The sequence below is a fragment of the Sinorhizobium psoraleae genome, assembly GCF_013283645.1.
In the GTDB taxonomy this organism is placed as follows: Bacteria; Pseudomonadota; Alphaproteobacteria; order Rhizobiales; family Rhizobiaceae; genus Sinorhizobium; species Sinorhizobium psoraleae.
The window spans coordinates 1,016,467-1,130,455 of record NZ_JABEKV010000003.1; the positions used below are offsets into that span (position 1 = coordinate 1,016,467).

A 113,989-nucleotide genomic window follows, 5' to 3' on the forward strand; every position below is an offset into this window, starting at 1 on the left:
CTTAGCCAACGCCATATCCGGCGTCTGCCTGCCGGTCGACTGCGGCCTCACCGCAGGCCAGGCGGAGATCGCACGCACGTTTTCGCAATCCAACCATTATTGACAAAGCCATTTCGGGAGAACGCTCATGCAGTCGGTTTCTTATCGCCTTGAATCTGCCTGGCAGCCGGATGGCGGCCCGTTCGGACGCTTCACCTTCACCCTCGTCAATCTCTCCGATGACCCTCTCAGCGACTTTCGCCTCGTCTACACATCGCTGACCCGCGTCATCGATTCTGCCGCTTGCGAGAACGCCGTCTTTCTGCGCCGCAATGCCAATTTCCACGAATTCGCACCGCCAAAGGGATTTGTCCTCGGCGCGGGCGAAAGCTGGACCTTTACGATCAGCGGGCTGCACCGGCAGGCGAAACACTGCACGGATGGCGCAAAATCGGCCTATCTGACGCTTTCCGACGGCCGGCATGTGCCGGTGGCCGTTTCCGACCTGCTGCTGGAAGGGGCGGCCAGCGAACCGCCGCCGCAACGCCTGCCGGAAGGCAAGCTCGACCTGCCCTTCGCCTTGCAGCCTTGGCCGGCGAGGATCGACGCCGTGCCGGGCGAGGGATTTCCGGTTATTCTTTATCCGGCATCCGGGAGCAGCAAGGATGAGATCAGGGCAGTCGACACGGTGCTGGCGCTCTTTCATCGTCTGTTCCAAGGAGGTCACGCGCCCTTCACGCTCGCCTCATCCCCACAGGGTCGCGCGATCGTCTTCGCCGCGAGGCCCGATCTCGGTCCCGAGGGCTACACGCTGGCCTTCTCCGAGCGGGAGATCCGCCTCGAATACGGGGCAGCTGCCGGCCGGCAATATGGTCTGACGACGCTCGCGCAGTTACTTGATGGGCCGCGCAGGGAGGGGGGCAAGTTCCGCTTTCCCGTGTCGGGTACGATTTCCGACCGGCCCCGCTACGGCTGGCGCGGCTGCCATCTCGACGTCTCCCGCCAGTTCTATCCGACCGCCGACGTCATGCGGCTCATCGATATCCTTGCATGGTTCAAGCTCAACATCTTCCACTGGCATCTGACGGATGACGAAGCCTGGCGGCTGGAGATCAAGGCCTATCCGACGCTGACGACGCTCGGTGTGCTTCGCGGCCCGGACGAGCCGATGCTGCCGCAACTCGGCAACGGTGCCGAACCGGTCGGCGGTTTCTACAGCCAGGACGAGGTGAGGGCGATCGTCGCCCATGCCGGCGCGCTCAATGTCGAGGTCGTCCCGGAGATCGACATTCCCGGCCATAGCACGGCCGCGCTCGTCGCCCTGCCGGAGCTCTCCGATGGACAGGAGGCCCCGGAAAGCTATCATTCGGTCCAGGGCTACCCCAACAACGCACTGAATCCGGCGATTCCGCTCACCTACGAATTCCTCGAGAGGGTTTTCGACGAAATGGTCGCGCTCTTCCCGAGCCAATATATCCACGTCGGAGGCGACGAGGTGGCCAATGGTTCATGGCTTGCCTCGCCGCTGGCGCGCAAGCTCATGGAACGGGAAGGCATTTCCGGCACCTTCGCGCTGCAGTCCTACTTCCTCAAAAAAGTGAAGCAGATGCTGACGGCGCGCGACCGCAAGCTCGTCGGCTGGAACGAGGTCGCCCATGGCGGTGGCGTCGGCACGGAAGGCACGCTCCTGATGGCCTGGGAGAACCCCAAGGTCGGGATAGAACTGGCGCGCGAAGGCTACGACGTCGTGATGACGCCGGGGCAGGCCTACTACCTCGACATGGCACAGGCCGAAGCCTTCCAGGAGCCGGGCGCGAGCTGGGCCGGCACGGCAACGCCGGCGCACACCTATGCCTATGAGGCGGAAGGCGAATTCCCGGAGGAACTGAAGCACCGCATGAAGGGCGTGCAGGCCTGCATCTGGTCGGAGCATTTCCTCTCGCGCGGCTATTTCAACCGCCTCGTCTTCCCCCGTTTGTCCGCCATCGCAGAAGCGGCCTGGACGCCGAAGTCGCAAAAGGACTGGCTGCGTTTTGCCGCGATCGCCCCTCTGAGCCCGATTTTGTGAGTTTGAAGCCATGCGGATCGCCGTCGGTGGAATCCATACGGAGTGCAGCACCTATTCGCCTGTCTTGATGATGGTCGAGGACTTTCGGGTGCTGAGGGGCGAGGAGCTCCTGAAGGCTGAGTATTTCGACTTTCTCGCGGCTGACGGCTTTGAGCACATTCCGCTTCTCCATGCGCGCGCCCTGCCCGGCGGGCCGGTGTCGGGTCCGGCTTACGATGCCTTCAAGACGGAATTCCTGGAGCGGCTTTGCGCTGCGCTGCCGCTCGACGGCCTCTATCTTGCGATGCACGGGGCGATCAAGGTGGACGGTATGGACGACGCCGAGGGCGACTGGATTTCGGCTGCCCGCGCAGTCGTCGGCCCCGATTGCCAGATCGCAACGAGCTACGATCTCCACGGCAATGTCAGCCAACGGATCATCGACCAGATCGACATTTTTGCCGGCTACCGCACCGCGCCGCACATCGATACGCGCGAGACGATGATCCGGGCCTGGTCGATGCTGGTGGAGGCGCTGCGGACGGGAACGCGTCCCGGCGTCGCCTGGGCGGCCGTGCCGCTGCTGCTGCCGGGCGAATGCACGTCCACGGAGGATGAACCTGCCAGGAGCCTTTACCGGCGTCTGCCGGACTTCGATGCGCGCCCCGGCATTCTCGATGCCAACCTGATGGTGGGCTATGTCTGGGCGGACGAGCCGCGGGCGACCGCTTGCGCCGTGGTGACCGGATCAGACAAGGAGGTCGCCTCGAAGGCGGTCGAGGAAATCGCCGCAAACTACTGGAACGAGCGGGAGAATTTCCGCTTCGGTCCGGTCACGGGGCCGCTCGAAGCGATGCTCGACATTGCCGAGGAGACGGCAACGAGGCCCGTGATTCTCGCCGATTCCGGGGACAACCCCACCGGAGGCGGCGTGGGCGACCGAGCCGATGTGCTGCGATCTCTTCTCGCGCGCGATTGGCAGAATGCGCTGATCGCCGGTATCGCCGACCGGCCGGCTGTAGACGCCTGTTTCGCGGCCGGCGAAGGCGCGACGCTGGCTTTGAGGCTCGGCGGCAGCCTCGACCCGTCGAGCCCCGTGGCGGAGGTCACGGCCACGGTCGTGCGGTTGGACGATCCGGGACCGCTTTCCGAGCGCCAGGCAGTCATCCGTGTTGGCCAGATCGAAGTGGTGATATCGGCGCGCCGGCGTCCATACCACAACATTGATGACTTCCGCCGCCTCGGTCTCGATCCGAGCACCGTGCGCCTACTCGTCGTCAAGTCCGGCTATCTTTCGCCGGAGCTTGCGCCGATTGCCAATCCCAACCTGATGGCGCTGACGGACGGCGTCGTCAATCAGGACATCGCGAATCTCACGAGCGTACGCCGCCAGCGGCCGGTCTTCCCGTTCGACCGCGGTTTCAATTTCGAGCCAAGGGCGCGCTTCTCGGCTCGTTGGACCTGATTCAAAGCCAGCCTTCCCCGCAACGACCGCCCGTCTGGCGGTCCCCCTCACAAGACTTCGCACTCGCGGATTGAACCATGTCTTCCTCGTTGCTCTTTGCCATGCGCAACCCGGTCATCCGGGCGAGTGTGCTTGCCATCTTTCTTTTCGGCTTCTCGGGTGCAGCGACCTCGCCCTATCAGTCAGTGGTCGGGATCACCGAGCTTGGCTTGAGCGACGGTTTCTATTCGGCGCTGATTTTCGTTGCGGCGCTGGTCAATGTCACCGTCAGCGTCACCGTCGGCATCGTTGCCGATCGCGTCGGTAACTACCGGACGCTGATGTTGGCGGTCATCCTCTCTGGCGCGGTCGGCTACGGCCTGGTCTACGCCCTGCCGACGAAGTCGAGTTTCGTCGTTGCCACATTGCTGCTGCTGCCGATCTACGGCGCACTCAACTCGCTCCTGTTCGCCAATGTCCGCACCGCCGCGAACGGCATCGGCGGAAAGGATGCGGCAGCGGTCAATTCCGGTGTGAGGGCGGCCATATCGCTCTCGTGGGTTCTGGTTCCGGGATTGGTCGGCTTCGTGCTGTCGGCGCGGGGCAGCATGCTGCCCGCCTATCTGCTGGCGAGCCTCGGCTGTATCGCCAATCTGCTGCTGGTGTTCTTCCTGCTGCCGGCTCAGCGCGGGGGCGATCCTGTCCTGAGCAAGCGGCTTTCCTATCTGGCGTCCTTCGCCGAAATTCTTTCGCCGCGTGTTCTTGCCCGGCTTGCCGCCATGGCGCTTATCTGCTCGACGCTGCATGTCAACGCGGCGGTGCTGCCGTTGATCGTCACCGGTGCTGCCGGCGGCTCGGCCACCGATATCGGCATCGTCGTCGGTGTCGTGGCGCTGCTGGAGGTGATCTTCATTCTGGTCTGGGGACGGATCCAGTATCGCCTCAACCATATCGACGCACTTGCGCTTGGAACGGCAATCTACGTCGTCTATATGGCGCTGCTCGGCTTTTCATCCCGGCCTTGGCATATTTATGCGTTGACGCTCATCAGCGGCTTCGGTGCGGCAGCGCTGATCAGCATCCCGATCACCTACCTGCAAGACCTGATTGCCGACCGTCCGGGGCTCGGAAGCTCGTTGATTGCGGTGAACATCTTTCTGGGTGGAGCGCTCAGTGCGGCGCTTTTCGCGCTCGGCACCCGCATCAGCGATTATTCCGGAACAGCACTGCTTGGTGCGGCTGCGGGGATTGCAGGCTGCGCCTTGCTGTTGTTACTCGACGGCGCCCGCCGCAGGACGGTTTCCATCTCGCAGTAAAGGATAGCGGGAGACCGGGACGGCCTCCCGCGTCTTTCGTCAGTTCCCGAGAATGCCGGGCAGGCGCAGGCCCTTCTCCTTGGCGCAGTCGAGCGCAATGTCGTAGCCGGCATCGGCATGGCGCATGACGCCGGTCGCCGGGTCGTTCCACAATACGCGCTCGATGCGACGGTCGGCGTCCTCGCTGCCGTCGCAGCAGATGACGACGCCCGAATGCTGCGAGAAGCCCATGCCGACGCCGCCACCGTGGTGGAGCGAGACCCAGGTCGCGCCGGAGGCCGTGTTCAAGAGCGCGTTCAGGAGCGGCCAGTCGGAAACGGCATCGGAACCGTCCTTCATCGCTTCGGTCTCGCGGTTCGGCGAAGCGACGGAGCCGGAATCGAGATGGTCGCGGCCGATGACGATCGGAGCACTCAGCTCGCCATTGCGAACCATTTCATTGAAGGCAAGGCCGAGGCGGTGACGGTCGCCGAGGCCAACCCAGCAGATGCGTGCCGGCAGGCCCTGGTAGGCGATGCGCTCCCTGGCCATGTCCAGCCAGTTGTGGAGGTCCTTGTTGTCCGGCAGCAGTTCTTTCACCTTGGCGTCGGTCTTGCGGATGTCCTCCGGGTCGCCCGACAGTGCCGCCCAACGGAACGGGCCGATGCCGCGGCAGAAGAGCGGGCGGATATAGGCCGGCACGAAGCCCGGGAAGGCAAAGGCGTTTTCGAGCCCTTCTTCCTTGGCCATCTGGCGAATGTTGTTGCCGTAGTCGAAGGTGGGGACGCCCATGTTCTGGAAGGCGATCATCGCCTCTACGTGCTCGCGCATCGATGCGCGTGCCGCCTTTTCGACGGCCTTCGGGTCGTTGACACGCTTTTCCTTCCACTGGCCCATCGTCCAGCCCTTTGGCAGGTAGCCGTTGACCGGATCGTGGGCGGAGGTCTGGTCGGTGACCATGTCCGGCCGAATGCCACGGCGGACCATTTCCGGGAGGATTTCCGCCGTATTGCCGAGCAGGCCGACGGATTTCGCTTCGCCTGCCTTGGTCCAGTGATCGATCATCTCCATGGCCTCGTCCAGCGTCTCGGCCTTGGCATCGAGATAGCGGGTGCGCAGGCGGAAATCGATCGAGTCCGGATTACATTCGACGGCAAGGCAGCAGGCGCCAGCCATGACAGCGGCGAGCGGTTGCGCGCCGCCCATGCCGCCGAGACCACCGGTCAGCACCCACTTGCCTTTCAGGTTTCCGCCATAGTGCTGGCGGCCGGCTTCAGCAAAGGTCTCATAGGTCCCCTGGACGATGCCCTGGGTGCCGATATAAATCCAGGAGCCGGCGGTCATCTGGCCGTACATGGCGAGACCCTTCCGATCGAGCTCGTTGAAGTGGTCCCAGGTCGCCCAGCGCGGCACGAGGTTGGAATTGGCGATCAGCACGCGGGGGGCGTCCTTGTGGGTGCGGAAGACACCGACCGGCTTGCCGGACTGGACGAGCAGCGTTTCGTCTTCGTTGAGATCCTTGAGCGTGGCGACGATCCGGTCGAAGTCCGCCCAGGTGCGGGCCGCCCGGCCGATGCCGCCATAGACGACGAGTTCGTGCGGGTTCTCGGCAACATCCGGATCGAGGTTGTTCATCAGCATGCGGAGCGGTGCCTCCGTCAGCCAGCTCTTGGCGCTGATCTCGGTCCCGCGCGGGCTGCGGACCTCGCGAATATTGTGGCGCGGATTGCTCATGTTCATGCCTCGCTCCCTGTCAGTTTGAGGTCGAATGCTGTTGCTTCGATGCGTTTCAGAATGGTTTTGAGATGGCTGCGAAGCCGTTCGGCCTTTCCGGAATCCAGCGAGAAGGGCGGCGCTTCCGTTGCCAGATGTGTGGACTGCGCGAGTTCCATCTGGATCGCATGCACGCAGATTTCCGGCCGGCCATAGTGACGGGTGGTCCAGCCGCCCTTGAAGCGGCCGTTCAAGATGTGGGTGTAACCCTCTGCCGACGCAGCGATTTCTGCCGTTGCCCTTTCTATTTCGGCGGCGCAGGTCTTGCCCATGTCCGTGCCGATGTTGAAGTCGGGCAGCTTGCCTTCGAAGAGGAACGGAATATGCGAGCGGATCGAGTGGCAGTCGAAGAGCACCGCCACGCCATGGATCGCCTTCACGCGCTCGATCTCGGCGGCGAGCGCCGCATGATAGGGAGCATGGAAATCGCGAAGTCGCGTCGCAATGTCGGCCTCTGTCGGTGCCTGACCCTCATTCCAGATCGATACGCCGTCGAAGTCGGTCTCCGGCACGAGGCCGGTTGTGTTCTGGCCGGGATAGAGGCTTACGCCTTCCGGGTCGCGATTGGCGTCGATGACGTAGCGATGGAAGGTCGCGCGCACAGTGGTGGCATCCGGCAGAAGCCCTTCGTAGAGCTCGTGAATATGCCAGTCTGTATCGGCGAGGATGCGGCCGTTGTCGTTCAGCCGCGCCCAGATCTCTGCGGGCACGTCGGTGCCCGTATGGGGAAAGCCAAGGATCACGGGTGATGTGCCTTGCCGGATTTCGAAAACCGCCATGTCAGACATCCAGTTTCGGGAGGATGCCGGCGGAGACGGCAGCATTGAGAGTGCCGGACGCGACCAACTCGCCGGCCGCCCTTAGGTCGTCGGCCATATAGCGGTCCTCTTCGATCGTCGGTGACACGCTGCGCACGGCAGCCACGGCCTTCGAAAGCTCGGGGCTGGTCGTCAGAGGTGCCCGGAATTCTATACCTTGGACGGCCGTCAGGGCCTCGATGCCGATGATCGAGAACAGGTTGTCGGTCATCTGCAGCAGGCGGCGTGCGCCGTGGCAGGCCATCGATACATGGTCTTCCTGGTTGGCGGATGTCGGCGTCGAATCGACTGAAGCCGGATGCGAGAGTTGCTTGTTCTCCGACATCAGTGCGGCGGACGTAACCTCAGCGATCATCAGGCCCGAATTGAGCCCGGGCTTCTTGGCCAGGAATGCCGGCAGACCGTAGCTGAGCGTCGGATCGACGAGAAGTGCGATGCGGCGCTGCGCGATCGCGCCGATCTCGCAGACCGCGAGCGCGATCTGGTCGGCGGCGAAAGCCACCGGTTCGGCGTGGAAATTGCCGCCGGAGACGACGGAGTTGTCGGAAAGCACCAGCGGGTTGTCGGTGACGGCGTTTGCCTCGGCCGTGAGCGTCGCGGCAACCGAACGCAGGAGATCGAGGCAAGCGCCATCGACCTGCGGCTGGCAACGGATGCAGTAGGGATCCTGCACCCGTTCATCGCCCTCGATATGGCTCTGCCGGATCTCGGATCCCTCGAGCAATTGGCGAAGAGCCGCAGCGGTGTCGATCTGGCCTCGATGGCCGCGCAGCGTGTGGATATCGGGATGGAAGGGTGCGGACGATCCCATTGCGGCATCGGTCGAAAGCGCCCCGGTGATGAGCGCCGCCTGCGCGGCGCGATGGGCACGGAAGAGCCCGGCGAGCGCCAGGGCGGTGGACGCCTGTGTGCCGTTGATCAGGGCGAGGCCTTCCTTCGCGGCGAGCGTCACGGGCGAAAGTCCGGCCTTTTCAAGCGCGGCTCCGCCCGGCATGCGCTCACCATCGAAGAACGCTTCTCCGTGGCCCATCATCACGGCTGCCATGTGCGCAAGTGGCGCAAGGTCGCCCGATGCGCCCACCGAACCCTTTTCCGGGATCAGCGGGATTACGCCCCGTTCCTGCATCGCCTCGATCAGGCGGACAAGTTCAAGGCGAACGCCCGAAGCGCCGCGGCCGAGCGAAACGAGCTTCAGCGCCATGATCAGCCGGACGATGTTATCCGGCAGAGGCGCACCAACGCCGCAGCAATGCGACAGGATGAGGTTGCGTTGCAGCCTTTCCACGTCGGCACTGTCGATCTTGATCGAGGCAAGTTTGCCGAAGCCGGTGTTGATGCCGTAAACCGGCGCATTGCCGGCGGCGATTTCGGCGATGCGAGCGGCAGCCTTGGCAATGGCGGCGTCGAAGGCGGGATCGAGGCGTGCCGGTTCCCGGGTCCAGTAGATCGTCTCCAGATCCTTGAGCGGAACGGAGCCTGGCTTAAGTACGATAGTCATTGGCCGATTCTTTCGCCTTTAAAGATGCGCTGATGCAGCGGATTGAAGCCTATCCGATAGATAAGCTCGGCAGGCTCATCGATGTTCCAGATCGCGAGGTCCGCGGACTTGCCGACTTCGATCGTGCCGGTCTTGTCGAGGATCCCGAGCGCGCGTGCGGCTTCACGTGTGACACCCGCGAGGCATTCGTCGACGGTCAGGCGGAAGAGCGTCGCCGACATGTTCATGGTGAGAAGCACCGAGGTCAGCGGAGAAGTGCCTGGGTTGCTGTCCGTCGCAATGGCGATGCGCGTGCCGGCGGCGCGCAACGCTTCGACCGGCGGCAGTTGCTTTTCCCGGAGTGTGTAGAAGGCGCCGGGGAGAAGAACGGCAACCGTTCCGGCCTTTGCCATGATGGCCGCGCCGTCTGCGTCGAGATATTCGAGATGATCGGCCGACAGCGCGCCATAGGAGGCGGCGAGCTCCGCTCCGCCAAGATTCGAAAGCTGCTCGGCGTGAAGCTTGACCGGCAGGCCAAGTGCCTTAGCGGCGTCGAACACCCGGCCGATCTCGGCGGGGGAAAAGGCGATGCCCTCGCAGAAGCCGTCAACCGCGTCGACAAGGCCCTCGGAATGTGCACGCTGCAGGCCGGGCAGCACGACATCGCTGATGTAGTCACCGTTGCGGCCCTTGTATTCGGGCGGTGTCGCGTGGGCGGCGAGATAGCTTGTGACGATGCGCACGGGGCGCAACGTTTGCAGTCGGCGCGCCGCCCGCAGCATCTTGAGTTCGGCGTCGATATTCAGCCCGTAGCCGGACTTCACCTCGACCGTCGCGACGCCCTCCGCCAGCAGGGCATCGAGCCTCGGAAGCGCGGCTTCTACCAGCTCTTCGACCGACAGGGCATTGGTCGCCTTCACCGTCGAGGCAATGCCGCCGCCGGCGCGCGCGATGTCCTCGTAGGTGGCGCCTTCGAGCCGCATCTGGAACTCACGCGCGCGGTTGCCGCCATGGACGATATGGGTGTGGCAGTCGATGGGCGCCGGTGTCATCCAGCGGCCTTCGCAATTGAAGACTTGATCGGCCCGGGAGAGGTCCGCGGGCAGATCATTCTCGGAGCCGGCATACATGATCCGGTCGCCACGTGTGGCCACCGCGCCGTTCTCGATGGTGCCGAGCGGCCCCAGATCCTCGCGAAGCGTGGCGAGGCGCGCGTTGCGCCAGAGGCTGGTTCTGCCCGAATTCGCGTTTCCGTCCATTGGTCACCGCCCTTCGTTTGCCATAATGTATATACATAATATCAGGGTGACAAGCGAAAAATCACGGCGTCACCACACGAAAGTGCTGGTTCTGCCGGAAGCTTGGAAACATAGCGTGATCGGCCGCAAGGAGGAGGTTTCCGTGCAGGCGCCAGAGGTAGCGGCCGTCGGTTGGTGGGCGATGCGTCACCGGTGAGGCTGTGTGCTGCAATCCGAGCAGCGTGATCGGCCGCGCCCCCGCTGCGGCATCGAGCCGGGAAGCGAGCGGGTTCCGCCCGCTTCGATTCCTCGCCTTCGCCTATGCGTCCGAAAGCACGGTGTCCGAGACGAGCGGTTCGGCTCGACTCGGACACCCGCGTGCTCTGGGCACCAGCTTCATGCCGGGTTGAACCCAGCATCGAATTGCGCAATTACCGGACGGAAAACCGCTGCAACTTTTCCTGGTCTATTCCGCCGGGGTAGCGGCGAAACGCCGCCGGTAGGAGCGCAGCCCAACATAAAGCACGGCGAGCGCGGCGACCGGAAACAGCGCTGCAAAGAAGCCGAGGTCGGCTGCAGCTAGGTTTTCCAGCACCCGCCCACCGATCGCGGTGCCGCCGGCAATGCCGAGATAGATCGCCGAGGCATTGAGCGACAGCGTCAGATGCGCCACGTCCGGTGCGAAGCCGACGATGCGGCTCGCCTGCGCCGGCGGGAATGCCCAGCCGATGATGCCCCAAGGCAACATGATGCCGATGAGCAGCAGGCCGGCCAGGTTGGGCGCGAGGAAATGCAGTCCGAAGGCGATCACCAGCGACACGATAAGCGCGGATATCAGCGAAAGCACAACCATGCGCGTCGCGCCGATCTGGTCGGCCAGATAGCCGCTGGAAAGATTACCGATCACTGCGCCGACGCCGAAGGCGAGCAGCAAGCCAGGCAGCGACATTGGTGAAAGCCCCGCACCGTCGATCGCCAGCGGCGCGAGGTAGGAGATGATCACGAAGGCGCCGGTGAGATAGAGAAACGTCACCATCAGCGACGATGCCACGCCCGGACGGCCAATGGCAGCAAGGCGCTCGGAAAGCGTCAGCTTGGTTCCGCTGAGGCCCCGCGGCAGGCGCAGCCAAAGCACAATGGCGCAGGCGGATCCGAGCAGTGCCACGGCACCGAACGTGCCGCGCCAGCCCCAGACAGTGGCGATCAGCGCGCCAAGAGGCGCACCCAGCGCCACCGCGAATGTCGTGCCGCCCACCACGATCGAGATCGCCAGCGCGCGGTGCTCCGGCCCGGCCAGGGAAACTGCTGTCGCCTGGGCGGTGGCAGCAAACAGCCCACTCGCCATTCCCATCACGATCTGCGCAAGCAGGAGGGTGGTGAAGGAGACGCTTGTCGCGGCGATGCCGTTGCCCAGCACGAAGGCGAGCATTGCAGCCACCAGCAGCCGCCGCCTGTCAGTTGCCCCGGCCAGCGCCGAAAGCAGCGGCGCGCCGATGGCATAGGAAAGCGAAAACACGGTGATCAGGTGACCCGCATGCGGAACGGTCGTGTGCGTGTCCGCCGCAATCGACGGCAAAAGGCTCGAAAAGACGAAGCCGACCGTGCTCATGGTGAAGGAGCCGACAGCGAGCCAGATAAGGCGCTTGTCCATGGAGGGATCCTTTGTTCAAAACTTATTGAACTATTGAACTTGATCGATTGCGATGTCAATATGCACTCGCACTACTAGCCCTCCGTAAGCGGCGGGCAAGCCGCATCGAACCAGGATACCAGCCAGCTACTTTCGAGCCATGACCTTACCCCATCCCAATGCCGATCAGATCACTCTGTCCAACGTGCTCGCCGCTCTGGGCGACCCAACACGGCTGGCGATTGTGGGCTATCTCGCCCGCCGCGAGGGGCAGCCGACGATGTGCCTGAACTTCACGAATTTCGGGTCCAAGACCAATATCAGCTACCATCTGGCCAAGCTGCGCGAGGCGGGGATCACCCGCACCGAGGTCTCCGGCACCAGCCGGTTGATCACGCTGCGGAGAGACGAGCTCGATAGCCGCTTCCCCGGCCTGCTCGATTCTATCATCGCAGCCGCGGCGGATCTCCCCATGGTGAAGAAGATCGAAGAAGCCGCAGAGGAGGCGCTGGCGCAACGCGATCCGTGACGGCCATTTCCGCAGAGGCATTGATCTCGGCGGCGCGGTCCCGCGGATGTTCGGGAGCAGGTGGCGTTTCCGGCCGACAGACGGAGCGAAGAGGCTGCTCGCGCGCAGCCGCTCCTTTGCTCACGCGGGATGTGGAATCTCGGAGCAGTAGCGCTCGACGAGCGCGACGAAACGGTTTCCGGCGATCTCGAGCCGGCCGCTATTGTCGATCACCGTCACATCCGGGCCGGTGATGACATCGGGTGTCTGCCGTGCCAGCCGGCGCAGTACATCCTCTTCGCTTTCGCGTCCCCGTTCGGCAAGCCGCCTGGCCAGTATCGGCGCATCGGCCGTGATGACGGCGACTGCGATGTCGCCGAACGCCGCGCGAATGGCGGGGAGGGCCGCGCGGCTGCCGTTGACGATTGCCGTCATGCCACTCGCGACCTTGCCTGCGATGTCCTTCGGGATGCCATAGCTCAAACCATGCGCGTGCCACGAGACGGCGAAGGCACCGTTTCGCTTCATCTCGTCGAACTCTACGGCCGATACGCTTTCATGCACTTCGCCGCCGGCATCCGACGGACGCGTGATCACGCGGCGCACGAACAGGACATCGGGGCGCTGTGCGAAATGGCAGGCAGCAAAGCCCATGACACTGTCCTTGCCGGCGCCGCTCGGACCGACGACGACGACAAGCGTCCCACGGTTGTTTCTCGGAGCGGTCATGCGACACGCCGTCCTTCGCGCCAAACGGAGCGAACAACCGGAATGCCCTGTGGACGATGAACACGCGCGATATCGGCGCGCAGTCCAACAGCGATCCGGCCGCGATCGTCGAGACCAACGGTGCGCGCCGGCGTGGCCGTGACCATCGCGATTGCCTGGGGAAGATCGATCGCCTCCACCTCATCGGTCAGAACGAAAGGCGCATGGATAAGGCTGAAGGGAACATAGTCGGAGGAAAGCACGTCGAGCACGCCGCGCTCGGCGAGATCGCGGGCGGCGATGTTGCCGGAATGCGATTTGCCGCGCACGATATTCGGCGCACCCATCAAGACGCTCAAGCCCGCGCGATGGGAGGCTTCCGCCGCCTCGAAGCTCGTCGGGAATTCCGCAAGCCGGATGCCGTAACCGATCGACTCTTCGACATGCTCGATCGTCGCGTCGTCATGGCTTGCAACGGTAATGCCGCGTGCGGCACAGGCCTTCGCCAGCGCGGTGCGGTGAGGCGCGGCGTAGCGGGCGGAAAGCGCCTGTTGACGGTCGACGAACTCGGCGAAAGCGTCGTCCGAAAGGCCGCGCTTCGTCTTGTAGTAGAGCGTGTACTGCTCCATCGTCTGGAATTGGCGCTGTCCCGGCGCGTGGTCCATCAGCGAAACGAGCCGAACCTGCGGGTCCTCTCGGAAATCCTCATAATGATCGAGGACGTCGGAGGTCGAAACCTCGCAGCGCAGATGGATGAGGTGGTCGGCGCGCAGGCGGCCTTCCGTCTTGGCCTGCGCCAGGGCGTCGGCCATGCTGCGCATCTCGCCCTTCTGGAAGCCGCCATCCTCGTCCGAACCCAGACGCAGGCAATCGAAGACCGTAGTGATGCCGGAGGTGACGACCTGCGCGTCATGGGCCTGGATCGCTGCGATCTTCAGCCAGCGCACGCCCGGGCGCGGAGAATAATGCGCCTCCAGGTGATCGGTGTGGAGCTCGATCAGGCCGGGCAGCAAATAGTCGCCTTCGAAGTCTTCGCCCGTGCTCATGGTGCCTTCCGAAATATCGGCGATCCGGCCGTCGCGGATAAGAACGGAACCGTTGACTATTCTATCCTCGAGAACGATGCGGGCGTTGCTCAATACCTGTTCTTTGCTCATCTCATGCGATCTTTCGTTGGGACGCGCCGCCAAGCGGCAATAAGGAATGGACGGTGAAGGGGGCGCCGCGATGGGGCTCTACGAAGAGCGCGACCGTCGAGACGTCGAGCGGCTTGCCAATGAACGCGTCAAACGCAGCGGTGAGCGTCTCGCGCATCACGGAGCGCGTCTCGACGGGCACCGATCCCGTCAGCGTCAAATGGAACTGGAATTCCTCGAAGACGTAAGGGTAGCCCCATGTCGTGAGGTACTCCCGTTGACGTAGCGTAAGCTTCTCCGGATTGCGGCGAGCAATATCGGTATCCGACAGCGGCGCCCGGAACGGCTCGAAACGACGGAGGGCCTGCTCCGCGAGATTCCGAAGGGGGGCACAGTCCTCGGCCGAGACCAGTGCGAAAAAGGGGCCGATCTCGTGCAACACGATCCGCGGCACTTCGAAGGGGTCGATCTCCGCCGCAAACTCGTCGAAGGCCGCCAACAGATCAGCTTCGCTCTTGCCTTGCGCGAGCTCGAACGGCGCCTTCAGCGTTCCGTGAAAGCCGTACCGACGGGGATCTGCCGTCAACGCAATCTGATCGTCGTGTCCGAGCCCGGGGACTTCCGGCCACGTCAAGGCTCCGTCAATGAAGGCATCGCGGCCAAGCCAACGGGCTGCGGTCTGCGTCAACCGGTCATCGGCCGGCGGCGCGAAGTAGATTGCATAACGCACGGGTCTCACTTTCTATATCGACTGCCCGTCGTAGGCGGGGCGATGGTTCGCGGGGTGCGATGCGCAGCTAGCCGATTTGCATGACAACATCATGATGACTTCGGTGATAAACGCAATTCGGGTCGGAGCGGGATGGGGACCTCCGGTCGAATCGACCCGAGAGCTAATGCGCCTTACGCCCCATGAGGCGCGAGCGGCACGCGTTTGAGATGCTGTCGAAAAAGAAGACAACCATCAAGATCAAAAGCACCATATAGGCGACATTTTCCCAATCGGAGTTGGTCCGCATCGCCTCCCACAGCTTGAGCCCGATGCCGCCGGCGCCGACCGCGCCGATGATGGTCGCCGAACGCGTGTTCGACTCCCAGAAATAGAGCGCCTGGCTTGCGAAGACCGGCAGAACCTGCGGCAGCACGCCGAAGCGCTGCACGGCAAGCGGGGTGGCGCCGACCGATTTCACGCCTTCGCGCTGCTTGTCGTCAATGTTTTCAAGCGCCTCGGAGTAGAGCTTGCCGAGCGTGCCGGTATCCGTGACGAAGATAGCCGAAATACCGGCGAGCGGTCCGGGTCCGAAGGCGCGCGTGAAGAAAAGCGCCCAGATGAACATGTCCACCGAACGCAAGAAATCGAAGAAGCGCTTGACGAGTTGGTTGGCGAAAAGGTTCGGCGTGATGTTGCGTGCAGCGAGGAAGCAGAGGGGAAAGGCGATGAGCGATGCGAACAGCGTGCCGACGAATGCCATGACGATCGTCTGCAGGAGCTTCGTCCAGACGTCGAGATGCTGCCACTCCGCATTGTAGAGAATGTTGTTCCAGGCAAGCGAAAGGTTGGAGCGTGCCGGATCGATCCGCTCGCCGGAGACAATCAGCGATGCCACTTCGCCATAGGGCTTTCCGAAGAACGGCGAGTTGGTGTCGAAGAGGAAGTTCGCCCAGCCGAAGAAACGATTGCGGACCGAGACTTCGTCGCCTTCGACCTCGGCCCAGCCGGTCAAGCCGAAGGAAAGCGTGATCTTTTCTCCCGGCCGCTTCTGCGTAGCCCAGCGGGGCAGGGGACCTTGCGGCGTCACCCTATCGGCGCCGTCGACGGCGATTGTCAGCGTCTCGCCACCGTGCGTCGCCTTTACCACGCGATCGGCAACTTCTATATGCGTCGAGCGATCGTAAGAAACGAGCGCGCGCGCCACGATCTCTTCGCTGCGGGTCTCGACCCGGTCCTGCGCCTGCGCCGCTTGGGCGCCGCCGACTGCGGCATTCGGCGCCATGAAACTGAACGATGAACTCGCCTTCGGCTTCGACACCTCAACAGCGGCGGGCGTCTCGATCGTCCGGGTCACGGTCTTCTTCTCGAGGGTGACCCAATCGGGGTCGGGATTCGAGCCGAGCGGCGAATTGCGCTGATAGGAGACAGTCATAGTGCCATCGGCCGCAATCTCGATCTCCGGTCGGACTTCATAGGTGACCCAATCGGCGAGATAGGTGCCGGCGATGCCCCAATTGGCGTTGGCAAGCACATGGCCGATCGAAAAGAACCACCAGCTGAAAGCCATGTAGAACAGCACGCCGAAGGCGATCAGCGCCGTCCTCAGCCTTTTTTCGGACGAAGACTGCAGCAGGTGCGGATGGCGGGCCGCTATGGCTTCCATTTCAAGAGTGCTGGGCTTGGTCGAGGCGGTCATGATGCACTCCTATTGGGCAAGCTGAAAGGCCTGGTCACCAACGAGGCGCCGGCGGAGCCATGCGGAGACCTGGTCGACCGCAAAGATCGTCGTGAACAGGAGCATCACGATCGCGAGCGTTTTCGCCTCGTGGCCCTGGCCGATCGACAGGCGCAGCAGCTCCCCGATGCCGCCGCCGCCGACGGCGCCGATGATCGTCGAGGCGCGCACATTTATTTCAAGGCGGAGCAGGAAATAGCTGGTGAAATTCGGAAGAACCTGCGGGACGATACCGAACCAGACCCGCTCTATCCAATTGCCGCCGACGGCGCGCAAGCCTTCCTCCGGCTTCATGTCGGCATTCTCGACGACCTCGAAGAACAATTTGCCAAGCGCGCCGATCGTATGGATAGACACCGCCGCAATCGCCGGAATGGGGCCAAGCGACAGGATCGCCAGGAAGAAGCCGGCGATGACCACCTCCGGGAAAGCACGCACGATTTCCATGAAGCGGCGCACGATGCCCCTGATCCAGGGATTGGGCATCAGGTTGCGCGCGGCAAGAAAACAGAGAGGGAAGCCGAAAAGGACGCCGAGCACCGTCGAAAAGATGGCGATGTTCACCGTTTCCAGCATCTTGTGGAAGTATTCGGGAATGTAGAGGCTGTCGGTGAGATAAAGCCGGCCATCCGGATAGTTGTACTTGAAACTGCCATCGTCATAGGGCGAGGGCAGGTCGAACATGGCACGGACGATCTCCATGGCATCGCGCGGCATCAAGTCTCCGACGAAATCGAAGATATGCGGGAGGCGGTCGAAGAACTTGCCGGCATTCGATCCGTTCGCAAACCAGAGCGAGGAGCAGAGCGTCAGAGCGAGTAACGCGAGACCCAGGAAGGTGTAAAGGCGGCGGCGGGCATTGAGCTCCTGCCAGTGACGCTCCACAAGAGCGCCGCTCTCGCTGAGCTGCCGGGAAAGCACGGAAGTGGCCATGGGATTTCCGGCGCGTGCCGGCCTCTTGGAGATGGATGCTTGTGGCAGTCCCAGACAATCAAACGCTGGCCGCTACTGCATGATTCCTAAGCCGAATTCGATCTAAGGATCAAATCATGCAGCAGCTCAAACCCGTATTGCAGCGCCGCTGTGCGGCGCTGCAATACGGCCAGCGCGTATCTGATGCCTTGGCGATCAGCCGCCGATCGTCGCCTTGCGGGCGTCGATGATCGGCTTGTAGAAATCGCTGTTGACTTCGGTGAAGCCCGTAAAGTCGCCACCCTGGATCGCCGAGAAGCAGGCGGCGTCGGTCTTCGGCAGGTCCATCATGAACTGCTTGAACTTCGCCTTCATGTCGTCGTTCATCGAAGTGCGTACGACGATCGGGCCGTTCGGGATCAGCGGCGACTTCCAGAGTTCGACGAGATCGTTCATGTCGAGGATGCCCTTGTCGACCATCTTGCGCAGGTTGCCCGAGGTGTAGCCGTCCTTGAATTCGCCGACGCCCGAACCGAAGGTCGTGCCGGCATCGAAGGTGCCCTTCACGACTTCGAGGACGAGGTTCTCGTGACCGCCGCCGAAGCCGGTTTCACCGAAATATTCCTTGACCGGCCCGCCAATGGCCTCGGGAAGCGTGACGAGCGGAACGAGGTACCCCGAGGTCGAGTCGGGATCGGCGAAGCCGAGCTTCTTGCCCTTGAGGTCTTCGAGCTTGGTGATGCCCGAATCCTTGCGGGCGACCATGATCGAATGATAGCCGGTCGAACCGTCGGTCTGGACCGTCGTCAGGATCGGCTCGACCGCGTCTGCCTTGGCGAGGTAGATCTTGGCATAGCCGGAAGCGCCGAGTTCGGCATAGTCGAGCGTGCCGCCGAGCAGACCCTGGATGACGCCGTCGTAGTCGGCGGCCGGGAACAGCGATACCTTTTCAACGCCGATCGCGGCTGGCAGCTTGTCGACCAGGCACTGGAAGTTGCGCAGGCGGTCGGCTTCGTTTTCGCCGCCGAGGATGCCGATGCGGAATTCCTTGAGGTCTTCGGCCTGGGCCTGGCCGACGAGGGCGAAGAGGGCAACAGCACCCAAAAGAGCTTTCTTCAACATGATGTTCATCTCCCGTTTATCCGGCCGCGCCGGGTCACTATGGGTCAAAAGGGGTGCCCTTAACGCGGGCCTTCGATCCTGGGCGTGCCTCAGAGGCCGGCCAGTGCCAGCGGCTTGAAGCCGGCCGATGCCGTTTGTTCCTGCGGGGCTGCCGCGGGAATATTGATGCTTGTCGAGGTCATCGATTCCTCGATTGCGGTGTCCGCACCGTAGATCTCGGCGACCGCCGCGGCGGTCAGGTCCTTCGGTTGCCCGTCGAAGACAACGAGGCCATGGGCCATGCCGATGATCCGCTCGCAGTAGTTCCGCGCGGTGTCGAGTGTGTGCAGGTTGGTGATGACGGTGATGCCGTCGCGCTCGTTGATGTCGCGCAGCGCATCCATGACGATCTTGGCGTTGAGCGGGTCGAGCGAAGCGATCGGCTCGTCGGCAAGCAGCACCTTCGGCTGCTGCATCAGGGCGCGGGCGATCGCAACGCGCTGCTGCTGGCCGCCGGAAAGCGTGCCTGCCGGCTGCAACGCCGTCTGTTCGATGCCGAGACGCTCGAGCGCGCCGATTGCCATGATCCGCTCTTCACGTGTGAACATGTTGAGGATGCTTAAAGCCGTCGAACGGTGGTTGAGACGGCCGAGCAGGACATTTGTCAGCACGTCGAGACGCGGCACGAGGTTGAACTGCTGGAAGATCATGGCGCAGTCGCGCTGCCAGTTGCGTAGCGCCGCACCACGGAGCGAGGACACTTCCGTGCCGCCGAATTCGATCGAACCGGACGAAAGATCTACCAGCCGGTTGATCATGCGCAGCAGCGTCGACTTGCCGGCGCCCGACCGGCCGATGATGCCGACCATCTGTCCCTGCGGGATGTCGAAGGTAACCGAACTGACGGCTGTTTTCGTGCCGAACCGGCGGGCTACATTCTTCAACTGAAACATTGGCAGCAGTTCCTCTTTCGGGGAGACCGGTCATCGGTATGACACCTGCCATATCGGCGCTTCATGAACGCCAAATGTCAGTTTCTTGTCGTTTCTGTAACAGTTCACAGCCGCGGCGAGATCGCCTGAGTGGCTGCCGTCTTCCGGAGACAACCCCTGATTTTAGAGGGGACATTAGCGGCTGTGCCTCCGCGTGAACGATGATGTGCGGACAACGACTCGTCGCCGGATGACGGCCGGCGATTCGATGCGCTTTGGATTCGGAGTGCCAGGCGACCGCGCCTGATCTAGGCGCGCATTCGACCTCATCGGCCGCGCCGAAATAAACGCAGCGGCAGCAAATCATCATTGTTACCGGGGTGCCGTCATGGATGACGTTTTTCGTCTGCCAAAACCGGGTCTCCAGCTTCATGCAGGGTGCCGCAGTTAACCATTTGTTAACCACGGTTCACGTAAATCTTGACAACCAAATATTAACGTAGATGACCAAAGTGCTAACAGATACTCGTTCGATCCGTATCAAGGGCCGCTCATTCCTGGCGCTCGTGCTTTCTCCGGAACTGCCTCTCGAGGGATGGCTTACCCGGCTCGACGACTTGGCTTCGCGTTCCGCGGGCTTCTTCCTGGGAAGGCCGGTCGTCCTCGACGTGGAAGATATCGAGATCGACCGAGCGCGGTTGAAAGACCTGATCGGCGAACTCGCGAAACGCAACGTGCGCATCATGGGGATCGAAGGCGGGCGCCCATCGCTATTCGAGCCGGGCATGCCCCCGGCGATGAAGGGCGGCCGACCCGCTCCGGATTTCGAGGTTCCGTCGGCCGAACAGGCCGCCGAATCGGCGAAATCCGGTCAGGGCAAGCCGGCAGAACCTGCCCTTCGCCCCGAGCCGCAGGTGGTCAGGGCAATGCCCTCGATCATCATCAAGGAGCCGGTCCGTTCCGGGCAGTCGGTGATCTTTCCCGAAGGTGACGTCACCGTCGTCGGGTCAGTTGCGTCGGGCGCGGAAATCATTGCGGGTGGCTCGGTTCACATCTACGGGACGCTGCGGGGACGGGCGCTCGCAGGATCCGTGGGCAATGCCTCGGCGCGCATCTTCTGCCGCAAGCTTGAAGCAGAATTGCTGGCAATCGACGGCGTCTACAAGACGGCCGACGACATGGCGCCACACCTTCGCGGACAGGCGGTGCAGCTCTGGCTCGAAGGCGATTCGATCATGGCAGAGAGACTTAACTGAGCCGGCTGCCGGCCGGGAGACAGGAGTGCAAGATGGCGAAAGTAATCGTGGTTACATCGGGTAAAGGCGGCGTCGGCAAGACGACGTCTACCGCCGCACTCGGTGCGGCATTGGCGCAGAGAAATGAGAAGACGGTGGTCGTCGATTTTGACGTCGGCCTGCGCAATCTCGACCTGGTCATGGGCGCGGAGCGGCGAGTCGTTTATGACCTGGTCAACGTCATACAAGGCGACGCCAAGCTGCCGCAGGCACTGATCCGCGACAAGCGGCTCGAAACGCTCTTCCTGCTTCCGGCATCGCAGACCCGCGACAAGGACAGCCTGACGGCCGAGGGCGTCGAAAAGGTGATGGCCGAGCTGAAGAAGCACTTCGACTGGATCATCTGCGACAGCCCGGCGGGGATCGAACGCGGCGCCACACTTGCCATGCGCCACGCCGACGTTGCCGTCATCGTCACCAACCCGGAGGTCTCGTCGGTTCGCGACTCGGATCGCATCATCGGCCTCCTCGACTCCAAGACGGAGAGAGCGGAACGTGGCGAGCGGGTGGAAAAACACCTGCTGCTCACGCGCTATGACGCAGCCCGGGCCGAGCGGGGCGACATGCTGAAGGTCGATGACGTCCTTGAGATCCTGTCGATCCCGCTGCTCGGCATCGTGCCCGAGAGCATGGATGTTCTGCGCGCCTCCAACCTCGGCGCGCCGGTCACACTCGCCGATAATCGCAGCGCCCCGGCGCTTGCCTACCTCGATGCCGCACGCCGGCTCGCCGGCGAAACGGTGCCGATCACCATTCCGGGCGAAAAGCGCGGCCTGTTCGGCAAGATATTCGGACGGAGGGCAGCATGAGCATATTCCGCTTCTTTAACAAGCAGACCTCGGCGCCGACAGCGCGCGAACGCCTGCAGGTCTTGCTCGCGCATGAGCGGGCTTCGGTCGGTCACTCGGACCTGGTCGCGCAACTGCGGGAGGAAATCCTCGCCGTCATCGCCAAGCACGTCCAGGTCGATCGCGACAAGGTGAACGTGAAGATGGACCGCGGCGAACAGGTGTCGACACTGGAGGTCGATATCGAGATCCCGCTCAACGCTGGTGTGCGCGCGGCCTGATGGGGCCACAAGGCCTTCAACGAAGTCTCGGCCGGCGAAGAGCGGCCGAGACACCTGCTCGGCAACGCGGCCACCGAAGGCATCAAGGCCAAGACGTTCCTACCGTCGGCGGCACACCGGGTCCTGATAGTTGCGGCTGGTCCGGCAACAGCGCCTGCACCAATTCAAACTCGTTCTTGCCGGACTTGCCGCAATTCCGATCAAAGCCAAATCGGGTGCTGTTGCCCAGAGCCCGCGCTCCTCGAGTCTCTCAACGGCTGCCGATTGTGCGTTGATGCGCAATCGGCAGATCGTCGTCGACGCAGCGATGGCGCGTTCCGCCTGCGTCAGGGGCGCGAAAGAACCCCTAGAGGCGCCCCATTTCGAAGTCCTGACAAGACTCTCCGAATTCCGCCAGTGCCTCCTCCAGGTAATCCGCCAACAGTGGTATCCCGAGAAGATAGGCACCGGTTCGGTTGTTGTGAGCCTCGGCAGCCTGAGCACGGATGTCGCCCCAGTCTTCCAACTTACCGTCGCCGCGGCCCAGCCACGCCAAGGCCACCAGATCGATCTGCTCGTCTTCGTTCAGCGCCCAGATGGCGCTCGCAAGTTCAGCCTCGACGGGATCGTCCGGTTGGTCCTCGAGCACCGAGGCCATGTTATCATCCGTGGCATTGGATGCCGGATCGGGTTCCGTCATCCCATCCTTGACGTCGAATTCGCGGGCCTTGACTATGAAATAGCAGACTTTTTCGGGTGAAATCGACAGGTCCCAAGCTTCGCTCATTGGTGATCCTCCAACTTGCGTCGTCTGCTATCATCTCCGTCCGGAGCGCAGACGTGTCATTCCGAAGAGTATCGCTCCCGTCCGGGATCGCCAATTTTACCAGATCCCCTTCTCGGTGGTGATCCTGACGCGAGTCGCAGTTCTCAGCCCGGCGGCAGCTGACCTTAGCGGCTTCGGCAACTATTCGGCTCGATACCGCACATTCAACGGGCCATGAAAATGGGGATGGCGGCATCGTCGAGCATCGTCTTAGTAACCCCGCCGAAGATCAGTTCGCGCACCCGTGAGTGCCCGTATGCCCCCATGACGATCATGTCGGCGGAGATGTCGACGGCATGCTGCTGCAACGCGCTCGCGACAGGACGGCCCGCACTCGGCAGTTTATCGACCGTCACGTTGATGCCGTGGCGGGTGAGATAGGCGGCGACATCGGCGCCGGGCTCCTCGCCACTTTTCGCGGAAGACGCCTCCGGATCGACCAGGGTTACGTGGACCGCGGCCGCCGACGTCATGATTTCGAGCGCCTCGCGCGCTGCGCGTGCGGCTTCCGCGCGTGAGTCCCACGCAAGCAAGACCGTCTTCGGTCGAAGACTTGGCCTCTTGTCTCCGGGGATAAGCATGACCGGGCGCATTGCCTGAAAGAGGCTGCCGTTAATCACTTGCCGCTTCAGATCCGCGTGCTGCAGAACGCTTGATCCTATCAGGACAAGATCAGCGTAGAGCGCGCGGTCGCCAATGTCGCGATCCGCCGTTCCGGCTTCTGCGTAGATGCCATCGATCTCGAAGGAGTTACCGGTGCGCGAAACTATCTGGCGGGCATGTTCTACGGCTGTTTCAAGCGTTTCACGGTCGCGATCGCGTTGTTCCAACCATATGGTGGAAGCGGACACATATTCTCCGATCGGTGGTGGAGGAGCCATCGCAACGACGAGGACGGAAAGATGGGCACCCTGTTGGCCGCAGAGATCGGCTGCCGTTTGCAGATCGTTGTCGGAATTGTCGACTCCGAGGACGGTAAGGATCGTCTTGAAGGACATGAGCGTTACTCCCTTGAAGAGTTGGTTGCGCTTTCCGGTTGTCAGCTTAAGCGAGGAAACGCATCCTTCATTGCGCTGAATCAAGCCGCGCGGGCACGCCGATCGATGGTGGCGTGGCTTCCGCCGCCTTGCGGGCTATCCCGCGGGCTTGCCGTTGCTCCCGGTGGTCGTCGCCGTGGTTGATCGACGTCAATGAAGCCGATTCTGAAACGGCGTTCCATGACGCGGTGAATGAAAACAGGAGACCATACATGATAGCGGAAGACCAGACCGCGGTGGTCGCCTTTCTGAGCGCTCCCGCTTCTCATGGCGCGACCGAGCCGATCGAAACGATGGAGACGCATATTTCCCGTATCTTCCTTGTCGGCCAGCGGGCCTTCAAGTTGAAGCGTGCGGTCAAGCTGCCCTATGTCGATTTCTCGACGGCCGCGCTGCGACTCGAAGCCTGCCGGAAGGAAGTGGAGCTGAATTCTGCGACCGCGCCAGGGCTCTATCTCGGCGTCCGACGAATTACCCGCGAGAAGGATGACTCTCTGGCTTTTGATGGCGACGGGGAGTTGACGGACTCAGTCGTGGAAATGACGCGTTTCGAGCAGCAAGCGCTGTTCGATCGAATGGCGGTCGAGGGAAGGTTGACCCCCGAGCTCATGACACTGGCTGCGCAGATGATCGCGCGCTTCCATCGCGCGGCGCCGGTGGTTCATGAAGGGAGAGGTGCCGCCAATATCGGCGCGGTCCTTCGCATCAATGCCGCGGGATTTGCGACGAGCAAGGTCTTCCAGCCGGACGAACTCGCCGCGTTCAACCTGGCGTTTGAACGGGAACTCGCGCGTCACGCGGCATCGCTCGACCGTCGCGAAGCTGCCGGAATGGTTAGGCGCTGCCATGGCGATCTGCACCTGCGCAACATCTGTCTGTTCGATGGCTCGCCGCGGCTGTTCGACTGCATCGAGTTCAACGATCAGATCGCCACGATCGACACGCTTTACGATCTTGCCTTTCTGCTGATGGATCTCTGGCACCGCGGTTTCCCGGAACTCGCCAATCTGGTCATGAATCGCTACCTGGACGATACGGACGACGAGGACGGATTCGTGCTTCTGCCGTACCTGATGGCAATTCGCGCGGCCGTCAGAGCGCACGTCACGGCCACGCAGGTGGAGGAAAGCGGGAAAACGTCGGCGAAACTCATTGCCGAAGCAAGATCCTACTTCGATCTGGCGCTCGCGCTGATCAAACCCGTGCCGGCGCGGCTGATGGTCATCGGGGGCTTCAGCGGCTCTGGCAAGACAACGGTGGCAGAGACACTGGCTGCCCAGATCGGTGCGCCGCCCGGCGCCAGAATTGTCGAAAGCGATCGCATCAGAAAGGCCATGCACGGTGTTCCCGCGGAAACCAGGCTGCCGCCTTCTGCCTACCTTCCCGAAATATCGGAAAAGGTCTACCGCGAGATGGCGCATCGTGCCCGCTCGATCCTGACTGCAGGAGGCACGGTGATCGTCGATGCGGTTTTCGACAGGGCGGGCAATCGCAACCTGATGGAAAAGGTTGCCCGGAAGCTTGGTGTCCCGTTCACGGCCGTCTGGCTGGATGCCGCGCCGGCGCTCTTGCGTGATCGCGTTGCCTCTCGAAGCGGTGGGCCCTCAGATGCAAACCTCGACGTCCTGTCAGGACAACTGGCGCGCGGCAGCGGTGAGACAGCCTGGCCGCGACTCGATGCCGCTCGAGGCGCGCAACAAGTCGCTCTGGAGATTTTGAGCCTTCCGCAAGAGCCGGCACAGACATGAGCGCGACCTGCGCCTTCGAAGGCGCCTTAAACAATCGCCGGACGTGCGCAACGGTTTTCCGCCCGGAATTGGGTCGTTGAAATTTGGTAGTTCCGAACAAAGGCGCGCCGCGCAATCCATCTTATATCCTCGCGCTCCTCAGTCTTAGGGCATTGCCGATGACGCTGACGGAAGACAGGGCCATGGCCGCGGCCGCGATGATCGGTGATAGAAGAAGCCCAAAGAGCGGATAAAGGACGCCGGCGGCAACGGGCACCCCTGCGGCGTTGTAGATGAAGGCGAAGAACAGATTCTGCCGGATGTTTTTCATACTGGCGCGACTGAGCTGCCGTGCCCGTGCGATGCCCTGAAGATCGCCCTTCAGCAACGTTACTCCGGCGCTCTCGATCGCGACGTCCGTTCCCGTGCCCATCGCGATGCCGACATCGGCCGCGGCAAGGGCAGGGGCGTCGTTCACCCCGTCTCCGGCCATGGCCACGATCCGACCCTCGCGGCGCAAGCGCGCGACGATTTCGCTTTTATGCTCCGGCAGGATTTCAGCCTCGACCTCCTTGATGCCAAGCCTCTTGGCGACGGCATGGGCGGTGGTCTTGTTGTCGCCGGTCAGCATGACGACCCGCACACCATCACCGAACAGCGCCCGTACGGCAGCGGGTGTTGTCGACTTGATCGGGTCTGAGATCGCGATTAGACCGCCGACTTTGCCATCGACCGCCACAAAGATCACGGTGGCGCCTTCGCCTCGTAGAGCCTCCGCCTTTTCCTTGAGAGCGGAAACGTCCACCTTTTCTTCGGTCATTATCCGATGGCTGCCGATGACGAGCTTGCGTCCGTCGACGGAGCCGGTCACGCCCTTACCGACCGGACTATCGAAATCTTCTGCCTCGCCAAGGCCCAGGCCGCGTTCATTGGCGGCCTCTACGATTGCCGCGGCGAGCGGATGCTCGCTTGCGCGTTCCAGGGTGGCGGCCAAACGCAGCAATTCGGCTTCGGAGAACCCTTCCGCAACCACGACCGACGTCACTTTGGGTTTGCCCTCCGTCAGGGTTCCGGTTTTGTCGACCACGAGCGTGTCGACCTTCTCGAAGCGTTCCAGGGCTTCGGCGTTCTTGATCAGCACGCCGAGACGGGCGCCTCGTCCGACTCCGACCATGATCGACATCGGGGTGGCGAGGCCGAGAGCGCAGGGGCAGGCGATGATGAGCACGGCAACTGCGGCGACAAGTCCGTGGGCGAAGCGCGGCTCGGGTCCGATCGCCATCCATGTAGCAAACGCGATGACGGCAATTGCGATCACGAGGGGCACGAACCAGCCGGAGACCTCGTCGGCGAGACGCTGGATCGGCGCGCGCGAGCGCTGCGCATCCGCAACCATGCGCACGATCTGCGACAGCATGGTATCGCTCCCGACTTTCCCCGCCTCCATGATGAAACCGCCCGTACGGTTCATCGTGCCGCCGATGAGGCTGGCGCCAGCCTCCTTGGTGACGGGCATCGATTCTCCCGTGATCATCGATTCATCGACCGAACTGCGCCCCTCCATCAGGGTGCCGTCGACAGGGATCTTCTCGCCCGGGCGGACCCGCAGCCGGTCCCCGACGGCGACGGCTTCGAGCGGCACATCCTCGTCTTTACCATCGCTGCGGATGCGGCGCGCTGTCTTGGGTGCGAGATCCAGAAGCGCACGAATAGCACCTCCCGTCTGTTCGCGCGCCCGCAGTTCCAGCACCTGTCCGAGCAGCACAAGCACCGTAATGACGGCGGCGGCCTCGAAGTACACCGCGATCGAGCTATCGGCTGCGCGGAAGGTTGTCGGGAAAAGGCTGGGGGCCGCGGTCGCGACCACGCTGTAGATCCACGCAACGCCCGTTCCCATCGCTATCAGCGTAAACATGTTGAGGCGCCGGTTGACGATGGATCGCCATGCCCGCTCGAAGAATGGCGCGCCCGCCCACAGGACAACCGGTGTTGCGAGGAGGAGTTGCAGCCAGTTCGATGTCTGCGGCCCAAGCAGCATGTGCAGATCGGTGAGGTGCCCGCCCATCTCGAGGACAAGCACCGGTATCGTCAGCACCAGTCCGATCCAGAACCTGCGCCTCATGTCGACGAGTTCGGCGCTCGGCCCGGTATCCGCCGTCGCCACTTCCGGCTCAAGCGCCATGCCGCAGATCGGGCAATTGCCCGGTCCGATCTGGCGCACCTGCGGATGCATGGGGCAGGTATAGACGACGCCTTCAGCCTTTTTCGTCTCCGGACCTGCACCGCGATCTGGCCCCGCGGCGCCCTCCTTCACGTGATGATGGTGGTGCTTGTGATCGCCCATTGGATACGACTCCATTGGTGAAAGTCCGTCGGGAGCGTGCCGCAGATCCCCGAGATCGGAAGGTCGGAGCTCGTCGGCGCGCAGCGTAGCATTGTTCGACGGCCGTCCCGAGAGCTGTTGCAGGACATCATTCCGAATGCTGTATGATATACGCGATGGCAGTGGAGAGACCAGCGCTCGCGATGTTCGCGTCGACACAAGTCGCCGTCAGCTGCTCTCGCGAACAACAAGTTCAAATTCCAGGTCGACCGTCCTGTCGGGAACTTCAGCGCCCGCAAGCCGTGCCACCATCAAGCGCGCCGCATGTTTGCCGACAGCTTCTCTGGGGGTGCGGATCGAGGTCAGCCGCGGAACGATGTGAGCCGACATCGGCAGGTCGTTGAAGCCAACGAAAGCAATTCGATCCGGGACCGCTATGCCCTGGCGCTGGGCTTCAAAGATCGCGCCATGTGCGAGATCATCGTTGCAAAAGAAGATACCATCGACGTCCGGATGCTGGCGCAGCAGCCTGCCGAAGAGCTCGCCACCTAGTCCGACGGACGAGGCTTCCGGCACCATAATTTCCAGCGCCGGATCCAGCACGCCCGCTTCGGCGAGTGCACGCTTGAACCCTTCGCCGCGTTGCAAGACGCGGGCGTCGAGCTGAGCGGCGACGTAGGCGAGCCGGCGCTTGCCCCTCGCCAGAAGATGCCGCGCCACGACGGCTCCGGCGTCCTCCTGCGAGAAACCAACGCAAAAGACGTCTTCGGCTTGCGTGAGTTCCATCATGTGGACGCAAGGAACCTTGTTCGCTTCGAGCAGGCGCAGGGATGCCTCCGTGCGATCGAAGCCGGTGAGCAGGATCCCGCAAGGCTGAAAGGCAAGATAGTTGCGAATGAGCTCCTCTTCCTCCTCGCGGGAATAGTGGAAATTCCCGATCAATACCTCGTAGCCGCGTGGGCGAAGAACACTGTGAATGGCCTCGAGCGTTTCGATGTACAGCTGGTTCGAGAGTGCAGGAACGAGCACGACGACCGATTGACTGCGCGCCGATGCCAGCGTCCGCGCGGCTGGGTTCGGCACATAGCCGAGCACGTTCGCGGCTTCTCGCACCTTCGACACCAATCCCGGATCGACAGTCGGAACGTCGCGCAGCGCGCGCGAGGCTGTGATCTGCGCGACACCGGCAAGTCGTGCAACCTCGGCAAGTGTCGGACGGCCGGTGGCGCGGGAGGGATCTTTGCGCATCGTCGTTTGAGGCTTGCCAATAAGAATCCGCTTCGATAAGACAGCGCTATCTTAAGAGGAATATGCCCTCGTCGCTACTGCATGTATCCTAAATCCTAGCCGATCTAAGAATAAAACATGCAGCAATTCAAAATGCTACAGCGTCCTTTGCGGCGTCTAAGGCGCGCGGCGCTGTAGGAAGTGCACCGGCGATTGGGGGACGTTCATTCCATCACCTCCGCGCCCATGGGCATGGAGGTGTTGTTAATCAGGCTGAGACAGCGCTGTCTTGGGAGGGGAATATGCCTGAACAAATACGCGGCATCGTCGTGATGGGAGTGTCGGGCTGCGGAAAGAGCAGCGTCGGCGCCGCCATTGCCGCTCTGTACAGCGGTCGCTTGATCGAGGGCGATGCTTTTCACCCCGCCGCCAATATTGACAAGATGAGCGCCGGCGTACCCCTCACCGACGAAGATCGGCACGGCTGGCTTTGCCGCCTCAGCGAGGAAGTCGCCGCGGCACTTGCCGCCGGGGAGCGCCCGGTTCTCACCTGTTCGGCGCTCAGAAAAAGCTACCGTGACCTGCTCCGGCAGGGTGAGCCGCGGCTTGGCTTTGTCTTTCTGGATCTGGCACGCGACCTGGCCGCGGAACGCGTTGGCAAGCGTCCGGGTCATTTCATGCCGGCAAGTCTCATTCAAAGCCAGTACCAGACGCTCGAGCCCCCCTATCAGGAACCGCTGACACTTGCAGTCGATGCAAGTCTACCCGTGGAGGCGATCGCCGAACAGGCCGTTCAATGGTGGCGAGGGGGCCAACGAAACGGCTAGTACCTGAGATCTTTCAAGCGACGGTATTTAAACGCGGCCTTGTGCTGATCCTGTTGTTGTCGCTGGTTGTCTGATCCTATTGGGAAAGCTCATCTATTCCTGACGCGTGTGATCGAGCCGGACGTGATGATCCGGCCCAACATTGCGGCTCGGTTAGAAACTGTCCTTGCGGCGAACCTGCGGTTCGCGAGCCGTAATAATTCAGGTGTGCTCAAACCTGCGCGCGCTCCGGTTTCAGTGTGGAGGGCTGGAGCAACCGCAAGAGGATTACTCGGAATCTCCGTCGCGAAAAGTCAAAAGTAATATCAATTATTGACGGAACGCCGCCCTAAACTCGCGCAAACCTTATCGTGCAAAGCTGATCTTCTTGTTATACTCGTGAGGGGGTTTCATGATGCTGCTCGATCGAGAGGGTCCACTCGAAGCTTTGCTGACCGCAGTGCGGAACGCGGCGTCCGGACACGGCAGCATCGTGCTGCTCGAAGGCGAAGCCGGGATTGGCAAGACCTCTCTCCTGCGCGAGTTCGCGGAGCATGCGGATAATGGTTGCCGGGTACTATGGGGCTGGTGCGAGGCACTTTTCACCCCGTGCCCGCTCGGGCCTTTGCAGGACATGGGGCAATTGCTCGATGCGCGCGTGGCAGCCCTGCTCGATCAGGCCGCTCCGCCGGAACGGCTCTTTCCGGCACTGTTGAACGCACTCCAGCAAGCCGGGGATGCGATCGTACTCATCTTCGAGGATGTGCACTGGGCTGACAACGCGACGCTCGACTTCGTGAAATATCTCGGGCGCCGCATTTCCCTACTTCGCACCGTGCTGGTGCTCAGTCTGCGCAACGATGAAATCGGCGCCGATCACCCCCTGACGCATGTGCTCGGCGATCTGCCGTCCGCGTCGGTCGCGCGCATAGCGCTTGAACCGCTGTCCCCCAAAGCTGTGGCGGTATTGGCCGGGCAGGCGGGCCGCTGTGCCGCCGATCTCTACCGCGTTACGGAGGGTAATCCCTTTTTCATCACGGAGCTTTTGGCAAGCGGTGAGACCGAGCCAGGGCGGGTACCGGATTCCATACGCGATGCGGTCTGGGCGCGCCTTTCCCGGCTGACTGCGGGCGAGCGTGAAGTGCTGGAGGTTATGAGCATCGTGCCGGGCAGCGTGGAGCCTTGGCTGATCCGGACTTTGCGCGGTGTCGAGGCCGAAGCACTTGTGGACCAATGCGTGGCGCGCGGATTGTTGCGTCGAGACAGCCAGGGCGTCCTGACGTTTCGACATGAACTTGCCCGCCAGGCGACGCTCGATCGGCTGCCCCCTAGCGTCCAGCGCTCGCTCCATGCAAAGGTGGAGGCGGCAATATCGCAGCTCCTCACGGCACACGCGTCCGCCTTGCTTTCACGCCGGCTACACCACGCCGCCGGCGCCGATGACGGGGCGCGCGTTCTCGAACTCGCACCACAAGCTGCGGCTCGGGCGGCGCGCCTCGGCTCCCACGGGGAGGCGGTCTCATATCTGGCGACGGCTCTCAGATATGTCGCGCAAGCCACACCGGAATTGGCCGCGCAGCTTTACGAGGACTGGGCCTACGAGGCGGGACTGGCGCTGCTTGTCTACGAACCGGTGATCGAGGCGCATCATCGCGCCATCGCGATCTGGCGCGAACTCGGACGCAACGACAAGGTCGGCCTTAATCTGCGCAGGCTGTCGCGCCTGCATTGGCGGCGCGGCGAGGGCCAGCCGGCGGAGGACTACGCAGACCAGGCGATACGCGAAGCCGAGAGTCTGCCGACCGGATCGGAGCTGGCAATGGCCTATAGCACGCGCTCTCAGCTCCATATGCTGCACTATCGCTTTGACGAAGCGATCGAGTGGGGGCTGCGCGCGATCTCGCTCGCCGACCGATTGGGCGAGATCGAAACACGCGTCCACGCCTTGAACAATGTCGGCACTGCGCTGCTTTTCGCCGACCGTCCGGGCGGCCGCGAGCGGCTGGAGGAAAGTTTGGCCTTGGCGCTCGGGCACGGATTTCATGACCATGCTGCACGAGCCTACACCAATTTCGCGGAATGCGCGGTGGTGTCCAAGGACTTCGCCTTGGCCGAACGCCTGCTCGCCGAAGGCATCGCGTTCTCCACCAGGCACGATCTCGATTCAGCAGCACAATACCTGCTCGGCCGGCAAGCCCAGCTCCGCATGGAGCAGGGCCGTTTTCGCGAAGCCGAGACCATTGCCCAGGGCGTCATGAATCTGGAACGCCTGCCGATGGTCATGCACCTGCCGGCTCTCACCGTACTCGGCAGGGTGCGCGTGCGACTGGGCGAACCCGGCAGCCTGGAGCTTCTCCAGCAGGCGCTCCAGGAGGGATTGGCGACCGGCGAGCCCCAGCGGATCGTGCCGGTCCGCCTGGCTCTGGCCGAGGCGGCCTGGCTTGCCGAAGACTATGGCGCCGGCCATGAGCAGTTGAGTGCCGTCGCGGCGATGGATCTCGACAACTTCCGTCCCTGGGATTTCGGCGAACTGGCAGTCTGGTGGCGGCAATGCAATATGCCCACACCGCTGCCGGCAACGACGGTAGGCATTCCTTTGCGGTGGTCTGCCGAGTTTGGCGGCGATCCGCTGGTGGCAGCAAGGGAATGGGATCGCCTCGGGCTTCCCTATGAAGCGGCGCTTGCCCTGATGCAGGTTCGCGGAGCCGATGCCGGCCAGGCATTGGCTCGCGCCGTCACGATCTTCGAGTCGTTGGAGGCGCGTCCGGCGGCTGCGCTTGCGCGAAAGCAGGCGCAACGCCTGGGTGTTGCGGGCGAGATGCCGAAGACGCGTAGAGGGCCATACGGGGCCGCTCGCCGTCACCCGCTCGGTTTGACGCGGCACGAACAACAAGTGCTCGCCTTGATCGCTGCGGGCATGAGCAACAAGGAAGCCGCCCAGCGCTTGTCGCGATCGCCGCGCACGATCGAGCATCAGGTTTCCGCGGTGCTCGGCAAATTTAACGCCGCGAACCGGATGGAAGTCCTCCTGCGTCTGCGCGGCGAGCCATGGCTCCTGTCAGCCGCAGACGCTCTGTAATCGTCGAAAAATAGGCAAGCTCGCGAAATATAGGGGATCGGCCTCCAGGAAATTGGGCGGTTGCACCGATGTGCCTGAGCTTCTCGCCGCATAGGCTGACTTTGTCACCATGGGAACAGACCGCACGGTGGCGATGGGGACATACTACACACAATACAGACAGTCGACGGCTCTCGGAGGAGGAAAAGCGATGACCAGGCGTACGACATTTGCAGTGGCCTTGCTCGCCACAACGAGCGTTGCCACGGCGTCGGATCTGGCGCCGGGAAACGGTCACAGCATTCACCTCGGCCGCCTTGATGGTGCTGTCTATTACACGGTCGAGAAAGACGGCTACCGAGTGGTTGCGACCGTGGCCTCCGGGGCGGAAGCGCAGCCGATCCGCTTCGTTTCCACGCTCGGGCCTGGGCAGCGTCTGATGATCTCCGTGCCTCAAGCCGTCGGCCAGCCGTCAGCCGATTTCGAGATCACGCGTGATGGCGACGTTCTTTCCGTGCGCGAACCCGGCGCAGCTCCAATCGACAACATTGCGACCAGCGCCGTATTCGAGGAGTAACGATCCTCCTGGCCAGTCCCAGGCGCCTACCAAGGCGAGAGCTTCGGCAAACGGGGGACACGATGCTCTATACACTCGTAATGTTGGTCTGTCTGGCGGATGCACCCCAGGCCTGCGAGGTCCGCGAACAGATTGTCGGGGATTTGGCCGCACATCCTGGTGCGGCTTTCATGCAGGCCCAGCCATTAGTCGCGCATTGGATCGAGCAACATCCCCGCTATTTCGTGCAGCAGTGGAGGCTCTTGCCGGATCTGAGGACCTGAGATCGCTTGCGCAGACCCGAACCGATTACATCCGGCTGGCCCGGCCGCGAAGCGCCTTCGAGGCAACGGAAGATGCGTCCATTGCGGCACCCGGTTCTGTTCGCCATCGTCGTCTGCGGCTTTGTGATCGTTTCCGGGGGGTATTTCCAGGAGGTCGCAGCGGCTGACAAGTTCTTTCGGGTCGTCGACGGCAAGGTCGATGGGCGGACCTATAACGGCTACCGGCGTTATCATGCCGGCTGCAACCATTGTCACGGCCCCGACGGAGTCGGCTCGACTTTCGCGTCCTCTCTCGTCGACCGACCGCGTGACATCGAGCAGTTCAGGCGCATCGTTCGCGACGGCCAGAGCAGTAGCGGCACCTCGCTCATGAAAGGGTTCGCCGACGATCCCAATTTCGCTCCTTATATCGATGACATCTATGCCTATCTGCAGGCCCGCGCCGAAGGCGCGCTCGGCCGCGGGCGGCCTAAAAGGCTGGAGCCGTAGATCCGCTTCGAAGCTCGGGGCAATCCCGATGCCGGGTATTTCGTCCTGGAAAGACCGGTCTTGGCAATGCCCGCGAATACTGCCCGGGTTCCCGGTCGCCACGTTTCTCATGCAAACCTTGGAATAGATGCAGTTCTATAAATTCAATTCTTGCCGACCCTTCGGCCTCCTTATTTTGAGAATGCCTAACGACAGCCGCCGGAGGGGAAGAGCTGCTATCGATGTTGAATACGCGACTTTTTATCTTGCTCTTATGATCATCTTGTCGCTCATCACGCAGGCCTCGTTGTTTTACGATCTCTATTTGCTTCTGACATCCTGAAGCCGATGGTTGGCGACTACAGCGCCGCGCGTCCAGACGCGCAAAGGACGCTGTAGCATTTTGAATCGCTGCATATTTTTATCCTTAAACCGGCTACGATTTAAGGAAACATGCAGTAGACCATCTGCCCGGTTGAAAATGTGCGATGTTCGACCGTTTGAAGCTCGCAAACCCGGAGGGAAAGCGCCACCATTTTTCCTGGAGTTTCTCTAGCCGGGACGATTGTCGGGCGTCTGGTTGACGGTGATGAAGTGGCGCACCACGGGCGCCTCAGGTCCCTGCTGGAAGCGGAGGACATCCTTCTGAACATCGGCGTCCGCCTTGGAAACGCGCCGATGCTGCCTGAGGTGCTCGGCCCAGGACTCGACCATGAACCATTCGACGATCCGTTCGGGATCGGCCGCGTCTTCGGTCACGCCCCAGCTATAGGCGCCATCGCGCCGCCGCTCCTGCGACAGGCGATGGATGGCGTCGAGGAATCCATCCCTGTCTTCTCTTGCGACCCGGTATTCGATGAGGATCATCACCGGGCCGCGGTCATTCTCGATGGGTTCCACGGTAAGCGGCTCCGGCCAATGGTTGGAAGCGACGAGATCGGCATCGCCTCTCGGGAGCTTGAGCGGGTGGAAGAGCAAGCCGACGGTGAACAGGCCTGCGGCCCCGATGATCAAAGTAAGAGGAACGCCCGCCGCCTCGGCAACGAGACCCCAGGCAACGCTGCCGATCGTCATTGCACCGTTGAACACGGTCAGATAGACCGCAAGCGACCGTCCGCGAACCCAGTTTGGCAGGATCGATTGCGCGGCGCCGTTGAGTGTCGTCAGGGCCGTGATCCATGCGGCCCCGAGGGCGAGAAGCACCACGGGCGCCAGCCATTGCGGGGGTGCGAACGAGAGCACTGCCATCACCGCAGCCGTAACGGCCGCCGCGCCGAGAAGCAGCTTGTCGGCGTCGAAGCGGGCGCGCAGTTTCGGCATCAGGACGGCGCCTCCGATCGCACCGGCGCCGACAGCGCCGAGCAATATGCCGTAGAAGCCGGCATCACCGCCGAGCAGGTTGCGGGCAACCAGCGGCAGCAGCGCCCAGACCGCGCTCGAGAATGCAAAGAAGACGGCGGCCCGCAGCAGGACGACGTGGAGCTCGTGGCTGGCTTTGGCGTAGCGCAGGCCGGCGCGGAAGGCGCCGGCGAATCTTTCCGAAAGCGCGTCCTCGGCATCGGGCGGGCGTTTCCACCAGACGAGCGCGGCGATGACGAAAAGATAGCTGATGACATCGACGCCATAGGTCACGGCGGCGCCAAACCATGCGAGCAGCAGCCCGCCCACCGCCGGCCCGATTGATCGCGCGATGTTGATGCCCAGTGAATTCAGTGCGACCGCGCTCTTGACGTCCTTCCTGTCGACCAGTTCGGGCACGATCGCCTGCCAGGTCGGCGCCATGAGCGCGGCGCCGACGCCGCCGGCGAAGGTCAAGGCGATCAGCGAACTGACCGACTGGAGCCCCGTTGCCGAAAGGAGCAACAGGCAGATGCTGACGCCGGCAAGCACCAGCTGAATGACGATCAGGAATCTGCGGCGGTCGAGAATATCCGACAGGACGCCGGCAGGGATCGCCAGGAGGAAGATCGGAAGCGTGCCCGCCGCCTGGATCATGGCGACGGCGGCGGGGGCGGGCGAAAGATCTGTCACCAGCCAGGCACTCGCGACATCGCGAATGAAGCTGCCGGTGTTGCCGATGACGGTCGCGATCCAGAGCGTCGCAAAGATCTTCTGGCGAAGCGGTGCGAAGCCGCTCGAAGGGGCGGTCGCGTCAGTCATGATTGAGCGGCCCTCCGCTCGTGGAGGTCCTGCCATGCAACGATCAGGAAGGCGCCGGCGAGACCCAGATGCTCGAAGAACGCATTGGTCGCCATCGAGCGCTCGATCCCGGGCGGCAGCTCCCAGAAACGCAGGGCGATGAAGGTCGCGGCAAGCGTGAATGCGGCGAGCGCCAGCGCGGCAAGCCAGCGGAAGGAGCCGGTGAGGATCATCGCCGAGGCTGCGAGTTCGAAGACGATGACGGCGACGGCGAAGAAGAGGGCCGGCTGCAAGCCGAAGTGGTTCATCTCGGCAATCGCCCCGCCGAAGTCGAAGATCTTCGTCAAGGGGCCCTGGATATAGGCAGAGCACAGGGCAAGCAGCGCCACGAACCGGAAGGCCGGTGCGCCGAACAGCGGCCTTGCGCGGGCCGCGAGCCGGTTTTCGATCGTCGAAGCTGATGTCATCGTTCGCGCCTTCCTCAGACGGCCCAGCAGGAGCAGCCAAGCGCGCCCCAGAAGCCCTTGAGATCCGCAACCGGCAGCTTCGACGTCCAGGCGCCGGCATGGTCGTGTCCATGGACGCCGCAATTGCTGGCGCAGCCACAGGTCGCGATCGCGGTGCGGCGCAGCGAGCGCTTGCCGGCCCCTTCGGGCTCACCCCAGGCGGCATAGCCGGCAAAGGTACGCACGGGAGACCAGTCGGGCATGGCCGGCGGCAGCTCGCTTTCGTCGTATTCGGCAAAGGTGCCAGCAGCATAGACGACCTTGCCGCCGACGACCGTCAGCTCCGACGTGAGAAACGAGATCTCGTCCTCCGCGCAGGCGAAGAAGTCCTTATCGGGGACGATCAGATCGGCGAACTGGCCTTTCTCGATGCGGCCCTTCTTGCCCTCCTCGTTGGAGAACCAGGTGACGTTTTCGGTCCACATCCTCAGCGCTGTCTCGCGGTCGAGGCAATTGCGTTGCGGATAGATGCGCATGCCGCCGACCGTGCGGCCGGTGATCATCCAGGAAAGCGAGACCCAGGGATTGTAGGAGGCGACGCGGGTGGCGTCGGTCCCCGCCGATGTCTTGACGCCCTTTTCCAGCATGCGTGCCACCGGCGGCGTCGCCTCGGCCGCACCTGCACCATATCGCTCGACGAAATACTCGCCCTGATAGGCCATGCGGTGCTGGACGGCAATGCCGCCGCCGAGCGCGGCGATACGGTCGATCGAACGCTCGGAGATGGTCTCGGCGTGATCGAAGAACCAGTTGAGGCCTTCGAACGGGATATCCTTGCTGACCTTTTCGAAGACGTCGAGCGCGCGGCTGATCGTCTCGTCATAGGTGGCGTGCAGCCGCCATGGCCAGCGGTTCTCGGCGAGAATGCGCACCACCTCCTCCAGTTCACCCTCCATCTGCGACGGCATGTCCGGGCGCGGTTGGCGGAAATCCTCGAAATCGGCTGCGGAGAATACCAGCATCTCTCCGGCGCCATTGTGCCGGAAATAGTCGTCTCCCTGCTTGTATTTCGTCGTGGACGTCCAGCTGAGGAAGTCCTCCTTTTCCTGCTTCGGCTTCTGCGTGAAGAGGTTGTAGGCCATCCGCACCGTCAGCAGGCCGTCGTCGGCGAGCTTTTGGACGACCTCATAGTCGTCCGGGTATTTCTGGTAGCCGCCGCCGGCGTCGATTATGCCGGTGACGCCGAGCCGGTTGAGCTCGCGCATGAAGTGACGCGTCGAATTGATCTGATATTCAATTGGCAGCTTCGGTCCCTTGGCGAGAGTTGCATAGAGAATGGTCGCGTTGGGCTTGGCGAGCAGCAGTCCGGTCGGATTACCGGCGGAGTCGCGAGTGATCTCGCCGCCGGGCGGTTCCGGCGTGTCCTTGGTGTAGCCGACGGCACGCAGGGCGGCGGCGTTGAGCAGCGCCCGATCGTAGAGATGGAGCAGAAAGACCGGCGTGTCCGGCGCGACGGCGTTGATTTCCTCAATGGTCGGCAGCCGCTTCTCGGCGAACTGATGTTCCGTGAAGCCGCCGACGACGCGCACCCATTGCGGCGGCGGCGTGATCGCCACCTGGCGCCTCAACATATCCATAGCATCGGCGAGCGAGCGGATGCCGTCCCAGCGCAGCTCCATGTTGTAGCTCAGCCCGCCGCGTATGACGTGCGTATGGTTGTCGATCAGGCCCGGCAGAGCGCGCCTGCCCTTCAGGTCGATGACCCTAGTGTCCTGGCCTGCAAGAGCCATTACCTCCGCATCCTGTCCGACGGCAAGGAACTTGCCGTCCTTGATGGCAACCGCAGTTGCATTCGGCTTGGTGCGGTCGAGCGTGGTAACCAGGCCGTGATGCAGGATCAGATCGGCGCTCATTGGATTGTCTCCTGAAATCGAAACTGGATCGGCGGCGCGCGCCGGTGAAAACAGGCTGGGGAGCGCCAGGGCGGACGCCGCTCCCAGAAAGCCGCGGCGGGTCGGCATCAGCCGATCCCCCGGGTTGGCGGCTGATCGGGCACAACCTTGTGATCGACCCCGGTCGGCAGTTCCCCGAAAAGGTGCGGGACACAGCGGCTGTTGAACCAGGAAACGTTCACAGGGTTGCCCGATATCAGGCGTTTGACGACGGGCACTGCCTGTTCGCCGATGAGGATGCCCAAGAGCCCCACCAGCGCGATTACCGGCGGCGCCGGCGAGCGAACATTGAGCAGGCCGTAAATGACGCCCACGAGCACCCCGGCGCCAAGCGACAGCAGGTACATTTTCATAGGCATGGTCCTTTCCGCGAGAGGCGCCGTTCCGCGCGTGGACGGAACGGCTTTAACTCTTTGAAACTACGCAATTCCGGGTGGACTTTCCTGGAATTGCTCCAGCTTGGTTTTGGAGGCTTCAGTGCCCTTCGGACGCGCCGAACATGCTCTTGGCGTAGATGATGCCGAGGCCATAGGAGCCGCCGAACTTCTTGGCGATGCCGGTCGTCATCTCGTAGGTCTCGGTGCGGGCCCAGTCGCGTTGCAGTTCCAGCATGTATTGCAGCGAGGTCATCGGCCGGACGCCAGCCTGAACCATGCGATCCATGGCGCGCTCGTGCGCTTCATCCGAAACGTCGCCGCAGGCATCGGCGATCACATAGACCTCGAAGCCCTGGTCGAGCGCCGAGAGCGTTGGTCCGACAATGCAGACGGAGGTCCACAGTCCGCAGAAGACCAGCCGCTGCTTGCCGATGGCATTGACCTCGTTGATGACAGCCGCGTCCTCCCAGGTATTCATCGAGGTGCGGTCGAGCAGCGCCTGGCCCGGAAAGGCCTCGGTGATCTCGCCGAACATCGGGCCCGAGAAGGTCTTTTCGGCGACCGTCGTCAAAATGGTGGATACACCAAAGCCCGCGGCGGCATGCGCCACGAGCGCGGCGTTGTTACGCAGCAATACCGCGTCGATCGATTTCGTCGCAAAAGCCATTTGCGACTGAAAATCGATCATGATCAGCGTGTGATCCTTCGGCGATATCAGAAGAGAACCAGGGGTCGGCGTGGCGTTCGTCGGCATAGAGACCTCCATAAAGTTATAGGACTGGGCACAACCTAGTACGTGCGAGAGGATGCTGATTGTAAATCACTGCGCTCATTGTCGAAAATTGCTCGGCCGGGTGATCTTTCTTCATCGACCTTCGCAAACCTCATTCAAGTAGCTTAGCATGACAAGTCAAAGACGCCCGGGAAGGACGATGTGTTCGCGACCGGGCGGCGCGGCGCATTACGTCCCCCGGCGATCATGGCGATATCTCTTGGACGCGATGTGCGGCGAGCGCTTTCCGATTGCAGCGTTTGCCCGGTTCTCGTAGTCGACTATAGTCCTCTCCACGCATTCCTTTCCCATCGGTATTCAATGTCCTCCGAAGAACGAAAAAAAACTCGTGTTACGCTCCTCGATGTCGCGCGACACGCAAACGTCTCCCGCGCGACCGCCTCTCTGGTCCTTCGCAAGAGCCCTCTGGTCGGCAGCGAAACACGTATGCGCGTCGAAGAGGCGATGCGCGACCTCGGTTATGTCTACAATATCGGTGCCGCCCGCCTGCGCGTCGAACGCAGCCAGATCATCGGTGCCATCGTCCCAAACCTAACCAATCCCTTCTTCGCGGAGCTCCTGTCAGGCATCGAGGAAATCATCGGCGCGACCGGCAAGGTCGTCATCCTCGCCAAAAGCGGGGATCGAGTCGAGCAACAGGAAATGCTGCTCCGGCGCATGCGTGAACACGGTGTGGATGGGGTCATCCTCTGCCCTGCCGCCCACACCGAATCGACGCTCTCCGAGCAGATAACCGCTTGGGACATGCCGGTGGTGCAGGTGTTGCGCCACATCTCCTTCGATATGGATTATGTCGGAGCCGACTATGCAACAGGGATGCGCCAGGCGGTGGATTATCTCGCCTCGCTCGGCCACGAGAGAATTGCCTTTGCCGTCCACGGCCCGGTCCACTCCGCCTATCAGGAACGCGTAGACGGATTTCGCGACGCCATGCTGTCGCGTGGTCTCGATCCGAGCATCCTGATCCGCTTTCCGACGCAACTCGGTGAAATCGCCAAGGCGACCCATCTTCTTTTTGACCGGGCGATACGGCCGACCGCCGTGATATGCTTCAATCACCTTGTGGCCCTGGGGCTTTCTGCGGGACTTCAGGATTGTGGACTGACGATCGGCCGCGATCTGTCCCTGATCGGCTTCGACGATGTGGCGGACGCCGAGGCGATCCGCCCAAGGCTTACTTCGGTCTCGACCGGCCCCGTCGCTATCGGCGAAATGGCGGCACGACTCCTCGTCGAACGGATCGCCGATCCGGCCCTGCCGCCGCGCCGCCTGGTGAACGACACGACCTTGCACATCCGCCAATCCTGCGGCCGACCCAACTGAAAATTTGACGATCACCACGGTTGACGCCCGCCTGGAAACATTTTAGATCGATCTAAGTGACGTGAACGCGGGGAGGCGCGACGTCCGTCTCGGTGGTTTGGGAGGAGGTCCCGGCATGTACGAATTCAATTTCACACCTGTCCTGGCGTCCTTCGACCAGTTGCTGGTCGGTGCCTGGCTGACGGTCCGCCTGTCGTGCGCCGCCATGCTGATCGGTCTCGTCGTCTCCATCGTCTGCGCCTGGGGAAAGACGTCCGGGCCGAAGATCCTGCGTACCGTGATCGACGGCTATATCGAGATCATCCGCAATACGCCTTTCCTCGTGCAGATCTTCTTCATCTTCTTCGGCATGCCGTCGCTTGGCCTGAGGCTGTCGCCGAACAGTGCGGCGCTCCTGGCGCTCGTTGTCAATTTCGGTGCCTATGGCACGGAGATCATCCGTGCCGGCATCGAGTCGATCCACAAGGGCCAGGTGGAGGCGGGGTGGGCCTTGGGCCTGTCGAGGGCGCAGATCTTTCGCTACGTGATCATGAAGCCGGCCCTGCGGACCGTCTATCCTGCGCTCACCAGCCAGTTCATCTACCTGATGCTGAATACCAGTGTCGTGTCTGTCATCTCTGCGGATGACTTGGCTGCCGCCGGAAACGACCTCCAGTCCGCAACCTTCGCGAGCTTCGAGGTCTATATCGCGGTCACCTTGATCTATCTCGTTTTGTCGGTCGGCTTCTCCGCGCTGTTTTACGCGGTCGAGAAAATGGCCTTCAAATACCCGCTCAGCCGCTGAGGAGCGCTGCCATGATCAGAATCTTCGGCTGGAACGAGTTCCTCGTCATTGTTATGGCGGCGCAATGGACGATTGCGCTTTCGGCCATCGCCTTTGCCGGTGGCAGCGTCGGCGGACTGTTGATCGCATTGATGCGCGTGTCCGAAGTGCGGGCTTTCCGTCTCTTCGCCACCGGTTTCATCCGCGTTTTCCAGGGAACGCCGCTGCTGATGCAGCTTTTCCTGGTGTTCTTTGGCATGAATATCTTCGGCTTTGCGATCAACCCCTGGATCGCCGCGACGATAGCGCTAGCGCTTCACGCCAGCGCCTTTCTGGGCGAGATCTGGCGCGGCTGCATCGAAGCGGTGCCGAAGGGGCAGGGCGAGGCCGCGACGGCGCTTGGCCTGCGCTACTATCATTCCATGCGCCACGTGATCCTGCCCCAGGCGATCCGCATCGCGGTCGCGCCGACCGTCGGCTTCCTGGTCCAGCTGATAAAGGGCACGTCGCTCGCATCGATCATCGGCTTTACCGAGCTGACCCGGCAAGGGCAGATCATCAACAACGCGACCTTCAGCCCATTTCTCGTATTCGGCACGGTGGCCGCTATCTATTTCCTCTTGTGCTGGCCGCTGTCGCTGGTCGCACGTCGAATGGAAACCCGCTTTTCCCGCGCAACGGCACGTTGACGGGCCCCGCCGGCGGGAGGGCCGGCATGTGAGAAGGGAAGGAAGAATGAATATCTCGAGACGCATGGCAATGTCGGTTCTTGGCGCTGCACTTCTCGCCGGTTTCGTGTCCCCCGCTGCCGCGCAGACGGTGGAGGCGATCAAGTCGGCCGGAACCGTCAAGGTTGGAATGCTGGTCGATTTTCCGCCGTTCGGGATTATGGACGCGAGCAACAATCCGGACGGCTATGACGCGGACGTCGCGAAATTGCTTGCCAAGGAACTCGGCGTCGAGGTGACGATCGTGCCCGTGACCGGCCCGAACCGCATCCCCTATCTGCAGAGCAACCAGGTGGACCTGCTTGTCGCTTCGCTGGGCATCACCGAAGAGCGCGCCAAGAACGTCGATTTCTCGCAGCCCTATGCTGGTATCTCGATCGGCGTGTTCGGCGCCCAGGATCAGGCAGTCGCAAAGCCGGAAGACCTGGCCGGCAAGACGATCGGCGTTGCGCGCGCCAGCACGCAGGATACGGCGGTCACCAAGATCGCGCCGCCGGACGCCAACATCCAGCGTTTTGACGACGATGCCAGCGCGGTGCAGGCATTGCTTTCCGGCCAGGTCGAGCTGATCGGCGTGTCCAACGTCGTCGCCCAGCAGATCGAGGCGGCTGCCCCCGGGCGGTTCAATCAGAAGCTCGTTTTGAACCAGCAGGTTCAGGGCATCGCCGTCCGCAAGGGATCGAGCGAGATGCTGAGCTTCGTCAATACCTTCCTCGACAAGGTCAAGACGGACGGACAGCTCAATGCCATTCACGAAAAGTGGCTCGGTTCTCCGCTGCCGGACTTCGTGACCAAAGCGAAATAAGAAAACTGGAGCCCCTCGCGATGAACATGGTAAGCGAAATCGCCTCCGCCCCCGCTGCGCGCGGGGCTTCTGATCCGGCCGTGCGCATGGAGGACGTCAACAAGTGGTATGGGTCCTTTCATGCCCTGAAGAACGTCAACCTGACCGTCGGCCGGGGCGAGCGGATCGTTATTTGCGGACCTTCGGGCTCCGGCAAGTCGACGATGATCCGCTGCATCAACCAGCTCGAGACCATTCATTCGGGTAGGATCGTCGTCGATGGTCATGACCTGACCCCCGGTGGAAAGAATGTCGATCTGATCCGCCAGGAAACCGGCATGGTCTTCCAGCAGTTCAATCTGTTTCCCCATATGACGGTACTCGAGAACTGCACGCTCGCTCCGATGAAAGTGCGCGGCGTGACGAAAGCCGAAGCCGAAGAGACGGCCATGAAGTTTCTCAGGCGCGTGCGCATCCCCGAGCAGGCGGCGAAATATCCGGCGCAGCTTTCGGGCGGACAGCAGCAGCGCGTGGCGATCGCGCGCGCGCTCTGCATGAATCCGAAGATCATGCTTTTCGACGAGCCGACTTCGGCACTCGATCCGGAAATGGTGAAGGAAGTACTGGACACCATGGTGGATCTCGCGAACGAAGGCATGACTATGCTCTGCGTGACGCACGAGATGGGCTTCGCGCGAAGCGTGGCCGATCGCGTCGTGTTCATGGATCGCGGCGAAATCCTCGAAGTCGCAACGCCCGATACCTTCTTCAGTGCTCCGCAACACGAGCGCACACGATTCTTCCTCGGCCAGATCTCCTGACGGACGCCGCACTCAGCTGAAGCGGGTCGCGTTCAAGCGAATTTCGACACGCTTCAAGTTTTTGTTTTCATGCATGTTGTTGTCCCGAAGCGATGCGCGCTTTTAGGCGACATGCAATAGTTGGAGTTTAGACGTGAAACCAGATTTGTTGCTCGTAGAGCCAATGATGCCGCTCGTCATGGAGGAGCTTTACCGGGATTATACGGTCCACAGGCTCTATGAGGCCGGCGACCAGCCGGCGCTCGACGCCGCGCTTTCTTCCATTCGCGCGGTTGCCACCGGCGGCGGTTCGGGCCTGTCCAATGGCTGGATCGAGAAGCTTCCTTCGCTTGGGATTATCGCGATCAACGGGGTCGGCACGGACAAGGTCGATCTTGCCTTTGCGCGCAGCCGCAACATCGACGTGACGACGACACCGGGCGTGCTCACCGATGACGTAGCGGACCTGGGTATCGCGCTCATGCTTGCGGTGCTGCGCCGGCTCGGCGAGGGTGACAGGCTGGTGCGGGAAGGCCGTTGGGCGGCGGGCGAACAATTGCCGCTCGGCCATAGCCCGAAGGGCAAGCGGATCGGCGTGCTCGGCCTCGGGCAGATCGGGCGCGCGTTGGCGCTCCGCGCGGAGGCCTTCGGCATGTCGGTGCGCTACTGGAACCGCTCCAGGCTGACCGACGTCAACTGGGTGGCCCATGAAAGCCCAGCCGATCTCGCCCGTGACAGCGATGTGCTCGCCGTCTGCGTGGCGGCGAGTGCCGCAACCCAGAACATCGTCGACGCCTCCGTGCTTGAAGCACTCGGCCGCCAGGGCATCGTCATAAACGTCGCGCGCGGCAGCGTCATCGACGAGGACGCCTTGATCGGGGCGCTGAGATCCGGAACGATCGCGGGTGCGGGGCTCGACGTCTTCGTCAACGAGCCGAAGATCCGCAGCGAATTCTATTCGACGCCGAATACCGTGCTCATGCCGCATCAGGGCAGCGCGACGGTCGAGACGCGCATAGCCATGGGGCAACTCGTGCTTGCGAATCTCGCCGCCCATTTTGCCGGCGGGAAATCGCCGAATATCGTCAACTGAAGCGGGGACCATCATGATTGTTCGCCAAGCCCTTTTTGAGGGCATGATACATCCTGGCCGTGAGGGGGCATTCCGTGCCTACGTGGCGGAGAAGCTGATGCCGCTTTGGCAGGCCTTTCCGGGCGTCCGGGAAGTCAGGGTTCTCCATGCCGTGGAGCGCGATGCGGGAGCGACGCCGTTCGCGATGATCCTTTCCACCGCCTACGATGATCGCGAAGCTCTAGCGCAGGCCCTGGAATCACCTGTGCGCTACGAGAGCCGCGAGATGACCAAGGGCCTGCTGGAGATGTTCGACGGACACATCCATCATCATGTGTTCGAGCTTAGCCAAGACTAGGAAGAGGCGCCTCAGGCGCAAACGTCATATGGCATCTTGACTGTTCTCGGCATCACAAGAGGATAAGAAATCGACGAACTGGTGAACGTCATTTGCGCTGCATGCGCCGCCAAGCGGCTGGCGAAACATCGCAGATGGACGAGAATACATGGGTCAGATGGCTTTGATCCGCAAACCCGCAACTGACGGCGATCTCTGCTATGGGTGTCTCTCCCAGGAGCAGGCCTTTCGCTTTTTGGATTCGGTGTTCGGTCAGCCAGCGATGCGGCGTGCGCCCGGTCGATTTCTTGAATGCCCGAATGAAGTGGCTCGTGGACAGGCCGCAGATCGATGCGACCTCCGCCATTGCGATTTTGCGTGACACATGTTCTGCAAGATAGGCCGTCGCGGCAGCCAGTTGATGTTTGGAAAGGCCATGCGGCTGAACGGAGGCGAGGTCGACGCCGCCGTAGCGGCTTACGAGATGGGCCTGCAAGGCAAGCAAGACGTGGTCTACATACAGGCTGTCGGCGTTCTGCGGATCTGAAAGAGCAGGCAGGAGCGCCTGGGCAAGATGGTGCACTACCGGATCGATCTGGCCGGGCTCGCATTTGAGGCGGGAGAGGCCGCCTTTTCCGTTGTCCCGCAAAAACGCCTGCAGGACCTTGCGATCGATCGCAAATCGCATGTTGTCGAATTGTGAGCGATGCTCGCAGCGCCAGTCTTCGGCAAGATCTGTGATCGACAATGCCCCCTGCGCGTGGCCTCCATCATGCACCAGCCGCCCGTTTTGCCACAAACGGTGATCCTTGAACGCGCGAAGTTGAACGATGGTGCTGAACGAGTCCGAATTCGGGATTGCGATGCTCTCCTGCTTGCCGACATGATCGCTGCGAACATGGGCAACCGACATGGTGTCTGATCGAAGTACCGTCACTTGCGGTCCGATTGGCATGAGTTTCCTCCCTTCTTCGTTAGGAGCCGAGCGACAAAAAGCTAGCCGCGAGCGGTTGCGCAGCGCTGCCTCTTCTTGGCGGGTGGAGATGATCAGGATCCGGAAAGGCTCCCCCGCTACCTCCTCGGTTGAGGCCCGAATGCGCGGCGAAGATGAAGGCGGTTACCACCCCACGTCGTCCGTTATCGCGCATTCACGATTAGCGTGGGGATGCGGCCGGAAGCCTTTGCGGTGGTATCCGGCGGAGGGTCTCAGCGCGATCACGACAGATCTCCTTATGCTCCGGCGCCGCTGTTTCCTCGCCGCCTCGCCATCTTGGACCGTGTATACAGGCTTGCGGGCTTGCTTAGACAGTGGGATAATTGAGACATATTTGTTCGAGAAAGTTGAACGATGTCCAATCCCGGCACACCGACTTTCGAGCAGCTTCGAGTGTTCCTGGCCGTCGTCGATGCCGGGAGTTTTGCGGGCGCCGCCCGCCGACTCAATCGTGCCGTCTCCGTCGTCAGCTACGGCATTGCCAACCTGGAAGCGCAGCTCGGTATCGAGTTGTTCGAGCGCGAAGGCACGCGCAAACCCAAGTTGACGGCCGCAGGGCGAACCGTGCTCGCGGAAGCGCGGGCACTCGCCCACGGCCTCGACGGTCTGCGCGCCAAGGTGAAGGGACTGCTCGACGGTTTGGAGGCGGAGGTGGACATCGCGGTCGACGTGATGCTGCCGGCGGAAAGGCTCGGCAAGGTATTGCGCGCCTTTGCCGAAGCGTTTCCCACGGTGTCGCTGTGCCTGCATGTCGAAGCCCTCGGTGCGGTCACCGCGGCCGTGCTCGAGCGCAAGGCGGTGATCGGCATTTCCGGCCCGCTGGCGGTGGGCGTCGAGGGGGTGGAGTGCATCGCAGCCGGGTCGGTGCCCATGGTTCCGGTGGCCGCACCCGACCATCCGCTCGGGCGCATGGAAAGGATCGAGCCGGGAGAGGCGCGAAATCACGTCCAACTCGTCTTGACCGATCGTTCACTCTTCACCACGGGGCAGGATTTTGCCGTGCTCAGTCCTCGGACCTGGCGGCTCGCCGACCTCGGTGCCAAGCATGCGCTGCTACGCCAGGGGATCGGCTGGGGCAACATGCCCCTGCCTCTGGTCCGGCCCGACCTGGAAAGCGGCACGCTTTTGCGGCTCGACATGCCTGACCACAAGGGCGGAATCTATCGCTTCGCCGGCGTCTGGCGGCGCGACACGCCGCCAGGACCGGCCGCTTCGTGGCTGTTGGATCAATTTGTGGCGCTGGGCGCCAACGACGTCGAAGAAGAGGGGCTTTCCGACATCTGAAGCAATTCCAGGAAATGTGCGTAACGGCTTTCCGGCCGGTGCGCAGTTTCAAAGCGTTAGCCCGAACCGAGCGCATTGCAGATAAACGCGTTCTTTGTAGAGCATCGCTGCGACTCGCACTGCTGCTTGGCCGCACACATGCCGTCCCGCGGCTTTCCGTTATGCGCCTACTTGGGGAAGCGGGCAGGGGAGAAAGCCCGAGGATCAAGCGCTTCGATCCCGAACTCTTCGGACAGGGGGGCGCCCGTGAGCTGGCTGGCGGCGAGCGCTCCGAGCGCCGGTGAAGTGAGAATACCGTAGCCGCCCTGGCCGGCAAGCCAGAAGAAATCCGATCGCCCTGGCGCAAAACCGACGACGGGCAGCTTGTCGGCGGAAAAACTGCGCAGGCCCGCCCAGCTCTTGGCGACCCGTCGAACGGAGATGGTAGTGGCTTCTTCCACGTAGTGTGCTGCCCAGGCAACGTCGATCTCCTCCGGCTGGACATCGGATGGCTCACAAGGCGTGGCGTCAGCAGGAGAGGCGAGCAGTCGGCCGCCTTCCGGCTTCATGTAAAAATCCTCGTCTATCTCGTTGATTTCCGGCAGGGTTCCCGCGTCTACACCATCCGGAAGGTCGACGGTGATGGCGGTACGCCGATGCGGGACAATACCGATCGGATCGACCCCGAAGAGCGCGGCGACCGGATCGGCCCAGGCGCCGGCGGCGTTGACCACAACTTTCGCACTGATTTCACCAGCGGACGTCGTGAGGACCCAGGCAGTTCCATCGCGTTCGACCGACAAGACCTCATGGCGTTCCAGGATGTCGCATCCGTTGCGGCGGGCGCCCTTGATGTAGCCCTGGAGCAGGTTCTCCACCTCGATGTCCCAGAAGTTCGGATCAAAGTAAGCGGCAGCGACATAATCGGGCTTGAGGATCGGGACGCGAGCGATTGCCTCCGCGGGTGTCACGCGCTCGATTTCCGGCGTGAACGCGCGTTCCTCGGCCAGAACGGTTTCGAAGCGCTCGATTTTGTCGGCGCTCGCGATCATGACCCCGCCGCGCTGCTTCAAGAGCGGCACGTCCGTGAAGCCCTGCGGCGGTTGATCGAAGAAAACCTTGGAAATCCTCGCCAGCGCGCACACTTCCGTCGCGTTGTACCTCAATACGAATTCTGCGGCGGAGCGACCGGTGCTGTGGTAACCGAGCGCGTCTTCCCGTTCGATGACGGCAACCGACCGGTGCGGGCTAAGGAAATAGGCAAGCGACAATCCCGCAATTCCGCCGCCGATGATGACCACATCGTATTTCCGCATATTTCCCGTTCCTCACGTCCTTCGCGCGGACCATAAGGAGGCTAGAAGCGTCGTTCAAATTTATAGTGGGAAATGCCGTTATCAATCCTGATGATGCGCCAGGCAGTGATCCAGCGGTTCCGTATCCGCGACATGGGCGAGAAAGGCGGCTTCCGCCGGATTGAGGATCGAGTTCGGATTGGAAATGCGAAAGACATCCGTCGTCGGAAGGTCGCTATAGGGCGGCAATTGCCACAACTGCCCGGCCTTGACCGCAGGGCCTGCGAGGTGATCGGGCAGCATGCCGATGCCGACATTCGCCGAAATCAGCCGCGTGACTTCCTCGACATTGCAGGAAACGCCTCTGACTTGCTGGCCGAAGGAACCGATTGCGCGAACGGCGGTCACCGAATTCATGTGCTGTCCGCCCAGCACGTCGGCAATGAAAGCGATATAGGGATTGCCGCGCAGGTCGTTGAAATCGATGCCTTCGACGCCGAACAGCGGATGGCCGCGCCCGCAATAAAGTGCGTAGCGCTCGCGTATATGGAAGCTCTTGTTCAGTCCGTCGGGTATCACCCCGTCGCAAAGACCCATCGTCGCGATGTTGCGCTCGACAGCGCTGAGTACATCGACAGTCGTTGCCACGTTGATCGAGATCGTTACTTTCGGATGCAGGCGGAAGAAAGTTTCGAGCTTCCGGTCCCAGGCCGGATTGTGCGCATGGCTTACCGCATGAATGTTGAGATGACCGGTCACCTCTTCCCCGGCGGTCTCCAGAACATTGGGCAGGCGGATTACCGCCGCAAAGATGTCCCGGCACTGGCCGTGCAATTTCTCGCCTGCTTCGGTGAGATCGAACCGGCCCGGCCGGCGGTCGATCAGCTTCTGCCCGATGGTCTGTTCCAGCCGCTTCAACGCCATGCTGACGGCCGGCTGCTGCAGAAGCAGCCGGTTGGCCGCTGCCGTGATGCTGCCCTCCTCGACGACGACGACGAAGGTGCGCAAAAGATTCCAATCGAGATTATGGGCAAAACGTTCGAGGCGATTGTTGGTCATGGCGGCGGGCGTGTCGGTCTCTGTATCGCATTGCGAATAATCAGCAGAACCGCCTCGGGCGCAAGGTCCATTCCGCAGACGCATGAGTCAGTGTTTCAATTTCGTTTGAAACCGATGATCCCGCTTGCCATAACCACAGGCGGAAAAACACGACGGGAGAGAGACATGGCCGAAAAGATCCAGTTCCAATGGGACGATCCGTTCCTGCTCGAGGATCAGTTGAGCGAGGACGAGCGGATGATCCGCGATACGGCACGCGCCTACGCTCAGGAGAAGTTGCAGCCGCGTGTGATCGAGGCCTATCGGGAGGAGAAGACCGACCCGGCGATCTTCCGTGAGATGGGCGATCTCGGCCTGCTTGGCGTCACCGTGCCGGACACCTATGGCGGCGTCGGGGCATCCTATGTCGCCTACGGTCTCGTCGCCCGCGAAATCGAGCGCGTCGATTCCGGCTATCGTTCAATGATGAGCGTCCAATCGTCGCTCGTCATCTATCCGATCTTCGCCTACGGCTCCGAGGATCAGAAGCAGAAATACCTGCCGAAGCTTATCAGCGGCGAATGGATCGGCTGCTTCGGTCTGACCGAGCCGGACGCGGGTTCGGACCCGGCCGGCATGAAGACACGAGCGATCAAGTCCGATGGCGGCTATCGGCTGATCGGCTCGAAGATGTGGATTTCCAACGCGCCGCTCGCCGACGTTTTCGTCGTCTGGGCGAAGTCGGAGGCGCATGGGAATGCGATCCGCGGCTTCGTCCTGGAAAAGGGCGCAAAGGGACTTTCGGCACCGAAGATCGCCGGCAAGCTTTCGCTTCGCGCGTCGATTACGGGTGAGATCGTTCTCGACAATGTCGAGGTTGGCGAGGATGCGCTGCTGCCGAACGTCGAGGGGCTCAAGGGTCCTTTCGGCTGCCTCAATCGCGCCCGCTACGGCATCTCCTGGGGAGCATTGGGTGCCGCCGAATTCTGCTGGCATGCGGCGCGTCAATACGGGCTCGACCGCAAGCAGTTCAACCGCCCGCTCGCCCAGACCCAGCTCTTCCAGAAGAAGCTCGCGGACATGCAGACCGAGGTCACGCTGGGCCTGCAGGGATCGCTCCGTGTCGGCCGGCTGATGGACGAGGGCCGGATGGCTCCTGAGATGATCTCGATCGTCAAGCGCAACAACTGCGGCAAGGCGCTCGATATCGCCCGCATGGCCCGCGATATGCACGGCGGCAACGGAATTTCCGAGGAGTATCAGGTCATGCGCCATATGCTGAACCTGGAAACGGTCAACACCTACGAGGGCACGCACGACGTTCACGCCCTGATCCTCGGCCGCGCCCAGACCGGGCTCCAGGCCTTCTTCTGAGCGTTGCGGCCATGGAAACCCCACTAAAGGGCATTCGCGTTCTCGAACTCGCCCGCATCTTGGCAGGTCCCTGGATCGGCCAGACGCTTGCCGATCTTGGAGCCGACGTGATCAAGGTCGAGAGCCCGGCCGGCGACGATACGCGAACCTGGGGGCCGCCCTTTGTGGAGGGCGAGGGTGGCGAGAAGCTCGACGCCGCCTATTTTCATGCCTGCAACCGGGGCAAGCGATCGGTCGTGCTCGACTTCACGACGGAGGAAGGGCAGGAGGCGGTGCGCCGGCTGGCGGCGCAATCCGACGTCCTCCTCGAAAACTTCAAGGTCGGCGGTCTCGCCAAATACGGGCTCGACTATGAGAGCCTCCGAAAGATCAATCCGCGGCTCATCTATTGTTCAGTGACCGGTTTCGGCCAGGATGGGCCCTATGCCCACCGCGCCGGTTACGACTACATCGTTCAGGGCATGAGCGGCATCATGGATCTGACCGGTGAGCCGGATGGCGAACCGCAGAAAATCGGCGTCGCCTTTGCCGACATCTTTACCGGCCTCTACGGTGTAATCGCAGTGCAGGCGGCGCTCGTGCAGCGCGAACGCACGGGCGAGGGGCAGCAGATCGACATGGCGTTGCTCGATTGCATGACCGGCGTGCTTGCCAATCAGGCACTGAATTTTCTCGTCTCCGGCAAGGCGCCGCGCCGCCTCGGCAACGCCCATCCGAACATCGCGCCTTACCAGGTTTTCCCTACCGCCGACGGCCACCTGATCGTCGCCGTCGGCAACGACCGGCAATTCGTCAAATTCTGTGACGTGCTCGGCCGTCCCGAGCTTGCGACAGACCCGCGTTATCTGACCAATGCTGCCAGGGTTCAGCATCGTGACACCCTTACCCCGGAGTTGGCTGCGGAAACGGCAAGGTTTACGCGGGATGCGCTTCTGGCGAAGCTCGAAGCCGTGGGCGTGCCGGGCGGCCCGATCAACACGGTCGCCGACGTCTTCGCCGATCCCCAGATCCTCCATCGCCAGATGCGGGTGGACACGCCGCATACCGGCGCGGCCGCCGGTACTTCGCCGGGCGTCAGGACGCCGCTTCGTTTTTCCGGCGCGTCGCTCTCGCTTGAGCGCGGCGCGCCCCGGCTTGGGGAGCACACGACGGAAGTGCTGTCCGAGATCGGCATGGCCGTCCCGAAAGCAAAAGGCTGAGACGGGCTGGGCCTCACGTTGCGAGTTTGCAGCTTTTGCCCCTCACCCTAGCCCTCTCCCCGCAAGCGGGGCGAGGGGATTTTGGCGCCGGCGCTGCGGCGAGTCCCTTCGCCCCGTTTGCGGGGAGAAGGTGGGCGGCAGGCCGGATGAGGGGCATATCCGCTAAGTTTCTTAACTCTTCAAAGCTCGGGTGAAGACGCGTGACAGCCGCTCGGCGAAGGCGCGCGGGTCCTCCGGCTTGTCGCCATCGAGCACGCGCGCCTGGTCAAGCAGAAGCTTCACCGCATCCTCGCGGAAGGCCCCGTCCTCAGCCGGGCAGGCGGCAATGGCCGTGATCAGCGCATGGCCGGGATTGATCTCCAGGATCGGTTTTGCCGCGCTGTCGATGCGGCCGGCTCCCTGCAGCATTTTCTCAAGCTGGCGATCCGGTCCGTGCTCCGGCGCAACGAGGCAGACCGCGCTTTCCGTCAGCCGCTCCGAGGTCCTCACGTCGGAGACCGCATCGCCGAGCGCCGCCTTGGCAAAGGTCACGAATTCGGCGACGGTCTGGTTCGTTTCCGCGGAGGTCGTACCGTCGGCCTCCTGCTTCGCAATACCGGCGAGATCGGCGGCCCCTTGCGTGATTGACTTGAACGGCTTGCCTTCGAAATCCGGCGCCGAGGTCACCCAGAAGCTGTCGACCGGATCGGTGAGCAGTAGCACTTCGATGCCGCGGGCACGGAATCCTTCCAGCTGCGGCGATGCCTTCAGCTGCGCAAGGTTGTCGCCGGCGAGGTAGTAGATCGCCGTCTGCCCGTCCTTCATGTCCTTGACGTAGTCGCCCAATGCCCGCGGCTTGTCGTCCGAAGCGGTGGTGCGGAAGCGTGAGAGTGCGATGAGCTGTCCCCGCCGTTCGAAATCTTCGTAGATGCCTTCCTTTATGACGCTGCCGAAGTCTTCCCAAACTTTGGCGAAGGTTTCCGGCTCGCTTTCCGCGAGCTTCTCGATGCTGGTCAGAACCCGGCTCGTCAGCCCCTTGCGGATGCTGGCGAGCAGCGGGCTCTCCTGGATCATCTCACGCGAGACATTGAGCGGCAGATCCGCCGTATCGATAAGCCCTCGCACGAAGCGCAGGTAACGCGGCAGCAATTCGGCCTCGTCGGTGATGAAGACGCGCTTGACGTAGAGTTTCATCCGCCCCTTGCGATCCGGGTCGAAAAGATCGAAAGGCTTGGAGCCTGGCACGAAGGCGAGTGCCGTATATTCGTGGCGGCCTTCGGCACGGAAGTGAACGGTCACGGCCGGCTCGTCATACTGCCCGGCGACGCTGCGGTAGAAATCCGCATAGTCTTCCTTGGAAATCTCGCTCTTCTGCTTGGTCCAGAGAGCTGTGCCGTCCGCGACCTGGGCGGGCTCGTCGCCGGGTTTCTCGACGATCGAGATCGGCACGGGCACGTGGCCGGACTGATCCTTGACGATCCGCTCGACAGTCCAGCGCGACGTGTACGTCTTGGCGTCGTCCATGAGATGCAGCGTGATCCGCGTGCCGCGCGCCGGCGCACCGGCGAGCTCGACCGCGGAAACCGTATAGCTGCCCTTGCCGTCGGACGCCCAGTGCCAGGCCTTGTCGGAGCCGGCGCGGCGGGAAACCACGTCGACATTGTCGGCTACCATGAAGGCGGAATAGAAGCCGACGCCGAACTGCCCGATGAGCTGCGCGCCTTCTTTGCCCTGAGCGGCTTCAAGTCGCTCCATGAACGCTCGCGTGCCGGAACGGGCGATAGTCCCGAGTGACTCGACCAGTTCGTCGCGGCTCATACCGATGCCGTTATCCTCGACGATGAGACGGGCCTTTTCCTCGTCCAGCGTCAACGTGATGCGTGGCGCGGGATCGTTGGCGAGCAGCTCGGGCGCAACGATCGCCTCGTAACGCAGCTTCTCGCAGGCATCTGCCGCATTCGAAATCAGTTCGCGAAGGAAGATGTTCTTGTCCGAGTAGACCGAGTGCACCATCAAATGGAGCAACCGCGCCACATCGGCTTCGAAGACATGTTTTTCGACGGACATTTCGACTTCACTCATCGCGTTGCAAACCTCCTTGATTGGTTTGCCCCAATTGGCAAGCCGTGCGCCGATTTTCAAGGGTTGTCTTGCCGAGGGTACGTTTCGGTGCAATCCTGCCTGCGCTGATAGAGGCCGATAAGGGCGGCGCGCTCTGCCGCTTCGAATGCCGCAAAGTGCCGCTGCCGCGCCGCCTTCTTCTTTGACGCAAATCAACGCTCGAGAGGCCGCGTTGCTTTTATCTGCAATCAGGGAAGCGAGCCGGTCTTGGTCGCGACAAGGAGTGGCGCCAGCGCTGAAGCTCGATGGAAGGCGGCACCGAACGCCTTCTGGTCGGCGAAGGAGTTCCGGAATGTTCGAGGTGACCGCGTTGACGGCCCAGCCGTCCAAATACGACCGGTTGATCGCCGCTGCGCAGGCCGAGGCGCCGGCAGCCACTATCGTCGCGCATCCCTGCGACGAAAGCTCGCTGCGCGGCGCGATTGAAGCCGCAGACATGGGGCTTATCGTGCCGGTGTTGGTCGGACCGGAAGCCAAGATCCGTAACGTGGCGGCGGAACACCGGCTCGATCTCGGCCAGCGGGAGATCGTCGATGTGCCGCACAGCCATGCCGCAGCCGCCAAGGCGGTCGCACTGATCCGCGAAGGCAGGGGCGAGCTCCTGATGAAGGGCAGCTTGCATACCGACGAACTGATGCACGAAGTCGCCGCCTCCGCCACCGGTCTTCGAACCGAGCGGCGGATCAGCCACGTCTTCGTGATGGACGTCCCTGGCCACGCCGACACGCTCTTTATCACCGACGCAGCGATCAACATCTTCCCGAACCTCGAAGCCAAGCGCGACATCGTGCAGAATGCGATCGACCTCTGGGTCACCATCGGCCTCGGCGAGCCGCGCGTCGCCATTCTTTCGGCGGTCGAGACCGTGACGACCAAGATTCCTTCGACGATCGAGGCCGCCGCGCTTTGCAAGATGGCGGAACGCGGTCAGATCACGGGTGGCCTGCTTGAAGGACCACTCGCCTTCGACAACGCGATCGATCCGGAATCGGCGCGCATCAAGGGGATCAATTCGCCGGTTGCCGGCCGCGCCCAGATACTCGTCGTGCCGGATCTCGAAGCCGGGAACATGCTCGCCAAGAACCTGACTTTCCTCACCCATGCCGACGCGGCCGGCATCGTCCTTGGCGCCCGTGTGCCGATCGTGCTCACCTCGCGAGCGGACTCGATCCGCACCCGCCTTGCTTCCTGCGCCGTCGCCGCGCTCTACGCGGCGCGGCGACGAGCGGCGCAGGTGATAGCGGTATAGCGCCATGGACGCGATCCTCGTCATCAACGCCGGCTCATCGAGCCTGAAGTTCCAGGTCTTCGGCATCGCCGACAGTGACCTGAAGCGCCATATTCGGGGGAAGATCGACGGCATCGGGACGCGGCCGCGTCTACGGGCGACTGCGGGCGACGGCAGCCAGCTCATCGATCGGACCTATAACGCGGCCAATATCCGCGACCTTCCGGCCGCCATTGCCGAGGCTAGACGCTGGCTTTCGACGCTGGACGGCTTCGAGCTGCGCGCGATCGGCCACCGGGTCGTGCATGGCGGCCCGGACTACGCGCGGCCGGTCCTGATCGATGCAACGGTATTGGACCGGCTGGCGAGCTATCAGGACCTTGCTCCTCTGCATCAGCCGAACAACCTGGCACCGATCCGGCTGGCGATGGAGATCAACCCGGATGTGCCGCAGGTCGCCTGCTTCGACACTGCCTTTCACCGTGGGCACGCCGAGCACACCGATTGCTACGCCCTGCCAACGGACTTCTATGATCAGGGCATTCGGCGCTACGGCTTTCACGGACTTTCATACGAATACGTCGCCGAGCGGCTCCGGGAGGTAGCGCCGCAAGCGACCCGCGTCATCGTCGCCCACCTCGGCAGCGGCGCTTCGATGTGCGCGTTGCGAGACGGCCGCAGCATCGAGAGTACGATGGGCTTCACCGCCCTCGACGGTTTGCCGATGGGAACCCGGCCGGGGCAGCTCGATCCGGGCGTTGTCCTCTATCTGATCGCCCATAAGGGCATGAGCGCCGAGAAGGTCTCGGATCTGCTCTACCATGACGCCGGGCTCAAAGGGTTGTCCGGCCTCTCAAGCGACATGCGCGAACTTCTGGCGAGCGACGACCCCAATGCCGCACTCGCCGTCGCGCATTTCGTTTATCGATGCGCACTCAATGCCGGGATGCTAGCCGCAGCGCTGGGCGGGATCGACGCCTTCGTCTTCACTGCAGGCGTCGGCGAGAACTCTGCCCCGATCCGCGCACGCATTGTCGAAGGCCTCCGCTGGCTCGGGGCGGAGCTCGATCCGGCGGCGAACCAGGCGGACGCCGCATTGATCTCAACGGCCAAAAGCCGCATTGCCCTGCACGTTATTCCAACCGACGAGGAACTGATGATCGCGCGGCATACGCTTGCGCTCATCAAGAAGCATGCGGCCTGATTTGGAAAGGCTGCTGTTTGTTCAGATGTTGCCCATGCAGAGATACTTCATCTCCAGATAGTCCTCGAGCCCATGGCGGGAGCCTTCTCGGCCGATGCCGGACTGCTTGATGCCGCCGAAGGGGGCGGCTTCGGAAGACATGCGCCCGGTATTGATGCCGACCATGCCGTATTCCAGCGCTTCGGCCACGTGCCAGACGCGCTTCAGGTTCTCGGCGTAGAAGTAGGCGGCGAGGCCATAGATCGTATCGTTCGCCTCGGCCAGCACCTGCTCGGCCGTTTCGAAACGGATGATCGGGGCGATCGGGCCGAAGGTCTCTTCCTGGGCGACACGCATAACATGTGAAATGCCGGTCAGAACCGTCGGCTCGAAGAATGTGCCGTTGGTGCCGATCCGCCTGCCGCCGCATCGTACTTCTCCGCCCTTGGCCAGGGCGTCGGCAACGTGCGCTTCGATCTTCTCGATCGCATGGCTGTCGATCATCGGGCCGATCGCGACGCCGGCAGAAAACCCGTCACCGACAGTGAGTTCACGCACGCGGGCAACGAATTTTTCCGCGAAAGCGTCGTGTACGGCGGATTGCACATAGATGCGATTGGCCGAAACGCAGGTCTGGCCGGCATTGCGGAACTTGGCCTGCACCGCGCCGTCGACCGCCTCGTCGATATCGGCGTCGTCGAAAACGATGAAGGGCGCGTTGCCGCCGAGTTCCAGGCTGACCTTCTTGATCTGGTCGGAACATTGCCGCATCAAAAGCCGTCCGACTTCGGTGGAGCCGGTGAAGCTGATCTTGCGGACCTTGGGATTGCTGCAGAGCTCGCGGCCGATCGGGGCGCCTTCAGCGGCGTAGATGAGATTGACGACGCCTCCTGGAAAGCCCGCCTTTTCGGCGAGCACGAACATCGCGCCGGCCACGAGCGGTGTCTGTTCCGCCGGTTTGAGTACGACGGCGCATCCGGCGGCCAGCGCCGGCGAGATTTTGCGCGCCACCATGGAGGCCGGGAAATTCCACGGCGTGATGGTGCCGACGACGCCGACGGGCTGCTTGATGACGAGCATGCGGCGGTCATTGGCCGGCGCCGGGAAGGTTTCGCCATAGACGCGCTTGGCCTCCTCGGCATACCACTCGACATAGGATGCCGCGTGAAGAACTTCACCCTTCGCTTCTGCTAACGGCTTGCCCATTTCGGCGGTGAGAATGGCGGCGAGATCATCGACATGCTCGACGATCAGATCATGCCAGCGGCGCAGGATCGCGCTTCGGTCTTTCGCCGGCTTGGCGGCCCAGAGGCTCTGCGCCGCGGCCGCAGCATCGATCGCGGCATGCGCCTCGTCGGTTCCCATGTCGGGCAGCGTTGCGAGCAATTCACCGGTCGAGGGATTGAAGACATCGAATGTCGCGCCGGTCCACTTGGCGGAAGGGCGGGTTACACTTTCGAGCGCGGCAAACAGCTCGGCCGCGCGAAGGTGCTTGGTAAGTGCGGCTGTCAATCCCATGGCGCATCCTCCGGCGAGGCCTCCCGCGGCCGGCCGAGCCTCGCTTCATTTTCTTGCGGAGCGGCGGTTGCACACCCCGAGCCGGCGTCATTGGCCGGACGCCCGCGATAGCGGGCGCTCGGGGTGAGGTCAACCGCGCGCTTCGAGTATCGACGTTTCGAGGATATCGAGTGCTTCCGCAAAGACTTCGTCCTGGATCGTGATCGGCGCCAGGAAGCGAATGACGTTGCCGTGCACACCGCAGGTCAAAAGGATCAAGCCCTTTTCCAATGCAATGAGGCGGACCCTGTTGGCGAAATCGGCGCTCGGCAGGTTGGTCTTCACGTCATTGAATTCGACCGCGTTCATGAAGCCCGGCCCGCGGATATCGACGATCTCCGGCGCCTTTTCGCGTATTGCCGCGAGACGCTGCTTCAGGCGACCCCCAAGCTGGTCCGCGCGCTCGCACAGCTTTTCCTCTGCGATCACGTCAAGAACCGCGTGGGCGGCGGCGATGCCGAGCGGATTGCCGCCATAGGTGCCGCCGAGGCCACCCGGTCCGGGCGCGTCCATGATTTCCGCGCGGCCCGTTACGGCGGCAAGCGGGAAGCCACCGGCAAGACTCTTTGCCATCGTCGTCAGGTCCGGAGCCACGTCGTGGTGCTCCATGGCGAACAGCTTGCCGGTGCGGGCAAAGCCGGTCTGAACCTCATCGGCGATCAGGAGAATGCCATGCTGGTCGCAAATCTCGCGGAGCGCCTTCATGAAAGCGGTCGGGACAGGATAGAAACCGCCTTCGCCCTGCACCGGTTCGATGATGATTGCAGCGACGCGGGCCGGATCGACGTCGGCCGCGAAGAGCCTTTTCAGCGCTGCCAGCGACTGCTCGACGCTGACGCCATGCAGTTCGATCGGGAAGGGAGCGTGGAACACGTCTGCCGGCATAGCGCCGAAGCCGACCTTGTATGGCACGACCTTGCCGGTCAGCGCCATGCCCATGAAGGTGCGCCCGTGGAAGCCGCCACCGAAGGCGACGATGGCCTGCCGACCGGTTGCAGCGCGGGCGATCTTCACCGCGTTTTCGACTGCCTCGGCTCCGGTCGTCACGAAGATCGTCTTCTTGGCGAACTTGCCGGGGGCGAGCGCGTTCAGGCGCTCGGCGAGATGGACGTAATTCTCGTAAGGCACGACCTGGTGGCAGGTGTGGGTGAAGCGGTCGAGCTGGGCTTTGACGGCCGCAATCACCTTCGGGTGGCGATGACCCGTGTTGACGACGGCGATGCCCGAGGCGAAGTCGATGTAGCGGTTGCCTTCCTTGTCCCAGATCTCTGCATTTTCGGCGCGGTCGGCGTAGATCTGCGTGGTCATCCCGACGCCGCGGGAAATGGCTGCATTCTTGCGATCGGTGAGGCTGGTCATCGTCGTTGTCCCGTTGGAGGAGTAATATATTGCATTTTTTCTGCAACTTTTCTCCGGAAGTGGTACATCTTTTCCGATCGAATGCAAATCAAATTTGGTGATCGAGACAACACGTCCACTGATGAGCGCTCCTTGTAAATCCATGCGCCCGGCGGCTAGATTGCCGGCAGCGCCGATGGCTTGGAATCGCTGCGAGCCGCGAAGCCAGAGAGAGGGTCGATGAGCGGGACCGGCAATGTACGCTACAAGGTCGCCGAGGCAGCAAGGCTGGCCGGTGTGTCGCCGTCCACGCTGCGGCTGTGGGAAACGCAGGGGCTCGTCGTGCCGGAGCGATCTGCAACCGGGCATCGGCAATATACCGAGGCAGATCTCGCGCGGCTGAAACGCATTTCGTGGTTTCGTGCCGAGCGCGGCCTGAACCCCGCTGCCATTCGCGAAGCCTTGGAAGCAGAGGGTGCGAATGATGATGCCAATCCGGTTGTAGCTCCGGAAAGCAACGTCGATATCCAGGTCGGCCGGAAATTGCGGAGCCTCAGGCATGCCGCGGGCAAGACTCTGGAGCAGGTGGCAAGCGATATCGGCATCGCGGCATCCGTGCTTTCCACCCTGGAGCGGACCTCGCAGGGCGTCTCTGTCGCCGTTCTCCATAATCTTGCGGAATATTTCGGTACGACGGTTTCCAGCCTCTCCGGGGAAGAGGAGCCTGAGGCGCGGGCGCTTGTCAGGGCCGGCGAGTGGCGCAACTGGCCGCGCACGACGCCGGGCGTGACGGTCCAATTGCTCGCCGAAGGCAAGAACCAGATGGATTGCCATCGCTTCGTGCTGGAACCGGGCGCATCGAGCGAGGGCGCATATCGGCACGATGGCGAGGAATTCGTCTATGTGCTTTCCGGCCACGTCGAATTCATATTGGACTCCGATCAGTTCTACGATCTGCATCCAGGCGACTCGCTCTATTTCGAGAGCCGGCGCCGCCATGCCTGGTCCAATCGCCACGATGGCGAGACCGTTCTGCTGTGGATCAATACGCCGCCGACATTCTAGTTCGCAGTTCGGCACCCTTGCGCGGGATAGTTGAATTAGTATATTCTTATCGTTGTGCGGGATTGTCGGCTGTATTGTCGAATTTCATACAACTAATGTCGCCACAGCTCCGCTCGCTCGGATGTCTAATCAGACTTTAGTCCGATATTGCCGCAAAGACACACTGCAGATTTCTCGGTTTCTGATGCATTCTCCTTGGCGCTGACCTGCCAAAGTTTAGCCCTATTCGGCCATACAGTCGCCCATACCGCCCCTTAACCATTCATTTACCTGAATAGACTCATGGCTCTTGCCACAGGGCAACCACCAAACAGGCGGCAAAAATCATGATTGCGTAGGGAGCTGGTGCCACCAGGAGAGTATCCCGCAAAGATTTTGAACTCGGAGGGGGATGTTCGATGCGGATTGCACGCGACCGGCAGCTGGATGGGCTCAGAGCCGTCGCTGTCACGATGGTGCTGTATGGACATTTCTTCGCGGCCGACGGTTCCTATTGGGGCCATATCGGCGTGCGGTTGTTCTTCGTGCTGAGCGGTTTCCTGATTACCCGGCTGCTGCTCGACGCACGCGAAGATGCCCGTTTCGAACCGGCGACGGCGCTGAAATCGTTTTACGCGCGCCGGGCGCTGCGCATCTTTCCACCTTATTTCGCCGTCCTGGGCATCGTCTGGCTAATCGGCCTGGAAAGCTCGAAGGAAGTGCTGGCGTGGCACGCGCTCTACCTTTCGAATTTCTGGTACGCGATGCTCGGCGAGTGGACGCCGTGGGTCCTCTGTCACACCTGGAGCCTGAGCATTGAAGAGCAGTTCTATGTCGTCTGGCCGCTGATCGTCCTGATCGCCCCGCGGCGCTCGATGGCGGGAATTTGCATCGGCGTCATCGCCTGCTCCGTCGCCTACCGTTTCTATTGGCCGTTTACGGGCGCGCCGTCCCTCGCTCGCGACCTGCTTCCGCCAGCGTCAATGGACGCGCTCGCCTCCGGCGCTCTATTGGCCGTCTACCGATCGAAGAGCGTTGCCTGGCCGCAATGGGCGAGGTTGAGTTGGATGCCGCTCCTCGGTGCATCCGTTTTCCTGTTTTGGCTCAGGCCCGTGTCGTTGACGCCGATGCTGGAGTGGTTGGCCTGGATCGGGCTCGAAATCTTTCCCCTTTTGCCGCTGACGATGCTGGTGGGCAATTGTTCGAGGGGGCTAGACGGCCATCTCGGCAAGCTGGCCGAACTTCCACCACTGACGGCTCTCGGGCGCATCAGCTACGGTGTCTACCTTTTTCATGCGATCGTGCTCGCACTGGTCGTCAAGGCTCAACCCTGGATTCCCGTCAATGTCTCCGAGCAGGGCGTTGGGCGGTTCGTGGTTGCAGGCGCAGCCACGTTGCTGATCGCATCGGTCTCCTGGATCGCCTTCGAAAAGCCGCTAAACGCACTGAAGCGCCATTTCCCATACGTCCGCCCGACGCCACCGAAAGGTGTTCCTGCCTTCACGAACGCGGGCGATCGGATCGGAGCCATTCACGGAACAAGGGACGGCGAGTACCCGGCTTACCTGCGCCAAGCCAAATCCCTTCAGACTTCAGATCTTCAATAAACGCGAGCTGAACAATGCCCACGCCACTGGTCTCTGTCCTGCTGCCCGTCTACAACGCGGAACCCTATCTTCCTGCGGCGCTCGAAAGCATCCTGCGTCAGGACCACGAGCATCTGGAAATCATCGCTATCGACGACGGGTCTAGGGATCGTTCGCTGGAGATCCTGGAGCGGTATCGAAAAGATGACGGTCGCATCCACATCGTCTCGCGCGAGAACCGCGGCCTTATCGCGACGTTGAACGAGGGCTTGGTGCTTGCCAAGGGCGATCTTGTTGCAAGGATGGACGCTGATGATGTTTCCTACCCGTCCCGCTTTTCGCGCCAGGTTTCACTGTTCCAAAAACGGCCCGATCTCGCGCTTTGCGGTACGGGAATCGACACGCTGATCGGCAGCCGCATTCTCCGCGGTACGCCCAACCCGATCTATCGGTCGGGAAGCCTGGGCACATTGTCGAGGTTCTTCACGATCTTCATGCACTCGACGGTGATCTATAATCGAAATGTGATGCCACAGGAGATGCTCGTTTATGACGCGAGCTACGTGCATGCCGAGGATTTCGATCTGTTCAGACGAATTACAGATCGCTTCCCCGCGATGATGATCGATGAAGCACTGGTCGCCTATCGCATTCATGGCGACAGCGTCACGAGCAAGCACAAGCGCCAGATGCGCCAAACGCATTTGAAGATCGTGGCCGAAAACCTCGAGCGGGACCGTCTTGTCAGCGATACGAGCGCCCTCGGCGAGATAGGTGCGGCGGTCACACTGGACACGGTTCGAAATGCTGCCGAATTTGTCCTTGCGCTCGAACGGCAAATTTCCTCTCGACCGCCGGATGTGCGCCAAGCCTACGAAGACGGGGCCCTGTGTTTCTTCTATTTTCTGTATCAGCTCATAGCCGACGAAGAGCGACCGGAGCTGACGCATGCGTTTCTGACCTGGACCCGGAAATGGGGGCTGATCCGGCGTCGCGAACGATACGGTTTGCTCGCGGGGGCACGCGCGCCGTGGTGCAGCCGCGTTTCGCTCGCCGCCACGAGGCGGGTGGACTGGCTGGCGCGGTACCTGCAGTCGGTGCCCGCTGCGACTGTTCTTCATCAGAATGGCTTGGCCTGAGATGGCGTCAGAACGTTCTGCAACAGCGCAGCAGCATCCCGGCGCAGCGGCCGCGCGGCCGACCACCACGACTTCAATTTCCGGTGGGCTGCGGCCGTTCGCGAGCTTCATCGTCTGTACGCGCAATCGCGTTCAGGCGCTTGCCGCCTGTATCCGATCGATCGAGACCGCATGTCTTGCACGTGCTGCCGTCACGAGCGAACTCGTCGTCGTCGACAACGGCTCGACGGACGGGACGCCCGACGAGCTGGTTCGAATAGCGGCGGCGTCCCCCGTCGCCATCACGCTGGTGGCCGAGCCGCGCCCGGGCCTTGCGGCGGCGCGCAATGCGGGAATGGCACGGGCGCGCGGCCGGATCCTCGTTTTCGTCGATGACGATTGCGAAGTCGACGGCGGCTATCTCGGCGATCTCGAGCGGCATTACGCCGATGGTGAACGGCGCGTCATCCGCGGCGGTCGCGTCGAACTCGGCGACACGTCGGATCTGCCATTCACGATCAAGCGATCGAGCGTTGCCGCGCGATTGAGCCGAGACGTCCATCCGGGCGGTTTCGTGCTGGGGTGCAACATGACGATGCACCGCGATGTGGCGGCGCTCGTCGGGCCTTTCGACGAGCGTTTCGGGGCCGGTGCACCGCTGCAATCGGCGGAGGATACCGACTATCTCGTGCGCGCCTTTCAACTCGATATCCCTGTCGAATACGTGCCTGACATGACTGTCTACCACCACCACGGACGGAAGGCCCGCGAAGCCATCGAAAAGCTTCACCGCAGCTATAGCCTCGGCAATGGTGGTCTTTGTCTGAAGCATCTCTTCAAGGCGCCATGGTTGCTCAGGCACTTCTGCTGGACCGTCAGATCAGCTTGCGGAGAAAGTCTTGGCGGCGCCAGGTTCGATCCGGAACTCCAGCTATCCCATTGGCCGATCGTATCGATGAACCTGCTCGGCGCTGTAAGGTTCGTACGTCTCGCCCTGACCAATCCGACGCCGCCGCAAGAGCTGCGCCAGATTGACCAGACGGCGCCGAAATTGAGGTGAGAGCCGTCATGTTGCGATTCCTATTGCCGGGCCTAGAGGTACTGCGCGACGCGCTGGGGCGGCAAATGCGCCTGCTTCCCGCCGTCGTGGTTCTCGGCCTTGCCAGCGCCGCGCTCGAAGGCGCGGGCATCGGGCTCATCATCCCCATGCTCGGTATTATTGCCGGAAATCAGGATGCCGCCGGATTGAACGGGATCTCCGCGGCCTTCCAGCAGGTGGGGGCGGGGCTCGACGACGGCCAAAGGTTGCTGGCGATCACAGCCGTGGTTCTTGCTCTGATTACGCTCAAGAACATTCTGGCCTTCGCGAACACGCTTCTGACGACCTTCATCTACGGGAAGGCGAGCCACGCGATCCGAAGCGCTCTCTCGGACCAGCTCTTAAGGATCGGCTATCCATTCTTCCTGCAGCAAAGTCCCGGTCGCCTGCTCAACATCATCTCCAACGAGTCATGGCGCGCTTCCGATGCGATACAGACGGTGCTCGCGGCGCTGGTACACGGCTCCGCAGCCGTCATCCTGCTCGCGTTTCTCCTGCTGCTATCCTGGCAGATGACGCTGTTCGTCGCGCTTGGCCTCGTCCTTGTCCAACTCGTGCATGCCGCCTTGTCGGCCACCCTCAAAGGCCCGAGCCGCGAGGTGACGTCCTTCAACAGCGAGCTCGCCGCCAGAATGCTTCATCTCGTGCATGCCGGGCGGCTGATCCGCGTGTTCGGTCAGGAAGAGCGCGAAAAGGCGGTGTTCGCTACGGCTTCGGACGCCGTTCGCCGGGCAGGCTTCGTCCTGCAGAGCCGCCAGGGCGCTTTGCCGCCACTCACTGAAGTGCTCCATTCCGCTCTTTTCCTGGCGGCGGTTGTCAGCGCCTGGTTTGTCGGCGTGAGCTTTCCGGTAATCGTCGCCTTTGTCGTGCTGCTCTACCGTCTGCAGCCGCACATGCGCGCTCTGCAAATGTCCTGGAGTCAGATTCAGGGCTGGAGCGGATCGCTCGAAGAGGTGCGGTGGCTCCTGGATTCGTCGGACAAGCCGCGGCCACCCACGGGCAAGGAGCCGGTCGACGGTTTGCGCGAGCGCATCAAATTCGAACAGGTGACTTTCAGATATCCGGGCTCGGAGGCTCGCCCTGTCGTGCTGCAATCCGCGGGATTCGAAATCCGCAGCGGCCGTTCGACGGCGATCATCGGGCGTTCGGGCGCCGGCAAGACCACGATCGTCAACCTCCTGTGCCGATTTGTGGAGCCCGATGAGGGACGCATTCTCATCGATGGTGTGCCGCTCGATCAGATAGACCCTTCTCAGTGGCGGCGGCAGATCGCCGTCGCCAGCCAGGATCTCGAACTGGTCGACGGCAGCATCTTCGAAAACATCACCTACGGCGAGAACGCGACGATCGCCGAAGTGGAACGCGCGGCCAAGCTGGCCGAGGCGCATAGCTTCGTGGAGAAGCTGCCCGAAGGATACAGCACCATCGTCGGCTATCGGGGAGCGAGCCTTTCGGCGGGGCAGCGGCAGCGCATAGCACTCGCCCGAGCCCTGGTGCGCGATCCGCAAATCCTGATCCTCGACGAGGCCACCAACGCTGTCGACGGTTTGTCGGAGGCCGCGATCGTCGAGACGTTGAGATTAAGGGCCGGCCGGCGCACGACCATCGTGATCAGCCATCATCGCAGCACGATTTCGTTCTGCGATGACGTGGTAGTGCTCGGCAGCGGCCGTGTGAAAAGCCAGACGCCACTGGTCGACGTCGCCTCGCTCAGCATGGATCAGCTCTACGAACACGAGACGCGCGTGGAGCGCCAAGGTTGAACTCGGCAAAAAAGCAGAGCCGCGACAGCGGTCCCGCCGCCTTGATCAGGCGGCCTTGGCGTAGTGCTTGGCCATTTCCGGCAGGCGCAGCACCCTGATCTTCGAGGCCTGGCCGGCGGCACGGAATGCCTCGAAGCGCTCCTTGCAGACCTCGGTCATGCGCGCGATCGCGGGTTTCAGGTAATTGCGCGGATCGAAATTGTCCGGATGCTCCAGATGGTGCTTGCGGATTTCGCCGGTGAAGGCGAGGCGGAGATCGGTGTCGATGTTGACCTTGCGGACGCCGAGCGGGATCGCCTTCTGAATTTCGGCAACCGGCACGCCCCAGGTCTTCTTCATCTTGCCGCCATAGGCGTTGAAAAGCTCCTGGAGGTCGGCCGGGACCGACGACGATCCATGCATGACAAGATGGGTATTCGGCAGGCGCCTGTTGATCTTGGCGATCGTGTCGATCGAAAGGATCTCGCCGTCGGGCTCGCGCGTGAACTTGTAGGCGCCGTGGCTCGTGCCGATCGCGACGGCAAGAGCATCGACGCCGGTCTTGGAGACGAAATCGAAGGCTTGCTCCGGATCCGTCAGCAGTTCCTCGCGGGAAAGCTTGCCTTCGAACCCGTGGCCGTCCTCCTTGTCGCCGGCACCCGTTTCGAGGTTGCCGAGGCAGCCGAGTTCGCCTTCGACGGAAACGCCGGCCGCATGGGCGATCTTCACGACCTCGGCCGTTACCGCGACATTGTATTCGTAGCTCGCAACAGTCTTGCCGTCCTTTTCGAGCGAACCGTCCATCATCACGGAGGTGAAGCCGTTGGTGATCGCTGAAATGCAGGTGGACGGCTGGTCACCGTGATCGAGATGCAGACAGACCGGGATGTGCGGATACTCCTCGGCTGCTCCTAGGATCAGATGGCGCAGGAAGGCGTCGCCGGCATAGGCACGCGCGCCGCGGCTCGCCTGCAGGATCACCGGAGAGTCCGTTGCGTCGGCGGCTCGCATGACGGCCTGAATATATTCGAGATTGTTCACATTGAAGGCTGGCAGCGCATAATTATTCTCCGCTGCATGGTCGAGCAGTTGCCGCAATGTGATCAATGCCATTCGAAATCTCCCTGATGCTGGACGCCTCACTCCAGGCGTGATGGATAGGCGGATACGGGCTGAAAACAGCGCCGCTCGGCGAGGTCGTCGAAGACGGCTTTGGCACTCTCCGACGGACGTGGAACGGGCGTTGCCGGACCAAGTCAGGGGCACAATAATTCATGCGGGTCTTTTGGCAACGGGGACAGCGGCACGGCCGGGCACTTGATGGACGTGCGTCAGCGGATTTTGCTGTGGATGAGAAATTGAACGGTCAGAAATCGCGGCTTTCGCTTTCTGGTGGTGCTGGCAGGGTGACGCACGGAGCGGGGAAAAGGAGCACAGATCGGTGGCAGACGATAGGCGCCGGCGTCCAAATCGCACATCGCTGACGTAGCGGCGCCATCGGTACGGACGCATGACGTTGCAAAAAGATTGCGACAGGTGCCGCAAATTTTTTCGCATATTACGTAAAGTGCCGCATCAATTCACGAACTTTGCATGACGTTCTTTTCAGGACGTTTCCAGGAGGAGAAGTGTCGATGTTTGAATCCGATCTAAAACGTTACAGTCTGCCAATCCGGCGATCGCTGTCCAGCCTGACCAAAGTCGCAAAAGCGACGAAAACCACCGCAAACGAAATACAACTTATGCGTCTATGTAAATGACGTTCTATAGAGGAGGATGCAATTTTCCGCACAAAGCGCCTTGCCTTTGTTGAGAATTTGCCCTTCTCTCCTGCGATCACAACCCAAAACGAGGGGAAGGAGAAAAAACAATGACCTCACTGAAACTTAAACTCAGCGCCGCAGCGTTGCTTGGCTCGCTGCTGATCGGCGCAAGCCCTGCACTTGCGGAAGCGGTGCTTCATCGCGGTAACGCCGGCGAGCCGCAGACGCTCGACCAGGCCCACACGTCGATCAACATCGAAGAGTTCATCCTCAAGGATCTCTATGAAGGCCTGATGATCTACGACGCCGCAGGCAAGGTCATCCCCGGCGCCGCCGAAACCTGGGAGCTTTCGGATGACGGCACCGTCTACACCTTCAAGCTGCGTGCCGATGCCAAATGGTCGGACGGCTCGCCGGTAACGGCAGAAGACTTCGCCTTCTCGTTCCGCCGTGTGGAGGATCCGAAGACGGCCGCCGAATACGCCAACATTCTGTTCCCGATCAAGAATGCCGAAAAGGTCAACAAGGGCGAAGTGCCGGTCGACCAGCTCGGCGTGAAGGCGGTCGACGAAAAGACGCTCGAAATCACTCTGGAGCGCCCGACGCCCTTCTTCCTGGAGCTGCTCGCCCACCAGACCGCGCTTCCCGTCAGCAAGGCGAGCGTAGAGAAGAACGGCGCCGATTTCGTCAAGCCGGGCGTGATGATTTCGAACGGTGCGTTCAAGCTGGCCGCCCATGTGCCGAACGACAGCCTGACGGTCGAGAAGAACGCCAATTACTGGGATGCCGCCAACGTCAAGCTCGACAAGGTGATCTTCTATCCGATCGACGACCAGGCCGCCTCGGTGCGTCGCTTCGAAGCGAAGGAAATGGATCTCGCCTACAACTTCTCGGCCGACCAGATCGAGCGGCTGCGCAAGTCGTATGGCGACCAGGTCCACGTCTCGCCGACACTTGCAACCTACTATTACGCCTTCGACACGCGGCAGGAACCCTATAGCGACGTTCGCGTTCGCCGGGCGCTCTCTATGGCGGTCGACCGCGACTTCCTCGCCAAGGAGATCTACAGCGGTTCGCAGCTGCCGTCCTATTCGATGGTGCCGCCGGGCATCGAGAGCTACGGCGACCCGGCGAAGGCCGACTTTGCCAACCTGTCTCAGCTCGACCGCGAAGATCAGGCCATCGCCCTGATGAAGGAGGCCGGCTACGGCGAGGGCGGCAAGCCGCTGAACATCGAAATCCGTTACAACACGAACCCGAACCATGAACGTGTTGCAACGGCTGTTGCCGACATGTGGAAGAACACCTTCGGCGCCAAGGTCTCGCTCGTGAACCTCGACGTGTCGTCGCACTACGCCTACCTGCAGGAAGGCGGCAAGTTCAACGTCGCCCGTGCCGGTTGGGTTGCCGACTATGCGGATGCCGAGAACTTCCTGGCGCTGAGCCTCAGCACCAACAAGACCTTCAACTACGGACACTTCGAAAACGCCGAATTCGACGCGTTGATGAAGAAGTCCTATGAAGAACAGGATCCGGCGGCACGCTCGAAGATCCTCCATGAAGCCGAGACCCTGCTGATGAAGGAACAGCCGATCGCGCCGTTCCTGACCCAGGCAGACCTGTGGCTCGTCTCGAGCCGCGTCAAGGGCTGGCAGGACAACGGGCCGAACGCGCATTTGAGCAAGTTCCTGAGCGTCGCCGAATAACGAACTGAGGCGACGCGCGGCCGCTGCCGCGCGTCGCCTTCGGAGCACATCCATGATCCCCTTCATCCTTCGCCGACTGGCGAGTGCGGTGCCGACGCTGTTCATCGTCGTCACCATATCCTTCTTCTTGATGCGGTTTGCCCCCGGCGGCCCCTTCAATCTCGAGCGTCCTCTCCCTCCCTCCACGATGGAGAACCTGATGAGGACCTACCACCTCGATCAGCCGCTCTGGCGCCAATACCTCATCTATCTCAGCAATGCGGTGACGGGCGACTTCGGCCCGAGTTACATCTACCATGACAACAATGTCGCGCAGCTGATCGGCAAGGGCCTGCCCTACTCGATGGAGCTCGGATTCTACGCACTGCTTCTGGCCGTCATCGGTGGTGTAATCGCCGGCACCATTGCAGCCCTCAGGCAGAACAGCATCCTCGATTTCGGGATCATGGCGGTCTCGACGATCGGCGTCACCGTTCCGAACTTTGTTGTCGGCCCGGTCCTGACACTCGTTTTCGCGATCGTCCTGTCGTGGCTGCCGGCGGGCGGCTGGGGGGACGGATCGTTCCGCTTCCTGATCCTGCCGATGATTGCCCTGGCGCTGCCGCAGCTCGCCGTCTTCGCCCGGCTCACGCGCGGATCGATGATCGAGGCGCTCCACACCGACCACATCCGTACCGCCAAGGCCTATGGTCTTCCGTCGCGCGCGGTCGTGGTGACGCACGCGATGCGCGGCGCGATGCTTCCGGTCGTTTCCTATCTCGCACCCTGTGCGGCCGCACTCCTTACAGGTTCGGCCGTGGTGGAGACGATCTTCACGATTCCGGGTGTCGGACGCTATTTCGTACTCGGCGCTATCAACCGCGACTACACTCTGGTCATGGGCACCGTCGTCCTCATCGCCATCTTCGTCATCGTTTTCAATCTTCTGGTCGATATTCTCTACGGCCTGCTCGATCCGAGGGTTCGCCATGACTGATATCGTCCACGTGCCGGAGGTTCCTGCGGAAACCAAGGGCCGCAGCCTCTTCCAGCTCGCCGCGCTCCGCTTCCGCCGCAATCGCGCCGCCATGGCCGGTTGTGTGATGCTGGTGTTGATTGCGCTCTTCTCCTTCGTGGGGCCGCTATTCTCGCCGCATAGCTACGATCAGGTGTTCCCGTCCTACGTCTCGATTGCCCCCAGCCTCGAACCGCGGCCGGATACCTCGACGCTTCAGGACGTGATGGAAGGTGTGGCGACCCGCGCCCGCGTCGCGCTCAAGGAATTCAACGTCGAGGGCGAAAACTTCACTGCCACGATTGCCTCTACTTCGGATCAGCCGATCGACCCGCGCGCGACGCGGTATTTCGACAGGGCCAACGAGTTCGAAGGCACGAAGGTCGTCGTCACCGAAGATGATGGCCGCACCCTTAAGGTCGAGGGCCAGGTGGATCGCGAATATTTCCCCTTCGGCACCGACTCGAATGGCCGCGACCTGCTCGTTCGCGTGATGCTCGGCGGACAGATATCGATCGCCGTCGGGCTGCTGGCGAGCCTCGTCTCGCTCGGCATCGGTGTGGTCTACGGGGCGACCTCAGGCTATATCGGCGGGCGTGTCGACAATGTCATGATGCGTCTGGTCGAGATCCTCTATTCGCTGCCCTTCGTCTTCCTCGTCGTCGTGCTCGTCGTTTTCTTCGGCCGCAGCTTCATCCTGATCTTCCTGGTGATCGGCGCCGTCGAATGGCTGGATATGGCGCGTATCGTGCGGGGACAGACGCTGGCGCTCAAGCGGCGCGAGTTCGTGGGGGCGGCCCAGGCGCTAGGTCTTACCGACTGGCAGATCATCCGCCGTCACATCATCCCGAACACCATCGGCCCGGTGATCGTCTTCGTCACCGTCGTCGTGCCGAAGGTCATCCTGCTCGAGAGCTTCCTCTCCTTCCTCGGCCTCGGCGTGCAGGCGCCGTTGACGAGCTGGGGCGCGCTCATCTCCGAAGGGGCAAACAATATCCAGTCGGCGCCGTGGCTGCTCATCTTCCCGGCCATCTTCTTCGTCGTCACGCTGTTTTCGCTGAATTTCGTCGGCGACGGCCTGCGCGATGCGCTTGACCCGAAGGACCGCTGACATGGCAGACATGAAGGAATCCATTCTCGCCGTTCGCGGCCTCAAGGTGGACTTTTCGACACCGGACGGCACTGTCGAGGCCGTGAAAGGCATCGATCTCGATGTCCGCGCCGGCGAGACGCTGGCGGTCGTCGGCGAGTCCGGTTCCGGCAAGAGCCAGACCATGATGGGCATCATGGGGCTATTGGCGACGAACGGCACCGTGACCGGCTCGGCCCGCTATCGCGGCCGCGAGCTTGTCGGCCTTGCGCCAAAGGCGCTGAACGACGTGCGCGGCTCGAAGATCACGATGATCTTCCAGGAGCCGATGACATCGCTCGATCCACTCTACACGATCGGGCGGCAAATCGCCGAGCCGATCGTCCATCACCGCGGGGGAACATTCAAGCAGGCGCGCAAGCGCGTGCTGGAACTGCTGGAGCTCGTCGGCATCCCTGAGCCCGCTCGGCGCATCGACAGCTATCCGCACGAACTCTCAGGCGGCCAGCGCCAGCGCGTGATGATCGCCATGGCGCTCGCCAACGAGCCGGATATCCTGATCGCCGACGAACCGACGACCGCGCTGGACGTCACCATCCAGGCACAGATCCTCGATCTCCTGAAGCAGCTGCAGAAGCGTTTCGGCATGGCAATCGTGTTGATCACGCACGACCTCGGCATCGTGAAGCATTTTGCCGAGCGCGTCGCCGTGATGCGTCGCGGCGAGGTCGTCGAGCACGGCACGACGGCTGACATCTTCGAACGGCCGAAGGCCGAATATACGAAGATGCTGCTTGCAGCCGAGCCCAGCGGACGCAAGGCATCGCCCCCGGAAACTGCGCCGATCATTCTGGAGGGCCGGGACGTCGCGGTTGACTATGCGATCGGTGGCGGGCTGTTCCGAGGCTCGACCGGGGTGTTTCGCGCCGTTGATGGCGTCAATCTGCGCCTGAGGCAAGGCCAGACGATCGGTATCGTCGGTGAATCCGGATCCGGCAAGTCGACATTGGGGAGGGCGCTGCTCCGGCTCTTGCCGAGCAAGGGGCACTACCGTTTCGATACGACGGATATTTCCGGTTTCGACCGGAGCTCCATGCGGCCCCTTCGCCGCGAGCTCCAGCTCGTCTTCCAGGACCCCTATGGCTCGCTGTCACCGCGCCGGACGGTCGGTGAGATCATCACCGAAGGTCTCTACGTGCACGAACCCGGGCTCAACCGGGCCGAGCGGGATCGCCGCGCGATCGCGGCCTTGAAGGAGGTCGGCCTCGATCCGGCGTCGCGCAACCGTTATCCGCATGAGTTCTCGGGCGGCCAGCGTCAGCGCATCGCCATCGCCCGCGCCATGATCCTGAAGCCGAAGGTCGTCATCCTCGACGAACCGACATCGGCGCTCGATCGCTCGGTGCAGGGGCAGGTCATCGAGCTTCTGCGCGACCTGCAGCGTTTGCATGGGCTCTCCTACATCTTCATCAGTCACGATCTTTCGGTCGTGAAGGCGATGTCGGACTATGTGATCGTGATGAAAAACGGCCGCATCGTCGAGGAGGGCGAAACGGACGCGATCTTCGAAGCGCCGAAGGAGCCCTATACCAAGACGCTGATCGGCGCCGCCTTCAACGTCTGAGATCCGCAGCTCAAACTACGGAGACGCGGGGTACTGCGTCTCCGTTTATCGCGCAGGGCGCCCCGCTTCGAGCGGCCGGCTGGCCGGTGAACCGTTGTCATCAGCACCGCGACGGCGAAAATCAGCCCGGCAAAGCGAACAAGAACCGGGCCGGAATTTCTCGCCGGCAGACCAATCTTTCGCAAATCCCCATGGCTAGGGGCCAGGTTAGGAACCATCCTTGGCCGCTCCGAGTTTTCAACAATGATCCGAAATTCGGATTAGACAAAACTCGACGCCGCGGGTTGCCCTGCGGAAATTTCGACGAGAAAGGTGATGGATTTCATAGAAGCGGTCAACGCTGCCGGATCCTGGCTGCAGACTGTTCTTCTGAACGAATGGACGCTCTATCAGTCTGTTCTGATCGTAACCGGTTACCTGCTTTGCGGTTTTCTGGCAAAACGGATAGAGCCGGCATTGGAATCCCGCGCGCGCACCATCAAGGGAAACCCCGATCTGCTGCGCGTCATCATCGCCTTCATGCGACGGCTGCGGTGGCTCTTTTTGATCGTGTGGTTGTGGATCGCGGATGTGGTCCTGTTGCGATTTGGATGGCCCTCGTACCGGTGGATGGTGGCTACAGCCCTCACGCTCGTTGCCGCATGGTTTGTCATCTCGGTGCTCACGCGCATAATCAGAAACCAGACGCTCGCGCGGGTCGTTGCCGTCGCCGGCTGGCTCTATTTTGCACTTTACGCCCTTGGACTGGATCGCACGATCCAGGCAGCCCTTGACGGCATGGCCGTCAATCTCGGTGCGGTTCGTCTTTCGATGTTGTTGGTTTTGAAGGCGGTCGTCCTTTCTGCGGCGCTAATCTGGCTGGCCGTTCTCTTTGGCAACATGTCATCGCATTGGATACAGAAGTCCGCGGATCTGACGCCATCGCTCAAGGTCCTCATCAGCAAACTCATCAAAATAGGATTGATTGTATTTGCCGGCGCTGTTGCCTTGTCTGCGACGGGAATCGATCTGACCGCTCTCACGGTCTTTTCGGGTGCCGTCGGCGTAGGCATCGGTTTCGGCCTGCAGAAGGTCGTCTCCAACTTCATATCCGGAATCATCATTCTTCTCGATAAATCGATCAAACCGGGCGACACGATAACGCTTGGAGAAACCTTCGGCTCTATCCGCGACCTACGCTCCCGCTTCGTCTCCGTCATCACGAGAGATGGAAAGGAATATCTCATCCCGAACGAAGACTTTATTTCCCAGCAGGTCGTGAACTGGTCGTTTTCCAGTGAATATGTCCGCATCGAGGTCAGCTTCGGCACTTCGTATGACAGCGATCCGCACGAGGTTGTCCGCATAGCGATCGAGGCCGCGAAAACCATTCCGCGGGTTTCCAGTGTCTACGCCCAGCCGGTCTGTTGGATGACCGCCTTTGGATCATCGTCGCTCGACTTCAAACTGAGATTCTGGATTTCCGATCCGAGCAACGGGCTTACCAACGTCCGCGGCGAGGTGCTCATGGCTTTGTGGGATGCGTTCAAGGCGGCCGGCATCTCAATCCCGTTCCCGCATCGTGAAATCATCATGAAGACACCTGTCGAGGTTGTGGATTCACTTGAGCGGGACGACGAGATGCGATGCGGTCCTGAGCCCCGATCCCGCCCAAAGGCTTGAGGGCCGATCACATGCTGTCTTCGCGTGGTGCATCCGCCGTCAGAAGCCTCTTGTCGAGACCGTACTTCTGCATCTTTTCATAGAGCGTCTTGCGCGAGATCCCGAGAGACTCATAGACAGGCTTCAAAGCCCCGCCATGGACCGTAAGCGCACCGGCGATAAGGTTCTTTTCGAAGGCGGCGACCTTGTCGGCGAGTCGCGCGCCGTTCACCTGTGTGGACGCGGCGTCGTCCTTTTCGGCTTCGAGTCCGAGCACGAAGCGTTCGGCTGCATTGCGTAATTCGCGAACGTTGCCGGGCCAGTCGCGCTCGGCGATTTCCGACGCCAGGGCAGGGGAAATCTCGGCGTCATCACGGCCGTAGCGCGCGGCGGATTCGCGCACAAGCTGCATGAAAAGCAGCGGAATGTCGGAACGGCGCTGGGCTAGCGGCGGCACCCGCAGTGTCGCGACATTCAACCGATAAAGCAGATCGGCGCGGAAGCGGCCGGCGGCAACCTCGCGCTCCAGATCGACTTTGCTCGTGGCAATGAAGCGTACGTCGAGCGGCACGATCTCGTTGGAGCCGAGCCGGGTTATGACGCGTTCCTGCAGCACGCGGAGGAACTTCGCCTGTAGGTCGAAAGGCATCGACCCTATCTCGTCGAGCAGGATCGTGCCGCCACGTCCGTGCTCGAACTTGCCGTAGCGCGGTCGCAACGCGCCCGGAAAAGCCCCGGCCTCATGCCCAAAAAGTTCGCTCTCGATCAGCGTCTGCGGAAGAGCGGCGCAATTGATGGCGATGAACGGGCTGTTGGCGCGGCTGCTCAGATCGTGGAGTGCGCGCGCCACGACTTCCTTGCCGACGCCCGTTTCGCCGATGATCAGCGTATCGGCGTCGGATGCGCCGATGGCGCGGACCCGGTAACGCAGGTCGACCATCGCCTGGCTTCGCCCCGGCAGCCGTTGCTCGATGTCGTCGCGCTTTCCTGCAACCGCTCTCAGGCGGCGGTTTTCAAGCACGAGACCGCGCCACTCGAGCGCGCGGCGAATGGTGCCGGCGAGCGTTTGCGCCGTGAAGGGTTTTTCCACGAAATCATAGGCGCCTTCGCGCATCGCTCGAACGGCGAGCTGGACGTCGCCATGACCGGTCACAAGGATGACCGGGACCTCGGCGTCGATCTCGCGAATGCGCTGCAGAAAGGTCATGCCATCCATGCCCGGCATGCGAATGTCGCTGATGACGACACCGGAAAAGCTGAAACCGATGAATTCGAGCGCGTGTTCGGCGCTGGCGAACGTGTCGACGCGAAAACCCGCAAGCTCGAGTGCCTGGGCGCTCGAATGGCGAAGCTCCTCTTCGTCGTCGACGAGCAGGACCCGGCTTTCGGTCATTCGGCAGCCTCCCGCTTGGTCCGGCTGCTCGCCGCAAGCTCGATGCGAAACACGGCGCCTCCCTCGACGTGGTTGGAAACCGTCAGGTTGCCGCCGAAATCCTTGACGATATTGTAGGAGATGGAAAGGCCGAGGCCGAGGCCCTTGCCGACGCCCTTGGTGCTGAAGAACGGGTCGAAGATGCGTTCGGCAATGGCGGATGCCACGCCAGGCCCACGGTCGCGGATCGTGATCACGACCTGGTCGCCCTCGCGTCTGGCTTTGACCGAGATTACACGATCATTGAGGCTCTCGACCGCGTCGGCGGCGTTGGAGATGACGTTGACGAGCACCTGTTGTAGCCGGACCGAGCCCGCCCGGACGACAAGAGGCGCGTCCCCGAGGTCGATGTTCACCGTGGCATTTGCTGCTTTGATCCGAGCCGCCACGATTTCCATCGTGTCGCGCATGACCTCGTCGAGAGGCACGGGGCCAAGCTTCTCATTGGGCTTGCGGGCAAAATTGCGCAGATGCCTGCTGATGGACGCCATGCGGTCGATGAGGCCGGAAATGCGCCTGATATTGTCGCTCGCTTCGGTCGTCCGCCCCCTCTCCATCAAGAGCGCAGCACTGTCGGCATAGGTCTTGGCGGCTGCAAGTGGCTGATTGAACTCGTGCGAGAGCGCCGCCGACATCTGGCCGAGGCCGGCGAGTTTGCCTGCCTGGATGAGATCTGCCTGGGTCTGGCGCAATTGCTGTTCGGTAAGCCGTCGCTCGGCGATCTCCTCCTCGATCTGGGCATTCACGCGTGCGAGATCTGCCGTGCGCTCTTCGACGCGGCGCTCAAGCTCGCTCTGGGCTTGCGCCTGCATCAGCAAGCGCTCCCTGAGGCGCGCACGGCGTTGCAAGAGCACGGCGACTGCAAGGCCGGCCAGCCCGCAAAGCAGCATTGCGGCGGCGACGGCGGTCATGGCCTGTGTCTTTACCGACGCCGTATCGATCAACACGTTCACAGTCCAATCGGCTTCCGGCATATATTGCGAAAGAACGAGGTATTCCCGACTCGTATCGCCCGTTGCGATCCGCATCAGTTGGTGATCAAAAAGCCTGCTGCGCGATACCGGCAACGGGCGGAGAACGGCATTGGCATAGCGGCGCGAGGCCTCGGTGCGCGCGAGCCGCTCGGGCGTGAGCGGCAGGATACCGGCGTAGAGCCATTCCGGACTGCCGCTCATGAAAATGATGCCTTCAGGGTCGAAAACGAACAGCTTGTACTCGCCCCCCTGCCAGGAGGCCTCGATCGTCTCGATATCGACCTTGAAGACAATGACGCCGCGGATTTCTCTGCCGATGTGGATCGGCGAACCGAAATAATAGCCGCGTTTGAGCGACGTCGTGCCGAGCGCATAGAAGCGGGACTGGACTCCCTTCAGGGCGTCCTGGAAATAGGGGCGATAGCTGAAGTTCTGCCCGACGAAGCTTGCGGGACCGTCGTAATTGCTTGCGGCAATCGTGTCGCCATCGGGGGTGATCACATAGATATCGGAGGACCTGAGAAGTTTGTTGATTTCCTTCAGATAGCTGTTGACGCTCTCGCGAAGCCGCCGGTCCTGTGGCCGCGTGGCCAGTTCCTTGACGTCATCGTGATCCGCGATAAGCGCGGGTAGCGCCTGGTAGCGATTGAGGTGGCCGCTCAGCGCGGAGACGGCAAGCCTCAGCGTCGTCGTCGCCTGCGCTGAGGCCTCCTGCATATAGCGGCGAGTAGCGATGGCATTGCCCTGCCAGGCAATAAGCACAGCGATGAATGGCAGAAGGCAGAGCACAAGCGCGAAACGATATTTCACAGAATGCCTGGCTCCTCCTCCATGCGTTCTTCTCGGGTGACCGATTTAGTCGATGGTAGGCATCGGCTCAACCGGTGGCAAGTGACTCATCGCTGTCGATTTTTCTCAACGAGCGGCTGAGTATGTCAACGCCGCGTTGACAATGCGTTTGTCCGCCTCAGCCTTTCGCAAAGGAGGGGAAGAGCGCATCTATGCGTCATCAACGAGCCCGATTGGAGACGGGCAGAAAGGAATATGACAATGCTCGACCAGATCAAGGGCCTGCATCACGTCACGTCGATGGCGGACGACGCCCGCACCAACAACCAATTTTTCACCAGCACGCTCGGCTTGCGTCGCGTGAAGAAGACCGTGAACTTCGATTCACCGGACGTCTACCACCTCTACTATGGTGACGAGACCGGGACGCCCGGCACCGTGATGACCTATTTCCCGTTTCCGCAGATGCCGCGCGGTCGCGCCGGCACCGGAGAGGTCGGGACGACCGTCTTCTCCGTTCCCGTCGGTTCGCTCGGCTTCTGGCGAGATCGCCTGAGCAAGCTTGGCGTCACCGGCCTCAAGGATGAGGAAACCTTCGGCGAGAAGCGCCTGAACTTTGCCGGCCCCGATGGCGACGGCTTCGCTCTGGTCGAGGCAAGGGACGATCCGCGCACACCTTGGACTGAGGGCGGCATTTCCGAGGACCACGCGATCCGTGGTTTCCATTCGGTCGCTATGCGGTTGCGCGATGAGGGCGCCACTTCCGAACTGCTCAAGTTCATGGGCTATGAGGAACTCGACCGGAAGGATGGCGTCACCCGGCTGATCGTGCCCGGCGGTAACAGCGCGAGCCTCGTCGATCTCGAAACGCTGCCGAACGTCAATCGTGCGGCGCAAGGCGCCGGCTCCGTGCACCATGTCGCCTTCGCGGTCGACAATCGCGAAAAGCAGCTGGAAGTACGCAAGGCGCTGATGGACACCGGCTATCACGTCACCCCGGTAATCGACCGCGACTACTTCTGGGCGATCTACTTCAGGACGCCGGGCGGCGTGCTCTTCGAGATCGCGACGAACGAACCCGGCTTTGCCCGTGACGAGGAGGTCGCTCATCTCGGCGAGGCGCTGAAACTGCCGCAGCAGCACAAGCATCTGCGCCCGATCCTGGAAAGCCACCTGCAGAAGCTTGAAGCGTAACCTTCCGCTCCGCTGCGGCCGAGATTCCTCCTCCGTTTCACGCGGGGGAGGGCGATGCAATTTGATGAGACGAGCAAGTATGGCACCGCCCGCGCGGGCGGGCCGGGTGTCAAGGAGAGTTCAATGGTCGACCACGGCTATGCGCATAAATTGAAAGCCGGCAAACCCGGCAGTCCGATCCTCTTCGTGCTTCACGGTACCGGAGGAGACGAAAACCAGTTCTTCACCTTCGGTTCACAACTCTTGCCCGAGGCAACGATCGTGTCGCCGCGCGGCGACGTATCCGAATATGGCGCGGCGCGCTTCTTCAGGCGCACCGGCGAGGGCGTCTACGATATGGCGGATCTCGCGCGCGCCACGACCAAGCTGGCAAATTTCGCCAAGACGCTTGCAGCCGAGCATGAAGCCTCGGAAGTAATCGGCCTCGGCTATTCCAACGGTGCAAATATCCTTGCCAATGTCATGATCGAGGAAGGCGTCTTTGACAGGGCGGTGCTGATGCACCCGCTGATCCCGTTCAAGCCGAAAGCCAATCCGAAGCTGGAGGGCCGGGGCATACTGATTACCGCCGGGGAGCGCGATCCGATCTGCCCGGCGCCACTGACGCAATCGCTCGCCGATTACTTCAACGCTCAGAAGGCGGCGGTGACCATTGAGTGGCATTCTGGCGGCCATGATATCCGGCAGAACGAGATTGCTGCGGTTGAACGGTTCGTGAAAGCCTGAAAGCCACGCTGGGTTGAACTAAGTTAGATAAACTAAGTTCAATCCAGCGGAGGCAGTGATGGAAACCGTCAATATTCACGGGGCCAAGACCCATTTGTCGCGGCTGGTCGAAAAGGCGGCGAGGGGGGAGCCGTTCATCATCGCCATGGCGGGAAAGCCAATGGTGAAGGTGGTTGCCCTCGATCAGCCTTCCGAGACCGAAAAGCGGCGGCTCGGCTTCATGACCGGCCAGATCGTCGTGCCGGACGATTTCGATCGTATGGGAAGCGATGAGATTGAAAATCTCTTCGGCACCGGCGGATGAATATTCTGCTTGATACGCGCATACTTCTCTGGGTAGCCGGTTGCCGCTGGAAGCCCGGGCGCTCATAGAAAGCCGGGAGAACATCCTCTTTTTCAGTGCGGCGAGCCTCTGGGAAATCGCCATCAAGCGCGGCCTCGGGCGCCCTGATTTCGAGGCCGATCCTCGGCTGCTGCGCCGCGGCTTGGACAACGGCTATGAGGAACTGCCCGTCAGCAGCGCACACGCGGTAGAAATCGACCAACTCCCCCCAATCCACAAAGACCCCTTCGATCGTATTCTGATCGCCCAGTCGATAGTCGAGGGTGTGACATTGCTCACCGCGGACGAGATCGTCGGAAAGTATCCCGGACCAATCCGGCTTGTCTGACCTTGCTACTCCAGCCGGCTACGGAACAGCCAGGCGGCGGCAGAAAGTGTCACGACGGCGATCAGGCAGAGCGGCACGGTCTGATGCACGACCTCGGCGAGCGGGATATCCTTCAGGAACACGCCTTTCACGATCACCAGAAAGTAACGCAGCGGATTGACGAGCGTGATCGGCTGCAGCCAGGACGGCATGTTCTCGATCGGCGTCGCAAACCCTGACAAGAGCATGGCGGGAACCATGAACAGGAAGGCTCCGAGGATCGCCTGTTGCTGCGTCATCGACAGCGCCGAGATGAAAAGACCGAGCCCGACGACGGAAGCGAGATAGAAGATCGCGCTGCCGTAAAGCAGAAAGAGCGAGCCGCGCAACGGCACGCCGAAAATGAACACGGCCGCCAGAATATAGACGGTGATGTGGAAGAGGCCGATCATCATCGGCGGTATCAGCTTGCCGATGAGGATTTCATGGGTGCGCAACGGCGAGACGATGAGCTGATCGAAGGTGCCGAGCTCGCGCTCGCGGGCGACCGACAAAGCGGTGACAATCAATCCGATCAGAAGCGCAATGCTTGCCACCAGGTTCGGCACCATGAACCATTGGAAGGTGAGGTTGGGATTGAACCAGTTGCGCGCCTCGACCCGGATCACGTCGGATGCCGCACGTTTTCCCGCTGGGGTCTCGGCGGCGAGCATGCCGACGATCTGGCTCAGATAACCGGAAACGATCTGCGAGGCGTTGGAGCGCCGCCCGTCGAGGATCAACTGAACTTCGGCCGGCCGTCCCGCTTCGATGTCGCGGGAGAAGGTAGGACCGATTTCCAGTGCCGCAAGCACGCGCTGCGTATCGATGGCGAACTGGACTTCCGCCGGGTTGTTCGCTCGGGTAATGGTTCGGAAGGTCGGCGACCCGCCGATCCGCTGGACCAGTTCCTGGCTCCACTGGCCGGTATCGCGATCGAGCACCATCAGATCGACGTTCTTTACCTCGAGCGTTGCCGCGTAGGAAAAGACGAGCAGCTGGATGATGGGCGGACCGATCAGGATGGCGCGACCCTTTGGATCGCGCAGCACCGCCAGCAGTTCCTTGATGATCAGCGCCTTCAACCGTGTCCACCACATGTCAGCCGATCCTCTTTCTGGTGCTGCGTGCGGCCAGCGCGAAGAAGACGCTGCCGATAAGAAGCATCATCGCGATCGCACGCGCGAACATCGGCCAGATGTCGCCGGCCAGAAACACCGTTTGCAGGCTGGGGATCAGATAGCGTGCGGGCACGATGAACGTGATCCATTGGATAACGGTCGGCATCGAATTGATCTCGAAGAGGAAACCGGAAAGCAGGAAAGCCGGCAGGAAGGCCGTTATCAGCGCGAGCTGCGAGGCGAGGAACTGGTTCTTGGTGGCGGCCGAGATCAATAGCCCCTGACCGAGGGCTGGCATCAGGAACGTGGCGGAGAGCGCGTAAAGTGCCGCCACCGAGCCGCGGAAAGGCACACCGAAGAGGAAGACCGCAAGCAGCACGCAGAGCGTCATCGACGTGAGCCCGAGAATGAAATAGGGCAAGAGCTTGCCGGCAAGGAGCTCGGCGGCGGAGACGGGTGTCGCCATCATCGCTTCCATCGTCCCGCGCTCCCATTCCCTCGCGACCACGAGCGAAGTCAGCAACGTGCCGACCAGCGTCATGACGATGGCGATTGATCCGGGAACGAGGAAATTGCGGCTCGTCAGCTCCGGATTGAACCAGAAGCGCTGTTCGGCGGCGATTGCCGGAGAGCGCCCCACGCCCTCGGTGAAACGCTGGCGCTCCCAGTTGGCGACCGTGCCCTGCGCATAGTTCTGCACGAAATTCGCCGTGTTCGGATCCGAACCGTCGACGATCACTTGGACTGCCGGGTGGCGTCCCGCGGCATGGTCGGACGCAAAGCTCGCCGGTATAACCAGAATGCCACGCACGCGGCCGAGCACGAGATCATCCTCGAATTCGCGACGGTCGTGGCCGTTGACGATGGCGAAATAGCGTGACGCTTGAAAGCTTGCGGCGAGATCGCGTGTCAGCGGCGTTACCTCCTCGACCACCAGTGCAACACGCGTCCGCGTCGTGTCGAGCGAAACGCCGTAGCCGAAGAGGAAGAGCAGGATCAGCGGCAGCACGAAGGCGATCAGGATGCTGCTCGGGTCGCGCACGATCTGGTAGCTTTCCTTGCGCACGAGGGCGGCGAAGCGCCGCGCCCTGCCGGCGCCCTGTTCACGGCCGTCGCTCTTGCGGATCCTGTTCATGCCGCTTCCTTCGCCTCCGAGCCCTGAACCAGCGCGATAAACGCGTCTTCCATCGTCGGATCCGGAAGGTGCTTGTTGGCGACCCGCTTCTTCATCTCATCCGGCGAGCCGAGCGCAATCGATCTGCCGCGATAAATCAGCGAGATGCGGTCGCAATATTCCGCCTCGTCCATGAAGTGGGTGGTGACAAGAACGGTCACGCCCTTTTCCACGAGGCCGTTGATGTGGGTCCAGAATTCGCGCCGTGTGATCGGATCGACACCGGAAGTTGGTTCGTCGAGAAAGAGCACTTCCGGTTCGTGCAGCACCGCGCAGGCGAGCGCCAAGCGCTGCTTGAGGCCGAGCGGCAGGTCCTTGGCGGACATGTCATGGATCGGCCGGAAATCGAAGATCTCAGTCATCAGCTCGATGCGCTCGCGCCGTTTCGGGCCGGAGAGCCCGTAGACGCCCGCAAAGAAGTTCAGATTCTGGGTGACGCTGAGATCACCATAGAGAGAGAATTTCTGCGCCATGTAGCCGAGCCGGTTGCGCGCAGCCGCCGCATCCCGCCTGAGATCGAAGCCGGCAACCCGACCTTCGCCGGCCGTTGGCTTCAACAGGCCGCAAAGCATCTTGAACGTGGTCGACTTGCCCGCGCCGTTCGGACCGAGCAGGCCGAAAATCTGGCCACGCGGGATATCGAAGGTAATATTGTCGGCGGCGGTGAAGTCGCCGAAGCGCTTCGTCAGGCCGCGCGCCTCGATCACCGCCTTGCCCTCTTCGGCGGCAAAGGTCCTTTGCGTTTCCGCAAGTCGCGAGCGGCCGCCGGGGCCACCGCCGAGCATGTCGACAAAGGCATCCTCGAAGCGCGGCGGCATTACGTCGGCACGCCAGGCCGTCGCGGCGCCGTTGCCGGCGAGCGACGGAGGCTCAAGACCTGCCTTCATCACGAGGCGGATCCCCTCGCCCTGAATGACACCGTCGACCACGCCTTCGTCATCGAGAAGACGCGCGAGCTTCTCGCGGCGGCGACCTTCGATGCCGCTTACCCGAAAGACGCGATCTTCGACGCGCTGCGTCATGTCCTGCGGCCGGCCGGCGAAAAGCAAGCGACCCTGATTGAACAGGAAGACATGGTCACAGGCCTCCGCCTCTTCGAGGTAGGCCGTTGACCAGACGACACCGATGCCCTCGGCCGTGAGGTCTTCGACCATCTTCCAGAGATCACGCCGCGAAATCGGATCGACGCCGACGCCCGGCTCGTCGAGCAGCAGAAGGCGCGGCTTGCGCAGAAGCGCGCATGCGAGGCCGAGCTTCTGCTTCATGCCGCCGGAGAGTTTTCCGGCAAGGCGCGTCGTGAAGCGCCTGAGATCGGTAAATTCGAGAAGCTCGCCAAACGTAGCAGCGCGCTCGTCCTTCGGCAGACCGCGCAGGTCGGCATAAAGGTCGAGGTTTTCCTGAACCGACAGGTCTTCGTAGAGGCCGAAGCGTTGAGGCATGTAACCGATTGCCGCCTGGATGCTCGCCGGATCCGTGCGCGTGTCGTAGCCGAGCACTTCGACCGTGCCCGCATCAGGCAGCATGAGCCCGGTCATCAGGCGGATCAGCGTCGTCTTCCCGGCGCCGTCGGGACCAACGAGGCCGGTGATCCGCCCGCCAGCAATCGTACCATCGATCGCATCGAGGGCAGGCGCCGGAGCACCGAACCGCTTGGTGACACCCGTCAACCTGACGAAGGGGGCGACATCAGGGGCGGGGGTCACGATGTGGTCTCCCCTGCTGTCGGGAGATGAATGGTGACCGGCATGCCCTGGCGCAGGTCCGTGCCGGGATTGGTGACCACGAGCCGCAGCCGGTAGACGAGATCCGTCCTCAGTTCAGGCGTTTCCACAGATTTCGGCGTGAATTCCGCGACGGGCGAGATGAAACCGACGGTCGCCTCGTAGGTCCGGTTGGGGGCAGTGTCGGAGGTAACTTTGACCTTCATCCCGGGATGAACGCGGCCAAGATCGGGCTCAGCGACATAGGCGCGAACCCAGACCGGTTCGGTCAACGAGATCACATAAACATTATCCGCCGGGGAGACGATGGCGCCAGTCTCGCGGACGCGCGACAGGACGACGCCGGCGTTTGGCGCGACGAGCTCGGCATCCTTGAGTGATGTGCGGGCACTTGCGAGCTTCGCCGTTGCGGCATTCACCTGCGCTTGCGCCGTGGCGATATCTTCCGCGCGGCTACCCTCTTCGAGCAGCGCCAGAGCCTGACGCGCCGAGGTCGCGCGTGCCGTAGCGGCGGCGCGCGTGGCGCTCGCCTGATCAAGTTCCGCTTGGGAAATGGCGCCGTTCGGCCGCAGTCGCCGCGCGCGCTCATAGGCGAGATTGGCATTTTCCAGCTCGGCGAGGCGCTCTTCGTGGAAGGCGCGCGCCTGCGCGATTTCCGTGGCCCGCGCACCCGCCTTGAGCTTGGCGAGCGTGGCGCTCAAAGCCTCGACCTCCGCTTTGGCTGCGTCGCACGCCTGCTCGAATGGTTCGGCGTCGAGCCTTGCAATCACGTCGCCGGCCTTCACGGCGTCGCCTTCGTCGACACGAAGCTCCGCGATGCGCCCGCTGACGCGAAAACCGAGCGACACCTGCCGGATATCGACATTGCCGTAAAGCACTGTCTGGCGATTGTCCTCAGCCCAGCCGAACCGCGCCGGCAGGTCGAGCCACCAGCCCCCGGCCGCAGCAACGGCGAGCAGGAGAGCGGGAACAGCGATTTTCTTCATGACTTGTGGTCCTTCTCAGCGCCGAGCACGGCAACGAGTTCGGCCGCGTGATGGCGCAGGATTTCGAGCTCGTGCGGCCCGGCGGTTTTCCATTCCAGCTGGGCATAGACGGCGGCATGGGCCATCCGAAACACGAGGACGCTTCCGACGAAGGACAGCGTCCTCAGGCGGATTCGCTCGGAGGCGGGATCATCGCCGAGAATGGTTCCGATGAGCCGCCGCGCCATCTCGATCATCGGCCGCATGATGCTGCGGTAGATGCGCGCAAAAGCCTCGGTGGGCTCCATCTGCTCGCGAATGATGAATCGCGCCCAGCTTTCCGATTGTTCGCTGACGAAGAGCACGATCATTCTCTGGACCATCTGGGTCAGAAGGGCGCGCGCCTCGGCAGGGGCCATTTCCTTTCCATCGGCATCGAGTTGTTCGAAGCGCGTGAGAATGGCGCTTCGCAAATCCGCGACATGGCCGCCAATGATCGAAGCCAGGTGCTCTGCAGCGGCGATATAGAGGCCTTCCTTGCCGCCGAAATAATAGGGGATGGCCTGTAGGTTGACGCCCGCCGTGTCGGCGAGTTTGCGGGTCGTTGCGCCATCGAAGCCATAGCGCCCGAAGACGTCGATGGAGGCGCTGAGGAGCTTCTCCCGGGTAACGTCGCCGCGGTCGGCTCGGAGCTGTGGAGTGGGGTTGTTGTCCTTCATCATGCGCTCACATTACCTCATTCAACTGATTAAGTCAATCGAATGAATTCGGGACAGGCTGCGGGCGTGAAGGGGCCGGCCGGCACGCGGAAAGCGGTTGGCGCTGATTGAGGCGAAATGGCTAAAGCCGCTTTTAAGGAGAGTCAGGCGCCCCGAGGGCTCAGGCGACGTTCAGGGAATCCTCGGCGCTGTCGAGCCGCCGCTGGAACAAGGCGGCGATAAGGTCGGACTGCGTTACGATGCCCACCACGCCGTTGTCCGCGTCGACCACCGGCATATGGTGCAGGCCCATGTCGGCCATCGGCGGGACGAGCTTTGCAATCATTGTTTCCGGCAAAGCCGACTGGACACGTCGCGTCATGATGTCGGACACCACACGCGGTCCCGTGGTCGGCAGACCGATAATATTGCCGATTCGCTGACGCAGGCCGATCTGCAGCCGGCCGTCGGAACTCAGCGTCGAGTGCTTCATGAAGTCTGTTTGGGTGATGATGCCGACAAGCCCGTCCTTTTCGGTTACGACCGGCAGGGCCTTGATACGGTGTTCGAGCAGCATTTTCCACGCTTGGCGGAGAGAGGCTTGCGGCGCAACGGTCGCAACGTCACGCGACATGATCTCTCCGCAGGTGATTTCGCCGGAGCGACGTTCGAACGCGCGGATCTGCGCCTGGTGAACAAAGGTATCGAGTTCCTCGGGGCTGATGTCGACGACCTCGCCATATTGCGCCAGCACGGCCTGCAGATCTTCCGGTACGACGCCGAGGCGATGACTGGGCAAAGGATCCTGCGTGTTGTGCGGGTTCGCGGCAGGCGCGAGATGCGGATAGCGACGGCCGGTCAGGTTGTTGAAGACGAGCGCGACGACAAGGATGAGAAGGGAGTTGACCGCGACCGGAGAGAGCACGAAGCCGTATCCGGCCTGGTGTATCGCCGGCCCGCCGAGAACGGCGGTCAGCGCGACAGCGCCGCTTGGAGGGTGAAGGCAACCGAGCATCAGCATCGCGCCGATGGCGACCGCAACCGCAACCGCGGCTGCAACAACTGGATCGGGAATAAACAGCGCGCAGGTTACGCCGACTGTCGATGAAACGACATTGCCGCCGAGGATCGACCAAGGCTGCGCGAGGGGACTAGATGGAGCGGCAAAGAGCAGAACCGCCGAGGCTCCCATCGGGGCAATGAGAAGCGGCAGGCTCGCATCGGCGCCAATGGCGAGCGAGCTGATAAATCCCGTCAGCAATATTCCGAGCAGGGCGCCGCAGGACGAGCGCAGCCGCTCCCATCGGCCGACGGGTACGAGGGATGGAACGAAACGCCGGAAGAAGACCGTGGCCCTGGACATGCATGCTCGCTGCGAAAGGAAGAATTGCACAGGCGCATAGCACGTGATCGCTGATTGAGCACGAAATTCGCATCCATAAAAAAGGGCTGGATTAAAAAATATGCATCGTGCCTATGAAATGTCCGGCGGACGTCAGGCTACCGCAGAAAAATCGATCGTGATCTTTGTTCCCTGATCGGGCGCGGTGTCGATTGAGACTCGCGCCTGGTGCAACGCGCTTATCCGGTGGACGATCTTCAAGCCGAGGCCGAGCTGACCCGAGCGTTTGATGTAGCCGAGGTCATCGTTATGTTCCGGCAAGTCGACCAACCCCTTGCCGTTGTCTTCCACCGAGACCTGCGGGCCGGGTCCGCAGGTCACCACGATGCGGGTGCCAGGCGGATTATGCTTGACGGCATTCTCGATCAGGTTGCGCAGCATGTTCTCAACGAGCGCCGGGATGACGGTGACGGGCGCCGTGCCATGGTCGGCGAACTCGATCGACTTGCCCTGGTCGAACACGAACGGCGCCGTCGTCTCCGTAACCTCCGCTCCGATCACCGAGAGGCTTGCCCGCTGGTAGGCCGAGGGATCGACGGCATCGGCGCGGGCGAGCGACGTCAGTTGCTCGAGGATGTGCGTGAGGGCGTCAAGGTCGCGCTCGGCATTGCGGGCACGCGGATCGGCGATGCGGCTCAGTTCCATCTTGGCGATTGAAACTGGCGTCCGTATTTCGTGGGCGATCGAGGATGAAAACACCTTCTGCGACTGTATCAGGTCACCAACGCGGGCGAGCAGCCGGTTGACCGCGCTGACAAGACGTTCGATTTCCAGCGGCATTCGGGTTGCCGGCAGGCGCGCGCCGCTGTCGCGCGGATCGATTGCATCGGCTGCCTTGACGGCCACTGCGACCGGGCGGAGAGCGCTGCGTATCGACCAGATCGTCGCGCCGATGACGAGACAGAACATCAGCGTCATCGGCACGATCATCGAATCGAACATCTCATGAAGCAGGGCGCTGTACATGAAGCCGTTCGGGTCCTTGAGGATTGCGAGCTCGACGAGAACCGGCACGCCATCGCGCTCGAAGGACTGGCCGCCGGCGATGCTGAACGGTTTGCCCGGGGCGATCAGCCGTTTCCAGAAGTTCGGCGCGTTGATGCTGAGCGGCAAAAAATGTGCGGCGCATTCCGTCGTGCAATTGGAGAAGAGCACCGAGCCGGAGGCGGTACGCACCCGGAGGTAGATCGCGCCATCCCGGCCGTGGCGTTCCAAGTAACGCTCGCGCAATTCATGATCCGGCTCGTAGGTGAGGACGCCGTCCCGGTTCGCGATCGCCCTTGATAGCGTCTCTGTCTCCTGCTGCAGCAGGAGCACGCTGAGCTTGTCATCGTCAAACCAGTAGTCGGCGAAGACTACGCCGATTTGCAGCGCCATCGCGAGCAATGAAAAGGCGACGATGCGCCGCGCAACAATGCCGATCAGCGACGGATTTGCTCTTTTCATGAAGCCGTCCTGAGGAGGTACCCTATTCCGCGCACGGTCTCGATCTGAACTCCGCTTTCGAGCGGCAGCAGCCGTTTACGCACTCGGGAAACGGCAAGCTCCAGCGCGTTCGAGCTGATCTCCTGTCCATATTCCGAGAGCGCGGTCTCGAGCCGGCGCTTCGGAACGACGCGGTCGACCTCGCGCATCAGGATCTCGATCAAGGAACGCTCGCGCGGCGGCAACGGAACGGTGGCGCCGGCGCAGGTAAGGTCGGCGGTCGCCGGATCGTAGCGCAAGGCCCCGGCCTCCAGCACCGGCTGTATAGCGTACGGATTTCGCCTCAGCATGGCCCGGCACCGCGAGAGCAATTCGCGATGATGGAAGGGTTTGACGAGATAGTCGTCGGCGCCGGCATCGAGCCCCATGATGCGTTCATCGACCGACCCGCGGGCCGTGATGATCAGCACCGGCAGTCCCGGATGCTCCTGCCGAATCCGCTTGATCAGATCGAGGCCGTCACCATCCGGCAGGCCGAGGTCGAGAAGCACGAGATCATGCTCCCGCGCGGCGATCGCCGCCTCGGCGTCCTGAAGGGTCGAGACCGCATCAAGCCGCCAGCCCGCATCACGCATGGTCTCTCCCACGAGTTCGATCAGGCGAGGGCTGTCTTCTACGAGAAGGAGGCGCATGGAGTTCCTGAAATCAAGCCTTCCGACGGACGGCCGCGATCGATCATATGAGGTTTTCCTCGAGGAGCCAACGTTCAACGAGGGCAGCAAAAGTGCGAGCCGGGTGGCGGCTGCCTTGGCAAAACAAACCGTATTAGCTGTCAAACAGCTGTCCGATTTTTCAAAAAATGCCGACGTCGTCCCGCTGTAGAGCTCCAACCATCTCCCGACAGGACTTCGACAGCTTGCCCGCAGTAGTGCCGGAGGGGGCCGACGTGGCGACGATCCGGCCGCACGCCGGCAAAGACGGCTGATGGCGCGTGCCTCCATCCGTCATGAGCCGTGGCTCGCCTTTTGGAGATCGTGTTTTGACCTTTTCAAGAATTCGCCGGCCCGAGATCGGTAGCGTGGTCTTGAGCGCCCTTGTTGCCGCTTACTTGCTCCTGGCCACCAACAATTCCTTCTGGAACCGTGCAGCGAGCTATTTCGATAGCTCAAAAGCGAGCCTGCTACTCTTCGGTGCCGCGCTCTACCTGGCGCTGTTTGCCATACTGATCCCGATGTCGATCAAATATCTGATGAAGCCGGCGCTGATTTTCTTCATCCTGGTATCGGCTTCCGCTTCCTATTTTGGCGACGCATTCGGTATCATCGTTGACAGGGACATGATCGGCAATGCCGTGGTTACGACACCGGCCGAGGCCAGTCATTTCCTGACGGGCAGCCTTGCGCAGCACCTGGTAATCTATGCTCTCCTTCCTTCGCTCCTTGTGGCGTGGGTGAAGGTCCGTCATCGTCGCTTTTTGCTGAAGTTTGTCGTCAATCTTCTTTTCTTTACTGTAGCGCTTTTTGCCGCTGGTGGTCTGATCTATTCCAACTTTGCAACATTTGCCTATGTGCTGCGCGAGCACACGGATTTGATGAAGAGGTTCAATCCTACCGGGCCGCTCGTCGCGGCGGCGCGCTATGGCCTTTCGACCTACCGGGAGCGCAATCTCGTCGTCCAGCCGCTCGGAACCGACGCGCGGCAGGGTGGCCGTATTGCACAAGCCGGGAAGCCGGTGGTCGTTGTCATCGTTGCGGGTGAGACGGCGCGAGCGATGAATTTTTCGCTCGACGGCTACGACCGCGAGACCAATCCGGAACTGAAGGCGCTCGGCGTCGTCAATTATTCCAATGCGACGAGTTGCGGCACGGCGACAGCAGTCTCGCTGCCTTGCATGTTTTCGGTCTACCCGCGCGATGAGTACAGCGACTGGAAGGCGCGTTCGACCGAGAACCTCGTACACGTCCTGACCCACGCCGGCGTGTCCGTAAGCTGGTGGGACAACAATACGGGCAGCAAAGGCATCGCCGATCTCATCAGCTTCGCCAGCATGACCAAACAGAAGGGTAGCCCGCTGTGCAGCAGGGGAGAATGCCTCGACGAAATATTCCTCGGAGAACTGGATCGCAAGCTTGGCGCTACGACAGGAAACAGCGTCATCGTGCTGCATCAGCTCGGCAGTCATGGGCCGTCCTACTATCGGCGTTATCCCGAAGCATTCCGCCGCTTCACGCCCGATTGCCGCACGGCGGAACTGATGCGCTGCACGACCGCCGAGATCGTCAACGCCTATGACAACACCATTCTTTACACCGACCATGTCCTCGCAAGCGTCGCCAAACTCCTGGAAAAGCATCAGGATCGCCTCGCTGGAGCGATGATCTACATGTCTGATCACGGCGAGTCGCTCGGCGAGAACGGTATCTATCTGCATGGCGCGCCCTATGCCATCGCGCCGAAAGAGCAAACGCGGGTGCCCTTCATCGCCTGGTTCTCCAAGCCATACCAGACGGCGATGGGGGTCGATACCGACTGCCTCGCCAAAGAGAAAGACCAGCCGAGATCGCATGACAATCTGTTCCATACGGTGCTCGGAATGATGGATGTGCAAACCAAGACCTACAATCGCGCCCTCGACGCGTTCGCCGCGTGCACACGCCCCGATGCACAAAAACCTGCATCCGGATTCCACGCCGTGGACAGCCAACCGGTTGTTGGTACGGCATCGGGCGTGCTCTGACACGCCAAGAGAGGGACACGATCAATCCCGTTCCCGCGCCAAGCTGTTGGCAGGGGCGCAAATCTGCTAGACTCGGCGAACGAGGATGCCATCCGAAGGTTTCTCGTAAATGGCCGCTGGGCGCCCGATCAAGTTCATCGTGACCTTGGTGGCAGAAGCGCGGAAGGAAGGATCGATCGATGCAGTTCGTCGGGATTCAGGTCTATGCGGAGCGCGGCGGCAAGACGGGTTTCACGGTCGAATTCGTGGGCGCGACCGGAGAGATCGTGTCGGTTTCCTGCCCGCAGAACGCCGAGGGCACCCTCAACCGGTTGAACGTCGTGGCGCGGGCAAAACAGGTTCTTGCCGCCGCGATCGGGGCGGACGAAGCTCTTCTCGCGATCTCCGGGACCAAGCGATCGCCATCCGTCCCGCAAGGCGCTCTCGCCAACGCGCGCCAGGCTCACGATCAGCACGCCATGGAAGAACAGCTGGAGGAGGGGCTCGAAGATACCTTTCCTGCAAGCGACCCGGTGTCTATCGTGAGTTCCGCGATCCCGAAGGGCTCTTCGCACAGTTGAAGGCTCCACGCGACGTGAAAAGGCTGCCGTAACGTTTTGAGTTCCCGTGTAATTTTTCACAAGCGGATTCTCTTCTGCAAAAATATGCGGTAGAGCTTGTGCCCCACAGCCGGCGCCTCCAGATTGGCAGCCCCCATTTCCAGCGACGGTCGATGCTCATCCAGCGGAGAACGCCGCCTTGGACGAGTGCAGGAGATCCGATGCATGAATGCCCGACGTCTCACCTTTGCGGTCGGTGACATTCACGGATGTTTGGCGCAGCTCGAAGCCTTGCTTTCAAGCATTGAATCCTCCGTGCCGGGAGGCAGGATCATTTTCCTCGGCGACCTGATCGACCGCGGGCCCGAAAGCCGTGGCGTGGTCGAGCGGATCATGGCAGGCCCGACAAAAGCCGGCTGGGAATGGCTGACCCTCAAGGGCAACCACGAAGAGATGCTGCTGGCTGCGCGGAGAGGCTATGCCGAGATGAGCGCCTGGCTCATGAACGGCGGCGACGAGACCATGGCTTCCTATGGCGGCGCAATACCCCTGAGCCATCTCGTCTGGATGGCGGAGAGGCCGTCGATCATCATCGATCGCTATCGCATTTTCGCGCATGCCGGGGTCGACGAGAACATCCCGTTGGACCAGCAGGGCGACGACATCCTGCTTTGGATCAGGACGCCGTCGAACCATTCCGGCAACTACTGGGGCAAGCATCTGTGCCACGGTCACACACCGAGCCGAAGCAATCCGAGGACCGTCGGCAACAGGACCAATGTCGACTCCGGAGCGGTCTTCGGCGGCGTGCTTTCCTGCGCCGTTTTCGATGACGACAGGCCGGGAGGCCCGATCGGCTTTCTCGTCACCGAGAGCGCGGACGGCTAGACGCTCGCTCCGGTAATATCCGCCTGAAAGCGGATTGTGCCGCCGAGCGCGAGGCGATACTTGTGCGCCTGTCGCTCGTATTCATCACCTGGAGGATTGGCTTGGATCATTTGAATTCGTCGCTTTTCACGAAAAGATTCGCGGCCCTGTTGTTCGATATGGACGGAACACTGCTCAACTCGATGGCCGTCGTCGAACGGGTCTGGGGAGCCTGGGCAGTTCGCAACGGGGTTGATCGCGAGATTCTGATGAAGTCCGTGCACGGCGTGCGTGCGGTCGATACGATCCGCAGACTTGGCCTCGCCGTTGATGCGGAGCTCGAAGCGCGCGAGCTGGCCGCAGCGGAAATTGCAGACGTCGACGGCATCATCGAAATTCCCGGCGCCGTTGCTTTTCTAAACTCACTGCCGCCGGAGAAGTGGGCGATCGTCACGTCGGCACCGCTTGAACTTGCCGTTCGCCGCCTTGCTGCCGCAGGTATCCCGACGCCGCGGCTAATGGTAACCGGCGAAGACGTCTCTGCCGGCAAACCCGATCCGCAAGGCTACCTTCTTGCCGCCGGAAAGCTCGGCGTCCGTGCCGAGGACTGCCTCGTCTTCGAAGATGCGCCGGCCGGCATTCTTGCGGGCACGTCCGCGGGGGCCGAGGTCGCGGTCATCACCGGCGCTCATGTTGCGGCAGCGGACGCGCCACATGTCACGCTCGCACACTACGCCGACGTCGAAGCTCGCCTCGGCGAGGACGGATGGTTGTCTCTGCATCGGCTTCATCGCTAACTCGCCATATCTGCATTCATGACATCCGTCGACGTACGTTGGACGCGCGGCGCTTCGGCATTGGCTGACCGAAACGAACGGTCGTTCATCGTCATGTAAGAAGTTATTCTATAAACCTTATAGACATTAAACCATCTTTTCTTATCGCGACACTCCTCGCCGGGCACAATCGCAAACTGTACCGTCGAACTGGCGGCCGAACCTTTGCGAGCGCTGAGAGGCGGACGACATGGCAAAGACATTGATTGTTCCTGGCCTTTTTGGCTCGAGCGAGGGACATTGGCAACGCTATTGGCTCGCCGATCATCCGGCCGCGGCAATGGTCGAACAACAGGATTGGAACCACCCAAGGCTTGCTCGCTGGCGGGGGGCGCTCGAAGCGGAGATCTTGAGATATGAAACGGTCCACCTGGTGGCGCACAGCCTTGGCTCCGTCCTCGTAGCAGCCTTGGCAGACCGGCCCGTTGCCACACGCGTGAGGAGTGCCCTTCTGGTCGCGCCGTGTGATCTTGACGAAACGGAGCGGCTGCATCCCGGCGCAATCGACTTCGGACCCATGCCAAATCGCCCGCTACCGTTTCGAAGCCTTGTGGTGGGTAGTCTTAACGATCCTTACATGCCCTTCGCTCGCCTGAAGTCGCTCTGCGAAAAATGGGGCAGCAGCCTGGTCGACCTGGGGCACGCGGGACACATCAATGTTGCGAGTGGCTATGGCCGCTGGACCCACGGCTATAATCTGCTCAGGGTCCTGGAGGGTATTGCGGATCTCAAACCGCACCCTCCAGCGGCAGGGAAGCTTAGGAACTCGCTTGCTGTTGTCGATGCCGGCTCCGGACTGACGCAGGCTCACCTGTCTTCGAACCGAACGGAGGGAGTGACGCCTTCCGCTCCTGCTTCGCGACTGAGCACCCGAACGGTTGCCGGCCTCCCCCGCAAGTCGTCCAGTCCGCGTTGACCGGCAATTAGGACGATCTGACGAGGATAGGCTGGAACGATGCGGCTGAAATGATCTACAGCGCCCCGGGCGGGAACCCGAAAGTCGGATGCCCCTCGGCTGAGGTCTGCTCCCGGCCGGGTTGCAGTCGTGGCGTGACTCCTTATGCTGCGACATTGCAACAACATATGTCGGAGTCAGAATCATCGCTCCATCGGGAGTTACGACATAGTCGTTGCAGCGGAGCAAGTGTTCAAGTGCTCAATTTACCACCTCCGCAACTCTCAAGGACCGCTTGAGCATCCTGAAGATCGACCGTCCCGTGGGTGTTAGAGAGACAGCCAAGGAGCGGCTTGAGCAGCTCACAGGCCTGCGCTCCAAGCCCCTGTGCTCGCCAAAGCCGGGCCAAACTCACCGCCGAGCGCAGTTCCCACATCTTCGCATCTTGCATGCGGGCGACGTCGAGGGCACGGCGGAAGCACGCCTCGATTTCGGCAGGATCGCACTCTGAGCTCGATGATATGAGTTCGCCCTTGAGCCGATGCAGCTCCGCCTCGCACCAGCGGTTGCCAGTGCGCGCGACAATGGTAAGCGCCTCGTCAATCAAGGTGCTACCCTCAGCAAAACGATCAGCCTTTCCATGCGCCTCCCCGAGTAGGCCCATCGCCCAAGGCGCCGTCATTCCTGACCCGATCGCCTGCATCCCAGCCAGCCCGTTTCGCAACCGCTCGATACCTTCCGCGATCAGGCCCCGCTCCGCCAGCACCCACCCCTGCAGGAAGACTCCCTGGGTGTGCCAGAATGGAAATTCGTGTTCGGCCGCGAACGCCAACGCCAACTCCGCCGCCTCCTGCGCCTTGGCGATGTCGCGTCGATGCACGTGCAAAATCGCCGCCCATGTCAGTACATAGGCACGGCTGAACAAATGCTCGAGCCTCAAGGTCATGGCGAGCGCCTCGTCCATCAGCTCCAGCGCCCGGTCATCGTGGCCGAGATACCACAGCGCCATACCGCCACGGCACAGGCAGATCGGTCCTCCATCCTGTCCATAGAGCGCTAGATGGGCCCGGTGCTGGGCGATGTCGTACTGGCTGATTCCGTGCTCGAAGTGCTTCCATGCCGAGGCGAATTCGCCGCGCCAGGAGCAGGTAATGCCCAAAGCATAGGACGCTTCCACCACGAGCACAGGATCCGAGATCTGCTGCGCCAACCTCAGAAGCCGTTCGCCAAGGTCCCGTGCCGCGGAAAGCTCGGACCGCACGGCGTGATGAATGGTGAGACCGAGGAGCACCGGGAACAGCCTGGGCGTTTCCGGGATCCGCTCAGCCAAGTTGAGAGCACGGTTGTAGACGCGCTCGACCTCCGGGTGGCCATAGCCCTTCGCGGCGGTAAGCACTCGTCCCATGGTGATCAACAACGTCAGCTCAAGCTCGAGGCGCTCCGGTCTCTCGGGCATCTGGGCGAGCAGGTCGAGTGCCTTGGCCAAATGGCCGATGGCCTCGGCGTTCGCCGCACGCTCGTTTGCGCGCTCGGCGGCCCGGTGCCAAAACACGAGGGCTTGCGGCAGCTCTCCTGCCTCCGTCAGATGATGGGCGAGGAGCTCCGGCTGAGCGGACACGACATGTGGGACGAGTTCTTCGAAGACATGCGCAATACGGCGATGTAGTTCCCGGCGGCGGCTCTTGAGGAGCGACTGATACGCGGTATCTCGGACGAGCGCGTGCTTGAAGCTGTAGATCGCGTTAGGGGGACTTCCGCGCCGAAAAACCAGCTCAGTAGCAACCAGTTGATCAAGGCTCCTCTGCAGCTCATGCTTATCGACCACTGCTAACGCCGCAATCAGCTCATAGGAGAACTCGCGCCCAATGCAGGCGCCGATCTGGGCCACCACCTTGGCCCTGCCGAGGCGGTCGAGGCGGGCCATCAGCGAGTCGTATAGTGTTACCGGGATCGCCAGCTGCGGCATATGTGCAGCCCGTCCAAACTGATCGCCGGCCACTCCCAGGAGACCAGATTCGAGCATGGTTTTGGTCAACTCCTCAAGGTACAGCGGTACGCCATCGGTGTTGGCCAGGATGTAATCGAGCATGCCGGCAGGCAGTGGCTTTCCGCCGGTCAGCCGTTCGACCAGCGATTGTGCGTGCACCCGGTCGAGACGATTCAGGACCACCTTTGTCACGTGCGGGTAACTACGCCAAGGCGGGACGAACTCGGGCCTGTGGGTAATGACCAGCAGCACCGGGAGCTGCCGTATGTGGTTCACGAACAAGCCGAACAGCTCAAGGCTACTCGCGTCCAGCCAGTGAGCGTCCTCAAGCACCAGGAGCACCGGCTGCTTCGCAGCAAGTCTGGCAAGCTGGGCGATGAGCACGCCGAATGTTCGGTTCTTACGCTGTTGGGGCGCAAGATCCAGCACTGGACAGCGGCCGGAGCCGGGAATTCCGAGAAGCTCGGCCAACAATGGGAGCGCTTCGCCCAGCTCACCCACCTGTTCCGCGATCAGCGCCTGGAGTTTGGCGAGCTTCACGACCGATGAATCCTCGCGCTCAAATCCAGCTTCCTGTTCAAGCTGGGCAATCACCGGACGAAGCGCGCTGTTGACGTGGTATGGCGACGCGAAGTAGCGGCGCAACCTGTGTGGTTCTCGAAAGAGACGCTCGCGAAGGGCCAAGGCGAGACGCGACTTGCCAATTCCGGCCTCACCCTCGAGCAGGACGACCTGACCTTCGTTGGCCTTGGCCTGAGTCCAGCGATCGACCAACAATGTGAGTTCCGGGTCACGGCCGACCAACGGCAGCACGGTCGCGTGACCGGCCTCGAAGCGGTCGTCGCCACGCACTTCGCCGAGCACCCGAAACGCTTCCGCCGCCCCGGAAAAACCTTTGATCGGCTGCAGTCCGATGCTTTCGAGCTTGAACTGGCCCCGCAGCAGTGCGCGCGTCGCTTCAGCAATGACTACTGTGCCGGATCCTGCCAACGTCTGTAGGCGGGCCGCCAGGTTCGGCGTTTCACCTACGACGCTGCATTCCTCGGCCTCGCCGGTGCCGATGATGTCACCCACCACGACCAGGCCAGTGGCGATTCCGATCCGAACAGCCAGGTGTTCGCCTGCCGCATCCAGCCGATCGACAGCCTCAACGACCGCGAGGCCGGCCCTCACGGCCCGCTCGGCATCTTCCTCGTGAGCCTGCGGATAGCCGAAGTATACGAGGACGCCGTCGCCCATATACTTGGCAACAAAACCGTCGTACCGGCCGACGATCTCGGTGGCGCAAGCACGGTAGGCAACGATCGACTGCCGTAGGTCTTCTGGATCGAGGCGGGCGGAGAGTGCTGTCGATCCAACGAGATCGCAGAACATCACCGTAAGCTGTCGCCGTTCCGCCTCGCTGTGGATTGGTGACACGGAGGGACGGAGTGCTGCCGCGGGCGGCGGCGACTGCTGAGCCAGGGTCGCGGCCGCCCTGAGAAAACGCTTGCGGTCACCAAGAGACAGTCCGAGCTCCTTGAGGTCGGCATCGGTGAGATCGTCGACGACATCGAGATCGATGCCGTTCTTCAAGAAGGTTTGGCGATACTGCTCAAGCCTGATGCTGGCGAGCCATTCTCCGATGTCGGGCATGACCTAGCATCCTCTGACATGGTCGAATTCGGCTTGTTCTGAGGCGCTTTCCCTACGAGTCGAGGATATTAAACCTGTGGCCCTGGTCAGTCCTCGTCAATTCAGTCCCACGAGCAGCAAGTGGTCGACCACCACCGCCTTTCCTGAAGGCTCGTCCGGGTTCGCGATTAGCCGCGTGAAGCTAAATCCCCGGAGCGGGAATGAAAGCATCGGAAAGGCTGTGCTCAGTGTGATTTGAGTGATTACAGTTTATTGTAAGAATGCGGCCGTTTCAGTTACCTTGGGCACTTTCATGACGAGAATTAGTTGCCACAACCGGGTCTTGGTGTGCTCAACCGGCTGGCGCTGAAATGCATGAAGGCGTGGGCCTTGGAGATCTTCTCAAGCCTGAAAAAATGGAGGCATCAGCATCTCCGGCCGCCTGGCGAGGATGCCGTTCGGATCCTGTTAACCCGGACGGCGAATGAAGGCGCCCTGCCGCTGGAACTTGTCAGCCACAGTGAAGCCTACCCTGCCTGGTTCCGCACCAAGGTATTGCAGGCGCTCGAGGACACACGACCGGACGTCGATGATGCTGACGCCGATGCGCACTTTCGCGAGCGCCGGGCGGCGGCCTTGCACAAGGCCGTGGCGGGTGACCGTTGAGGCTTGTCTGGGCACAGTACGCCCTTCACGATCGGGACGCCATCTTCAGTCACATTGAACTGGGGCTTCCTGGTGCGTGACCTGGTGGTTTGGCTAGATTTCTCCACTTTGCCGCTTAGCTGCGATGTCGGTTTCCATCTGGAACAGCAAGTTTCGCGTAACACGCGGATCGACCATCTCGGAATTGAAGGCAATTGCCGTGATCGCTATCGCGCCAGAGCGAAAGCCGGGATCATGCGTCGGAAGTTCCGAGGGCTCTCGTACTTTCATCTGGAAAGCAACTTCGTTCGTCAGCGTTGTCATCGGATCGTAGCGCGTTGCACGTGCAACAAAGAACTGTTCGTTTTCCGGTTCCCAAGCGATCTCGTTGTTGTTGGACCGCATGTAGCGCTCAAACTCATCGAGGGTGAAATGAAGGTTGAGCGATGTCATGCCCTCAGTCATCAACTTGCTTCGCAGCGCCGAGGAGGGCTGGCCTTCGGGGAAGGCCGTTGCCATGCGCCTCTCTGCAAGCTGCGTGGGCAGATCGGGTCGGAATGCGAGTTTGTATCCGGTCATGAGAACAGTGAAACCGGCGGTGAGTGCGAAGGCAAACTTCCAAGACTGAAAATATTCAGCGTTCATAGCAAACTCCATGCGGCATCACTCGCGCCTGCAAGTGGCTGCCGGAAATGACGATGTTTGGGGATTAGGCTTCGACCGATGCCCAGTCTTCGATCAGGGCCCAATTGTCCCGAGGCGGCTGCGAGATATGGGCGGTTCCAGAATGGCGGGTGCTTTGTCCCGTGGTGGCGATCACGGTGTACGAAACGAGGAAATCCCCGGCGAGATTGAGATTGTAGGCGTCCAGAAAGGTGCCCGTACCATCCTCGACAGTTCCCAATGCGCTCACATGCGGCAGGGTGTCTTCGTGTGCTTCATCGAAATCACCGCCAAAACCGCTGAAAAAGCGGAAGAAAGTAAACTGGCGGATGAACTCGCAGCGCGCGAACGAGGATCTCATCGCCGTAAACTTTTTTATCTCTGTATGCTTCGATTGGCGGCCTTAAGGGATTCTTCGGCGTCCATGATTCACGGAGAAAAAATGGCTGACTATTGGCGTGGCGACTTTTACGGGCAGAGCGACAACATTTTGGGTGGTGCACGGCTTATGGTGCTGGGCGAGGCCCATTATCATCACAGCGCTCCAATCGGCTCCGAAATCCCCGAGATAACGAACGATGTAGTCACTGCTTACGTCGACGGGCGACTCGGTCCCAACGCCCAGTTTTTCAGGCGCGTGGAGAGACTGGTCACGAAGCGTCTGAATGACGGGCTGACTCGTGAGCAAACTGCCGCATTTTGGCATTCCGTGATTTTCAGCAATTACATACCGGTTATTGCGGGAAACAAACCCGGCGACCGTCCGCCGGAGGAGCTGTGGAATGGGGCGGCTCCCCACGAATTCATCGAGAATGTTAAAAGGACAGAGGCCGAAATAGTTCTGGTATGCGGGACGGAGTTGTGGCGTCGCAAGCCGATCCATAAGGCGATTTCTGCGGCGTATCAGGCCGGTTCTCGCCAGTACGAGGCGCATGAAATCAACTGGAGCCCGGAGTGGAGGGCGGTCGCCGCGCACATACCGCATCCGTCGGGTTCGCGCGGATGGTCCTACAAGAGGTGTGTGCCGGTCGTTGATTATCTTTTCACCGCCCTGAATGAACGGCGGCTTGCAAAGGGCTTGCAGGCCCCGGTCATTCTTCCGGCGTTCGCATTTGCCAACGGTCAGTCGGCGCAGGAATCTGCCGATGCAGTCTGACGGTCTCACACCTGTGCACGTCGACTTAGCGGAACTTTCGCGGCTTTACGAGCTACTGGATGAATATGGCCGGACCCTCAGTGATCCAACTAATGGTCCGCTTAATATCTTTGATATTCGAGGCCTTCCACCGGTGGGAAGTGAAGCAGATCGCAAAAGTCGGCCAATTTCACTTTCCCGGCTTTAACCTGCCAATCGCAAAAACTGAGTGGGTCTGGCTGAAAACGGGGATGTGGGTTGATTACCTGGATGAGGGCGGCCGCCCCCGCGAGGAATTCGGTCTTCACGGCGGTTATGACAACGAAGGCAATTTCGTGTTCCAGCCCGAGGTTCTGCCGATCCCCGATTATGTCCAGAGCCTAGATAAAGCGTTGGAACTTAAAAATAAGCTGTCGTTCGCGAATTTGCGGATTGTTGAGCTCGATGGGGATTTCCTCACATTGTGGAAAGCGGCGCTCGTTGCCAAGGATGGCAAAACTCTCGAAGAAGAGGCCGCCACCGCCTCGGTCGCTGTGCTGAAGGTGGTGCTGCAGGCTCTGATCCAAAGCCCCGAAGAACTGAACTGGTCGAAGTTTGGGCCTCCCTTGCAGTGCCCTGATAATTGCGACGTTTCCGCGACCTGACGCGCTACATCGCCACGTACCCTTGTGCCTCCCGCTGCCGCTTGCGGGTGGCTCACTCTGGCAGTCGGCTGCAAAGGATCGTAGATTTGGAGCTAATTCTGCCAACGACCGGCGAGCGCGCTTTCGTGCAAGTGAAATCGCAGGGACCGATGAGGCTTGTCTGGGCACAGTACGTCCTTGACGATCGGGACACCATCTTCAGTCACAGTGAAAAATGAAACGGGCCGGCGATGCGGCCCGTCGAAACGGCGTGACAGCGAGGCGTTTGGCCTCAATCCCTGCCGCTAGTTACATATTTATCCCACATGTCGAGCAGGCGCTTGCCGAGATTCGGATCTGAGGAGAGTTGCCAGATCATCGATTCCCACTGTTGAGCGCGTCCAACAGGTGTCAGCCTCCCCGGAGCACCGCCAGAATATCTGGACCACGTGGGACGATGGCCCTTGGCTAAACTTAAGGTCGGGAAGGCTCTTGTATTAGTGCGTCGCGATTTCATCGACGCGGATGGTGCCAGCGACGCCGGGAGGCCCGTAGGTCCGTCGGACGAGGCTCCACGGCTGCCGATAGTCGAATGCAGACTTCCAACTACACTTGAACAGCGTGTGATAGACTAGGTCGAACCGCATGAGGGACGTGAACATCTGGATGTCGACGACCGTTATAACGTCTCCGCGCAGCCACAGTCGTAACTGGAGAAGCCCCTCCAGAGGAGGCCGGCGCCCAAAGACACGAGATAGAGTTTCATGGGCTCCTGATTGTCGGCCGGTGCTCCAGCTTGTGTTCGAAATCGAAATACGAACGCTGTGATCAGCGCCCCTCTCACCTCCCTGGTCCGCCTTGACGACAGACCAGAGGGTGCCCAGTGATAATTACTGGGCGGGGTTCGGACCGATGCGCTCGCCATGGGTCACGCGCTCGGGCGCCTTGTGAACCATGGTGTAGGCGTAATCGACGCCGATGCCGTAGGCGCCGGAGTGTTCCTTCACGATGCTCATGACGGCGTCATAGGTCTCCTTGCGGGCCCAGTCGCGCTGCCATTCAAGAAGAACCTGTTGCCAGGTCACGGGAACGACACCAGCCTGAACCATGCGGTCCATTGCGTATTTGTGCGCATCGACCGACGTGCCGCCGGAGGCGTCCGCCACCATGTAGATTTCGTAGTCGGTGTCGTGCATGCACGACAGCGCAAAGGTCAGGTTGCAGACCTCGGTCCACAGGCCGGCGCAGACGATTTTCTCGCGGCCGTCCTTGGCGTTTTTCGCCAGCGCGTCGCGAACGTTTTGGTCGTCCCAGGAGTTCATCGACGAGCGCTCGAGCAGTTTGTTCTCTGGGAACACCCGGAGCAATTCGGGGAAAGTGTTGCCCGAGAAGGACAGCGTTTCCACCGTCGTGATCGTCGCCGGGATGTTGAAGGCTTTGGCGCCCTTCGCCAGCGCAACGACATTGTTCTTCAGCAGCTGACGGTCGATGGATTGAACGCCGAACGCCATCTGCGGTTGCTGATCGATAAAGATGACCTGACTGTTCTGAGGCGTCAGAACTTGGAGGAGGTTATTCATTCTAGTTCTCCGTTATGGACCCAAGATTGGTTGTTGCCCGTCGGGCGCAAAAGAACCGCGGGATCAGGACGCTGCGATGAGGGCGCACAGGAGGGCAGGACCTGATCAACCTCGTCGTCGTTGATCATGTGGCCCATGCCGGCGTTCCCGTGCGTCGAGCTTCGCACCACGCAGGCGCATCCCAACGGATGCGGTTCACATGATTAGGAAAGCGCCACTTTGCACGCGAGCAGCATTTTGGCGCGATTAATTCGGCACGAATGCAGTTTGAAAGGCGATCGGGATCTTGCGATTGTTTCGACGCACGACGGACAAGTGGCTCGGACACGCGGACCAGCCCGCGCAGGAGGATCAAGATATGGCGAACGCAACAAAAGCGAATGGCAAAGAGGCCGCCTATTTCGGCGTGCCGTGGGAAGATGCCTACGGATACGCACAGGCGATCAAGCTCGGAGACACTATCTATGTGTCCGGCCAGGTGAGCCACGACGACAAGGGCAATTTTGTTGCACCCGCGGCTCTCGATGGATCCCGGAAACCAGTCGACTTCTCGATGATGGAGCATCAGATGCGGACGGCCTATGCCAATGCCGTCACGCTGCTGGCGCGCTTCGGCGCGACGCTGGACAACGTTGTGGAGGAGACGCTCTACGTTCTCGATGTGGATGCGGCGTTTGCTGTTGCAGGCAAGGTGCGCAAGGAAGCTTACGGCACCGCGCGCCCTCAGTGCGCCAGCAACCTGATCGGCACGACAAGACTGGCCCAGCCTGAATTTCTCATCGAAATCGTCTTCAGGGCAGTGCTGTCCGGAAGAGAAGCGAACCCGAACTGAGCTTCGCTACACTCGACTGGCCCGAAGTCGTTCCCCGGCGCCCCTCGATGAGGTCGCGGTGCTTGCTGATCGCCTCGATACAGTGTGTCATGAACGCGTATACTCGACCCGACTTCCGGATGTCAGGATGGGTCAACAGCCATAGCTCATCATTGAGCTCTGGCTCGACCGCACCGACGCGTACGAGATCCGGCGAGAGATCACCGAGCATACAAGGCAAATAGCCTACCCCCAGACCCGCGGCGATGGCTGCTGCGGCGCCAGCGACCGAATCCGTCCGGTAGGCAATCTTGTCGTGGTCCACGCGTTTCTCGACAAAGCTGAAGGCTTTAAGGCCGGACAGTTTCCCCCCGTAGGAGACCCACTGGCGATCATGGAGCGTGTCCGTGGCGGGCGAGGACAAAACTAAGTTGAGAGAGCCGGCATAGGGGGCCCAAGCAATGTTGGCGACTTTCCGGCCAAAGAGATTTTCCGGCGGCATTTCTGTCGCTCTGACCGCGATGTCCGTTTCCCCTCGCGCCAGGTTCAATGGGCTATTCCCAACGATCACCTCCACCCTGATTGCGGGGTTGCGTGCCTTGAAGTCGGCAATCATCGGCGTGAGAAAGTGCAGGAGGAGGGAATCGCTTGTCGTGATGCGCAAATCGCCAATATGGCCCTGGACATGACCGGAGACACGACGGGCCACGCTGACGACGTCCAGCTCGACGCGCTCAGCGAGCGCGATCAATTCCTCCCCCTGGGCAGTGGTCACATATCCCGTTCGGCGCCGATCGAAGAGCGTGACGCCCAGGATTTCCTCGACCTTCGACAACCGTCGCGCGATGGTCGAAGTGTTGACGCCGAGCATCTTGGCTGCCGGGGCGAGAGCTCCACTCTTGCCGACCGCGCGTATGATGCGAAGATCGTCCCAGGAAAGCTTAGAGATGGGATCGCTCACGGTGCCCCTCCATTCGACTCGACCTCACGAGCCATCGACGACCCGAAAATGGGTAATGCGACGACGCGAACGGACCAACTCCTGCTCTCGTCACCGCAACACCCTCCGATCGGTGATGGAGGCGTTGGGTCACTGATCGTTCTATCCGCCGCTTTGGGTTGAATAAATGGTCAGAGAAGCTTCGTCAAAACCAGACAATAAGACCAGGCCGCTACACTTGCTACCGATCATGTCGAACGCTGACTATGTAAATCATACCAACATTATGACATCTGCCGGATATCACCGCTTGCACGCGCCGACGTGACACCCCGCGGCCGAAGTCGATTGAGCGATCGTGAGGCAATGGAGCTTCGCAATGGATGCAGACCGCATCTCAGACGATCGAAGGCGCCGGATCATCCGGCGCCCGGCGGAGACGGTGTTCGGCTTTTACCGGGACGGTCACGGCCGAACCCGGCACGTACAATGTCGCGGACGGCGATCCTCTGCCCGTGTCCGAATGGATGCCGGCATTCGCCCGCTGGGTCGACGCTCCCGAACTACCTCGAATAAGTGTGGCCGACGCGCTCGCGGTCGCTGGCGAGGAGGCGGTTTACTATCACATGAGCCTCACCGGGGCGTCCAACGCCCGAGGCAAGGCGAAGCTTGGTTTCACGCCGCGCCGGCTACTTTGGGCGAACAGCGCGCGCTGATCGAGCGCGACAATCGGAAATCGGCGGCGGGCTCTGGCCACATGTCCTGTCGCCTTTTGCAGTTCGATTGGAGAGGCTTGGATCGCCGCGCTCGCCTGGTTACATCACGATAGAAGTGGCCGAGTTAGCGGTTCGTAGGTGCGCCGATACAAGGCGTCGCCGAACAGCCGCAACACAACGTTCCGTAATGCGCTCGAACCGCTTCTAAGCTTGTCGCGCGAGCGTGACTTCGTCTGAACCCATTCGATACGGCTGATCCGGTTCTCGTGGAACTGCTCCAGAATGCGCTCAATAGGACCGCCTCGTGAGACGAGTTCTGCTAGAACGACCGCGTCCTCGATGGCCATGCCCGCACCTTGGGCCATGCTGGGCGACGAAGCATGCGCGGCGTCGCCAATCAGGACATGACGATCCGCTATCCAGCGCTGCATTCGTACTTCTTGCAGGGGTGCGCAGTGCATTCGGGCGGTTGGATCGAGGTTCGCGACGATAGGGCCAAGAGGCCCGGCAAAGCCACGGAACAAGCTTTTCAAAACCTCGATGGAGCCGTCGCCGAATTCAGTCGAACTGCAATCGGCATATATGTACGTTTCCCTCTCGCTGATCGGAATGCCGAGCAGGGTGCGGCCATGTCCGAGCATTGCCGTCCAAGTATCGATTTCGCCGTTATTCTGAACCACGGTCCGCCAACAGGTAATGCCGATTTGGCGAGCGGCATCTGGTCCGAAGGTGGCATTTCGCAGCGGCGAATTGACGCCCGCTGCGCCGATCACCAGATCATAATCCTTTTCCTGTCCGTCGGAGAAGCGAACCATGCGCTTCTCGCCGCTCGACACTGTCGAGATCGCTTCTACGCCATAGGTCACCGTGCCAGGATCCAGCGATCTTTGAAGGATACCAGTAAGGGATTGGCGAGAGAGCGAGAGGCAGGGCCCGCAATGCTCCCAGACTTCCGCGGTTCGGACGTCGTTCAGAACGGTTCCCGAGGACGAAAGGATGCGTTGGGCAGTGATCGGATAGGCGAGGGACTTCAAACCGTCTAGCAATCCCAGATCGCCAAGCGCTCTCGAGGCGTTCCCCAACAGGAAGATGCCCGCCCCCGCGGTCGGGGGCTGCTCCCGCCGTTCGACTAACTCACACGCGACGCCCTTCAATTTCAATGCTCGCGCGGCTGAAAGTCCTGCTATTCCTGCTCCTACAATCAATACTCTCATTGACTTTCCCGATTGAGCGAGCCGCGCCGAGGTCTCATTTAACTTGTCGGCACGCCTATGCCATCCTTTCGGTGACGACGCAATCAAGCTGGGCGTAGACCACACGAAGTGCGAACGTCCGCAATTATAGAATTGCCCCCACAAGCCGTACTGCGAAAACGTCCGTCTGGTGCCCCGGACCTGGTTGAAGTTGGCGAAGGTTTGAGACGGAAACGGATGCTGAAAGCAGGCTGGGCCGGCCGAAAGGAGCGGCCCAGAGGGTTGAAGGAATCACGCAGAAATGGCTTCCACGGCATTTTCTGCGTTGAGCTTTGTCAGTGTCGGATAGTCTGTGTATCCCTTGGCTCCAGTTCCATAGAATGTGTCCCGGTCTGGCTCATTAAACGGAGCGCCCAACTTCAGCCTTTCAACGAAATCTGGATTTGCGAGCCCCCACCTCCCAACAGGAACAATATCAGCGAGGCCAGCGGCGACATCGGAACCAATGGCTTCGAGGGGCCGATTGATCCGGTTCACAAGCAAGGCATTGGGCCACACGCGACGTATATCCTTCAGTAGGTTGTCATTGCCATTGTGAGCCAGATGAACGTAGGCGAGGTCAAATCGCGCCAGCTCGGCCACGAGAAGGCGATAGAGCTCATCGCTTCAGCGCCTTCATCTATTCCGCCAAGACGTGACCCTGGCGACAAACGAATGCCAGTGCGATCTGACCCGATCTCGCTCGAAACTGCTTCTGCGACTTCCAGGGCGAAGCGAATTCGATGGGCGATTTCGCCGCCATAGGCATCCGTTCTGACATTAGCGTTCGGAGAAAGGAATTGCTGGACGAGATATCCATTGGCTCCGTGGATCTCGACACCGTCCGCGTCGGCCGCGATTGCCTTTGCGGCTGCGTTGCGGAAATCGTCTATGGTCAACTGAACCTCGGCGAGAGAAAGCGGGCGGGGCGTCGGCGTATCAAGCAAGCCTTGGTGCGTATACATCTTTTCACCGGGCGCGATCGCCGATGGGCCGACCGGAGTTCGGCCGTGAGGAGTACTTACGGGGTGACCCATGCGACCGGCGTGCATTAACTGAATGAAGAGGTGGGCGCCTTTGGCATGGACCGCGTCCGTAATCTTCCGCCAGCCAGCAACATGATCTTCGGTATAAATGCCTGGCGTGTTTGGAAACCCTTGGCCGTCATCTGAGGGCTGAGTACCCTCCGAAATCAGAAGGCCGAGCGATGCGCGTTGGCTGTAGTACTCAGCTGCCCACTCACTCGGTACACCATCGGCGCGTGCGCGGCTTCGTGTTAGAGGCGAAAGGGCAAGACGATGGTTAAGCGTAATGCGTCCGAGTTTGATTGAATCCCAGAGTGTTGTCACAGTTGCGTCCCTTCGTGATTGAGCGGTTGAGCTACAGTTACGAGGGCGAACATAAGTCGTATCGGTTTCAGTCTGAAGATGATAGAACTGCGCCGAACTGGATCAATTTTGAGACGCCATGGACATTTCTGCACTTTTTGATTTTAACCTGGTTGCGATTCACGGCGGATTTGGCAAAGCGAGCCGTGCAAGCGGTCGCTCGAAGGCGACTTTGGCAAGGCATGTCAGTGACTTGGAAACCAGTCTCGGACTGCGGCTGATAGAGCGCGGCTCGCACCATCTTCGGCTGACGGAAGAGGGACGCCACCTCCATGAGCGGACGGTGGGCTTGCTCGGCGAAATCGTTGAAATCGGCGAGGCTCTCCAGTCGGGGTTCACGGAGCCGCGAGGGCAGTTGGTCGTTACGGCGCCCCTCCTATTTTCGCATGCCCTTCTGGGACAGCTCGCAGCCGATTTTGCTGCGACCTTTCCCAAGGTCTCCCTTACTGTTCTTACAGACGATCGTCTCATCGATTTGGTACAGGAAGGGGTCGACGTCGCTATCCGCGCTAATCCATCCAGCGACGAAGATCTCGTGGGGAGGTGTTTTGCGCACGATGATATGGTGGTTGTCGCTCATCGGCGCATCGCTGCATCGTTGGGCAACCAAAATGGAGGAGTGCGAAGCATTCCGGTCATTTCGATGCCAAACCGACCTATTCGGTCGCCGTGGTCACTGACAATTGGGGGGCAAACGGACCTCTGGCAACCGGATGTGCGCCTTCAACTATCATCGCTGCTGATGATACGCGATGCCGTTCTCGCTGGTGCCGGTGCCGCCGCACTGCCGCGCTCTGTAATTCGGACAGAGGTCGAGCAGGGGAGCCTCGTCGTTCTTGGAGACGTACCCGACAGTGCAGTGGATTATTGGATTTTGCACCAGTCCCGGCGTTTGGTCAGCACCAAAGTGACGGCCTTCACCGAGTTCATCATCCAGTCATTCCCCGACCGTCGCCTTTGAATGTTTAACGCTCTCTATCAATCGCCTGGAAAGGGGCGGCGGCGTGATCGGATGATTGCGCCGGACGCCAAGGAACGGATTGCACGTAGCGGGCGGCCCATTTGCGCGTGGAATCTCACGCAAATGTTCACGAATCCCTCCTTGCACCTCTTCTCGGATGGGCAAGGCGCCTCGCAGTTACGAGCGTCACCATGGATACAATTGGGTGTGGTGACGCAAACTGCGCCTGCGTCACCACGAGAATCAGGGGACGTATGCCGTTATGTCGAGGAGCGTATGAGCACCGGAAACCACTAGCGGTCCGCCCAGTACAATGCTCGTCGATACCGGTTTAAGATTCGGGAAATGTGCAGCCCACTCGTCCATCGCCTCGGCAAAGTTCTCACCATGATCGTGAAAACAAACTCGCCGGATCACGTTTTCGAGGGAACTGCCGGATGCCTCGCAAATGGCGGCGACGTTTTTCAGCATGTAGCGCATTTGCTCACGCGCAGGCAGCCCGTAAAATGGAAAGTTCGGGTGTCGGGCCATGCCAGGCGCAAGATCTCCGTTGGAGTCGGCAGGCATTTGTTGGCTGAAGAAGAGGAGATTTCCAACCTTGACGGCCTGTGGCTCGTGGCTGAAAGGTTTCGGAGCCTTATCGGTGTAAATGGTCTCGATGATTTTTGTGCTGTCGTTTGCCAACAACGTTAGCGCCACCTCTACCCGTCGTCCCCGACCCCCGGTCATTCCCATGTAAGGCATTACCACACGAGCCGGTGGATTATCCGGGAACCAGCGCTTCCATGCGATTTCCATCGCGGGGTATTCAGACGGATGTCCAATGTAGACTTCAGCTTTCACGGCGCGGCTCAGCGACGAGCCTGCCGCAGTAGCTAGCGAGTTCAGATGCTCGAAGATCTCATTGGCCTGTTGCTCCGTGCTTTTGCCGTTGGTGTCGCGCGCCCAAGTCTCGCTCGACAGCAATACCCAGTCACCCCGCCGAACGGAGGAAGCGGAGCCAGGCTTTTGAGCCGTTGCGTCGAAACTTACATTTTGGCCGCCGTCATCGATGCAGATCAGATCCACTTCCAACAAGGTGTCCTTGACCATCAAAGCTTTTACGCCCATTGCAGTCGACGACGGGCCGGGGCTCTTGAGAAACTTATCGCGTTGGGAGAAGTGCGCATTGGTCTCAATTCCGGGCCAGTTAACCCCGCTCTCAAATTCATCCATCGTTGGATTTGGGGACGCCATCCACTGCCATATGCGTGCTGTATCGCGTCCCATATCGAGGCCGGCTGCCGCGACAGTCTTCTCGACGTTCGACATGACGAAACGCGACTGTAACGATAGATGCTCAGCCGGTGAGTCACTATCACTTCTCGCTTGAGGCGCAACACCAGTTTCAAAATCACTGGCAAGCTGCCCTGCTATGAACAACCAGCCCGCTGCCTTAATTGCCGGCGTGTAAGGCATTAGTGGTTTTTCGAGACCGCCCGGCCAAACACCTTGAGGGGCACCGTTTAGGCTTTTAGAGTTGGATTTCGGCTTTTCGGCTGAGGCCGAACTGCTCGCGGTCAAAACCATACCTGTGGCAGCGGTTTGCATAAATGTTCTCCGACTAATAGACATGCGTTTTGCTCCAGGGTTTAACTGTAGAGGTTTCTTATGCGGCGACGGCGAAGCGGCGTCGCACCAGGAGCAAGCTCGTCTGACCGCAGATAAGTCAGTTAGGGTTCAAGTACGCTTGCCGGATCGAGCCGTGGACCGTGCTGCACTCATTCCGGTGCTTTGTGCGCCATCGTGCAGGGCATAATCGACGCCCATTCCGTATGCGCCGAAATGCTCTTTGCGATCTCGATGACCGCATCACTTCTGAGACGACATGTTCAAGCGTCAGGCCAAATCGAGCCAAGAGGTTGGCAGCATTTTCGTATGTTTTCCCAAGGAACGCCGAAGTAGTCTTCGGCCCGTTCATTGCGAATAGCCTTCATTAGGCAAAACGTGGACTCGATTTATATTTGGATCTATTTGTCTCTTTTACTCTACACAGAGCGTTGAGCAGGGCAACGAGCTATTTTGCATAACCGCTCGTGCAAAATTGCCCGATAGGTGCGCTCAGCCGTGCGCTATTGCGTTATTGATCTCGCCTTGCCATCTCTCCTTCGATCAGGGAGCGTTGGCGGATAATCTCTGTGGCGCAATAGCTCGTAAAACAACTTATGCGGCTGGATTTTCTCAGGTCCGGATGCGTTACCAGCCATATTGGTTCTGCAAGTGCCGGCTCCGGCCTGCCCAGGCGCACTAAGTCGCCAAGAAGGTCGCCGAGCATACAGGGAAGCTATCGACTGCGCGTGTCGCTACCCGCCCGTGGCGAACCGCCGCGATGCGCGCCATCACCGGGTTGTCGACCGTCTGCGCCAATATCCGCTGCGCCGCTCGGCCTTCACCCTCGACAGGCCGCTGTATTTGCGCCGGCCGAGAGGTGCCGGTGCAAACATTGCCGCCGGGCTTGGAGATCATGAACGTCCGGGATTGAGTTTGCCTTTGCCGCTGTTTCCGCTCTTGCTGCCCTTTCCGCCGCCTTCGCCTCTGGCGATGCCTGTAGTGCCGCCGCCGCTGCCCGACTTCGCCACAGCTTGTGACGTGAGACTCGCTGGCACAGCAACGTTACGGCTGGTGGCGTAATCGCCGCAAAGCGGCCGCAAGCTTTCAGAGGCTCGCGTCTGCGGAACGGTCCCCAATCGGGATCCGCCTTCTCGTCAATGGGGTTCTGTCTTGGGTTCGCGCAGCGGCGGTGCCAAAACCACGGCTTTCGCGAAAAAGTGATCGACCCTATTGCCTTTAGATTGCTGTTTTCGACCTCATCAACCAGGGTGCAAATTTTGGCTCAACCGCCGACAAACTAAAGTGAAATTAGACGGTCGGTGGCCAGGGCAGCAGTTTTTGATAAACGTGCGTCAGCTATTTTATCGCTGGCAGCTAGCGCAAAGCGCGAGTTGCTGAGCGGGTTGTGCTGTGTAGCCTCGCCACCGTTGGGGGATTTCCCCTGTGTGAGGAGGAGACAAAATAAATGAAAGTCATGCTTTGCGTGGCGGCCGCTATGGCCGGCCTGACGTTTGCTATGCCCACGCTCGCGCAAGACAGCGAGCCGATCGACGTGTCGCTGACCGACGTGTCACTCAAACCGGTCGGACCCGCCTCATAGCAAAAGTGAAGCTTGGCTCCGCGCTTGGAAAGTTTGTTGACCATCGATGCCACTGATGCCGGCTCCGAGGAAATGTCGCCGAAAAACCGTACTTCGCCGTTGCGGCTTCCATTGGCTATGGCCACAGAAATCTTCAGCTTCGACGTATCCAGGCCGATGAAAATTACGCTATCTTCCTTCATGGTTCGCCCTCGTTAAACTATGGGGCTCGGCTCTGGCTCTATCCAGAGCAACCCCCGAATTTAGTTTACCGCGGGGGCGGGCCACCTTCAGCCCACGAACATACGGTCTTCTGTAACGGGCCGCCGCGAGTCAATCCCTTATGAGCTTAATCCCTCGCCGAGTGCTTGCTTCTGTCCGCAGTCGACGCTTGGCCGCTGCTCTATGGGGTCTGCTGAGGACCGGCTGGCCAATCTAATCACGCGCAGTCACCTGAATGCTGCTTGCCGTATGGCGGCCTAACCCATCCATCGTCCCGGCGAAGGGACCTTGCTCGAGGGCTGATGGCAGTGCCCCCGAAGGCTCTCTTGTTGTCTCCTTTCGGCTCAGGCGGCCATGGCTGGCATCGGCTTATGGGGAGTGAAATTGGTTCCGTCCCTGAGCATGTGATGCAACACGACCGCCAGCTTGCGGGCCAGCGCAACGCGCGCCTTTCTGGGCCCCGCGCGTCTGGCGACCGCCAGCGCCCAAGTCTTAAGGTCCGATCCTCTGACCGGCCGGGTCAGGATGA

The 113,989-nt window shown here is 61.5% G+C and carries 93 protein-coding genes and 7 pseudogenes (1 of these 100 cut by a window edge); 51 read left to right on the forward strand and 49 right to left on the reverse strand.

Annotation, left to right across the window (positions count from 1 at the left end; translation table 11 throughout):
* From ILFOPFJJ_RS20390 to ILFOPFJJ_RS20405, 4 genes are all read left to right on the forward strand, one after another.
* Nucleotides 1-103 carry the 3' end of an SDR family oxidoreductase gene (locus ILFOPFJJ_RS20390; RefSeq protein ID WP_173512373.1) on the forward strand. Its footprint begins 725 nt before the window's first position, so only the last 103 of its 828 coding nucleotides appear in the window; the start codon falls outside the window, past its left edge; it ends in the stop codon at nucleotides 101-103.
* 24 nt (nucleotides 104-127) lie between these two features.
* Nucleotides 128-2,047, forward strand: a complete 1,920-nt coding sequence (locus ILFOPFJJ_RS20395) for a beta-N-acetylhexosaminidase (protein WP_173512374.1) — start codon at nucleotides 128-130, stop codon at nucleotides 2,045-2,047.
* A 10-nt stretch (nucleotides 2,048-2,057) separates the two neighbouring features.
* Nucleotides 2,058-3,491, forward strand: coding sequence for a M81 family metallopeptidase (locus tag ILFOPFJJ_RS20400; RefSeq protein WP_173512375.1), 1,434 nt, complete (start codon nucleotides 2,058-2,060; stop codon nucleotides 3,489-3,491).
* A 77-nt stretch (nucleotides 3,492-3,568) separates the two neighbouring features.
* Nucleotides 3,569-4,786, forward strand: coding sequence for an MFS transporter (locus ILFOPFJJ_RS20405; protein ID WP_173512376.1), 1,218 nt, complete (start codon nucleotides 3,569-3,571; stop codon nucleotides 4,784-4,786).
* Nucleotides 4,787-4,825: 39 nt separating this feature from the next.
* Here the strand turns inward: ILFOPFJJ_RS20405 and hutU are convergent, their stop codons facing one another.
* From hutU to ILFOPFJJ_RS20430, 5 genes are all read right to left on the reverse strand, one after another.
* Complete coding sequence (hutU, locus tag ILFOPFJJ_RS20410; RefSeq protein WP_173512513.1) at nucleotides 4,826-6,499, reverse strand: urocanate hydratase; 1,674 nt, start codon at nucleotides 6,497-6,499, stop codon at nucleotides 4,826-4,828.
* A 2-nt stretch (nucleotides 6,500-6,501) separates the two neighbouring features.
* Nucleotides 6,502-7,317, reverse strand: coding sequence for an N-formylglutamate deformylase (gene hutG / locus ILFOPFJJ_RS20415; RefSeq protein WP_173512377.1), 816 nt, complete (start codon nucleotides 7,315-7,317; stop codon nucleotides 6,502-6,504).
* Nucleotide 7,318: 1 nt separating this feature from the next.
* Nucleotides 7,319-8,854: a histidine ammonia-lyase gene (gene hutH / locus ILFOPFJJ_RS20420; RefSeq protein ID WP_173512378.1), complete on the reverse strand. Its 1,536-nt coding sequence runs from the start codon at nucleotides 8,852-8,854 to the stop codon at nucleotides 7,319-7,321.
* A complete protein-coding gene (hutI, locus tag ILFOPFJJ_RS20425) occupies nucleotides 8,851-10,092 on the reverse strand; it encodes an imidazolonepropionase (RefSeq protein WP_173512379.1) in 1,242 nt (413 codons plus the stop codon). Before hutI ends, hutH begins: the two co-directional genes overlap by 4 nt.
* A 445-nt stretch (nucleotides 10,093-10,537) precedes the next feature.
* The gene (locus ILFOPFJJ_RS20430; protein ID WP_173512380.1) at nucleotides 10,538-11,722 is read right to left on the reverse strand and encodes an MFS transporter; all 1,185 of its coding nucleotides are present in this window, start codon (nucleotides 11,720-11,722) and stop codon (nucleotides 10,538-10,540) included.
* A 139-nt stretch (nucleotides 11,723-11,861) separates the two neighbouring features.
* Here ILFOPFJJ_RS20430 and ILFOPFJJ_RS20435 point away from each other — a divergent pair, with 139 nt between their 5' ends.
* Nucleotides 11,862-12,230, forward strand: a complete 369-nt coding sequence (locus ILFOPFJJ_RS20435) for an ArsR/SmtB family transcription factor (RefSeq protein WP_173512381.1) — start codon at nucleotides 11,862-11,864, stop codon at nucleotides 12,228-12,230.
* A 120-nt stretch (nucleotides 12,231-12,350) separates the two neighbouring features.
* Here the strand turns inward: ILFOPFJJ_RS20435 and phnN are convergent, their stop codons facing one another.
* The 7 genes from phnN to phnC all read right to left on the reverse strand — a co-directional run bounded on the left by phnN (nucleotide 12,351) and on the right by phnC (nucleotide 19,466).
* Complete coding sequence (gene phnN / locus ILFOPFJJ_RS20440) at nucleotides 12,351-12,938, reverse strand: phosphonate metabolism protein/1,5-bisphosphokinase (PRPP-forming) PhnN (protein ID WP_173512382.1); 588 nt, start codon at nucleotides 12,936-12,938, stop codon at nucleotides 12,351-12,353.
* Entirely contained in the window at nucleotides 12,935-14,074 is a 1,140-nt protein-coding gene (locus tag ILFOPFJJ_RS20445; RefSeq protein ID WP_173512383.1) for an alpha-D-ribose 1-methylphosphonate 5-triphosphate diphosphatase, read from the reverse strand. Before ILFOPFJJ_RS20445 ends, phnN begins: the two co-directional genes overlap by 4 nt.
* A 1-nt stretch (nucleotide 14,075) precedes the next feature.
* Nucleotides 14,076-14,783, reverse strand: coding sequence for a DUF1045 domain-containing protein (locus ILFOPFJJ_RS20450; protein ID WP_173512384.1), 708 nt, complete (start codon nucleotides 14,781-14,783; stop codon nucleotides 14,076-14,078).
* A gap of 163 nt (nucleotides 14,784-14,946) precedes the next feature.
* On the reverse strand, nucleotides 14,947-16,461 hold the full coding sequence (gene phnE, locus ILFOPFJJ_RS20455) for a phosphonate ABC transporter, permease protein PhnE (RefSeq protein WP_173512385.1): 1,515 nt from the start codon (nucleotides 16,459-16,461) through the stop codon (nucleotides 14,947-14,949).
* A gap of 9 nt (nucleotides 16,462-16,470) precedes the next feature.
* Nucleotides 16,471-17,433, reverse strand: coding sequence for a phosphonate ABC transporter, permease protein PhnE (phnE, locus tag ILFOPFJJ_RS20460; protein WP_173512386.1), 963 nt, complete (start codon nucleotides 17,431-17,433; stop codon nucleotides 16,471-16,473).
* Nucleotides 17,434-17,628: 195 nt separating this feature from the next.
* Nucleotides 17,629-18,534, reverse strand: coding sequence for a phosphonate ABC transporter substrate-binding protein (phnD, locus tag ILFOPFJJ_RS20465; protein WP_173512387.1), 906 nt, complete (start codon nucleotides 18,532-18,534; stop codon nucleotides 17,629-17,631).
* An 89-nt stretch (nucleotides 18,535-18,623) separates the two neighbouring features.
* On the reverse strand, nucleotides 18,624-19,466 hold the full coding sequence (gene phnC / locus ILFOPFJJ_RS20470; protein WP_173512388.1) for a phosphonate ABC transporter ATP-binding protein: 843 nt from the start codon (nucleotides 19,464-19,466) through the stop codon (nucleotides 18,624-18,626).
* 482 nt (nucleotides 19,467-19,948) lie between these two features.
* Between phnC and minC the strand changes: the two genes are divergently transcribed.
* Genes minC through minE form a run of 3 tightly spaced genes read left to right on the forward strand, consistent with a single transcriptional unit; the run spans nucleotide 19,949 to nucleotide 21,809 of the window.
* Nucleotides 19,949-20,701 carry a septum site-determining protein MinC gene (minC, locus tag ILFOPFJJ_RS20475; protein WP_173512389.1) on the forward strand — a complete coding sequence of 251 codons (753 nt, stop codon included), beginning with the start codon at nucleotides 19,949-19,951 and terminating at the stop codon, nucleotides 20,699-20,701.
* 32 nt (nucleotides 20,702-20,733) lie between these two features.
* The gene (gene minD / locus ILFOPFJJ_RS20480) at nucleotides 20,734-21,549 is read left to right on the forward strand and encodes a septum site-determining protein MinD (RefSeq protein ID WP_173512390.1); all 816 of its coding nucleotides are present in this window, start codon (nucleotides 20,734-20,736) and stop codon (nucleotides 21,547-21,549) included.
* Complete coding sequence (gene minE, locus ILFOPFJJ_RS20485; RefSeq protein ID WP_173512391.1) at nucleotides 21,546-21,809, forward strand: cell division topological specificity factor MinE; 264 nt, start codon at nucleotides 21,546-21,548, stop codon at nucleotides 21,807-21,809. The genes minD and minE overlap by 4 nt, the downstream gene beginning before the upstream one ends.
* A gap of 346 nt (nucleotides 21,810-22,155) precedes the next feature.
* Here the strand turns inward: minE and ILFOPFJJ_RS20490 are convergent, their stop codons facing one another.
* Both ILFOPFJJ_RS20490 and ILFOPFJJ_RS20495 read right to left on the reverse strand, forming a co-directional pair.
* Nucleotides 22,156-22,575 (reverse strand): DUF3775 domain-containing protein, encoded by a 420-nt coding sequence (locus tag ILFOPFJJ_RS20490; protein WP_173512392.1) that lies wholly within the window; start codon nucleotides 22,573-22,575, stop codon nucleotides 22,156-22,158.
* 203 nt (nucleotides 22,576-22,778) lie between these two features.
* Nucleotides 22,779-23,612 carry a universal stress protein gene (locus ILFOPFJJ_RS20495; protein WP_173512393.1) on the reverse strand — a complete coding sequence of 278 codons (834 nt, stop codon included), beginning with the start codon at nucleotides 23,610-23,612 and terminating at the stop codon, nucleotides 22,779-22,781.
* 251 nt (nucleotides 23,613-23,863) lie between these two features.
* Here ILFOPFJJ_RS20495 and ILFOPFJJ_RS20500 point away from each other — a divergent pair, with 251 nt between their 5' ends.
* Nucleotides 23,864-25,399, forward strand: coding sequence for a bifunctional aminoglycoside phosphotransferase/ATP-binding protein (locus ILFOPFJJ_RS20500; RefSeq protein WP_173512394.1), 1,536 nt, complete (start codon nucleotides 23,864-23,866; stop codon nucleotides 25,397-25,399).
* A gap of 121 nt (nucleotides 25,400-25,520) precedes the next feature.
* Here the strand turns inward: ILFOPFJJ_RS20500 and ILFOPFJJ_RS20505 are convergent, their stop codons facing one another.
* Both ILFOPFJJ_RS20505 and gntR read right to left on the reverse strand, forming a co-directional pair.
* A complete protein-coding gene (locus tag ILFOPFJJ_RS20505; protein WP_173512395.1) occupies nucleotides 25,521-27,722 on the reverse strand; it encodes a copper-transporting P-type ATPase in 2,202 nt (733 codons plus the stop codon).
* Nucleotides 27,723-27,929: 207 nt separating this feature from the next.
* Nucleotides 27,930-28,949, reverse strand: coding sequence for an HTH-type transcriptional regulator GntR (gntR, locus tag ILFOPFJJ_RS20510; RefSeq protein ID WP_173512396.1), 1,020 nt, complete (start codon nucleotides 28,947-28,949; stop codon nucleotides 27,930-27,932).
* A 281-nt stretch (nucleotides 28,950-29,230) separates the two neighbouring features.
* Between gntR and ILFOPFJJ_RS20515 the strand changes: the two genes are divergently transcribed.
* From ILFOPFJJ_RS20515 to ILFOPFJJ_RS20530, 4 genes are all read left to right on the forward strand, one after another.
* Nucleotides 29,231-29,755, forward strand: a complete 525-nt coding sequence (locus ILFOPFJJ_RS20515; RefSeq protein ID WP_246299695.1) for a gluconokinase — start codon at nucleotides 29,231-29,233, stop codon at nucleotides 29,753-29,755.
* 391 nt (nucleotides 29,756-30,146) lie between these two features.
* Nucleotides 30,147-32,813 (forward strand): ATP-binding protein, encoded by a 2,667-nt coding sequence (locus ILFOPFJJ_RS20520; protein ID WP_246299697.1) that lies wholly within the window; start codon nucleotides 30,147-30,149, stop codon nucleotides 32,811-32,813.
* A gap of 190 nt (nucleotides 32,814-33,003) precedes the next feature.
* Nucleotides 33,004-33,369 (forward strand): hypothetical protein, encoded by a 366-nt coding sequence (locus ILFOPFJJ_RS20525; protein WP_173512397.1) that lies wholly within the window; start codon nucleotides 33,004-33,006, stop codon nucleotides 33,367-33,369.
* 335 nt (nucleotides 33,370-33,704) lie between these two features.
* A complete protein-coding gene (locus tag ILFOPFJJ_RS20530; RefSeq protein ID WP_173512398.1) occupies nucleotides 33,705-34,121 on the forward strand; it encodes a c-type cytochrome in 417 nt (138 codons plus the stop codon).
* Nucleotides 34,122-34,652: 531 nt separating this feature from the next.
* Here the strand turns inward: ILFOPFJJ_RS20530 and ILFOPFJJ_RS20535 are convergent.
* The 5 genes from ILFOPFJJ_RS20535 to ILFOPFJJ_RS20555 form a co-directional block, all read right to left on the reverse strand.
* A complete protein-coding gene (locus ILFOPFJJ_RS20535) occupies nucleotides 34,653-36,260 on the reverse strand; it encodes an MFS transporter (RefSeq protein ID WP_173512399.1) in 1,608 nt (535 codons plus the stop codon).
* Complete coding sequence (locus ILFOPFJJ_RS20540; RefSeq protein WP_173512400.1) at nucleotides 36,257-36,706, reverse strand: DoxX family protein; 450 nt, start codon at nucleotides 36,704-36,706, stop codon at nucleotides 36,257-36,259. Before ILFOPFJJ_RS20540 ends, ILFOPFJJ_RS20535 begins: the two co-directional genes overlap by 4 nt.
* A 14-nt stretch (nucleotides 36,707-36,720) precedes the next feature.
* Nucleotides 36,721-38,706: an amidohydrolase gene (locus ILFOPFJJ_RS20545; RefSeq protein ID WP_173512401.1), complete on the reverse strand. Its 1,986-nt coding sequence runs from the start codon at nucleotides 38,704-38,706 to the stop codon at nucleotides 36,721-36,723.
* Nucleotides 38,706-38,990, reverse strand: coding sequence for a XapX domain-containing protein (locus ILFOPFJJ_RS20550; RefSeq protein WP_173512516.1), 285 nt, complete (start codon nucleotides 38,988-38,990; stop codon nucleotides 38,706-38,708). The genes ILFOPFJJ_RS20545 and ILFOPFJJ_RS20550 overlap by 1 nt, the downstream gene beginning before the upstream one ends.
* 121 nt (nucleotides 38,991-39,111) lie before the next feature.
* A complete protein-coding gene (locus tag ILFOPFJJ_RS20555) occupies nucleotides 39,112-39,768 on the reverse strand; it encodes a hydrolase (protein ID WP_173512402.1) in 657 nt (218 codons plus the stop codon).
* 339 nt (nucleotides 39,769-40,107) lie between these two features.
* Here ILFOPFJJ_RS20555 and ILFOPFJJ_RS20560 point away from each other — a divergent pair, with 339 nt between their 5' ends.
* From ILFOPFJJ_RS20560 to ILFOPFJJ_RS20590, 7 genes are all read left to right on the forward strand, one after another.
* Nucleotides 40,108-41,130 carry a LacI family DNA-binding transcriptional regulator gene (locus tag ILFOPFJJ_RS20560; RefSeq protein WP_173512403.1) on the forward strand — a complete coding sequence of 341 codons (1,023 nt, stop codon included), beginning with the start codon at nucleotides 40,108-40,110 and terminating at the stop codon, nucleotides 41,128-41,130.
* Between the two features lie 115 nt (nucleotides 41,131-41,245).
* A complete protein-coding gene (locus ILFOPFJJ_RS20565) occupies nucleotides 41,246-41,914 on the forward strand; it encodes an amino acid ABC transporter permease (protein WP_173512404.1) in 669 nt (222 codons plus the stop codon).
* 11 nt (nucleotides 41,915-41,925) lie between these two features.
* Nucleotides 41,926-42,582, forward strand: coding sequence for an amino acid ABC transporter permease (locus ILFOPFJJ_RS20570; protein ID WP_173512405.1), 657 nt, complete (start codon nucleotides 41,926-41,928; stop codon nucleotides 42,580-42,582).
* Nucleotides 42,583-42,628: 46 nt separating this feature from the next.
* The gene (locus ILFOPFJJ_RS20575) at nucleotides 42,629-43,426 is read left to right on the forward strand and encodes a transporter substrate-binding domain-containing protein (RefSeq protein WP_173512406.1); all 798 of its coding nucleotides are present in this window, start codon (nucleotides 42,629-42,631) and stop codon (nucleotides 43,424-43,426) included.
* A gap of 20 nt (nucleotides 43,427-43,446) precedes the next feature.
* Nucleotides 43,447-44,226 (forward strand): amino acid ABC transporter ATP-binding protein, encoded by a 780-nt coding sequence (locus ILFOPFJJ_RS20580; RefSeq protein ID WP_173512407.1) that lies wholly within the window; start codon nucleotides 43,447-43,449, stop codon nucleotides 44,224-44,226.
* A 163-nt stretch (nucleotides 44,227-44,389) separates the two neighbouring features.
* Nucleotides 44,390-45,298, forward strand: coding sequence for a 2-hydroxyacid dehydrogenase (locus tag ILFOPFJJ_RS20585; RefSeq protein WP_173512517.1), 909 nt, complete (start codon nucleotides 44,390-44,392; stop codon nucleotides 45,296-45,298).
* Between the two features lie 13 nt (nucleotides 45,299-45,311).
* Nucleotides 45,312-45,635 carry an EthD family reductase gene (locus tag ILFOPFJJ_RS20590; RefSeq protein WP_173512408.1) on the forward strand — a complete coding sequence of 108 codons (324 nt, stop codon included), beginning with the start codon at nucleotides 45,312-45,314 and terminating at the stop codon, nucleotides 45,633-45,635.
* Nucleotides 45,636-45,723: 88 nt separating this feature from the next.
* Here the strand turns inward: ILFOPFJJ_RS20590 and ILFOPFJJ_RS20595 are convergent, their stop codons facing one another.
* Nucleotides 45,724-46,569 carry an AraC family transcriptional regulator gene (locus ILFOPFJJ_RS20595; protein ID WP_246299699.1) on the reverse strand — a complete coding sequence of 282 codons (846 nt, stop codon included), beginning with the start codon at nucleotides 46,567-46,569 and terminating at the stop codon, nucleotides 45,724-45,726.
* A gap of 393 nt (nucleotides 46,570-46,962) precedes the next feature.
* Here ILFOPFJJ_RS20595 and ILFOPFJJ_RS20600 point away from each other — a divergent pair, with 393 nt between their 5' ends.
* Entirely contained in the window at nucleotides 46,963-47,892 is a 930-nt protein-coding gene (locus ILFOPFJJ_RS20600; protein ID WP_173512409.1) for a LysR family transcriptional regulator, read from the forward strand.
* Between the two features lie 167 nt (nucleotides 47,893-48,059).
* Here ILFOPFJJ_RS20600 and ILFOPFJJ_RS20605 read toward each other — a convergent pair whose 3' ends face one another.
* On the reverse strand, nucleotides 48,060-49,187 hold the full coding sequence (locus tag ILFOPFJJ_RS20605; protein WP_173512410.1) for an NAD(P)/FAD-dependent oxidoreductase: 1,128 nt from the start codon (nucleotides 49,185-49,187) through the stop codon (nucleotides 48,060-48,062).
* Nucleotides 49,188-49,268: 81 nt separating this feature from the next.
* Nucleotides 49,269-50,225 (reverse strand): LysR family transcriptional regulator, encoded by a 957-nt coding sequence (locus tag ILFOPFJJ_RS20610; RefSeq protein WP_173512411.1) that lies wholly within the window; start codon nucleotides 50,223-50,225, stop codon nucleotides 49,269-49,271.
* 165 nt (nucleotides 50,226-50,390) lie between these two features.
* On the opposite strand from ILFOPFJJ_RS20610, the gene ILFOPFJJ_RS20615 reads away from it, so the two are divergent.
* Nucleotides 50,391-51,578, forward strand: a complete 1,188-nt coding sequence (locus ILFOPFJJ_RS20615) for an acyl-CoA dehydrogenase (protein WP_173512412.1) — start codon at nucleotides 50,391-50,393, stop codon at nucleotides 51,576-51,578.
* 11 nt (nucleotides 51,579-51,589) lie between these two features.
* Complete coding sequence (locus ILFOPFJJ_RS20620; protein ID WP_173512413.1) at nucleotides 51,590-52,777, forward strand: CaiB/BaiF CoA transferase family protein; 1,188 nt, start codon at nucleotides 51,590-51,592, stop codon at nucleotides 52,775-52,777.
* A gap of 171 nt (nucleotides 52,778-52,948) precedes the next feature.
* Here ILFOPFJJ_RS20620 and htpG read toward each other — a convergent pair whose 3' ends face one another.
* Entirely contained in the window at nucleotides 52,949-54,838 is a 1,890-nt protein-coding gene (htpG, locus tag ILFOPFJJ_RS20625) for a molecular chaperone HtpG (protein ID WP_173512414.1), read from the reverse strand.
* Between the two features lie 331 nt (nucleotides 54,839-55,169).
* Here htpG and ILFOPFJJ_RS20630 point away from each other — a divergent pair, with 331 nt between their 5' ends.
* On the forward strand, nucleotides 55,170-56,126 hold the full coding sequence (locus tag ILFOPFJJ_RS20630; RefSeq protein ID WP_173512415.1) for a phosphate acetyltransferase: 957 nt from the start codon (nucleotides 55,170-55,172) through the stop codon (nucleotides 56,124-56,126).
* Nucleotides 56,127-56,130: 4 nt separating this feature from the next.
* Nucleotides 56,131-57,309, forward strand: coding sequence for an acetate/propionate family kinase (locus ILFOPFJJ_RS20635; RefSeq protein ID WP_173512416.1), 1,179 nt, complete (start codon nucleotides 56,131-56,133; stop codon nucleotides 57,307-57,309).
* A 21-nt stretch (nucleotides 57,310-57,330) separates the two neighbouring features.
* On the opposite strand, the gene ILFOPFJJ_RS20640 is transcribed toward ILFOPFJJ_RS20635, so the two are convergent.
* Nucleotides 57,331-58,806: an NAD-dependent succinate-semialdehyde dehydrogenase gene (locus ILFOPFJJ_RS20640; protein WP_173512417.1), complete on the reverse strand. Its 1,476-nt coding sequence runs from the start codon at nucleotides 58,804-58,806 to the stop codon at nucleotides 57,331-57,333.
* Between the two features lie 129 nt (nucleotides 58,807-58,935).
* Nucleotides 58,936-60,204, reverse strand: a complete 1,269-nt coding sequence (locus ILFOPFJJ_RS20645) for a 4-aminobutyrate--2-oxoglutarate transaminase (protein WP_173512418.1) — start codon at nucleotides 60,202-60,204, stop codon at nucleotides 58,936-58,938.
* A 219-nt stretch (nucleotides 60,205-60,423) separates the two neighbouring features.
* Here ILFOPFJJ_RS20645 and ILFOPFJJ_RS20650 point away from each other — a divergent pair, with 219 nt between their 5' ends.
* The 5 genes from ILFOPFJJ_RS20650 (at nucleotide 60,424) to ILFOPFJJ_RS20670 (ending at nucleotide 66,793) form a co-directional block, all read left to right on the forward strand.
* Complete coding sequence (locus tag ILFOPFJJ_RS20650; RefSeq protein WP_173512419.1) at nucleotides 60,424-61,248, forward strand: MerR family transcriptional regulator; 825 nt, start codon at nucleotides 60,424-60,426, stop codon at nucleotides 61,246-61,248.
* A 398-nt stretch (nucleotides 61,249-61,646) separates the two neighbouring features.
* Nucleotides 61,647-62,834: an acyltransferase family protein gene (locus ILFOPFJJ_RS20655; protein ID WP_173512420.1), complete on the forward strand. Its 1,188-nt coding sequence runs from the start codon at nucleotides 61,647-61,649 to the stop codon at nucleotides 62,832-62,834.
* A 14-nt stretch (nucleotides 62,835-62,848) separates the two neighbouring features.
* The gene (locus tag ILFOPFJJ_RS20660; protein WP_173512421.1) at nucleotides 62,849-63,952 is read left to right on the forward strand and encodes a glycosyltransferase family 2 protein; all 1,104 of its coding nucleotides are present in this window, start codon (nucleotides 62,849-62,851) and stop codon (nucleotides 63,950-63,952) included.
* Nucleotide 63,953: 1 nt separating this feature from the next.
* Entirely contained in the window at nucleotides 63,954-64,991 is a 1,038-nt protein-coding gene (locus ILFOPFJJ_RS20665; RefSeq protein WP_173512422.1) for a glycosyltransferase family 2 protein, read from the forward strand.
* 8 nt (nucleotides 64,992-64,999) lie between these two features.
* Entirely contained in the window at nucleotides 65,000-66,793 is a 1,794-nt protein-coding gene (locus ILFOPFJJ_RS20670) for an ABC transporter ATP-binding protein (protein WP_173512423.1), read from the forward strand.
* 45 nt (nucleotides 66,794-66,838) lie between these two features.
* Here the strand turns inward: ILFOPFJJ_RS20670 and fba are convergent, their stop codons facing one another.
* Nucleotides 66,839-67,885, reverse strand: coding sequence for a class II fructose-bisphosphate aldolase (gene fba / locus ILFOPFJJ_RS20675; RefSeq protein WP_173512424.1), 1,047 nt, complete (start codon nucleotides 67,883-67,885; stop codon nucleotides 66,839-66,841).
* Between the two features lie 757 nt (nucleotides 67,886-68,642).
* On the opposite strand from fba, the gene ILFOPFJJ_RS20680 reads away from it, so the two are divergent.
* From ILFOPFJJ_RS20680 to ILFOPFJJ_RS20700, 5 genes are all read left to right on the forward strand, one after another.
* Nucleotides 68,643-70,241 (forward strand): peptide ABC transporter substrate-binding protein, encoded by a 1,599-nt coding sequence (locus ILFOPFJJ_RS20680; protein ID WP_173512425.1) that lies wholly within the window; start codon nucleotides 68,643-68,645, stop codon nucleotides 70,239-70,241.
* Between the two features lie 52 nt (nucleotides 70,242-70,293).
* Nucleotides 70,294-71,217, forward strand: a complete 924-nt coding sequence (gene oppB / locus ILFOPFJJ_RS20685; protein ID WP_173512426.1) for an oligopeptide ABC transporter permease OppB — start codon at nucleotides 70,294-70,296, stop codon at nucleotides 71,215-71,217.
* Complete coding sequence (locus tag ILFOPFJJ_RS20690) at nucleotides 71,210-72,346, forward strand: ABC transporter permease (protein ID WP_173512427.1); 1,137 nt, start codon at nucleotides 71,210-71,212, stop codon at nucleotides 72,344-72,346. Before oppB ends, ILFOPFJJ_RS20690 begins: the two co-directional genes overlap by 8 nt.
* A 1-nt stretch (nucleotide 72,347) precedes the next feature.
* A complete protein-coding gene (locus ILFOPFJJ_RS20695) occupies nucleotides 72,348-73,949 on the forward strand; it encodes an ABC transporter ATP-binding protein (protein WP_173512428.1) in 1,602 nt (533 codons plus the stop codon).
* 315 nt (nucleotides 73,950-74,264) lie between these two features.
* Nucleotides 74,265-75,611 (forward strand): mechanosensitive ion channel family protein, encoded by a 1,347-nt coding sequence (locus ILFOPFJJ_RS20700; protein ID WP_173512429.1) that lies wholly within the window; start codon nucleotides 74,265-74,267, stop codon nucleotides 75,609-75,611.
* A gap of 7 nt (nucleotides 75,612-75,618) precedes the next feature.
* On the opposite strand, the gene ILFOPFJJ_RS20705 is transcribed toward ILFOPFJJ_RS20700, so the two are convergent.
* Nucleotides 75,619-76,983, reverse strand: a complete 1,365-nt coding sequence (locus tag ILFOPFJJ_RS20705; RefSeq protein WP_173512430.1) for a sigma-54-dependent transcriptional regulator — start codon at nucleotides 76,981-76,983, stop codon at nucleotides 75,619-75,621.
* Nucleotides 76,980-78,806, reverse strand: a complete 1,827-nt coding sequence (locus ILFOPFJJ_RS20710) for a sensor histidine kinase (RefSeq protein ID WP_173512431.1) — start codon at nucleotides 78,804-78,806, stop codon at nucleotides 76,980-76,982. The genes ILFOPFJJ_RS20705 and ILFOPFJJ_RS20710 overlap by 4 nt, the downstream gene beginning before the upstream one ends.
* Before the next feature lie 240 nt (nucleotides 78,807-79,046).
* Between ILFOPFJJ_RS20710 and ILFOPFJJ_RS20715 the strand changes: the two genes are divergently transcribed.
* The 4 genes and pseudogenes from ILFOPFJJ_RS20715 (at nucleotide 79,047) to ILFOPFJJ_RS20730 (ending at nucleotide 81,376) form a co-directional block, all read left to right on the forward strand.
* Nucleotides 79,047-79,979: a VOC family protein gene (locus tag ILFOPFJJ_RS20715; protein ID WP_173512432.1), complete on the forward strand. Its 933-nt coding sequence runs from the start codon at nucleotides 79,047-79,049 to the stop codon at nucleotides 79,977-79,979.
* Nucleotides 79,980-80,102: 123 nt separating this feature from the next.
* Complete coding sequence (locus ILFOPFJJ_RS20720) at nucleotides 80,103-80,705, forward strand: alpha/beta hydrolase (protein WP_173512519.1); 603 nt, start codon at nucleotides 80,103-80,105, stop codon at nucleotides 80,703-80,705.
* Between the two features lie 58 nt (nucleotides 80,706-80,763).
* The gene (locus ILFOPFJJ_RS20725; protein WP_173512433.1) at nucleotides 80,764-81,009 is read left to right on the forward strand and encodes a type II toxin-antitoxin system Phd/YefM family antitoxin; all 246 of its coding nucleotides are present in this window, start codon (nucleotides 80,764-80,766) and stop codon (nucleotides 81,007-81,009) included.
* Nucleotides 81,006-81,376 (forward strand): annotated as a pseudogene (locus tag ILFOPFJJ_RS20730) (type II toxin-antitoxin system VapC family toxin). The gene ILFOPFJJ_RS20725 and the pseudogene ILFOPFJJ_RS20730 overlap by 4 nt, the downstream one beginning before the upstream one ends.
* Before the next feature lie 5 nt (nucleotides 81,377-81,381).
* On the opposite strand, the gene ILFOPFJJ_RS20735 reads toward ILFOPFJJ_RS20730, so the two are convergent.
* The 8 genes from ILFOPFJJ_RS20735 to ILFOPFJJ_RS20770 all read right to left on the reverse strand — a co-directional run bounded on the left by ILFOPFJJ_RS20735 (nucleotide 81,382) and on the right by ILFOPFJJ_RS20770 (nucleotide 90,592).
* Nucleotides 81,382-82,494, reverse strand: a complete 1,113-nt coding sequence (locus tag ILFOPFJJ_RS20735; RefSeq protein ID WP_173512434.1) for an ABC transporter permease — start codon at nucleotides 82,492-82,494, stop codon at nucleotides 81,382-81,384.
* 1 nt (nucleotide 82,495) lies between these two features.
* The gene (locus ILFOPFJJ_RS20740; protein ID WP_173512435.1) at nucleotides 82,496-83,650 is read right to left on the reverse strand and encodes an ABC transporter permease; all 1,155 of its coding nucleotides are present in this window, start codon (nucleotides 83,648-83,650) and stop codon (nucleotides 82,496-82,498) included.
* A complete protein-coding gene (locus tag ILFOPFJJ_RS20745) occupies nucleotides 83,647-85,392 on the reverse strand; it encodes an ATP-binding cassette domain-containing protein (protein WP_173512436.1) in 1,746 nt (581 codons plus the stop codon). Before ILFOPFJJ_RS20745 ends, ILFOPFJJ_RS20740 begins: the two co-directional genes overlap by 4 nt.
* Nucleotides 85,389-86,396, reverse strand: coding sequence for a secretion protein HlyD (gene hlyD, locus ILFOPFJJ_RS20750; RefSeq protein WP_173512437.1), 1,008 nt, complete (start codon nucleotides 86,394-86,396; stop codon nucleotides 85,389-85,391). Before hlyD ends, ILFOPFJJ_RS20745 begins: the two co-directional genes overlap by 4 nt.
* Nucleotides 86,393-87,097 carry a CerR family C-terminal domain-containing protein gene (locus tag ILFOPFJJ_RS20755; RefSeq protein ID WP_173512438.1) on the reverse strand — a complete coding sequence of 235 codons (705 nt, stop codon included), beginning with the start codon at nucleotides 87,095-87,097 and terminating at the stop codon, nucleotides 86,393-86,395. The genes hlyD and ILFOPFJJ_RS20755 overlap by 4 nt, the downstream gene beginning before the upstream one ends.
* 157 nt (nucleotides 87,098-87,254) lie before the next feature.
* Entirely contained in the window at nucleotides 87,255-88,436 is a 1,182-nt protein-coding gene (locus ILFOPFJJ_RS20760) for an HPP family protein (protein WP_173512439.1), read from the reverse strand.
* A gap of 132 nt (nucleotides 88,437-88,568) precedes the next feature.
* A complete protein-coding gene (locus ILFOPFJJ_RS20765) occupies nucleotides 88,569-89,921 on the reverse strand; it encodes a sensor histidine kinase (RefSeq protein ID WP_173512440.1) in 1,353 nt (450 codons plus the stop codon).
* Nucleotides 89,918-90,592: a response regulator transcription factor gene (locus tag ILFOPFJJ_RS20770; protein WP_173512441.1), complete on the reverse strand. Its 675-nt coding sequence runs from the start codon at nucleotides 90,590-90,592 to the stop codon at nucleotides 89,918-89,920. The genes ILFOPFJJ_RS20765 and ILFOPFJJ_RS20770 overlap by 4 nt, the downstream gene beginning before the upstream one ends.
* Between ILFOPFJJ_RS20770 and ILFOPFJJ_RS20775 the strand changes: the two genes are divergently transcribed.
* The 6 genes and pseudogenes from ILFOPFJJ_RS20775 to ILFOPFJJ_RS20800 all read left to right on the forward strand — a co-directional run.
* Nucleotides 90,591-90,782 carry a hypothetical protein gene (locus tag ILFOPFJJ_RS20775; RefSeq protein ID WP_173512442.1) on the forward strand — a complete coding sequence of 64 codons (192 nt, stop codon included), beginning with the start codon at nucleotides 90,591-90,593 and terminating at the stop codon, nucleotides 90,780-90,782. The genes ILFOPFJJ_RS20770 and ILFOPFJJ_RS20775 overlap by 2 nt on opposite strands.
* A gap of 124 nt (nucleotides 90,783-90,906) precedes the next feature.
* Nucleotides 90,907-92,637, forward strand: a complete 1,731-nt coding sequence (locus ILFOPFJJ_RS20780; RefSeq protein WP_376741438.1) for a phosphoethanolamine transferase — start codon at nucleotides 90,907-90,909, stop codon at nucleotides 92,635-92,637.
* A 179-nt stretch (nucleotides 92,638-92,816) separates the two neighbouring features.
* The gene (locus ILFOPFJJ_RS20785) at nucleotides 92,817-93,197 is read left to right on the forward strand and encodes a hypothetical protein (protein ID WP_173512444.1); all 381 of its coding nucleotides are present in this window, start codon (nucleotides 92,817-92,819) and stop codon (nucleotides 93,195-93,197) included.
* A 204-nt stretch (nucleotides 93,198-93,401) separates the two neighbouring features.
* On the forward strand, nucleotides 93,402-94,064 hold the full coding sequence (locus ILFOPFJJ_RS20790) for a metallophosphoesterase family protein (protein ID WP_173512445.1): 663 nt from the start codon (nucleotides 93,402-93,404) through the stop codon (nucleotides 94,062-94,064).
* Between the two features lie 101 nt (nucleotides 94,065-94,165).
* The gene (locus ILFOPFJJ_RS20795) at nucleotides 94,166-94,840 is read left to right on the forward strand and encodes an HAD family hydrolase (protein WP_173512446.1); all 675 of its coding nucleotides are present in this window, start codon (nucleotides 94,166-94,168) and stop codon (nucleotides 94,838-94,840) included.
* Between the two features lie 229 nt (nucleotides 94,841-95,069).
* A pseudogene (locus tag ILFOPFJJ_RS20800) lies at nucleotides 95,070-95,594 on the forward strand (RBBP9/YdeN family alpha/beta hydrolase); the annotation flags it as partial.
* A 433-nt stretch (nucleotides 95,595-96,027) separates the two neighbouring features.
* Here ILFOPFJJ_RS20800 and ILFOPFJJ_RS20805 read toward each other — a convergent pair.
* Nucleotides 96,028-99,396: an AAA family ATPase gene (locus ILFOPFJJ_RS20805; protein ID WP_173512448.1), complete on the reverse strand. Its 3,369-nt coding sequence runs from the start codon at nucleotides 99,394-99,396 to the stop codon at nucleotides 96,028-96,030.
* A 306-nt stretch (nucleotides 99,397-99,702) separates the two neighbouring features.
* Here ILFOPFJJ_RS20805 and ILFOPFJJ_RS20810 point away from each other — a divergent pair, with 306 nt between their 5' ends.
* Entirely contained in the window at nucleotides 99,703-100,041 is a 339-nt protein-coding gene (locus ILFOPFJJ_RS20810) for a hypothetical protein (RefSeq protein WP_246299701.1), read from the forward strand.
* Between the two features lie 93 nt (nucleotides 100,042-100,134).
* Here ILFOPFJJ_RS20810 and ILFOPFJJ_RS20815 read toward each other — a convergent pair whose 3' ends face one another.
* Together ILFOPFJJ_RS20815 and ILFOPFJJ_RS20820 are read right to left on the reverse strand one after the other, a co-directional pair.
* Entirely contained in the window at nucleotides 100,135-100,665 is a 531-nt protein-coding gene (locus ILFOPFJJ_RS20815; protein WP_173512449.1) for a hypothetical protein, read from the reverse strand.
* A gap of 64 nt (nucleotides 100,666-100,729) precedes the next feature.
* Nucleotides 100,730-100,924: a hypothetical protein gene (locus ILFOPFJJ_RS20820; protein ID WP_173512450.1), complete on the reverse strand. Its 195-nt coding sequence runs from the start codon at nucleotides 100,922-100,924 to the stop codon at nucleotides 100,730-100,732.
* Nucleotides 100,925-100,933: 9 nt separating this feature from the next.
* On the opposite strand from ILFOPFJJ_RS20820, the gene ILFOPFJJ_RS20825 reads away from it, so the two are divergent.
* A complete protein-coding gene (locus ILFOPFJJ_RS20825) occupies nucleotides 100,934-101,839 on the forward strand; it encodes a hypothetical protein (RefSeq protein ID WP_210267489.1) in 906 nt (301 codons plus the stop codon).
* 59 nt (nucleotides 101,840-101,898) lie between these two features.
* On the forward strand, nucleotides 101,899-102,462 hold the full coding sequence (locus tag ILFOPFJJ_RS20830; protein ID WP_173512452.1) for a hypothetical protein: 564 nt from the start codon (nucleotides 101,899-101,901) through the stop codon (nucleotides 102,460-102,462).
* 869 nt (nucleotides 102,463-103,331) lie between these two features.
* Here the strand turns inward: ILFOPFJJ_RS20830 and ILFOPFJJ_RS20835 are convergent.
* Nucleotides 103,332-104,021, reverse strand: coding sequence for a hydrolase (locus ILFOPFJJ_RS20835; RefSeq protein WP_173512453.1), 690 nt, complete (start codon nucleotides 104,019-104,021; stop codon nucleotides 103,332-103,334).
* Nucleotides 104,022-104,379: 358 nt separating this feature from the next.
* On the opposite strand from ILFOPFJJ_RS20835, the gene ILFOPFJJ_RS20840 reads away from it, so the two are divergent.
* Nucleotides 104,380-104,853, forward strand: a complete 474-nt coding sequence (locus ILFOPFJJ_RS20840) for a Rid family hydrolase (RefSeq protein ID WP_173512454.1) — start codon at nucleotides 104,380-104,382, stop codon at nucleotides 104,851-104,853.
* On the opposite strand, the gene ILFOPFJJ_RS20845 is transcribed toward ILFOPFJJ_RS20840, so the two are convergent.
* Nucleotides 104,813-105,793: a LysR family transcriptional regulator gene (locus ILFOPFJJ_RS20845; protein WP_173512455.1), complete on the reverse strand. Its 981-nt coding sequence runs from the start codon at nucleotides 105,791-105,793 to the stop codon at nucleotides 104,813-104,815. The two genes, ILFOPFJJ_RS20840 and ILFOPFJJ_RS20845, sit on opposite strands and share 41 nt — an antisense overlap.
* Before the next feature lie 437 nt (nucleotides 105,794-106,230).
* Here ILFOPFJJ_RS20845 and ILFOPFJJ_RS20850 point away from each other — a divergent pair.
* Nucleotides 106,231-106,488 (forward strand): annotated as a pseudogene (locus ILFOPFJJ_RS20850) (NAD-dependent epimerase/dehydratase family protein); the annotation flags it as partial.
* 104 nt (nucleotides 106,489-106,592) lie between these two features.
* On the opposite strand, the gene ILFOPFJJ_RS20855 reads toward ILFOPFJJ_RS20850, so the two are convergent.
* Nucleotides 106,593-107,702 carry an FAD-dependent monooxygenase gene (locus ILFOPFJJ_RS20855; protein WP_173512521.1) on the reverse strand — a complete coding sequence of 370 codons (1,110 nt, stop codon included), beginning with the start codon at nucleotides 107,700-107,702 and terminating at the stop codon, nucleotides 106,593-106,595.
* A 270-nt stretch (nucleotides 107,703-107,972) separates the two neighbouring features.
* Nucleotides 107,973-109,069, reverse strand: a pseudogene (locus tag ILFOPFJJ_RS20860) (alkene reductase).
* A gap of 118 nt (nucleotides 109,070-109,187) precedes the next feature.
* On the opposite strand from ILFOPFJJ_RS20860, the gene ILFOPFJJ_RS20865 reads away from it, so the two are divergent.
* Nucleotides 109,188-110,069: a LysR family transcriptional regulator gene (locus tag ILFOPFJJ_RS20865; RefSeq protein WP_173512456.1), complete on the forward strand. Its 882-nt coding sequence runs from the start codon at nucleotides 109,188-109,190 to the stop codon at nucleotides 110,067-110,069.
* A 243-nt stretch (nucleotides 110,070-110,312) separates the two neighbouring features.
* Here the strand turns inward: ILFOPFJJ_RS20865 and ILFOPFJJ_RS20870 are convergent, their stop codons facing one another.
* The 4 genes and pseudogenes from ILFOPFJJ_RS20870 to ILFOPFJJ_RS34685 all read right to left on the reverse strand — a co-directional run.
* Nucleotides 110,313-111,659 (reverse strand): Rid family hydrolase, encoded by a 1,347-nt coding sequence (locus ILFOPFJJ_RS20870; RefSeq protein WP_210267490.1) that lies wholly within the window; start codon nucleotides 111,657-111,659, stop codon nucleotides 110,313-110,315.
* A gap of 911 nt (nucleotides 111,660-112,570) precedes the next feature.
* Nucleotides 112,571-112,818, reverse strand: a pseudogene (locus ILFOPFJJ_RS35155) (hypothetical protein).
* A gap of 419 nt (nucleotides 112,819-113,237) precedes the next feature.
* A pseudogene (locus ILFOPFJJ_RS20875) lies at nucleotides 113,238-113,441 on the reverse strand (IS110 family transposase); the annotation flags it as partial.
* Nucleotides 113,442-113,804: 363 nt separating this feature from the next.
* Nucleotides 113,805-113,989 (reverse strand): annotated as a pseudogene (locus tag ILFOPFJJ_RS34685) (IS110 family transposase); the annotation flags it as partial.

Coding starts and splice junctions, on each gene's coding strand:
- ILFOPFJJ_RS20395 (WP_173512374.1), top strand. CDS start 128: ATGCAGTCGGTTTCTTATCGCCTTGAATCTGCCTGGCAGCCGGATGGC.
- ILFOPFJJ_RS20400 (WP_173512375.1), top strand. CDS start 2,058: ATGCGGATCGCCGTCGGTGGAATCCATACGGAGTGCAGCACCTATTCG.
- ILFOPFJJ_RS20405 (WP_173512376.1), top strand. CDS start 3,569: ATGTCTTCCTCGTTGCTCTTTGCCATGCGCAACCCGGTCATCCGGGCG.
- hutU (WP_173512513.1), bottom strand. CDS start 6,499: ATGAGCAATCCGCGCCACAATATTCGCGAGGTCCGCAGCCCGCGCGGG.
- hutG (WP_173512377.1), bottom strand. CDS start 7,317: ATGGCGGTTTTCGAAATCCGGCAAGGCACATCACCCGTGATCCTTGGC.
- hutH (WP_173512378.1), bottom strand. CDS start 8,854: ATGACTATCGTACTTAAGCCAGGCTCCGTTCCGCTCAAGGATCTGGAG.
- hutI (WP_173512379.1), bottom strand. CDS start 10,092: ATGGACGGAAACGCGAATTCGGGCAGAACCAGCCTCTGGCGCAACGCG.
- ILFOPFJJ_RS20430 (WP_173512380.1), bottom strand. CDS start 11,722: ATGGACAAGCGCCTTATCTGGCTCGCTGTCGGCTCCTTCACCATGAGC.
- ILFOPFJJ_RS20435 (WP_173512381.1), top strand. CDS start 11,862: ATGACCTTACCCCATCCCAATGCCGATCAGATCACTCTGTCCAACGTG.
- phnN (WP_173512382.1), bottom strand. CDS start 12,938: ATGACCGCTCCGAGAAACAACCGTGGGACGCTTGTCGTCGTCGTCGGT.
- ILFOPFJJ_RS20445 (WP_173512383.1), bottom strand. CDS start 14,074: ATGAGCAAAGAACAGGTATTGAGCAACGCCCGCATCGTTCTCGAGGAT.
- phnE (WP_173512385.1), bottom strand. CDS start 16,461: ATGACCGCCTCGACCAAGCCCAGCACTCTTGAAATGGAAGCCATAGCG.
- phnE (WP_173512386.1), bottom strand. CDS start 17,433: ATGGCCACTTCCGTGCTTTCCCGGCAGCTCAGCGAGAGCGGCGCTCTT.
- phnD (WP_173512387.1), bottom strand. CDS start 18,534: ATGTTGAAGAAAGCTCTTTTGGGTGCTGTTGCCCTCTTCGCCCTCGTC.
- phnC (WP_173512388.1), bottom strand. CDS start 19,466: ATGTTTCAGTTGAAGAATGTAGCCCGCCGGTTCGGCACGAAAACAGCC.
- minC (WP_173512389.1), top strand. CDS start 19,949: ATGACCAAAGTGCTAACAGATACTCGTTCGATCCGTATCAAGGGCCGC.
- minD (WP_173512390.1), top strand. CDS start 20,734: ATGGCGAAAGTAATCGTGGTTACATCGGGTAAAGGCGGCGTCGGCAAG.
- minE (WP_173512391.1), top strand. CDS start 21,546: ATGAGCATATTCCGCTTCTTTAACAAGCAGACCTCGGCGCCGACAGCG.
- ILFOPFJJ_RS20490 (WP_173512392.1), bottom strand. CDS start 22,575: ATGAGCGAAGCTTGGGACCTGTCGATTTCACCCGAAAAAGTCTGCTAT.
- ILFOPFJJ_RS20495 (WP_173512393.1), bottom strand. CDS start 23,612: ATGTCCTTCAAGACGATCCTTACCGTCCTCGGAGTCGACAATTCCGAC.
- ILFOPFJJ_RS20500 (WP_173512394.1), top strand. CDS start 23,864: ATGATAGCGGAAGACCAGACCGCGGTGGTCGCCTTTCTGAGCGCTCCC.
- ILFOPFJJ_RS20505 (WP_173512395.1), bottom strand. CDS start 27,722: ATGGGCGATCACAAGCACCACCATCATCACGTGAAGGAGGGCGCCGCG.
- gntR (WP_173512396.1), bottom strand. CDS start 28,949: ATGCGCAAAGATCCCTCCCGCGCCACCGGCCGTCCGACACTTGCCGAG.
- ILFOPFJJ_RS20515 (WP_246299695.1), top strand. CDS start 29,231: ATGCCTGAACAAATACGCGGCATCGTCGTGATGGGAGTGTCGGGCTGC.
- ILFOPFJJ_RS20520 (WP_246299697.1), top strand. CDS start 30,147: ATGATGCTGCTCGATCGAGAGGGTCCACTCGAAGCTTTGCTGACCGCA.
- ILFOPFJJ_RS20525 (WP_173512397.1), top strand. CDS start 33,004: ATGACCAGGCGTACGACATTTGCAGTGGCCTTGCTCGCCACAACGAGC.
- ILFOPFJJ_RS20530 (WP_173512398.1), top strand. CDS start 33,705: ATGCGTCCATTGCGGCACCCGGTTCTGTTCGCCATCGTCGTCTGCGGC.
- ILFOPFJJ_RS20535 (WP_173512399.1), bottom strand. CDS start 36,260: ATGACTGACGCGACCGCCCCTTCGAGCGGCTTCGCACCGCTTCGCCAG.
- ILFOPFJJ_RS20540 (WP_173512400.1), bottom strand. CDS start 36,706: ATGACATCAGCTTCGACGATCGAAAACCGGCTCGCGGCCCGCGCAAGG.
- ILFOPFJJ_RS20545 (WP_173512401.1), bottom strand. CDS start 38,706: ATGCCGACCCGCCGCGGCTTTCTGGGAGCGGCGTCCGCCCTGGCGCTC.
- ILFOPFJJ_RS20550 (WP_173512516.1), bottom strand. CDS start 38,990: ATGAAAATGTACCTGCTGTCGCTTGGCGCCGGGGTGCTCGTGGGCGTC.
- ILFOPFJJ_RS20555 (WP_173512402.1), bottom strand. CDS start 39,768: ATGCCGACGAACGCCACGCCGACCCCTGGTTCTCTTCTGATATCGCCG.
- ILFOPFJJ_RS20560 (WP_173512403.1), top strand. CDS start 40,108: ATGTCCTCCGAAGAACGAAAAAAAACTCGTGTTACGCTCCTCGATGTC.
- ILFOPFJJ_RS20565 (WP_173512404.1), top strand. CDS start 41,246: ATGTACGAATTCAATTTCACACCTGTCCTGGCGTCCTTCGACCAGTTG.
- ILFOPFJJ_RS20570 (WP_173512405.1), top strand. CDS start 41,926: ATGATCAGAATCTTCGGCTGGAACGAGTTCCTCGTCATTGTTATGGCG.
- ILFOPFJJ_RS20575 (WP_173512406.1), top strand. CDS start 42,629: ATGAATATCTCGAGACGCATGGCAATGTCGGTTCTTGGCGCTGCACTT.
- ILFOPFJJ_RS20580 (WP_173512407.1), top strand. CDS start 43,447: ATGAACATGGTAAGCGAAATCGCCTCCGCCCCCGCTGCGCGCGGGGCT.
- ILFOPFJJ_RS20585 (WP_173512517.1), top strand. CDS start 44,390: ATGATGCCGCTCGTCATGGAGGAGCTTTACCGGGATTATACGGTCCAC.
- ILFOPFJJ_RS20590 (WP_173512408.1), top strand. CDS start 45,312: ATGATTGTTCGCCAAGCCCTTTTTGAGGGCATGATACATCCTGGCCGT.
- ILFOPFJJ_RS20595 (WP_246299699.1), bottom strand. CDS start 46,569: ATGCCAATCGGACCGCAAGTGACGGTACTTCGATCAGACACCATGTCG.
- ILFOPFJJ_RS20600 (WP_173512409.1), top strand. CDS start 46,963: ATGTCCAATCCCGGCACACCGACTTTCGAGCAGCTTCGAGTGTTCCTG.
- ILFOPFJJ_RS20605 (WP_173512410.1), bottom strand. CDS start 49,187: ATGCGGAAATACGATGTGGTCATCATCGGCGGCGGAATTGCGGGATTG.
- ILFOPFJJ_RS20610 (WP_173512411.1), bottom strand. CDS start 50,225: ATGACCAACAATCGCCTCGAACGTTTTGCCCATAATCTCGATTGGAAT.
- ILFOPFJJ_RS20615 (WP_173512412.1), top strand. CDS start 50,391: ATGGCCGAAAAGATCCAGTTCCAATGGGACGATCCGTTCCTGCTCGAG.
- ILFOPFJJ_RS20620 (WP_173512413.1), top strand. CDS start 51,590: ATGGAAACCCCACTAAAGGGCATTCGCGTTCTCGAACTCGCCCGCATC.
- htpG (WP_173512414.1), bottom strand. CDS start 54,838: ATGAGTGAAGTCGAAATGTCCGTCGAAAAACATGTCTTCGAAGCCGAT.
- ILFOPFJJ_RS20630 (WP_173512415.1), top strand. CDS start 55,170: ATGTTCGAGGTGACCGCGTTGACGGCCCAGCCGTCCAAATACGACCGG.
- ILFOPFJJ_RS20635 (WP_173512416.1), top strand. CDS start 56,131: ATGGACGCGATCCTCGTCATCAACGCCGGCTCATCGAGCCTGAAGTTC.
- ILFOPFJJ_RS20640 (WP_173512417.1), bottom strand. CDS start 58,806: ATGGGATTGACAGCCGCACTTACCAAGCACCTTCGCGCGGCCGAGCTG.
- ILFOPFJJ_RS20645 (WP_173512418.1), bottom strand. CDS start 60,204: ATGACCAGCCTCACCGATCGCAAGAATGCAGCCATTTCCCGCGGCGTC.
- ILFOPFJJ_RS20650 (WP_173512419.1), top strand. CDS start 60,424: ATGAGCGGGACCGGCAATGTACGCTACAAGGTCGCCGAGGCAGCAAGG.
- ILFOPFJJ_RS20655 (WP_173512420.1), top strand. CDS start 61,647: ATGCGGATTGCACGCGACCGGCAGCTGGATGGGCTCAGAGCCGTCGCT.
- ILFOPFJJ_RS20660 (WP_173512421.1), top strand. CDS start 62,849: ATGCCCACGCCACTGGTCTCTGTCCTGCTGCCCGTCTACAACGCGGAA.
- ILFOPFJJ_RS20665 (WP_173512422.1), top strand. CDS start 63,954: ATGGCGTCAGAACGTTCTGCAACAGCGCAGCAGCATCCCGGCGCAGCG.
- ILFOPFJJ_RS20670 (WP_173512423.1), top strand. CDS start 65,000: ATGTTGCGATTCCTATTGCCGGGCCTAGAGGTACTGCGCGACGCGCTG.
- fba (WP_173512424.1), bottom strand. CDS start 67,885: ATGGCATTGATCACATTGCGGCAACTGCTCGACCATGCAGCGGAGAAT.
- ILFOPFJJ_RS20680 (WP_173512425.1), top strand. CDS start 68,643: ATGACCTCACTGAAACTTAAACTCAGCGCCGCAGCGTTGCTTGGCTCG.
- oppB (WP_173512426.1), top strand. CDS start 70,294: ATGATCCCCTTCATCCTTCGCCGACTGGCGAGTGCGGTGCCGACGCTG.
- ILFOPFJJ_RS20690 (WP_173512427.1), top strand. CDS start 71,210: ATGACTGATATCGTCCACGTGCCGGAGGTTCCTGCGGAAACCAAGGGC.
- ILFOPFJJ_RS20695 (WP_173512428.1), top strand. CDS start 72,348: ATGGCAGACATGAAGGAATCCATTCTCGCCGTTCGCGGCCTCAAGGTG.
- ILFOPFJJ_RS20700 (WP_173512429.1), top strand. CDS start 74,265: ATGGATTTCATAGAAGCGGTCAACGCTGCCGGATCCTGGCTGCAGACT.
- ILFOPFJJ_RS20705 (WP_173512430.1), bottom strand. CDS start 76,983: ATGACCGAAAGCCGGGTCCTGCTCGTCGACGACGAAGAGGAGCTTCGC.
- ILFOPFJJ_RS20715 (WP_173512432.1), top strand. CDS start 79,047: ATGCTCGACCAGATCAAGGGCCTGCATCACGTCACGTCGATGGCGGAC.
- ILFOPFJJ_RS20720 (WP_173512519.1), top strand. CDS start 80,103: ATGGTCGACCACGGCTATGCGCATAAATTGAAAGCCGGCAAACCCGGC.
- ILFOPFJJ_RS20725 (WP_173512433.1), top strand. CDS start 80,764: ATGGAAACCGTCAATATTCACGGGGCCAAGACCCATTTGTCGCGGCTG.
- ILFOPFJJ_RS20735 (WP_173512434.1), bottom strand. CDS start 82,494: ATGTGGTGGACACGGTTGAAGGCGCTGATCATCAAGGAACTGCTGGCG.
- ILFOPFJJ_RS20740 (WP_173512435.1), bottom strand. CDS start 83,650: ATGAACAGGATCCGCAAGAGCGACGGCCGTGAACAGGGCGCCGGCAGG.
- hlyD (WP_173512437.1), bottom strand. CDS start 86,396: ATGAAGAAAATCGCTGTTCCCGCTCTCCTGCTCGCCGTTGCTGCGGCC.
- ILFOPFJJ_RS20755 (WP_173512438.1), bottom strand. CDS start 87,097: ATGATGAAGGACAACAACCCCACTCCACAGCTCCGAGCCGACCGCGGC.
- ILFOPFJJ_RS20760 (WP_173512439.1), bottom strand. CDS start 88,436: ATGTCCAGGGCCACGGTCTTCTTCCGGCGTTTCGTTCCATCCCTCGTA.
- ILFOPFJJ_RS20765 (WP_173512440.1), bottom strand. CDS start 89,921: ATGAAAAGAGCAAATCCGTCGCTGATCGGCATTGTTGCGCGGCGCATC.
- ILFOPFJJ_RS20775 (WP_173512442.1), top strand. CDS start 90,591: ATGGAGTTCCTGAAATCAAGCCTTCCGACGGACGGCCGCGATCGATCA.
- ILFOPFJJ_RS20770 (WP_173512441.1), bottom strand. CDS start 90,592: ATGCGCCTCCTTCTCGTAGAAGACAGCCCTCGCCTGATCGAACTCGTG.
- ILFOPFJJ_RS20780 (WP_376741438.1), top strand. CDS start 90,907: ATGAGCCGTGGCTCGCCTTTTGGAGATCGTGTTTTGACCTTTTCAAGA.
- ILFOPFJJ_RS20785 (WP_173512444.1), top strand. CDS start 92,817: ATGCAGTTCGTCGGGATTCAGGTCTATGCGGAGCGCGGCGGCAAGACG.
- ILFOPFJJ_RS20790 (WP_173512445.1), top strand. CDS start 93,402: ATGAATGCCCGACGTCTCACCTTTGCGGTCGGTGACATTCACGGATGT.
- ILFOPFJJ_RS20805 (WP_173512448.1), bottom strand. CDS start 99,396: ATGCCCGACATCGGAGAATGGCTCGCCAGCATCAGGCTTGAGCAGTAT.
- ILFOPFJJ_RS20815 (WP_173512449.1), bottom strand. CDS start 100,665: ATGAACGCTGAATATTTTCAGTCTTGGAAGTTTGCCTTCGCACTCACC.
- ILFOPFJJ_RS20825 (WP_210267489.1), top strand. CDS start 100,934: ATGCGGCAGGGTGTCTTCGTGTGCTTCATCGAAATCACCGCCAAAACC.
- ILFOPFJJ_RS20830 (WP_173512452.1), top strand. CDS start 101,899: ATGAATATGGCCGGACCCTCAGTGATCCAACTAATGGTCCGCTTAATA.
- ILFOPFJJ_RS20835 (WP_173512453.1), bottom strand. CDS start 104,021: ATGAATAACCTCCTCCAAGTTCTGACGCCTCAGAACAGTCAGGTCATC.
- ILFOPFJJ_RS20840 (WP_173512454.1), top strand. CDS start 104,380: ATGGCGAACGCAACAAAAGCGAATGGCAAAGAGGCCGCCTATTTCGGC.
- ILFOPFJJ_RS20855 (WP_173512521.1), bottom strand. CDS start 107,702: ATGAGAGTATTGATTGTAGGAGCAGGAATAGCAGGACTTTCAGCCGCG.
- ILFOPFJJ_RS20865 (WP_173512456.1), top strand. CDS start 109,188: ATGGACATTTCTGCACTTTTTGATTTTAACCTGGTTGCGATTCACGGC.
- ILFOPFJJ_RS20870 (WP_210267490.1), bottom strand. CDS start 111,659: ATGCAAACCGCTGCCACAGGTATGGTTTTGACCGCGAGCAGTTCGGCC.